Raw genomic sequence first — 91748 nt, 5'->3', positions numbered from 1 at the left:
TTTCGGATAAGAGCTTCGTTGGCGCATGGAAATCCTGGCGATAAGGGTGATCGCGTCCGCTTAAAAATACGCGGACACCATCGCCCTTAATGCTGGAGTTCGGAAGGTGAGTTCGCCGGACGCTTACGGCCGAATTCCGTCAGCTTGAGCAAAAATTGGCCGCCCAACTGGCCGAGCTGGAAGCAATGAAGGGCTCGTCTGAGCTCCAGAAAGAAATCGAGTTTGAGACCAAACTGCGTGATCTGCTCGCAAAGTATGGCTATAGCTTGCGTGACATCATCAATCTTCTGGATCCACAGTCATGCCGCCGCGCAGCACCTGCCGCCGTCGAAAAAGCCCCGCGTCGTGCGCGCCAGGTAAAGCAGTACAAGAATCCGCACAACGGCGAGATTATCGAGACCAAGGGCGGTAATCACAGGCTGTTGAAGGAATGGAAGGCCGAGTACGGCTCCGATGTAGTGGAAGGCTGGCTCGCTCAGTAACACGTCCCACCGGTAGATTGCTAAAGCACCCCTGATGGGGGCTTTTTCTATGGTGATGCTGCCAAGTGTTGGCGGAAGGGGCTGCTGGCCCACTTGGTGGTGCATCAGCACCTGTAACGTGTGCATAGGACTCTGTTTTATAGGGATTTCCTGCCGGCTGTCTGAATGAGGGCAGCCAATCTCCTGGAGGGTTGAAACGTCATCATCCCGCGCTATGGTTGATGGACTATAAGACTAAAGTCGTAGGAGGGCGGCATGCGTATACGCGGTGAAGTTTTTTGGGCTTGGGCCGATCCTGTGCTTCATCACCGGAGCCATGATGAGGAGCTGGATGACGGCACCTCTATTGATGTCCAGGTGAGGCTTTCCCGAACTGGCCAGACACAGATGTTCATCGGAGTGTATGCGGGCTGTGGCATGGCTCTTCACGAAGAAGCCTTTGACTCTCGACCAGGTGAGTCGATGACCCGAGCTTTGGCCTGGGGTGTGGGGTGTGCAAGGCGACACGCGACTGATCAGCGGCCTACAGTGAAGCAAGTGGCCTAGTCGTCAAAGTCAGCACTCTGGTGGTCGCTGAGCACTTATGCCAGCGATCACGGATTCTTGGCTTCTTGCGATGAGGGTCATTGCGGGCAAAAGAAAGCTCGCTGGGGGCGGGCAAGGGAGCTTCTATCACACGTAGGGATAGCTAACATTTCCACATCGCATGTGAAAAAGCCGTGAAGACTATTGGAACCGACGGGCTATCACCCGCGGTTTGAGTGAACCCAGGCTGTGTAAGCCGAAACTAGGCCCTGCGGAATGCTCGGCAAACCCTGCTCAAGCTCGGCCAATCTTGATGGACTACCTACCCAGTCGGTGACCCAGGTGATCAATCTCAATCGGGATGCGGGGCACGGCGCTACTTGCTGCTCAAGCTCATCAGCGATACGGGCCAAACGCTCGATGCTGTCGTCGAGTTGGGTAATCTGATCCATGATTCCGCTCCTTGGGTGAGAGCCCAAACATAACACGTCGAAATTGGGCGTCATCGAAGCGTGACAAGTCTCGACCCTACATTCTCCCATTGCGGCGTGTCTTTGCGTCATCTGGAACAAACTCTCCTTCTGGGCGAAGCATCGCCATTCCCAGCGAAAACCTACCTCGTCCCAGCGACTGACCTGTTCTCATCGCAGGAGCATTTCGTCCGCAGTACCTATGCAGCCGGGCATTTTCCGAATACTGTATACCCATACAGCAATAGAGAATTCCGCCATGACAGGCACCAATTTGCCCGTGATGTCGATCCAAGAGTGGCGTCAGCTGCTCAGCGACACCGAGGCCCTGCTCCTCGCACCTAAGAAACATCACAGGGAGCTTCTGCATCACGCATATGCACTACGTGACATGCATGCCGTAGACCCAGAAACCTTGGCCGATATGTTGGAGCTCGCAGATGAAGCATTGATGTATGCGCACTCTGTCCAAGCTGATCAGCAGTGGTAGGCTAAACACACGCCTTGGTGGAACGGCGTCATGTAGGATCGCAATGGCCAAAGGGAGAGATCGTGAAACGAGATCTGAGCAAGGTACTCATGCCCGACCACCCTCTGTACACCGATGCTGTGGAAGCACTTAAACGGTACCACCAAGCCCAGGCTGAAGGGCTAGTTGGAGCGGAGCTGGAGCGCCTCAAGCTGATAGCTGAGCATCGCTTTCAAGCCGTCACTGATTACCAGCTCCGAGCCCTTGGCGGCCCGGCAGAGCAAGGCCATTAGCAACTGGCCTTCCGAGCTATTCGAGTTCTACCCACCGGTTGGGCTGGAGAACATACCGGAGATGAACCTGGCATCAATAAGAGCATGATGCGGCAGCTCTTCTCCATCGTGTGTTGGAGACAGTGTGGTCGCATCTTCGGACGACTCCCAGGAGAGGTGTTCAAGGTGAAGAGAACGATCTTGGGAATGGCTGAGGCCGGAGAGCCCCTCTTACAACAAGCCCTCGAAGCCATCCGAGCCCACCATAAAGCCGTTGATGAAGGACGACCGGCTGATGAAGTGGATCGGCTACGCCTGGAGGCCGACCACCTGTATCAAACCGTCATCGACTATCAATTGCACAAGGCTGGCACTCTGGGCGAGACACAGCAATGATTGGGCTGTCAGTGAAGTATCGGCTCACGAGATCTGCGCCATGCATTCAACAACACCAGACGGTCGCTACTTCTTAGTCAAAGGTCAGCTCTGGCGCTGCAGCAATCCCGCGCTGCCTGATGAGGAGCGTCAACACCTGGTGCATGGCCTGATGGAAGCACGCCGAGCCGTGAAGGAAGCGAAAGCATCGAACGACGAAGACCAGCTGCGTGCGGCTCGAGCATCGGTGCATAGGGCGAAGGTGGCACTAGGGGAGAGGGGCCCGGTGTGGTGGGATGACGGTAGCCCGGACTACAACCGTCACAAGGCAATCAACACGCCCTACGCTGAGTGGTACCGCTCACTGCCCGAACCATAGCGATCATCTGCGCGCAGCTGATTTAAGGCGACATGGTATACAGCTACTAAGGTGGCGCCTGCCGAAGCTCCATCTTCCTTTGTACACCGTGTTCAAGGTGCCCATCAGCGAAGATGATTGCGTTCGCCCTAGCCGTGGATGTGGTTCTTAGTAACGGTCTCCCCGGCAGCGAACCGAAATCTGCTGCTCAGAGAAATTATCGCTAGGAGATAATTATTGCTGAGCCATAATTTCAAATAATTTCCCGGCCTTCGAATCGGCCCTCCTGTTTTTGGCTGGTGATCCGATCAGAAAGCCCCCAAGCTATCCAACGTGGGGCCGTCATAGCCGGCGTCCAGCCGAATTCTCGACGGGGTTGTACCTGTGTCCTTTCGTCTCAGCATTGCATCGATTATTCGGGCAGGAGCCCGGCTAGGGCTTAACGGTCGCCGCTACAAGCTCCGCTAAACCTGCCGCACGGCATCAATATTGTCGTCTAGCGTTGCCAAGGCTCCGTTCACGTTCTCTACCACAGCGCTTGCTCCACGATCACCGACCCATTTCGCAAGCTCTTCAACGGCAGCTCGGAGTGCATCCTGGTTGTGAATGAGGCGTTGGAGCACTTCTGCTGCCGTACCGAGCTCTTTCATTAGAAGGCACGCAAATGTCTGTTGAGATCCAGCTAAGGTATCCCAACACCCTAGATCCCGTATGGGGCTGTAGGGGCATGATTCTTGTGCTAAATAAATGATTCTCGCTTGGAAATCTCTCCAGTCGGCATTAGGGATCGATGTATGGCTTTTAAGAAGATTGTTCGCCCAACGTTGTCGGTAAACACCCCTGAATCGATGCTCCATGACATCCGGACAAAGCGAATCGAAGGCCCGCTTGCGCGGCAGGCGGACGTCTGGAGGGAGTACGTGGACACGGCTCTGGATTTGCCTGATGTAGCGATTCGACTACCAACGGGTAGTGGTAAGACCCTGGTTGGGGTGGTCTTGGGTGAGTGGCGGAGGCGAAAATACGAGGAGCGTGTCGTCTACCTTTGCCCCACCAAGCAGCTCGTAAATCAGGTGGTCGAGCAGGCGAGAACGCAGTACGGTATTGATGTCGCCGCTTTTACCGGCGCCAAAAGCGAATATTCAGCCGAAGATCAGAACGCATATCGACGTAAAGAAAAGATTGCCGTAGCTCCTTATAGTGCTCTTTTTAATACCAATCCGTATTTTAACAATGCAGATGTGATAATCCTTGATGATGCTCACTCGGCTGAAAACTATGTTTCTTCCATGTTTTCGGTTGTGATTGATCGGCGTAATCACTCTGCCTTGTTCGATAATGTGTTGGAAGTGTTAGCGGCTTGTGCCCCGCAAATCAATCTCAGCAAAGCCGTTGAGCCAATAACCATAAATTCATATGCCTGGATGGAGAAAATTCCTTCCATAAGCTTGTTCAAGTCCAGGGAGTTTCTGACCTCTGTTATTGATTCCGGCGTCGATGGGGTACCTTCTCTCTACCATCCATGGTCAACTATTCGAGACCACCTGCACGCTTGTCACCTCTACGTATCGGTGGGTCAAATTCTGATTCGTCCACTGCTGCCGCCCGTCCATGTTCACGCGCCTTTCAGCTCTGCTAAGCAAAGGATCTACATGTCGGCAACCCTAGGGAATGGGGGCGATCTTGAGCGCATCACAGGACGGCCCAAGATCCACCGGCTGAAGCCTGCATCCATGACAGATGAGCAGGGGATAGGCCGACGATTTTTCGTGTTTCCAGAGGTCGCGCTCGGTGAGCAAGACACTGAGGCGCTGATTACCAACGCGTTACCTATTTTTGGACGAGCGCTCTTCATCACTCCAAGCGACCGTGAGGCTAATGAGCGTAAGCAAAGCTTGGAAACCAAGTCGAAGATGAAAGTCTTCAAGGCTGCAGAGATTGAGTTGTCTAAGCGGGACTTCACAAGTAATCCAAATGCAGCAGCTGTCATCGCGAACCGGTACGATGGAATGGATTTCCCTCACGAGGAATGTCGACTCCTGGTTCTTGAAGGGTTGCCAAAAGCTGCGAACTTACAGGAGCGGTTTCTGCTATCGAAGATGGGGTGCAGCCTACTGTTGAATGATCGTATTCAAACAAGGATTGTTCAGGCCATTGGACGTTGTACCCGAGCGAATAGTGACTATGCTGCAGTAGTAGTAAAGGGCAATGAGTGGTTGGATTACCTTCTCACGTTGGATAATACGCAGTATCTGGATCCAGAGATTCAAGCAGAGATCGAGTTTGGCGAGCGGCAGTCTGAAGCCGATCCAACTGAAATTCTAGACAACCTCAGGATCTTTAAAGCACAAGCTGAGGAATGGCTTGATGCAAATAATGAGATTGTTTCGATTCGAACTGATAAGGCCAAAAAGACGCCGCCAGAGATGCTTGAGTTAGAAAAAGTAGTGGGTTGCGAAATTAAGTACGTCCAAGCGCTGTGGCGAATGGATTTTATGGCGGCATTTGATCAGTGTCGAGAGGTTTTGACGTCAGTTGTAAGTCCAGCTTTGAAAGGGTATAGGGCTCTTTGGAACTACCTAGCAGGTGCTGCAATTAGTCTGGCTTATGAGCACAAGCAAACAGCAGAGGATCGTAGTCAGGAATATTATGGCGAAGCGATGAAGGCTACTGTAGCTATTACATGGTTGGTTGATCTCGCTAAAAGTTCAGGCGCTGTCGTCATAGCGGAAAGCAAGCAGGATCCCGGCCTTCCAGCCATGGTTGAGAAAATCGAAGAGCATATGCTTGCGTTAGGAGTTAAGAACAACCGCCGATTCAACGACGAGCAAGCAAAAATAATGCAGGATTTAGCGTCTTCTGAGGCTAAGAGCTTTGAGCGCGGCCAAGTGGCACTTGGTCAACACATCGGATTTGATAGTGATAACAGTGAGCAGATGGCTGCCCCTGATCCTTGGTGGCTGATTGATAAGCGAACCTGCGTTGTTTTTGAAGACCACTCTGGTGCCACAGGAGAGGTGCTATCCGTGGAAAAAGCTCGCCAGGCATTCTGTCACGACAACTGGATTCGAGAGCACGTTTCCGGGTTGGAGGCTGACGCTACTATCCTGAAGGTACTCGTTACGCCTGTATCTAAGGTAGCTCGTGGTGGGAAAGAGCATCTCAGAGATGTCCACCATCTTACTCCTGATGAGTTCAGGGGCTTTGCTAGCAATGCTTTAGGAGTTATTAGAGAAATTCGGCAGAGCTTGTTGAGAGAGGGCGACTTAGACTGGCGGGCTCGAGCGATGGCGTCATTGGAAAGTCGAGGGCTCGCACCGGGTGCGATCCTAAAAGTCCTCTGCTCTCGAAAGGCATCGGACGCTCTGGCTGAGGAGTAGTCATATTTTAAGCGTGATGCTCAGGTATAGGTGTCGGTATTCCTAGACACTCCGGTTATACGCCGGGGTGTCACTTCGCTCCGCGTCACTCGTGTCGGAGCTTTTCATGTCCCTGGTTACCATACTTGGAGGGGCGGGGAGACCAGCAGGAAAATCTTAGCACGCACGGCGATTGAGCTCTTTGGCGAGTTAAAAAGCACAACAGAGTGTTAGGTTTTATGGTGGGTTTTAGGTCTTAGTATCACGGTCAGCCGGGTCTGTGCTTTTCGTCTCGGGTTCTGAATTATTGTTCTGGAAAATTGGAGACTAGCTGTGCTTTCGATTACTCACCCTGCTGTTATGAAATATGTGCATCAGCTTCCCATTGGGCTGCTGCCGATAATTTTTAGAGGAGATTCAGTTCCAAGGCTGATAGTGAAAGCGAACAAGGAGCTAATTCTATCTGCGAAGGTTAGGAAAGGCTTTTCTATTCATTTGATTCCATACGATGTTGCTGGGGTCAACTCAGTTGGTTTTCTGGCTGCCTTTCCTGATGATCAGCAACACCCCCTGATCCTTGCTGGTGCTCTAGTTGAAGAGTTGATGGGGCACGAAATGTGTGTTGTCCTGATGTCTAGTGAAGTGAATGTTCACTTCTTTGATGAGCTCGGGCGTGAGGCTCTCGGATATCGGGCCAGATTTACATCGTCTAATGCGCATCGTGAGCTTTTGAAAAGAAACAGTTTGCCAAGTATAGAAGGACTAAATCAAAGTGCTATTTTGAATTACCTTTCGGACTGGTTTCGCATTTCAGGTGCAAGGGAAGATGCGCAAGCAATAAGGGTGGAGCTATTGGAGCCCCTGTTTCCCGAGGAGTTTGTTTTCGCTGATATGCGAGATGAAAGTCATCAGTATCATGGCAGTCCCCGTGTAAGTCACTACACTCTGGAGCGCGAAGAACCTGGTGACTTTCAAGAGAAGGAAATAATAACGCTGCTTGAGCGTACCTTCGAATCTAGCAGCATTTACTTCTCTCCGAAACGGGTTTACGACAGGGAAGAAGTGGCCGATATTCTTGTGGTGACCGAGAGGAATGTCATAATTGTTCAAGCCAAGGATAGCCCGAACTTAGAGAGAACTATAAATCTTCCTGTTACTAGGAAGAAATCTACCGCTATTAAGGCTTTAAAGAAAGCAGCAGCTCAAGTGAAAGGTGCTGCCAACTATCTGCGGCGAAGGCAGCCGGCAGTTTTTCTGATGAACGACGCCGAGGTCGAAATAAGCTTGGAGGGCAAGGGGGTGTATGGGTTGGTTATAATGAAGGAGCTGTTCTCTGATGACTATGATGAGTACACCCCTATTCTCCTGAATGTTTATGAACAGGCCAATATTCCTACCATTCCGCTTTCGTACAGTGAGTTGCATCAGTACACCCGATTTCTCGCAGGTGATGAGGCCTTTCTGGAGGCATTCATGAAGGTGTTCGACTGGGGGCGCACAACGGGAATGTTTCCACGTCTGAGGGTTTTGCCTCCGGGATCAGTAGTAAATCCCCCCCCCGTCGCTGCTGTGATAACCGAGGCAGCGAATCCCGACTCACGAATCGGAGGTGTCAATCCGAGAGGTGAAGGGTGACGCTGGTTGCCTTATGGATTGTCAATATGGCTTTGAAATACCTACTGGTACGTCAATCATGTGGTGAGTCATTGACAGTCAATGGGTGTCAAGGGTATTTGGCTGCAGGCCACGTAAATACTGGTTGTACTAGTGTCAATGTCGAGAACACGATCGCGATGCCGGCCACTACTGGCCAGATGACCCACTGGTGGCGGAGGCCACGGCCCGGGCGAAGCCGCGGGGCACCTGAAGGCGGCGCGGTGCCCCTGCGCGCTGGCAGGCGACCGGGAGGGCGCGCTCAGGCGCCGGCTTTTTCTTCCAGCAACATGAACAGCCGGTAGAGCACCACGGTGCTGAACAGCTGCAGGAAGCCGCTGAGGCTGTCCATGGCCAGCTCCATGGCCGGCGATGGCTCGGGGAACGCCATGAGCAGCAACCCGTCGATCAGCCAGATCGGTGCCAGCACCGCGACCACGCAAACCATGATGCGCATGAAATGCCCGGTGGTCATGCTGGCGCTGTCGCGCATCGCCTGCACCACCGGCCGGCCACGCAGTACCAGCAGGTACTCGGCGAACACCAGGTTGATCATGATCCACACGCCCGGGAAGACGAACAGGGCCAGGCCCGCCATGATCAGCAGCGAGCTGATCAGGATCAGCAGGGCCAGTTGCGGCCACAGCTGCAAGGCGCGGGCGAAGAGGTCGCGCTTGGCGATGTCCTGGCCCTGGCTACGGGTGTCCAGGTACAGGATCAGGGCGGCGCTGTACAGCGGATAGCACAGCAGGCTGATCAGCATGCCGTAGGCGGGCGATGCCTGGTCGCCCAGTTGCCGGTACAGCAGTTGGGTGAGCAGGGCCTCCAGCACGACCAGCGGCAGGCACAGCTGGATGATGTTCGGCAGGTGGCGGCGGAAAAAGTACAGGGAGTCGCGCAGGACGCTCAGCGGATTCATCGGGCTATATCGCATGGCAGTAAAAACAGGTGCATCACTTTAGCCCAAAGCAGGCGTGGCGCTGTCACTTGCTGAAAAATGTTTCACCCTTGCAGCGATTGAATCGCGCGGCGCAACGCCCCATCTTTGAGGTTGTCCGTTGTCCCGCTACCCATGAGGTCGCCCCATGAACACTGAAGAACAAACCCTGATCGACGGCCTGTTCGGCCGTCTCAAGCAAGCCGAAGACCCCAGCCAGCCGCGCGACCCGCAGGCCCAGGCCTGCATCGAGCAGCACCTGCGCCAGCAGCCGGCGGCACCTTACTACATGGCCCAGGCGATCCTGGTGCAGGAAGCGGCGCTCAAGCGCCTCGACGAGCAGAACAAGCAACTGCAGGCCGAGCTGGAACAGGCCCGTGCCCAGGCGGCCCAGGGCGGCAACAGTGCGCCCAGCGCTGGCGGTGGAGGTTTCCTGTCCAGCATTTTTGGTACGGGCGGGCGCACTGCAGCGCCGCCGGTGCAGCCACAGCGGCCAGCGCCTGCGGCGGCACCGGCTGGCGGCTGGCGTGAGCCGGCGGCACCGGCCTACGCGCAACCGCCGGCACAGCAGCCTGGCGTGGGCGCTGCGCCGGCACGCAGTGGTGCCAGCAGCTTCCTCGGTGGGGCCATGCAGACCGCCGCCGGTGTGGCCGGTGGTGTATTGCTGGCGCAAGGTATCAGCAGCCTGTTCAACCACAACTCCCAGCCCGAAGAGGTGGTCGAGGTGATCAAGGAAGAGCCTGCGCCGGCCAGTGACAGCGGTGGCTGGAATGACCAGGGCGGGCAGCAGCAAGTGGCCGACAACGGTGGCTGGGGCAGCGACCAGGGTGGTTACGCCGACACCGACTACAGCAGCGATGACGGTGGGTTCTTCTCGGACGACGACTCCTACGTCTGACAGGTCTGGCATACTGCTGGCATTTCCGGGGCTGCGCAGCGGCCCCGGTATTCCAGGCCAGACACGAGGTTCCCAGGTGAAAAAGATCGCGCTGTTCGCCGATGTGCAGAACCTCTACTACACCGTGCGCCAAGCCCATGGTTGCCATTTCAACTACACTGCCCTGTGGGCCGATGTCTGCCGCGAAGGGCAGATCGTCGAGGCCGTGGCGTATGCCATCGACCGCGGCGACAGCAAGCAGCAACAGTTCCAGCAGATCTTGCGCAACCTTGGTTTCGACGTGCGCCTCAAACCCTTCATCCAGCGCAGCGACGGCTCGGCCAAGGGCGACTGGGACGTGGGCATTACCCTGGATGTGATCGACGCCGCCAGCCGGGTCGACCAAGTGGTGCTGGCCTCGGGTGACGGCGATTTCGACCTGCTGCTGGAGCGGGTGATCCAGCGCCACGGCACTGAGGCGGTGGTGTATGGTGTGCCCGGGCTGACGGCGCTGTCACTGATCCGTGCCGCCAGCCGCTATGTACCCATCGAGGGTAAGTTGTTGCTCAAGCACTGAGGTCATTCGTGGAACGTATCGCTGTCATCGACTTTGAAACCACCGGCATTTCCCCCGGTGCCGGCTGCCGCGCCACCGAAGTGGCGGTGGTCATGCTGGAAGGCGGGCGTATTGTCGAGCGCTACCAGAGCCTGATGAACGCCGGTGTGCCGGTACCCGCATTCGTCGCCGGGCTGACCGGCATCACCACGGCGATGCTGCGCAGTGCGCCGCCGGTCGACAAGGTCATGAACGAGGTGGCCGAGTTTGTGGGTGAAACCCCGCTATTGGCGCACAACGCCGCGTTCGACCAGAAGTTCTGGGACTACGAGCTGGCGCGCATCGGCCGCAGCCGCAGCCAGTCATTTGCCTGTTCGCTGTTGTTGTCGCGGCGCCTGTTGCCGGCAGCGCCGAACCACAAGCTGGGCACCCTGACCCGCTGGGCGGGGCTGCCGAACACCGGTACTGCGCACCGGGCCATGGCCGATGCCGAAATGGCCGCCAACCTGATGCAGCACCTGGCCGGCGTGTTGCGAGAACAACATGGTGTGCAGCAGCTCTCGCATGGCCTGCTGTGCCGGTTGCAGAAAACACCGGCAGCCAAGCTGCGCGAGGCGCTGGTCAAGTATGCTTGAGGCGTGTTCGGCGCTCGCTTCAAGCGGCGCCCGCTTCAAACCGAACGCACCGAAAGTGTGCCGCTCATTTCAAGCCATTCTGTAACTTCTGTTCGCTCAGGCAGGCCCCTAGACTGTTCACCCGTAAACGGATTTCGAGTGTTCCAATGCCTGCCTCCCGTCGCATTCCCTGGTTGCTCATCGGCGCCTTCCTGGCGCTGTACCTGGTCTGGGGCTCCACCTACCTGTTCATCCGCATTGGCGTCGAGAGCTGGCCACCGATGCTCATGGCCGGTGTGCGTTTCCTGATCGCGGGTAGCCTGCTGTACGGTTTTCTGCGCTGGCGCGGTGCGCCGGCACCCACGTGGCCGCAATGGCGGGCTGCCGGGGCAATCGGCTTTCTGCTGCTAAGTTGCGGTAACGGCGGGGTAACGGTGGCCGAACACGCCGGCGTGGCCTCGGGGGTGGCGGCCCTGGCGGTGGCGACGGTGCCGCTGTTCACCTTGCTGTTCGGCCTGCTGTTCGGGCACCGCAACTCGAAACTGGAGTGGGCAGGCATTGCCCTTGGGCTGTTGGGCATCGCCCTGTTGAACCTGGGGTCCAACCTGCAGGCGAGCCCGATTGGCGCAGCGCTGATCATTTTTGCCGCGGCCTCGTGGGCATTCGGTTCGGTGTGGAGCAAAAGCCTGCCCCTGCCACAGGGGCCAATGGCCAGTGCCGCCGAAATGCTGGTGGGTGGCGCAGTGCTGTTGTTGGGCAGCCTGCTGTCGGGCGAGCGCATGACCCAGGTACCAAGCGCTGCCGGCTGGGGCGCGTTGGCCTACCTGGTGTTCTTCGGCTCTATCCTGGCCTTCAGCGCCTATATGTACCTGCTCAAGCACGTGCGCCCGGCAGCTGCCACCAGCTATGCCTACGTCAACCCGGCCGTGGCGGTGCTGCTGGGGATCCTGTTTGCCGGTGAACAGATCGGTGCCGAAGAGTGCGTGGCGATGGCGGTGATCATTGGCGCAGTGGTGCTGATCGGCCTGCCGCAGTGGCGCAAGCCTGCCAAACCCGTGTTGCCGTTGAAAGGCGAAATCTGCAAGTAGGCAGGGGCGATGCGGTAAACTTGCCGGCTTCGCTGAACCCCTGACGGTATTGCCATGAATTTCGCCCAACTCGGCCTGATCGAACCGCTGCTGCGCACCTTGCAGCAGCTGGCCTACACCACCCCAACCCCGGTGCAGGCCAAGGCCATTCCCGCCGTGCTGGCCGGCCGCGACCTGATGGCCGCGGCCCAGACCGGCACCGGAAAAACGGCAGGCTTTGCCCTGCCGGTACTGCAGCGCCTGGCCCTGGAAGGCGAGAAAGTGGCCAGCAACTCGATCCGTGCCCTGGTGCTGGTGCCGACCCGAGAGCTGGCCGAGCAGGTGCACAACAACGTGCGCGAGTACGCCGAGAACCTGCCGTTGAGCACCTATGCGGTGTACGGCGGGGTCAGCATCAACCCGCAGATGATGCGTCTGCGCCGTGGCGTCGACCTGCTGGTCGCCACCCCTGGCCGGCTGCTCGACCTGTTCCGGCAGAACGCGGTCAAGTTCAACCAGGTACAGACCCTGGTGCTGGACGAAGCCGACCGCATGCTCGACCTGGGCTTTGCCGAAGAGCTGCAATCGGTCTATGCCGCGTTGCCACGCAAGCGCCAGACTTTGCTGTTTTCCGCCACGTTCTCCGAGCAGATCCGCATGCTGGCAGGGCTGGCCCTGAATGACCCGCTGAGTATCGAAGTCAGCCCACGCAATGCCGCTGCCGCCAGCGTCAAGCAGTGGCTGGTACCTGTGGATAAAAAGCGCAAGGAAGACCTGTTCTGCCACCTGATGCGCAAGCAGCGCTGGAAGCAGGTGCTGGTGTTCGCCAAGACCCGCAACGGCGTCGACCAGTTGGTGGCGCGCTTGCTGGCCGAGGGTGTGAATGCCGATGGTATCCACGGTGACCGCCCGCAGGCGACCCGCCAGCGCGCGCTGGACAGCTTCAAGGCCCGGGAAATCCAGGTGCTGGTGGCAACCGACGTGGCTGCCCGTGGCCTGGATATCGACGATTTGCCGCTGGTGGTCAACCTGGACCTGCCCATCGTTGCCGAGGACTACGTGCACCGTATCGGCCGCACCGGGCGGGCGGGCAACAAGGGCGAGGCGATTTCGCTGGTGTGCGCCGATGAAGTGCAGCTGCTGGCGGCGATTGAGGTGCTGACCCGCCAGACCCTGCCGCGTCATGAAGAACCGGACTTCATTCCGGATCACCGGGTGCCGATGACCGACGCCAGTGGCCAGGTGATCAAGAAGCCGAAGAAGCCCAAAAAGCCGAAAGAGAACAGCGCCAAGCGTGGCTTGGGGCGCTGGATGGACAGCACCGAGGGGGGCAATGCCGAGCCTGCAGTGAAGGCGGTGCGCAAGGTACCTAGCTTCAATGGCGGGCCGCGCAAGCGCAAATCGTAGCCTCGCGGCGCCCACACTGGGGCGGTGTCAGCCCTGGGATTTGAGCCATTGTGCAGCAGCCCGCCCGGCGTGCTGCCCGCTGGCAAAGCATGCGGTGAGCAGGTAGCCCCCGGTCGGTGCCTCCCAGTCCAGCATCTCGCCGGCACAGAACACCCCCGGCATGCCTTTGAGCATCAGCCCTGCATCCAGCCCCTCGAAACGGACACCGCCGGCGCTGCTGATCGCTTCATCCAGCGGTCGCGCGCGCACCAGGGTGATTGGCAGGGCCTTTATCGCCTGCGCCAACGCTTCAGGGCTGGCAAAGGTTGCAGGGTCGGTCAGCTCGCGCAACAGTGCGGCTTTTACCCCATCGATACCCAGCTGGCTGTGCAGGTGCTTGGCCATGGAGCGCGAGCCCCGTGGCCTGGCCAGTGCCTGGGCAATCTTGTCCACAGGCTTGTCCGGCAACAGGTCAAGCAACAACACGCCCCGGCCATCGCGGTTGATGGCCTCACGCACCGGCGCCGACCAGGCATACACCAGGCTGCCTTCCACACCTTGCGCGGTGAGGATGAACTCACCTTTGCGCGGTGCACTGCCAGGCACGCTGAGGGCGATGTTCTTCAGCGGCGCGCCGGCGAACTTGTCTTTCAACAGCGCGCTCCAGCCGGCCACCTCGAAACCGCAGTTGCTCGGTTGCAGGGGCGAGATATCCACAGCCCGTTCGGCCAGCAGCGCTTGCCAGCTGCCGTCGGAACCCAGGCGCGCCCAACTGCCGCCACCCAGCGCCAGCACAAGCACAGCCGCGTTGACCAGGCGCTCGCCCTGTGGATAAGCGATCCGCAAGGCCCCCTCGGCGTTCCAGCCGAGCCAGCGATGGCGGGTGTGGATAACTACCCCGCTGTCGCGCAGGCGCTTGAGCCAGGCGCGCAGTAACGGGGCGGCTTTCATGTCGGTGGGGAATACCCGGCCTGATGTGCCGACGAAGGTCTCGATGCCCAGGCCGTGAATCCACTGGCGCAAAGCATCCGCGTCGAACTCGCCCAGCAGCGTGCCGATTTCACCTTGGCGTTCGGCATAACGGGCCACGAACGCGGGGTAAGGCTCGGAATGGGTGATGTTCATGCCGCCGACACCGGCCAGCAGGAACTTGCGGCCCACCGAAGGCATGGCATCGAACACCTCGACCGCCAAGCCTGCCTGGGCCAGGGCTTCAGCGGCCATCAGGCCGGCGGGGCCGCCACCGATGACGACAGCAAGGGGAGGCGATGCGGGGTTGAAATCGGGCATGGTGGGCAGCAGGCTGTGGAAAAGAGGCGCATTCTAGCGCAGCGCTGCCCCCGGAAGCACTGGTCAAAAAACAACCAGTGTTCTACAGGCCTTGCTGGTCAAGGCCTGCAGCGGCTTTCCCGCAGGTTATCCACAAGCGGTTCCACAGTCATTGTGAACAACCGATGACACGCGCTGCGCTGTGGTGAAGGATGCCGTGGCGTTTGGCCAAGGCCACCCGATCCTTGCTGTAGCCGCCGCCGATCACACCCATTACCGCAATATCGCGGCCCAGGCAGTGGCGCAGCACGGCCTCGTCGCGGGCGGCCACGCCGGCGTCCGTCAGTTGCAGGTAGCCCAGCGCGTCGTCCTTGTGCACATCGACGCCGGCGTCGTACAGCACCAGGTCGGGTTGATACAGCGGCAGCAGGTAGTTGAGGGTGTCGTCCACCACGTTCAGATAGGCGTTGTCGCCCATGCCCCGCGGCAGGGGAATGTCCCAATCGCTGTGGGCCTTGCGTGCCGGGAAGTTCTGTTCGCAGTGCAGCGAGACCGTGATGGCCTCCGGGGTATCGTGCAGGATGCGTGCGGTGCCGTCGCCCTGGTGCACGTCGCAATCGAAGATCAGCACCCGCTGGACACGGCCGGCCTCCAGCAGGTAGCGGCTGATCACTGCCAGGTCATTGAAGATGCAGAAGCCGGCAGGGTGGTCGTAGTGGGCATGGTGGGTGCCACCGGCCAGGTGGCAGGCAACGCCATGCTGCAGCGCCAGTTCGGCCGTCAGCAGCGAGCCGCCCACGGCCCGTACGGTGCGCCGGGCCAAGGCTTCGCTCCAGGGCAGGCCGAGGCGACGCTGGTCTTCGCGGGACAGCTCGCCATTCATGTAGCGTGCGATGTAGTCGCGGTCGTGGGCCAGGGCGAGGATATCGTTGGGGCAGATGTCTGGGCGCAGCAAGGCCTGGTCGGTGGTCAGCCCACTGTCGACCAGGTGGTCGTGCAGCAGGCGGAACTTGTCCATCGGGAAGCGGTGCTCGGCAGGGAACTCCGGGCTGTAGTCTTCGTGGTAGATCAGCGGCAACGGCATGGGGGAGGTCGCGGTCAGGGCCAGTGCTGATCTTGCCATGGCCGGGGCAGCTTTGCTGCCCAATCGCCGGCAAGCCGGCTCCCACAGGGACCGCATCAGGGCTGACAGGTGTTTGCCACAAGGTATGCAGCGCCTGTTAGAGCGAGCGCCGCCCGCGCGGCGCATCGCGAGCTGCGCTCGCTCCTACGTTTGTTTCGGGCCAATTATTCCTGTGGGATTCGCGCGCGAACGCCTTGGCGCATGCCTCAAAATCGCGTCGTACGAACAAGGCGTCCGCGCGCATCTGGCACAGGGGTTACTGGCCCGAAACAAACGTAGGAGCGAGCGCAGCTCGCGATGCGCCGCGCGGGCGGCGCTCGATCTCACAGGCGCTGAAGATGCTCCGGCTACCCTTGCCAGGAACCATAGAATCTCCCACAGGGACCGCATCAGGGCTGACAGGTGTTTGCCACAGCGCCTGTGTGGCTTGCCGGCGATGAGGCCCGAGCAGGCCACTGCTATTTTGCGGCGCTGGCCAGCACCCGCTGCCAGTCGGGCTCATTCAGGCGGCCGAGGATGCGTGCCTTGCCGTTGCCGTCCACCGAAACGAACAGCGCGCTGGCGTAGGCGCTTTCGCGCTCGCCGCCGGCCACGTGCTGCTGGCGGGCGAAGTGATCGATGCAGCCGTTATGGGTCACCAGCACCAGGTTGTGCCCGGCACGTTTGTGCGCCAGTGCATCGCTGGCGAACTGGCTGTCGCAGCTTTCCAGCCAGTCTTCGCTGGCCACCGCCTGGCCGAGGATGAAGTGCGCGGTTTGCCGGGTGCGCAGTTTCGGGCTGCTGAGCAGGTCGGTGTTGGCCAGGCCCAGTTGGTGCAAGCCTTGGCCCACCCGTGTGGCCGCCTGGCTGCCGGCCACGGTGATGCCGGTGGGGTCGTCCAGGCACGGGCCCGGGGCGCTGTCGCAGCGTTCGGCGTGGCGGATCATCACGATCACGGCACCCTCGGCCCAGTTCTGCAGCAGGCCGCTGTCACTCAGTTGTTGCTCGTTGCCAAGGTCCACGATATGCGTCCTCGTCGCCAGCCAGGTGGTCAAGGCCGCCACGACCATGCACAAGCCAAGGGCGGCACCAAGGGCTTTGCGAGACAGGCGCCGTTTGCGCCGGGCGTGAATGGCAGGGTGCCCCAGGGTATTGCTCGATAGCATGCGTTGCTCCAGTGACAGGGCCGTGGCGGGCACGGCAGTGATGGCGGCATTTTGCTAAGCGAGCTGTCGGGCGCCGGTGAAGGGTGTGTGAAAATTGCATTCGGTTGCGGCCCGTTGGGTGAACACCGCGCCGGCGCCTACGCTGTAGACTGTAATTCGGCAAAACCGGAGCAGGCCCGATGACCTCCACCCTTCAACTGGAAAGCGCAAGGCTGGTGCTGCGCCAATGGCACGACGATGACCTGCGTGAATTTGCGGCGCTGTGTGCCGACCCGCAGGTGATGCGCTACTTCCCGGCACCGCTCACACGCCTTGAAGCTGCCGCGCTGATTGGCCGGATACGCGGGCACTTCAACGAATACGGTTTTGGTTTGTGGGCGCTGGAGCGCAAGGACAGCGGTGCATTCATCGGCATGACCGGCTTGCTGCAGGTAAACTTTGACGCCGATTTCGCGCCAGCCGTGGAGATTGGCTGGCGCCTGGCCCGGCGCCACTGGGGGCTGGGTTTTGCCAGCGAAGCCGCGTGGACCTGCCTGCGCTGTGCGTTCGCCCAATTGCGCCTGAACGAGGTGGTGTCGTTCACTGCCGAAAGTAACTTGCCATCGCAGAAGGTGATGCAGGCCATCGGCATGCAGCAAGACCTGCGCGGCAGCTTCGAGCACCCGCGCCTGCCCGCAGGCCACCCGCTACGCCCGCATGTGCTGTACCGCATCGACCGTGCGCACTGGGAACACACCCTGCGCGCCTGAATGCACAGCCATGCTCGGTGCGAATGGCAAACGCTGTATTATTTGCCCATTGAAAGGGCGCTGGGCCGCTAGGGGTTCGGCGCCTGTGAGTTCGAGCGCCGCCCAGGCGGCGCAGCGCGAGCAAGGCTCGCTTCTACGGAGATGCCCCAATGAGTCATGTGTTGGACGACCTGGTCGACCTGTTGAGCCTCGAAGCCATCGAGGAGAACCTGTTCCGTGGGCGCAGCCAAGACCTGGGCTTCCGCCAGCTGTACGGCGGCCAGGTGCTGGGCCAGTCGTTGTCGGCAGCCAGCCAGACGGTCGAAGACGCGCGCCATGTGCACTCGCTGCATGGTTATTTCCTGCGCCCGGGGGACGCCAGCCTGCCGGTGGTGTACTCGGTGGACCGTGTGCGTGATGGCGGCAGCTTCAGTACCCGGCGGGTGACGGCGATCCAGAAGGGCCAGACCATTTTCACCTGTAGCGCTTCGTTCCAGTACGACGAGGAAGGCTTCGCCCACCAGGCGCAGATGCCCGACGTGGTCGGCCCGGAAAACCTGCCTACCGAAGTGGAACTGGCGCGTGCCATGGCAGACCATCTGCCTGAACGCATCCGCGACAAGGTGCTGTGCGCCAAGCCAATCGAGATTCGCCCGGTCACCGAGCGTGACCCGTTCAACCCCAAGCCAGGCGATCCGGTGAAATATGCGTGGTTCCGCGCCGACGGCAACCTGCCCGACGTGCCCGCCCTGCACAAGTACCTGCTGGCCTACGCCTCGGACTTCGGCCTGCTCACCACTGCGCTGGTGCCCCATGGCAAGTCGGTTTGGCAGCGTGACATGCAGATCGCCAGCCTCGACCATTCGCTGTGGTTCCACGGCAACCTGCGTGCCGACCAGTGGCTGCTGTATGCCACCGATAGCCCGTGGGCAGGGAATTCCCGTGGCTTCTGCCGCGGCAGCATTTTCAACCAGGCCGGGCAACTGGTGGCATCGTCGAGCCAGGAAGGCCTGATTCGTCACCGCAAGGACTGGGCATGAGCCTGCAGCAGGTGCGCAACTGGGTGTTCGACATGGACGGCACCCTGACGGTGGCAGTGCATGACTTTGCCGCCATCCGGGAGGCGCTGGGTATCCCTGCCGAGGACGACATCCTTACCCACCTGGCGGCTTTGCCAGCCGACGAAGCCGCGGCCAAGCATGCCTGGCTGCTGGAGCATGAGCGTGAGCTGGCGGAGGCCTCCACCGCGGCGACCGGGGCGGTTGAACTGGTGCGCGAACTGGCTGCGCGTGGTTGCCGGTTGGGGATACTCACCCGCAATGCGCGGGAACTGGCCCATGTAACGCTGGAAGCGATAGGCCTGGCGGACTGCTTCCCGGTAGAGCATGTGCTCGGGCGTGACGAGGCGGCACCGAAGCCGAGCCCGGATGGGTTGCTGAAGATTGCCGCGGCCTGGGGCGTGGCGCCGAGCGAGCTGGTGATGGTGGGTGACTACCGTTTTGACCTGGACTGCGGGCGCGCAGCGGGGGCACGCACGATATTGGTGAATGTGCCCGATAACCCATGGCCGCAACTGGTGGATTGGCACGCGGTCGATTGTCGGGCCTTGAAGGTGATGCTGGGCTGAGTAGAGGGTGCGCGCCCTGCGCAGCTCGATCGCGACACAAGGCCGCTTCTGCAAAGCCCGTGGCAGCTTTTGCAACCCATAGACCTGTCTATGCTCATTCCCATTCCTGACGTTGATACGGAGACCCAACCCATGACCAGCAAGGCCATCTACGTTCAACCTGGCGGCGGCTACGACAAGGTCGAGGTCGGCAGCAGCGAGGCTGCGGCCCCCCAGGCCGGCGAGATCACCGTGCGCCTGCACGCCAGCTCCCTGAACTACCACGACTTCGCCGTGGTGAGTGGCATGTGGGGGCCGAGTGAGCGGCGCATCCCCATGGCCGACGGTGCGGGCGAAGTCGTTGCCGTAGGTGCCGGCGTCAGCGAGTTTCAGGTCGGCGACAGTGTCGTCAGTACGTTCTTCCCGGACTGGCTCGATGGCCAGGCCAATGTCGAAGGCTTTGCCCGGGTGCCGGGTGACGGCATCGATGGCTACGCCCGCGAACAGGTCACCGCCCGTGCCACCGCGTTTACCCTGGCACCTTCGGGCTTCAGCCATGCCGAAGCCGCCACCCTGACCACGGCCGGCCTGACCGCCTGGCGCGCGCTGATGTGCGACGACCACCTCAAACCGGGCGACACGGTGCTGGTGCAGGGCACCGGTGGCGTGTCGATCTTCGCCCTGCAGTTCGCCAAGCTGGCGGGTGCCACGGTGATCGCCACCTCGTCCAGCGATGCCAAGCTGGAGCGGCTCAAGGCCTTGGGCGCCGACCACTTGATCAACTACAAGCGCACCCCGGCGTGGGGTGAGAAAGTGCGCGAGCTGACTGCTAACCGCGGTGTCGATCACGTGATCGAGGTGGGTGGCCCGGCTACCCTGGAGCAGTCGATGATCGCTGCGCGGATCGGCGGGCATGTGTCGTTGATCGGCATTCTTACTGGCGTGGCCGGGCAACTGCCGTTGGTGCAGGCATTGGTGCGGCAGATTCGCCTGCAAGGGGTGCTGGTCGGCAGCCGGGCGCAGCAGCAGGCGATGGTGCGGGCCATTGATGCCAACGGTTTGCGGCCGGTAGTGGACAAGCACTTCGAGCTGGAGCAGATCGTCGACGCGTTCCGTTACCAGGAGAGCAACCGGCATTTCGGCAAGATCTGCCTGACCTGGTAAGCGCCGGGGCTGCTGTGCCGCAGTTGCCTGTCAATCCGGTAGCAGCCGGTCGCGGCTGTTGGACAGGTGCAGGCACACCGCCGCGCGTGCTGCATCCGGGTCTTGCCGGCGGATGGCATTGAGGATTGCCTCGTGCTCCAGGTTGGCCAGGTATGCCTGCGCTGCCATCTTCGACCCACTGCGCTCGGCTTGGGCCATGCGGTTGCGCGGAATCAAGCCGTTGCCCAGCTGCAGCAGCATCTCGGTGAAATACAGGTTGCCGGTGGCTTCGGCAATCAGCAGGTGAAAACGCCGGTCGGCCTCGATGCAGCTGTCACCTGCCGCCGCCAGGTCCTGGTAGTCATCCAGTGCCTGGCGCATGCGCGCCAACTGCCCTTCATCGCGGCGTAGCGCTGCCAGCGCGGCGGCCTGGCCTTCCAGGCCAATCCGCAGCTCCAGCAAGTCGCGCACATTCGCTGCGCTTTCCGCTGCAACGCGCAACCCGGCCTGGGCTTGGCGCGCCATCACGAAGGTGCCGATACCGTGGCGCGGTTCCACCAGCCCCGAGGCCTGCAACTTCGACAAGGCTTCGCGAACCACCGTGCGGCTGACCCCATGCTCGCGTACCAAGGCGTTCTCCGACGGCAGTTTGTCGCCGGGCTTGAAGGTGCCCAGGAGAATCTGCCGGGTCAGGCTGGAGACCAGGTCATGTGCGCGGCTGTGGCCGCGTTTGTGCGCGTGATCTGGAAGCATGCTGTGGTCCATCTCTTTTTGTACTTGTATGACAAGTTAATTGATAAAAATAATTTTTACCCAATTTTTCGCCAGGCAAGGGTGAACTTAGCACGGCTGTTTTTGCAAGATCGAGACAAATTGGCGTTATTGTAGCTTGTATTTTGCCATTTTAGCGATGTTGTTAATCTTGTCGTACAACCTCTCGGGGCCTATGCTCATCCCCACTGCCATGTCAGACAACCCCGACCCGCACAAAAACAACTAGTGGGAGATTCACCTGTGAACGACACCCTCGCTCCGTCTGCCCGGAATGAAGGCGACGCGTTGGCCAGCGCCGTGGCCAAGGTCAAGCGCCACGTGCTGCCGCTGTTCGTCATCATGTTCATCGTCAACTACCTGGACCGCGTCAACATCGGCTTCGTCCGCCCGCACCTGGAAAGCGACCTGGGCATCAGCGCTGCGGCCTTTGGCTTTGGTGCCGGGCTGTTCTTCATCGGCTACGCGCTGTTCGAAGTGCCTTCGAACATGCTGCTGCAGAAGGTGGGTGCCCGCTTGTGGCTGACCCGCATCATGTTCACTTGGGGGCTGGTGGCCACGGCCATGGCCTTCGTGCAGAACGAAACCCAGTTCTATGTACTGCGCTTTCTGCTCGGCGTGGCCGAAGCGGGCTTCTTCCCTGGGGTGATCTATTACTTCACCCGCTGGTTGCCGGCGGCCGAGCGCGGCAAGGCAATCGCCATTTTTCTCAGCGGATCGGCGCTGGCTTCGCTGATTTCCGGCCCCTTGGCCGGGGCTTTGATGCAAATCCAGGGGCTCGGCCTGCACGGCTGGCAGTGGATGCTGTTCATCGAAGGCATGGCCTCGGTGGCGTTGTGCTTCTTCGTGTTCTTCTGGCTCGACTCCAAACCGCAGGACGCCAAGTGGCTGAGCCAGGCCGAGCAGGGTGCGCTGGTCGCGACCATCGACCGTGAACAGCAAGCGCGCGAGGCGCTGGGTGCGGCCAAGCCGTCGGCCTGGAGCCTGCTCAAGGACCGCCAGATCGTCCTGTTCTGCCTGATCTACTTCTGCATCCAGCTGACCATCTACGCGGCCACCTTCTGGCTGCCGAGCATCATCAAGCGCATGGGCGACCTCAGCGACTTGCAGGTCGGCTTCCTCAACTCCATTCCGTGGCTGATCTCGATCCTGGCAATGTATGCCTTCGCTGCCGGTTCTGCACGCTGGAAGTTCCAGCAGGCCTGGGTGGCAGGCGCCTTGGTGGTCGCGGCCATCGGCATGTTCATGTCCACCACCGGCGGGCCGGTATTCGCCTTTGTCGCCGTGTGCTTTGCCGCCATCGGCTTCAAGTCGGCCTCGTCACTGTTCTGGCCGATCCCGCAGGGCTACCTGGATGCTCGCATCGCGGCGGCGGTGATAGCCCTGGTCAACTCGGTCGGCAACCTCGGCGGCTTCGTTGCCCCCACCACGTTCGGCCTGCTGGAGCAGCAGACCGGCTCGATCCAGGGCGGGTTGTATGGCCTGGCGGTGACTTCGGTGCTGGCGGCAATTGCCATCTTCTTCGTGCGTACACGCCCCAAGGGCGCACCTTCCGATAGCCTGAAGGGCCCCGCGGCCCTGGGCCAGACCCACTGACGACTGCGAGACGACAACCATGAATATGCAGACAACACCCGCCGTTCACACCAGCACCCCGGTGGTCACCGACCTGCGCGTGATTCCGGTGGCTGGCCACGACAGCATGCTGCTCAACCTCAGTGGTGCACATGGCCCGTTCTTTACCCGTAACGTGGTGGTACTGCGGGACAGCGCGGGCAACACGGGGCTTGGCGAAGTGCCGGGTGGCGAGAGCATTCGCCAGACCCTGGAAGACGCCCGCAGCCTGGTAGTAGGCCAGCCGATCGGTCACTACCAGCGCGTGCTCAATGCCATGCGCCAGACGTTCGCCAGCCGCGACTCGGCGGGCCGCGGCCTGCAGACCTTCGACCTGCGCATCACCGTGCATGCTGTGACGGCCATCGAGTCGGCGCTGCTCGACCTGCTCGGCCAGCACCTGAATGTGCCCATGGCGGCACTGTTGGGCGAGGGCCAGCAACGTGATGCGGTGAAGATGCTGGGCTACCTGTTCTACATCGGCGACCGCCAGCAGACCGACCTGGCTTACCGCAACGAAGCGGACAGTGACGACGACTGGTTCCGTGTGCGGCATGAAAAGGCCCTGACGCCCGAGGCGGTTGTGCGCCTGGCCGAAGCGGCCAAGCAGCGTTACGGCTTCAGCGACTTCAAGCTCAAGGGCGGCGTGCTGCGGGGGGCAGAAGAAATGGAAGCAGTGACGGCGCTGGCCGAACGCTTCCCAGAAGCGCGCATCACCCTGGACCCCAACGGGACCTGGTCACTCAAGGAGGCCATCGCCCTGTGCCGCGACAAGCATGATGTGCTGGCGTATGCCGAAGACCCGTGCGGCGCCGAGAACGGCTACTCGGGCCGCGAGGTGATGGCCGAGTTCCGTCGCGCTACGGGTTTGCCCACGGCTACCAACATGATCGCCACCGACTGGCGGCAGATGGGCCATGCGATCCAGTTGCAGTCGGTGGACATTCCGCTGGCCGACCCGCATTTCTGGACCTTGCAGGGCTCGGTGAGGGTGGCGCAGATGTGCAACGACTGGGGGCTTACCTGGGGTTCGCACTCCAACAACCACTTCGATATTTCGCTGGCGATGTTTACCCAGGTGGCGGCTGCCGCGCCGGGTGAGATCACCGCGATCGACACCCACTGGATCTGGCAGGACGGCCAGCGCCTGACCCGTGAGCCGCTGCGCATTGTCGACGGCCATGTGCATGTGCCGGCGCGGCCGGGGTTGGGGGTGGAGCTGGATGAGGATCAACTGGCCAAGGCCCACGAGTGCTACCGCAACATGGGGTTGGGGGCGCGGGATGACAGCGTGGCAATGCAGTTCCTGATTCCGGGTTGGCGCTTTGATAACAAGCGGCCTTGCCTGGTGCGTTAAGGCTGCTGGCCTCTTCGCGGGCTTGCCCGCTCCCACAGGGATTGCACAGGATTTGAAGCCGATGCGATCGAGGTGGGAGCCGGCTTGCCGGCGATAGGGCCGGTACAGGCCATACACAACGAAGTGAAAAACAAAAGCACCCAACGGCCCGATGGCGCGATTGGGCATGCCATGCGCGACATCTGGCGCCAAGGGAAATGCCCTGTCGTGATCGAACAGTTCCGGGGCGTTCTCGTGTAATTTCCCACCGCCCTGCGGGGCTTAAATGAAGCCCGAACCGCACTGACACCTTGCGCTGTGACGCGTGCCAAATATCAACAACAGCATGCGAGCATTGTGTCGACCTACCCAACTCAAAGGAGCTATTTTCGCCTACGCCTGCCCGTCCATCCTTGTGTCAGCAAAAAGAGAACAACATCAATGAACACCGTGGGATCTGATGGCAACCTTGCACAAGGTTTCAAGCCACGACACGTAACGATGCTGTCTATCGCCGGCATCATCGGCGCCGGACTTTTCGTCGGCTCTGGCCACGCCATTGCGGCAGCCGGCCCAGCCACCATAATTTCCTATTTCGTAGCCGGAACCCTGGTGGTTCTGGTCATGCGCATGCTCGGCGAAATGGCCGTGGCGCATCCTGACACCGGATCGTTTTCCACCTACGCCGACCAGGCCATCGGCCGCTGGGCCGGCTACACCATCGGCTGGTTGTACTGGTGGTTCTGGGTACTGGTCATTCCGATCGAGGCGCTGGCCGCCGGGCATGTGCTGAACGCCTGGTTCCCCCAGGTGGACAGCTGGATCTTCGCCTTGGCCTCGGTGCTGTTGCTGGCCGGCACCAACCTGTTCAGCGTGGCCAAGTACGGCGAGTTCGAGTTCTGGTTCGCCATCCTCAAGGTCACGGCCATTCTCGGTTTCATCGGCCTGGGCTTTGCCGCGCTGATGGGCTGGCTGCCCAACCGCGAAGTCAGCGGTCTGAGCGGGCTGATGGCTGACTACGGCGGTTTTGCGCCCAATGGCTGGCCGGCTGTGGTCGGGGCGTTCATTACCGTGATGTTCAGCTTCATCGGCACCGAAGCCGTGACCATTGCGGCTTCCGAGTCCAGTGACCCGTCGCGCAACATCGCCAAGGCTACCCGCTCGGTGATCTGGCGCATCAGTACCTTCTACATCCTGTCGATCTTCGTGATCATCTCGGTGGTGCCGTGGAACGATCCGCAGCTGGCGGTGGTGGGCTCGTACCAACGTGCGCTGGAAATCATGAACATCCCCAACGCGGCATTGATGGTCGACCTGGTGGTGCTGGTGGCGGTAACCAGTTGCATGAATTCGTCGATCTACATCGCATCGCGGATGATGTACTCGCTGGCCAAGCGCGGTGACGCCCCGGCCTTCCTGAACAAGACCTCCAAGGTTGGCGTGCCGCGTGCGGCGGTGTTTGGCAGCACCCTGATCGGGGCCGCCATCGCCATCCTCAACTACTTTGCGCCCAAGGGTGTGTTCGAGTTCCTGCTGGCCAGCTCTGGCGCCATTGCCTTGCTGGTGTACATGGTCATTGCCATCTCGCAGCTGCGCATGCGCCGCCGCCTGGAGCGGGAGAACACCGAGCTGAAGTTCCGCATGTGGCTGTTCCCGTACCTGACCTGGGCGGTGATCATTTTCATTGGTGGGGCGCTGGCGGTCATGATGTACACGCCTGAGCACCGCGCGGAGGTGAGCTCCACATTGGGGCTGGCGATTGTGATCTCCTTCCTGGGCATCGTGACTTCGCGGGGCCATGCGCAACCGGTAGGGGCGCGGTCGATGGGGTGAGTGGGTTCACCCGGGGTCAAGGCAGAAGGCACCTATGGATAGGTGCCTTTTGTTTTTTGCGCTGGGCAAAGCTGCCGCTTGATGCGCTGCGACCCTATCAGGGTGCTCGAGTGAAGCCGGTGGCAAATGACTGCACAGAGTGATGGCAATGTGATATCAAAAAGCCGCTATCACGGAAAGTTGTGCATAAAGTTAAAAAACGTATTTTACGCATCTCACCTAGGCGCTGCCCTTCCATTCCGCGCCTTTTTGGCCTGTTTTTTCCCACCAAAGCCACGTTTGAACGTTTCGGCGTCAACCTTTCTGCGTACCTAGCAAAATACTGATCAAAGCCACGAATTACAAGGCATTCAAGGCTTTTTGATAGCCGGGTCTGGCACCTTCGATTCGCCCCGGTATAGGGCTGCTATGAGGGGGGGCTAAGCATCGAAATTATCGCCTCTGCTCTATTTTTCGAATTCCGCTTGACGGGTAGCTTTCGCGTAGGCCAGCTCTGCCGTGTGGCACCTAATAACCTGTTTTTATTGGGTATTTTGAGCGAATTATCGTACTGCTTTAGGGTGGCTAGGCCTTCGTGCCGGCCTTCGCTTAGCTATTTAGGTGTCAAAGGGGCAGTCACCTGCGTGTCAAAATGCGTCGCACATTGCAGCTATTATCCCAATCTGTCAAAATTTCGCTGTTGCAGCTTTCTAAGTTTTGGATGAAAATGCCGCCGCATGGAGCAGGATATGGATGATCTGGGGGCTATGAACACGTCATGGGGCAGCGGTGCAGGCGCGGATGTGGATGTTCGAGCATTGCGGCGGTACAACCGTTTGCTGGGTGTATTGCTGAACGTTGGCGAGTGGGCGTGCATAGGGCTGCTGCCGTTAGTTGCGGTTGCTGCCATCTGGCTGGTGACGCAAACCAATTTTGAAAATGTCGTGTTCTATGACGGAACCGACTCGATTTGCATTTACGACGGAACGACAGGGGAAATCCGCAATGTCGAGTAAGGAAACCCAACACGGAACCCCTGGTGGTGAAGCGCAGGAGGCTCGGCAGGGCACCGACGAAGACAAGCTGCTGGAACTGGCGCTGGATGAAACGCCTGGTGAAGCCGCAGCCACTGTCCGTGAAGTGAAGCGCCTGCAGCTCGAATGCCTTGACCTCAAACGTCGCAACAAGCGCGTGTGGGGGCAACTGTTGGCGCTGACCTGCGTGTTTGGGGTAACCATCGCTGCGGTGGTGTTCTGGTACCCGAAGTACCGCTGGATCCCCACCACGGATAACCACGCAATCTGTGAAGTCTCGACCGAAAGCAACCCGCGGGTGACCCCGGCAACGTTGGCTGAGTACGCCAAGGATGCGGTGGTCAATTCGTATTCCTACGACTATGTGAACTACCGTTCCAACCTCAATGCTGCGGGTGCCCGCTGGTACACCGACGAGGGGCGCAAGGCCTTCCTCAAAACGCTGGATGACTCCGGTAACCTGGAGCGCGTGCTCAAGGGCCGGATGATTCTGCGCGCCATGGCGACCCAGGTTGCTCAGGTCGAAGAGGCCGGTGTCCTGGCCACTGGGCAGAATTACTGGCTGGTGCAGGTCCCGATTGCCATCGAGTTCTATGTAGGCGGCGACCAGCAACCGCGTTCGCGCCAGGACTTCCTCGCCGCCGTGACCATCGTCCAGATCCCCGCCTCGGCCACCAACACCAAAGGCATTGCCGTCGATTCTGTTCAGCTGTCGCCGTACACCTCAAGGAAGTGACCATGAAGAAGCATCTGATCGCATCGTTGCTTGCGAGCGCTATCGCTTTGCCTGCTTTTGCCGACGAGGCGCAGGTTGCGCCGCCCCCTGAGGGTGGCCCAGGGCAGGTCGGCGCCGCGCACGGCAGCGAGGCTCCCCCCCAGCCGCCGATGAATGGTCTTGGCCGGCAAGTGTCCAGTGCGGCTCAAGTGGTCTATCCGCGCCCGGAGGATGTCATCAGCGACACCGTCAACGACGTGCACGACTCGCAACTGACATCGTCGCAAGTCGAGTTGATCAAGCAGCTGTGGCTGGAACGGGAAAAGCAGAAGGCCACGGCCTATGTCAGCCCGCCCAAACCGGTGACTCGCACACTTGCGCTGAACCTAGACCCAGGCGTGTCGCCACCTATCGTGCGCCTGAGCAAGGGCCAGCAGTCGTCGATCGTGTTCTCCGACTATGCCGGTCAGCCATGGATGATCCAGAACGTGTCGATCAACCGCGAACTGTTCAGTGACGGTCGCGAGCAGGGCGCGCAGGGCGGTCAGAACGGCACAGCCGCGCCGACCAACATCCTGACCCTGGACCCTGCCACTGCAGCGGCCTATGGCAATGTCACCGTGACCCTGCGCGGCCTGGCAACACCGATCATCCTCATCCTCGCTGCCGGGCAGGAAGAAGTGGACATGCGGGTCGATGCCAAGGTGCCGGGCCGCAACCCGGACGCGGCGGCGAGTGTGGCAATGCTGCGCATGCCGTCGATTGACGAAGCGCTGACTTACTTCCTGGATGGCGTTCCGCCGAAAGAGGCCAACCGCCTGAAAGTGACCGGCCTGGAAGGCGTGGAAGCCTGGAGTTATGGCCCGAACATGTACGTGAAAGCCAAGGCTGACGCGCAATACCCGGCTTACACCAACGCTGCGCGGAGCACCACCGGTGTGGCGGTGTATCGCTACGCAGGGCTGCAGAACAGTGTCACGTTCACGACTGGCGGGCAGGCCGTAACCGTCTTCATCGAGCAAGGGAATCTGCAATGAGTGATAACAACATGCCGCCGAACGACTCTGGCTTCGATGAAGAGGACGAGCACTTGGTCGCCGAGCGCCACGGGGAAGCCGGCGAGCAGGGGAACAAGGCACGCAAGTCCGATGAGATGCGGCGCAACCTGCAGGCGGTGTTCGGTTCTGGTGTTGGCAAGGTCTCGCTGATTGCTGCCGGGTTGGTCGTGCTCGCGTTAGGCGCCCTGGCTTACAACGGCATGTCTTCGAAAAGCGCGCCCACTGGCAAGGCGTCCACGGTGGACGTGCCGAATGCGCCGCAACCCGAAGTCTCGATCGACCCTATCTCCGCGACCGAAGCAGAGCGCCGTGCGCAGCGCAGCTCACTGGAGGCCGAGCAGGCAGCCGAACGCGGGATGTCATACCAGCCTGGCTTCGACCCCAACATCGTGCAGTCCACGGGCAGGGACGCTGCCCGTGGCCAGAGTGCTCAGTTCAATGTCCCAGGGCAGCCGTACGTTGATGGCAGCCAGCAGCAGCCCGAGATTTACATCGGTGCTGGCCAACCGCCGCGTCAAACCCTGCAAGTTGCGCAGCAGCCCGGGGCAGCCAACGCTCAGGCGCTTGAGCAGGAACGCAGGCGTCTGGAAGAGGAGCTGAAAAAAGCCGAGGAGCAACGCGACCAATATGTCAGTGAGCTGAAAAGCGAAACGCTGAAGTCGATCAAGCAGTTGATGGGCGAATCGGAGAGCGCTAAAGGCTTCGCGGAGAAAAGCAGCTTCAGCACCGTCAGCTACTACCCGGTCGAACGCCCCGCCAGCAGTGCGATGGCCACTGCGGCACGCGCCACCAAGGACGACAAGGATCCCAATGCCATTGAGGCTGTGGGTGACACCGACCGGACCATGCTGATCAAGACCGGCACCATCATGTATGCCACGCTGGACTCCGAGATCAACACCGATGATGGCGGCGATGTACTGGCCACCATTCGCGGTGGCAAGTGGAATGGTTCGAAGCTGATCGGCAAGATCGAGCAGGCCCCGGACAACATCCGCGTCAAGTTCACCATTCTCGCGCCGCCGGTGAACGACCCTCGCCCGACGATGCGCATCAGCGCTGTGGCACTGCGTGAGGATGATGCCAAGCAGGGCATTGCCGAGACCAAGGATCACCACACCATGGAGCGCTACTTCGCCCTGGGGGCGGCTTCGCTGCTGTCGGGCTATGGGCGTGCTTATCAGCAGACGGCGGGAACCACGGTCATCAGCCCGAGTGGTGTGGTGGCGCAGACCACTACCGAGCCTTCGACCAAGCAGGTGATCGGCTCGTCGGTGGGGGAAATGGGCACCGCGATCGCTTCGGAAGTGCGCCGTGGCTTCAACCGCCCGGCCACCTATGCAACGCCTGCGAACAAAGGCTTTGGCCTGTTCTTCCTGCAAGACGTTCACGATCAATCTCGATAAGGAGTTCGACATGAAGAACTGGTCGTTCGGAAAACTCATCGGCGTTTTCGCCGGCAGCTTCCTGGCGCTCATCGTGCTCGCCGTGGTCGTGATCAAGGCGACTTCCTCGCCCGCGGCAAAGGCCAAGCGCGTGACGCAGAGCCAGGCACAAATGGCGCAGCCGGCACGCATGGATGTGCTGAGCATTGAGCTGGCCAAGTCCCGTGAGCAGGCCCAGGCGGCGCTGCAGGCTCAGGAAAACAGCGAAAAGCAGCTGAAGATCGTCCGTGAGGAATCGCAGCGCAGTACCCAGCTGTTGCTGAGCCAGATCAAAGCCCTGGATACCACCCTGTCGAGCCTGCAGCAACGTATGGGGGCGTACGAGAACAGCCGCCAGCATGTCGAGGTGATCAAGCCCCCGCGCAGGGAGCCGGCGCCAGCTGCCGCACAAAGTTATGCCAAACGTGCGCACCCGATCCCCCAATCCACGGGTTACAAGGTGCAGGCGGTGGTTGGGCACCGGGCCTGGGTCAAGCACGGCGAAGGTGAAGACAGCGTCAAGGCCGGAGACCCGTTGCCGCCGGCCCAGCGTGAACTGAAAGTACTGGCGGTCGATCGCGACAGCGGCATCGTCGTTACTTCACCCGCTCTTTAAACAGGAACGTTGTCATGGCAGCCGGATTTGCCGATCTAGTGGATGTAATGGTCAATGTCGGGAAAGTCATCCCCACGGCGATCATGATGTGCCAGGGAATTGCCGTGCTCATCGGTCTCTATCTGACCGGCGCGGCGTTGATCGAGTTATGGGGTGTTACCCATGACAATGCATTGAAATATGTGGCAGGGCGACAGCGCTTTTCTATCGGCTCTGCCTGTGTGCAGTTGGTGATCGGCTCTATCTTGCTGGCGATCGGTACGCTGGAATGGATGGGCATCATGTCGCGCACCCTGACCGGGGATTATGCAAACTCGCGCATGTTGTCGTATTCCTCGACCGGCACCACATTGCAAGAGCAGGCACAACTGGCGACGTTGGCACTGCTCGGCATTATGCAGGTTGTTGGTTTCATCGCCATGGTGAAAGGGTGGTTGACGATAAACGGTTATTACAACAACCAAACTCAAGCCGGCCTCGGTACTGCCTTTGGTTGGATTATCGGGGGTGTGCTGGCGTGGAACTTCAAGTGGTTCAGCGATGTACTCAACAACACAATCGGATTCAATCTGGTTGGCCTATTCACGCCGTGGTCGTAACGGCTTTTTGAAATATGAAATACAAGGAGCGTCACTCATGAAAGCACTCAAAACTCTGAAAGCTGCGTACGATTCGGCCAAAGTTCGTGCAACCACCGCTGTGATCGGTGCTCTGGCGGCGCCCTCGGCGTTTGCCATCGACAAAACCGACCTGACCCAGGACAAGTCTGGCGGCAAAACCGCCAGCGACGTCATGACCAACATCGATGACACTGCTCAGGGCGGCGCCACGCTGCTGATCTCGCTGGTTTCGGTAGGTGGTTTCGTGGTGGTCGCCATCTCCCTGTACACCCTGTGGAAAGCCTCCAAAGATGAGCGTGAGAAGCCGATGTCGGCCATTGTCGGCCTGTTCATCGGCGGCCTGATGGCGGGTGTCGGTACTGTGATGTGGATCATGCGCAACACGCTGGTCAACTGAACCTGCGTCGTTGACTCCAAGGCGGGGCGCAAAGCCCCGCATTTCAAGCACAGTTTCGGGGGTATTCGGACGTGAGCCAAACAAACGCTTCTGCGCGGGGGGAGCACACGGTGCCCACCCTGTCGGGTGGTTATCTCTGCCGAACGGCCAATCAACCAGTCTTTGGTGTGCGCCGGCCGCTGTGGCGCTCTGATGATGACCAACGCAAACTGTTCAGCGCCGAGTACAGCAAGCTTCGCACTTCGGTGTGGCAGCGCGACAACTACACCTGTCGCTACTGCGGGTTCAAGTCTGCCAAGTATCAGGAGCTTCATGCCCTGGATGGCAACCCCGATAACTGCACCAAGGAAAACCTGGTGACGGCGTGCAACCTGTGCCGTCAGGTTCATCACCTCGGCGCCTGCGCCATGAATGACACCGGTTTTTTCGTCGCCGTCCAGGAGCTGACGCAAACCGAGATCAACCATATTGCCCGCTGTATCTACGTGAACGAATTACTGGATAACGTTGCGGTCAATGAGAAGTTTGCCAGCCTGCTGGCAGCTTTCAAGTTTCGTGGCAATGACACGCTCAAAGCAATATTTGGTGGCGAAGTGGTTACCGTGCTGAGTGTGGCGGAAACACTCGCGAGCAAACAACTGGTCAGCGATGAAGATTATGCCAAGCGCGCCCAATGGCTGGCGCCCCTGCGGCTGTTTCCCACCAAGAACGCCTTCAAAGATGGCCAACTTGAATATTATGCGGCCCATAACCGCTCGCTGTTCCTACCCGATAACTGGTCGGTATTGAGCGGCCAGTTACTGAAGAATTTTGTTTGATGCAGCTGCACCAGCAACTGCTCAGTCTCGCCGTTGAGAGCGTTGGCAAGGGAGAACAAGGAAATGTTTAACAAACTCGAGGCGGTGATCCTGACAGTGCTGAGCCAGCTCAAGGCTGACGTACAGGACTATTGCGACCTGGAAACCGTTGATGGTGGGCAGGCCATCGTCGCCAACGACGGTTCGTTGGCATCCATCGTGCGCTTCAATGGCACCAAGAGCGTGCTCGGCCGAGAGCAGTTCGAGCGCCTGGTCAGCCTGTTGGAAGCGTCGCTCTCGGTGTACTTCAAGGTGCGCGGCCATCACCTGCAAATTGTCTTCAGCCGGGACCTGGATGCCACCGCGCCGCTGGAGCAGAACGCGCTGCAGCAGGCAGCCACCGCCGAGCGGCTGAACCTCAACGTGCGGCACCTCATCAACGAAGGGGTGAGCAAGTACGCCCAGTATGTGTATGACGAAGAGTGCTACCTGGTGTTCTGGTCGCGGCCTGCGCTGCTTGATCAGACCGAAAGGTCGATGGCGCGCGAGGCATTGAACGAATTCAGGAAACAGTCGCAGTGGCCGGCCACCGCGGAGGCGCAGAACCTGCTGCGGCCGATTTCCTATCTCAAGGACCGCCACCTTTCCTTCGTCACCAAGATCTCCGAAGACCTGACGTCCCCCGAGTTCGGTTGCTCGGCGGATATACTGGATGTCAGCGAAGCCATTCGCGCCATCCGCGCCAAGGTGAACCCAGACATCACCCCGCGTACCTGGAAGCCTTATATCCCGGGCAGTGCCATCCCCATGCGTTGGAAGACCAGTGGGCGAAGCGGCGACATGTCCGAGTTCATGTACCCTACGCTGCCTAGCCAGATCATGGTGACTTCAGCTGAAATCGGGAGCGGCGAGCGCACCAGCCTGTTGCCAGACCCGACCAGTGTGCGGGTTGGCTCGCGTGTGTACGCACCCTTGCTCATGTCGATTCCGCCAGCGGAGCCGCAATACTTCAACACTTTGTTCAACAGCTTGAACCGCGCGGAAACCCAGGAAAACGGTGTGTCACGCGCGTTGCCGTACTCGGTGTCGTTCATGCTGTCTTCCGACGGCATGAGTGTGCTGGCCTGGAAGAGTCTGTTCGCCCAGTTGCTGTCGGTTACCTCCGAACAGAACCGCAACATCAACCTTGCCACCAAGGAACTGCGCGAGCGGGTGCGTGATGGTGAGTGCATGGTCAAGCTGCAAGTGGCCGCGATGACCTGGGCCAGTCCGGACGAGAAGGGCGTGAAGGAACTGGCCCTGCGCAAGTCCAAGCTCTGGCGCACCCTGGAAGCCTGGGGGCAGCCCGTGTTCATCGAGCGAACCGGTAACCCGATGCAGGCATTTCAGTCCAACTGCCTGGCCCTGACCACCAAGCACCTCGGCGACCCGGCCGCCGCGCCGCTGGGCGATGCGGTGGCCATGCTGCCGCTGACGCGGCCGGCCTCGCCGTTCCAGGAAGGTTCGACGATCTATCGCAGCCTGGATGGCAAAATCCTCAAGTACCAGCGCTTTTCATCGCAACAGACCACGTGGATCACCCTGATCGCCGGCAAGCCCGGTTCGGGCAAGTCGGTGCTGATGAACAACAACCACTTCGAGTCGTGCCTGATGCCAGGGCTGACCGGGTTGCCCTACATCGGCATCACCGATATCGGTATTTCTTCGTCCGGTTTCTGCGACCTGGTGCGCGATAACCTGCCACAGCGGCTGCACCACCTGGTGGTGTACAAACGTTTGCAGAATGCCCGCAAGGACTGCATCAACCCCTTGGACACTCCGTTGGGCCAACGTTACCCGCTACCCAAGGATCGCGAGTTCAACAAGAACTTCCTGACCATCCTGGTTACCCCGCCTGAACGTGAAAAGCCCTATGAAGGCATGAGCAACTTCGTCGGCCGCATGGTCGACCTGGCGTACCGGCGCAAGGATGACAAGATCGAGCGGGCCAGCCCGGAAACCTACAAGCCTGGGCACAATGACGTGGTCGACGATGCCGTGGCGAAGCTGGGTTTGCGCATTCTGCCAGCCACTACCTACTGGGAGCTGGTCGATGCAATGTTCGATGCAGGCATGGTGTATGAGGCGGAAGTTACCCAGCGCTACGCGGTTCCCACACTCAACGACCTGGTCGCGGTTGCTTCAACCGAAGAGGTGCGCGCCGAGTACGAAGGCTCTGGTGAGGTCGGGCGCAGCCTTGTCGATGCTTTCATCCTGGGTATTCGCGAGGCGGTAGGCGATTTCCCGGTGTTTGCCGACCATACCCGCTTCGATGTCGGCAGTGCCCGCATCGTGGCGCTGGACCTGCAGGACGTGGCCCTGCAGGGCTCTGCCTCGGCCAAGAAACAGACCGCGTTGATGTACATGATCGCGCGCCAGTGCTTCATGAAGAAGGTGGCCTTCTCGAAGGAGGACTTCCCGTTCTTCACCGAGAAATACCTGCCGTTCTACGAGCGCCTCGTGGCCGACCTGGTGGACGAATACAAGGTCATGTGCATGGACGAGTTCCACAAGACCGGTGGCCATGTGGGTCTGCAAGAGCAGATGCAGACCGATGGCCGTGAGGCGCGCAAGTGGAACATGGAAATCATCCTGGCTTCGCAGTTGATGGAAGACTTCGGCCCGCTGACCAAGATCGCCACGGCCACCTTCATCCTCGATTCGGGCACCAAGGAAACCCGTGACTGGCTGCGCAAGAACATCGGCCTTTCCGACACCGAGGAGCATGCGTTGGTCAATTTCGTGCACGGTGCGAACAAGCACGGCTGTACCTTCCTGGCCCGCTTCGAAACCAAGAACGCGACCTACAGCCAGCTGTTCACCATGTCGGCCGGGCCGATGCGCCTGTGGGCACTGACGACCACCGCCGAGGACCGCAAGCTGCGGACCATGCTCTACGAGCACATGCCGCGCCCCGACGCCCTGGCGCTGCTGGCCCGGCGGTTTCCGTCCGGGGGGTGCAAGGACATGGTCGAGCGGTTGAAGCGCGAGACGTTCAAGGACGTCGAGTTCGTCGATGACGACATGGAGCAGTCGGTGATTGCGCGGATCGCCAAAGACCTGGTAGCTGACTACATCAGCGCCAGTGCATTCGAAGACGTAGTGTAGGGAGTGACAGATGGCTCAGTACAAGGGCGCATCCCGTCAGCATGAAATCAACAGCAGCCGCCGGCGCAAGGACACTCGCCTGGCCGGGCAGCGCTTCAGTGATTTCTTCCAGTCGGCCGATGGTGCGGTTTTCGGAACGTTCGCGCTGCCGGTGCTGGCGCTGGTGTTGATCAAGGTCCCGTTCTCCGGTGAGCTGCTGTTACTGCTGGCCTGGGCGTTCAAGCGCAAGTTCGTTGACGTAGACCATCGCACTTTCGACTTCCCTTACCGTGTGCCCAAGTTGGCGAACGTCAATGACGGCTCGTACAAGGGCAAGAAGAAAGGCGAAGGCGTGACCCTCTTCGGTAACGATCTGGAAAGCAAAGAGCAGATCTACGCCGGCGACAGTGACCTGCGCACCCACCAACTGGTGCTGGGAACCACCGGCTCGGGCAAGCCGCAGCCCAAGCATGCCAAGGTGCTGACGCCAGCCGGCTGGGTCGAGATGGGCCGTATCCGGGTCGGTGACAGTGTGTGCACCCCCGATGGAAAGCAGGCTGCGGTGCTGCGGGTGATCGAACAGGGCGTTCAGCCGATCTGGACCGTTGCCACGCGCGATGGGCGGCGGGCGCAAGCCACGGGCGATCACCTGTGGCGGGTCCTTGCTTGCGGGCAGGATGGCAGTGAAGAGGCGCATACCCTGACCACCGACGGCATCCGTGAGTTGATGGCGCGTGGCGTTGTGGTGATGCTGCCCAAGGTGCGCAAAAAGCGCGGTTCTGCCAAGTTCAATGGCTGGGCCGAGGTCTGGAAAGTGACTGCTGCGGGCCGCGCGCCGTGCCAGTGTATCGAGATTGATCACCCGCACCACCTGTACATCACCGACGACAGCCTGGTGACCCACAATACCGAGCTGCTGCTGGGTATCGTGTTCAACGCCCTGGTGCAGAACACCGGCTTCATCTACGTCGATGGCAAGGGCGACCCCAAGCTGCAGAAAGAGATTTTCCGCCTTTCGCGCTACCTGGGCCGCGAAGATGACCTGCTGATCATCAACTTCATCACCTCGGGGCGCGACTTCGTCGAGAAGCAGGTCGACAAGGTCACCAACAACATGAACATGATGGGCAATACCTCATCTGGCATGTTGATCGAGCTGATCGTCTCGCTGATGGATGACTCCGGTGGCGGCGGTGACATGTGGAAGGGGCGGGCAATCATGTTCGTGGCGGCGCTGACGCGGCCGCTGACCTACCTGCGCGACAAGGGTTTCATCAACCTGTCGCCGGAAAAGTACCTGGAATATTTCGAGCTGAACGTTATCGAGGACCTGGTGTGGGAGCATGGCGGGAAATACGGCGAGATGTTCGACGTGATCGTGGCGCCACTGCGCTCCTACCTGCTGACATTGCCCGGTTATCAGAAGGCAAAGTTCAAGAAGCAGGAGACCAAGACCCTGGAGCAGCACGGCTACATCGTCATGCAGTTGGGGCGGATCTTCAATGACCTGACATTCAATTACGGCCATATCTTCAAGACCCGCGTCGGCGACGTGGACTTCTACGATGTGGTGATCAACCGCCGCTTGCTGGTGGTACTGCTGCCGGCGCTGGAGCGCGCCCCGGACAGCATGCGCATGCTTGGCAAGATGATCGTCGGCAGCATCAAGCAGATGATGGCCGGTTGCCTGGGTAACCGGGTCGAGGGCGTAGTGCGCGAGATCATCGACAGCCGGCCAACCGGCTCGAAGTTCCCCTTCTACACCATCCTGGACGAATACGGCTATTACGCTGTAGTCGGGTTCGCCGTTGCCCCGGCCCAGGCGCGCAGCCTTGGCTTCAGTGTGACCTTTGCTGCGCAGGATTTCTCCTCGTTGAAGAAGTCCAGTGCCGAAGAGGCGGACGCCACCTGGGAGAACACCAACATCCGCGCTGTCGGCCGCCTGACCTCGGGCACTGAGTCGGAAACCTGGCGGCGCGTGCAGGGCGCCGCTGCGGAATCCGCGCAGGCCATGCTGGGCAGTTTCGAACGCACAGCAGGCAATGAAAAGTTGCGGCAATCGGACAATATCGCCATCGAGCAACGCAGCCGCTTGAACTACGATGACGTGGCCATGCAGGAGAACGGCGAGTTCACCTTCCTGATTGGCAAGAAAGCGCAGAATGGCAAGACGGGTGGCGTGGCGCTTATCCGCGGCTTGGGTTTCTACACGGCCGGGCCGGCACCCAAGGAAATGCGCATCAACGATTTCATTCCGGTCGAGCCGCCTGAACCGTCGGACCTGCCGCAGAACCGGCAGTCGCGCCAGGCATTCGTCGACAGTCTGAAGGATGGTTCCTTTGCCAGCAGAGTACGCGCTGTCGTCAAAGGTGACCCTACCTTCGCCCGCATGCACAGTGTTTTCGAGCACAACTATGCCGACCCGGACCGGCCCTTGCTCGGCCGCCAGGAGACTTCGTTCGGCGTGCTTGGCGCGTATTTGTCCGGTGATCTCAAACAGTCGGCACCCAGCGCCCCACTGGTAGAACCACCTCAGCCCAAGGCCCCCAAGCAGTTGCCTGCGGCTACGGGCCCAGCCCCGCAGCTTGACCCCCTGGGCCCGGAAGCCATCCAGGCCTGCATCCTGGCGGTCGCGGACCAGCTGGCAGTGCCCCCGGTGGCGCCAGCGGTTGCGGTAGTTGACGAGCAGGCGCTAGACGATGAATGGGCGCGCGAACTGGCCATTGCCTTGCCGCAGCAGATGCTCGACATGCAGCTGATGGCAAGCGGCGGGGGCTTTGCCTCGCTTTCGGATAAATGGGCGGCGCAAGAACGTATCGAGCAGGCTTGTGCAGAGATTGCCCGGCAAACCGCTTACAACGTAGCGCCCGAACCTGCAGCCCAAAGCGTGGCAGGGATGCGGGAGCGGCTTGATGAGCTGCAGGAACAGTGCCGCGTGCTGATGAAGGAGCGACCCCAGGACTAGTTGCAGGCAACGTGATCAGCGGCCGGAGTGGGCATTATTGTTTGTCATAAATTGACGACGATAGATATCTCACAGATAATCAGAAATCAGAATGTTTGCATGCTAGGGTGAGGCGATGGGGTTGTTCAGTTCAGGGAAGAAGGCCGCGAAGTTCGCGTTTGTCACCATGCCCATGGCGGCGCTGGGGGTGAACCAACTGCGCATGGGCAACCAGCACATCAAGGCACTCTGGCGTTCCAGCTTCAGCCCTGCTTGCCCGGAGTGCGAGCGGGGCGTGCTGCTAAAGGCGGAGGATGACCCGCAAGCGTTCGAGCAGGTACCCAAAGGCAAGATGCGCGTGCTGCACCGTTGGGGCTGCAACAACTGCGACTTCGCTTTGCTCGAAGAGGATGATGTCAAGCAGGTCAAGGCGCATGCTGCGCGCTACCGCAACGAGCGCGTCAAGGCGCAGCTGACCAGCATCGAGCGCGACGAGATCGACCGCATTGCCCGGAGCCATCAGTTGCACTCCAGGGCGTTTTTCATTGCCAGCGTCATTGCCGCTGCCGGGTTCATCTACATGCTGGCCAGCGGTGCGGGCATTCTGATTGCCCTCAACTGGTTGTCGATCGGCTTCGCGCTGTGGATCTTCGGTATGAAGAAGTCCTACCGCAGTTGGCAGGTGTCGAGCGGCCAGCTGTTTGTCGAGGGCGCTTTCTGGTTCTGGTTTCAGCACCAGAAATGGATCATCTGACCATGGCGCATAATCGGTACCGGTGGCTGTTTGCTCTGCTTGTGTGCGGCACTGTGCAGGCAGGGGCAGATGACTTTTACGCCGTGCGCCCGGCCGATATCGCCTGTGTCGTCCAGGCGGCCCAGCGCCAGGGTGTGCCGGCCAACGTGCTGCTGGCCATCTCGAGCAAGGAAAGCGGCAAGAACGGCCAGAGCGTGTCGAACCGCAACGGCACCTTCGACCTCGGCCACTTCCAGATCAATACCACCCACTGGGGCCCGAAAGGCGTTTTCGCTTCGTACCCGGCGATCACCAAGTCTGATGTTGCCTGGCGCGGTTGTTACAACGCCGAACTTGCGGCCTGGCTATTGCGCCAGAAGCTCGACGAGAACAACGGCCAGGACTTCTGGACGCGAGCTGCCAACTATCACTCGCGAACCCGTAAATTCAACGACATCTACAAGAAGGACCTGATCCCGCTGGCGGTCAAATGGGGCAAGTACCTGGAACGGCAGCGCAACGCACGTCTGGTGGTGAGCTACCAGTAAGGTCGGCCGCCACAGGGTGCCGATGCACCCGGGCACCCGTTGCCCCCGGTCGATGAACAAGACAACTTCAGGAGTTTTTACATGAAAGGAATACTCATAGGTGCACGCGCCTTCAAAGTTGGCGGTGTACTGCTGGCAATGGTGGCGCTGGGTGGTTGCGCAAGTTCTGCCAAGCCTACTACCGAGGACACCGAGGCATTCGCCAGCCGGATCATCGCAGACAAGGTGTCGGTGGCGGTCAACTCCCAGCACGCTTACGTTTCGCGGCTGAATGCCGACCGGGCGCGAGTGGCTTCGCGGCAGGCTGCAGTCGACACTGACCAGGTTGATATCGATTTCATCGGCAAACCCCAGGAACTGCTGCAGACATTCGCCAGCCGCTATGGCTATGCCTATGTCGAAAGCGGCAAGCGCGTGGACCTCAAGCCCATCAATGTATGGGTGCGCAAAGCCACGCCGATCAACGTGGTCAAGGACGTGGGGGCACAGATCGACACCGGCGCCGACGTGGTGCTGGACAAGAGCACCAATACGCTGCGCCTGATCTACAAGCCAGTGCCACTGGCGTTGGGGAGGGGCTGAGCATGGCGATGGACATGCCACCGATGACCCTCGAAGATGCCGAGCGCCTCTATGACAAGCCTGCCTATGTGCAACAGCAGGGCGACTCGGCTGATGCGCGGTCGGCGGTGGAGGCGATGCGTGACGAGAAGAACCAGGCATCGGCTGCGCGCGGTGAGGCCATTCTCGATGCGGCACTGCAGGTCGGGGTGAAAGCTGGCCTGGCGTGGCAGCTGACCAATATCAACAATGCACTCAAGCTGCGCGAGCGCGAGTTCGATACGGTATACGACTTCAGCAGCCTGATGATTCAGGACCGGGTTGTGCCGCCGGTCATTACCGAGGCACGCAACCTCTACAACCAGAATGGCGACTACACCCTGCGCCTGTCGGGGGCGGCCTACAAGATCGAGTCCCAGGCACGTTTTTCGTCGGTGCCGCCCAGCTGGCGCGAATACTTGAGCTTCCCGCTGCCCAGCTTCGACCGTACCTCACTGGTATCGGCCCTGGTGCCGCGTTCGGACGAGGAGGAGCGAGTGTGGAAGCTGGCTGTGCGCGAGGGCTGGCACCAAGGTGTCGAGCAGGCCAACCTGATGCTGACCTACGGCTTCGACCGTATGAACCGCGATATCGAAGGGATGCGCCGTTTCAGCGAGTTTGCCCGGCATGGCCAGGTCACTATGCCGATAATCTCCGGGGCGGCGATCCCGGTGACCCGTGAAGGGCGGTCGATGGCGGTAGATGAAACCTTGTTGCGTATCACCGCGCTGCCAGAGTTCAACGACAACATGAACGTATGGCGTAGTTCGATCGCGACCTCCACCATTGCCCACCCGTTACCCCGCGCGGCGGTAAACCACACAGGCAGCCCGGCACCATCGCCAGCTGCTGTGCGCCAGCCTGCAGCTGCCAATGCGCCCACCGTACCGGCGGGCAGCCAGGTGCGAGGCCCGGCAGCGGGCGCTGAAGGCGGGCGGCAATGACCCAAGCCGTGCGTGATGACCTGATGATGCTGGAGCCGGGCGCGTTGATCGAGCGCCTGGAGCGCCTGACCAGCTACGAAGACCCGTTCCGTTTTGACCGGGCCGACCAGTTCAAGGCAATGATGCTGGAAACCCTGGCCCATGGTGTGAGCGACATCTTCATCCAGCCGGCATTGCCGGTAGTGGTGAAGAAGTACGGGCGATTGTATGCGGTCACCCGACGTGCGCTGGACGTCGGGGAGGTCAACGAGTTGCTGAAGATGGCGGCCAACCGGGATACCGCCACCACCGATATCGTGTCTGGTACTGCGGTCAACGAGCGCTACGAACTGTTCGACCCGGAGCGCAAGGATGCCCGGGGTGCGCGGCTGCGCTATGCCTATCGCGTCAACGCTTCGCCTATCGCGTGTCATGGTGATACTTCGTGCCAGATAGTCATTCGGGCCATCCCCGATGACCCGCCACGTATCCAGGAGGTGGGCCTGAGCGAGGAAATCGTCAGGATGGCCACACCCCGTGATGGCATCGTCTACGTGGCCGGGGCCACCGGTCATGGCAAGACCACCACTTTTGCCGCCATCAACCGCTTCATTCTGGAAAACGACACGCCGATCAAGGGTAACCTGATCAGCCATGAAGAACCGATCGAGTTCACCTACGACAAGGTGCAGAGCAAGCATTCGATCTTCGTGCAGTCGCAGATCCCCACCCATTTCAAGGATTTTTACCGGGCCAACCGTGAAGCCATGCGACGTGCGCCCGGCCTGTGCGTGATCGGCGAATTGCGTGACCAGGAAACCATTCGCGCAGCGGTCGAGCTATCGCTGACGGGGCACCCCGTCTTCGGTACGGTGCACGCCAAGGATGTTGCGGCAATCATGCGTCGAATGATCTCCCGCTTTCCCGAGCAGGAGCGGGCCACCGCTATCTACGACCTGGTCGACACCAGCCGTTTCATGATGGCGCAGAAGTTGGTGCCCACGCTTGATGGCAAGCGCACCGCTGCGCGTTCGTGGCTGAGGTTTACCGAGCAGGTCCGCGACAACTTGATGGACCTGACCGATATGGGCCGGGTAACCCAGCGGGTTGCAGAATTTGTGCGTGAAGAGGGGCACACCTTTGCTGCCGAGGCGGACCGGCTGCTGGCCGAGGGCCTGATCAGCGAGGCGACGGCCCGCGATTTGCGCCACGGCTGAGCTGCTGGCTACACGCTAATACTGACTGCAGAGAGTTTACGGAGAGGTTATGGCAACAGGACGGTATCACTGGAGCAGATGCGCTCCACCTGCACGTTTTTTCGTGATCAACGCCAGCGCTGCCTTGCCATGGTTGATGTTGCTGCTGGTGCCGGCGTTTTGGAAGTTCCTGCTGCCGTTGGCGCTGTGCATGACCATCGGCCTGGTTTATATCGAGGTGGTGAAAAAAATGACCGTGCGGGCGGTTTTCCGTCGGGTCGGGGTGTTCATGGTGGGTCGTGTGCGTACCACGCACAACCTGCTCAAAGAGCTGACCAGGTAGCGGGCAGCGAAGCCACGACCGGCCAGATCGTCGTGGCAGCCAGAGGAGGCGTTGCATGAAACAGCAGGGAGGTGGGCAGAAAAGCTTTACCTGGGATGACCCCGCCATATTGCTGGGGATCATGGCGGTACTTTACCTGGGGGGGTGGGGCGCCTGGTACTTCGCCCATGACAAGATCGCCAAGGTGTATACCTACATCCGCTATGTAGAACTGTGGGTGCCGAGTGTATTGGGTGACTTCGCGGCACTGCCGGGTATCGCCTCGATCAACCATTGGGTTGAGCGCATGTGTGCGCCGGAGGGCATCATCGGCGCCTGCCAGCGAGATTTCTCAAGCGTGGCGTGGGGGGAAATCACCACGTCGTCATTGTTCATGAACGGGTTCTTCCTGCTGCTGTTGGTGTTCCTGGCGGTGCGCATGTTCCTGCAAGTCAACCGGACACACCCCAAGCTCAAGTTCACCAAGACGCACACGATTCAAAGCTTCGTGCAAGAGAACAAAGTGCAGTACCCGCACCTGCGCATGTTCGCCGAGCTCGACCTGATCGCCCAGCCGCTGGACCATCCGATGTTCGGCATGTCGCAGACATCACGGCAGTTTGCCTACCAGCACTTGCTGATCAGTGGTTGGCAAGAGCAGGCTGATCGCAGCTGGGCGCCAACCCTGGATCGCGAGAAAGCCACAGAGGTGATGCGTCGCCAGTTAGGCCAGCACTGGACCCGGGTCAGCAACCTCACACCCGCTGAAACCCTGCTGGTAGCCATCGCCTTGCCGCGGGTAGTCGCCACCGATACGGCGCTGGATGACGCTGCCTTCAAGGCGGCGATGGCCGACAGTGAGTACATGGTTGCCTGGTGCTGGGACCAGTTCCAGGCACCTACCGGTAAAACGGCACAAGGTGCTGACCCATACGCTTGGCTGAAGCCCGACATACCGCTAGAGGTGCCCCGGGCGATCATCCAGAAGTACATCAAGCACCCGAACGCCAGCGCAATCCTGCATGCGCATGCCTTTGTCCGCACTATCGTCTTTGCCATGTTCTTCCAGGCGCGCCGCCTGGGGGTGCTGCCACCGGCAGAAATGCGCTGGCTGCGGTTCTATGACCGAGACATGTGGTATGCGCTGCAGACGATAGGGCGCCAAGCTGGTTTTCCGGAAGCGCCGGGGATCCTTTCGCATTTCCTGTATGAGTGCAAAGCAGGTATATCGCTGGCAGAGCCGCAGCTTGACAAGGCGGTCAACGGTCTTGAACTGGCCATGGCCAGTTACAAGTACTCCGAGGCGGACAAGAAGCGCTACGAGCAAATGCAGCACGATAGGCATGCCACTGAGCAGGCCGCCGCCATTGCGCAACATGCGGTCTGAAGTGTTGCCCTAGAAGCTTGGATAGCAGCCAAAGGCCATCTTTATAGATGGCCTTTTTTTGTTTTTTTGGTGTGTTTTTTTACTTTTTTGTTAGAATGCAGTCGTATTGGATTATTAATAGGGACATTGAGTCATGAAAGGTGTGATCGCAAGACCTGTCGCTATGCTGGCGGCACTTGCGGCGGGGGTTTCTGTCGCCCACGCCGCGCCAGCCCAACCGGCGGACTTGTCTGCCTTCATCACCGCGCAAGGCACCACACAGGTAAACCCTGCCCAGCAAGAACTCGATGACCTGACCGCACAGCGGGTATCGCGCTATGGGCGGATTGTCAGCGCTCGGCCAGTCGGCCTAGGCGGGCTCACCGCCTGGACCGTGGAAAAGAATGGCCATCAGGTCGTGTTGTTCAGTACCCCTGATTCTGCAGTGCTGTTTACCGGGGTGGCCTGGGATGCGGAAACGGGCAGTAATATTTCCGACGCCTTCCTGCCCGGCGCGGCCCAGGCCGCTGCAGCGCTGCCCCCCGCAACTGCAGCAGCTGCGCCAAGTGTAGCGCCGCAGATGTCCCCGGTCGAAAAGCCTGATGTGCGCGAAGCCGCCGCCATGGACGGCAGTTTCAAAGGCGCGATCCCGGAGTCGATGAAAACGGTGGACGCTCTGGCAGGGATCAAGGAAGGCGAGGGTGGTATCGGCGATACCGTCTACATCATCATCGACCCACGCTGCCCTTACTGCCGCCAGGCGTACAACCTGACAAGGGCATACGCGGCCAAGGGCCATTCGATCAAATGGATTCCATCTGCGGCGTTGGGTAACCCGGCGGATGGCGTTCCGCTGGCTGCCACGTTGCTGCAGGCCAAGGACCCCAAGGTCCTGGCGCGGGTGTTGGGGCAGCATGAGCAGGTGCGATCAGAGCCTTCACCGGAAACCGTCGAGCAACTGAGCACCAACCTGGCGTTCCTTTTCGCTGCCTTCGAGCACAACGGCAAGGAGCAGGCGGGCGTACCGGCGGCATTCTTCATCGATCACCGTACAGGGAAGCCAAGGATGATGACCGGCCTTTCGCAAGCGGTCGTGCTTGAAGACATCTTTGGAAAACTTTAAGGAGCAAAGTACATGAAAGCCAAAGCGCCAAATTTCGAGTTCGACCCTGGCATCCGCATCTTCGGTTCGGGCGAGCACCTTTTGGTGGTGTTTGACAGCCAAAGCCCTCACGACGCCTGCCGTGCAACACGCACTGTGCGTATCCCCAAGGCGTTTCGGCAGCTGTCTTTGGTTGTAGCCGGCTTCGACGCAGCACAAGACGTTGACCATCAGCGGGTGCTCGAGGGGAACGTCAGCCTGATGATCGAGGGTGATGCCGGGGTACAGGCGATGCATGAGCTGGCGGCCCTGCGGCTGGTGTTGCATGCCGAGGCAGACCGCAAGGGCGCGCTCTCTCATGTCGAGCCGGCGCTGGTGGCCTACAAGGTGCGTCAGGCGGTTTCCGAGTGTCTCAACGAGGCCTTGAGCGACTACTACCAGCGTGAGGAAGCGCATGCAGCGGGTGTGGCTGCTGAGGTCGCCCGCCCTGTTCCCTTGGCTGCTGCGCAGTACCAGGTGGCCGCGCCGCAGCCTTCGCGAAAGGCGCTGCGCGAGCAGGCCGCTGGTGAGGCCGAGCGCCAGGCCAGGGCGCGCCGGCGCAAGGCTGCAATGGCTTGGTTGGTACCGCCTCTGGTGGTCGTTGCAGTCATGGCGACAATGTCTCATCTTGCTTCCTCCCAGTCGCCGATTGAAAATGCTGTCGCGCAGCAGATGGCGAACGATCCCGAGTCGATCAAGGCGCAGGTAGAGTTGACCAAGCAGACCCTCCAATCCATGGGGCTGGACCCAGGTCAGGGCGGTGACATTGGGTGCCTTGCGCCGCAATGATTGCCATTGTCAGCTGCTTCAGGGATGGAGTAAGCCGTTCGCTTGTTTGCAGGCGGGTAGAATGTCGGGGAGCTTCCCCGCGTCACCCGGCTGCTGCACTGCGGTGCCGAAGGAGGATCTTTTCCAGGATTGGAGAATAAGAGCGGGTCGGGCCCTCGAAGCCTGGCGCTGCTGTTCTGCCTGAGCGGGGTGTTCATGCCTCTGCCGGCACTTTAAGACTATTTTGGATCGGACATCTTAGGTACGTATATGCGACCAGCGAATGAAGTTAAAGACGGGGCCAAGTTGTTGTCCCTAGCCCAAGGCCTGAGGTCGCTGCTGGTCCCTTCGCCAGACGTATTGGCCGATACCGTCAAGGAGTTGCACCCGTTGGTCAACCTGTCTGACAAGGTGCTGCCGCTGAAGTCGTATTTCAACATGGTCCAGGATATCCAGCGGGCCAAGCATACCCAGGCTGCCATGCGTGCCGCCGATGAGCCCCTGAGCCGTGAGGCGGTTCAGCAGGGTGTATCGCGCAAGTTGTGCACTGAAGACATCTTCATGGTTGCCTGTTCCTTCCTTGAGGTGGAGATCGCCAAGCAAGGCTCGGTGTATTACCTGAGCGGCGAGTCACCTGACTTCAAGGAAACGAAGAAGAACCGTAACCCTCTCGACTTGTCCGATGAGGTTGTATTGAAAAACCTCTCCAGCGGCCTGGCGCGTCCGGACACCGATCGTGGGGCGGTGGAACGGGGGCAGATCGACAGTGGTTTCAACCACCTGGTGCGGCTCAACCAGTTGCATAACCTGATGGTGGAGTCGGTGCGGTTGATGAAGGCGGACGAGCGGCTGACCAAGGTCGATATCCGCAAGAAGTTCAACATCTCGCACACCGACTACGAGCGCATGATGTCGATGGCGCGCCGTTCCGGGCTGATATCGTTCCGCAACCGGAAGAAAGACCCCTCCAACTCCTACACGCTGCGCAATGACAACCATGAGCGCGTGTCGGAACACGCCAAGAACTTTGGCCACACGCCGCAGAAGATGCTGAACAAAATTCTGGACGACTTCTTCGGCATGCTGGAAAAACGCAAAAAGCACGAGGACTGATTCACATGGAGCAAGGCCATAGGGACGTTGGGCCGGCAATAAGTGCACAAGAGCGAGCCCGTGTCGCGCGAGCCGCCAGGCAGCTGGTGGGGTATGCCAATTTTCTGCGCTGGACGGCGAACTTCAAGCGGGATGAAGTGTTGCGCCATCCCGAACATGACCGCGTAATGCTGCTGTCGCCCATGCAAAGTGGGCGTTTCAGTTTCGCCCTGGAGGGCGAAACCCTGTACCTGGGGGTCCAGCCGTTCGAGGCCGCCTGGGTTTCGAACATGCCCTTCGAGGCGGCCTATGTATCCGACCGATTGTATTTGTCGGTCAATGGCGTGAACTTCATGGATTCCCGCATGCCGGCCTTGGCGCTCGGCATTTTCGTCGACGATGCCGGCAAGCGTGCGCGCATGGCTGCTGCGCGTTTCGTGCAGTGCGTGCAGGTGGCAGTGCGGGATGGCTATGTGGTCGAAGTGGGTGAGCTGTGTGGCGAGCCTTTCGAGATGCGCCAGGGCGACGTGGTGCGTCAGTTGCGCGAAACCCGGCAGGCCAAGGTTCAGCAGCAAGATATGGGGCGCTTCTTCTGAAGTGCTCAAGCAGACTTTCCAAAGTAAGGATACGTGCATGACCAAGTGTAAACGCATGCTGCCCGTGCTCGCTGCCGTGGCAATGGCAGGCTGTGTCACTACCGAGCAAATGCCCGATGGGACTACCAAGGTTCGTTTCTCGGACGAAGCGGTCAGCTCGCTGACTTCGATGATGCCCAGTAGCCTCGTCAATGGTATGGCCGGTGGTGCAGGCAGCGGCACGCTTGACCTGATACCGACCAAAAGCTTGGCCGGGAGCGGGCTGTACCTGTATTTCAACGGTCGCTATGACTTCGCCTGTGCGAGCGCCTTGCTCTACAGTGCCAAGACCGGGCAAGACCTGGATAAAAATACTAACGAGGTATGTCGCGACAAGTATTTCCAGCGTCAAGCGGAGCTAAAGCTCGCAGGTAACCCTTATGACCGGGCCGCGCCTAGCTATGATCCACACAACCCGCCAGATGCTTACTGGGCGCAACTGAAAAGGCAGACCCTTGGTCAGTTGGCGAATACGCAGCAATTCGCTGCGCGCTTCACCTCGATTCCACGGATCGACAAAAATGGCAACATCACCATGGTGCCAGGCTTCATGGGTGAGGGAAGTGGGCGCCATGTGGCGCTGGTGACCGTCCCTACCCGAGTTCCGGTTGTGATGGACGATGCCGGTTTTGCGGCGAAGATGCGTTCGCAAGCGAACCGGCTCAATACCCGGTCTGGTGAATGGACGACCTGTGATGCCGTGCTTGCCTACGACTCGACAAGGGACAAGGGGCGGCGCCCGGCAACGATCTCACCGAGTGAGTATCTGCAATATGAGGTACGGTTCAAGGTTGCATCGATGTCGTGCCGTGATGGTATGCATACCTATAAAACCGTTTCGCAGTAGGCCGCTGCGCGCTGGCCTGCATTGCTGAAGGTGTAGGGATCTGCGGCGCTCACGGCGCCGCATTCCAGGTATCGTCTGCCGCGGCCGTGGTCTCGTCGATGCCGGAGGTGTGCAGCTCTGCGGCGTTCAGCCAATTCTGATTCAGGTTTGCCTGCTGCGCTGCATGGTCGTTAGCAAATTCCCGCTGCACAATTGCCTCTTCGATCCCGCTGACAAGCGCCGGCGAGGCCATCCCATATTCGCCAAGCAACGCTCTGGAAACTTCTGGCGGGAGCTGGTTGACGGCGCTACGTAGCTGTTGGCCGTAATCGGTCAGTACAGGCTGCTTGGCAATGACGATTTCCGCCGTTTGTGACGGGAAAACGGAGGCGGTGAAGCTCTGGAATTCCTGCGCGTTGGGCATGCTGGCGTCCTTAGAGGTTGTGCCCGTCAAGGTCTTCGCTGCGCGACAGCGAGGGGTTGGTGTAACGGGCGAATGTCTTCTCGAGTTCTGCGGCAAGGTAGGCTTGTTCGCTGTGGTGCAGCAGTTGCTTCATGTGGTTGCCGTCCGAGGCTACGCCAAGCAGTTGATCGCGCATGTTGGCCAGTAACCCTTCCCGGTCCGCTCGGGAGCCTGGGGTTTGGTCGATTGCTTCGAGGGCGTTGGTCAGCGATTGGCGCAGGCTGTCTTGCGCCTCAGGCTTGGCGCCTGTGGCCGCTGCTTCGAAAGCCACGCTGCTGATTATCGCGCGATGGATGGCCCGCAATGCAGTGGCCTCGGCTGAACGGCTTTTCATGACTCGGTCGGAACTCAGGGTATGGGGCGGGGTGTTGCGCAGCCATGCCGACTCCCGTTCGCCCAGGGTGTCGATTGTCTGGCGAATTTTTTGGCCGTCAGGGCCTTCACGTAGCGCGGCTTGCGCTACGTTTTCCAAGCTGATTGCCGGGTTGCCAGAAGCCGCAATGGCTCTGTCTCGCATAGACCCGGCCCCGATCACGAATCGGCTGGCATCGCGTATTGATAGCTGCATCTATGTCCGTCGTTTTGTTCCAGGGCTTGAGCGTGCTCGAATCAGTCGGTATTTCGCAGCACCTGCGTGGCTGTGCGGTGAGCCGTGCGGGCCTCGCCCCAACTGATGCGGATCTCGATAGCATTTCCACTGACCTGCTGTGGATAAACCCTTGTAAACCCTAGGGCTTCACAGGCTTGAATGACCTTAGCATCTTTACCTTCATATTTCTTGTAGGTGCATGGATAAATCGTTTTTTCTGGCCCCTTGAAGTATGCCCCTAGCGCCTGTCGAGGTAAGTGTGCAGCAGCCAGGAGTGCCCCCGTATTTGCTGGGCCTGCCAAGCGAAAACGCCCAACACAACCGGGCTGCCGCCACGGTTCCTGTGGTGGGGCTTGACCATTGCGTTCAACAGCTGAAACTGGCTGAAAACCCGCCAGAAAACCCCATTTGACACGTATTTGACGCCCGAAAACCGGCAGGATCACCCATCGAAAAAAGGTATCGCAAGAAGGACGGTTTCAGGCAGCCGCTTTGATCGCCAAAATGTGAAGATTATCACGCTTCGCCCTTAATCACACCGGTGATCTAGGCATAAAGCGCTGGTTTTTACACGGTCTTACACTTTCATTTTTTGCCTGTAGCCATCTATTTCTTCATCTGCTGAGCAACCTATTTTAGGTTTTTGTTAGTTTTCTTACATAACAAAATTTTGATAAAGGAGTGATTTGTGGTTTAAGATTGCCTCGCTTTCGATAGGTGTACGGGTCACCACGCTGGTGGCTCCATGGTTTTGCCAAGAAAGTAGGGCTGTGCAGGCAACGCTGGCTGCGCTGTCAGGCAGCTCGCCTCAAGGACGACGGAGCATTCCAAGGGGAATTCGTCGCGAACGATTCAGATCAACCGTCCGCAACTCGATTCAGGTAGGTATCACAAATGGCTCAAATGCCGTTTTCTCCATGCAGCGACCCAACTGCTTGCACCGACCAGTCCGTCGCCATGCTTGGCAGAATCTTCGGGCCGGTCATCGACTCGCTGGTCAAAGGCACCGACCCCAACACTGTGGAAGCGAGCGCGAGCATCCTTGCCACCATGTTCGGCTTCTTCAACAGCGGCATCCTGATCATCGGCTCGCTGATCGTCTCGTACGTGGCTGTGATGGGGGTTACCAATACAGCAAATGACGGCGAGGCCATGGGCAAGAGCTGGTCGTCCTTGTGGACGCCGGTGCGGATCGTGGCAGGCGGTGCGGTGTTGCTGCCGACTGCCAGCGGCTTCTCGTTCATTCAGCTGATCGTGCTGATGTTTTCCTTGTGGGGCATTGGTTTTGCCAACGGCACCTACAAGGCGGGCATGGCCGTTGGGGTGCTGTCGGCAGACGGTGTTGTGCAGGGCGTGAACCAGGCGGGTAACTTCTACGGGCTGCGGGATTTTGCACGGCAGTACATTGCCGTTTCCTACTGTGCCAAAGCTGCGAATGCCATCTATGCGGGAGCTGCCCCGGGGCAGGTGCCGCAAGTGATGCCCAAGAGCGAAGGGGTCGGCAAGCAGGCTGCTGACAAGCGAGTCGAGATAGATGGCCGGCTTGAGTCCACCTTCCTGCTCAAAGACCGTAATTCGGTGACCAACCTTGCCGGTGGGCAGCCTTTCTGCGGCACGGTGAAGCTGTCCACATACATGGCCCAGAGCAAAACCGATGCCACTGCCCAGGCCCTCGAAAAGGTACGTCACCAGGTGCAGGGGCAGAAAATCGAAGCTGCTGGTTCCCTGATGGCCGAGCTCGACAGCTGGATCGAGTCGTGGCCGGTGAGTATCAATGACTCAGGTTGGGACAACGTCGACTCGGACCGTTTCAACCAGATCGTGAAAAAATGGGAGCAGCATGTTGCCACTGCTCTCGTCAGTGAGGTCACCAACGAGCAGGGTGACGTGGACAGTGGGCTGAAAGACTTCTTGAAAACCCTCACGGAGGATGGTTGGGCAGCCGCTGGCGGTTGGTTCCAGCGCGTGGGCATGGTGCGTGGCCAGATCGCAGGCGTGTTGGCGGAGCCGGTGGGCTCGGTAGGCGCACCGTCGTTGGTCGGTCTGCCTGTAGATGCGCGTTATCAGCTGCTGAGCAACAGCGTGACCACCGTTACCGAGGCAATCAACAAAAAGTCTGAAGAAAAGGAGACCTACACCCAGGCCAAGACCACCAAGCCGGAAGACTTCGCCAGCCTCATACCCAAGGACCCCAAGACCGATATCAACGTGGGCTCGCTGCGAGCAGACATGGACAGCAAGATGTCGTCGTTCGTCAACGGCATGATGCTCAATGTCGTCGAGATTGCGACAGGCGCCGGGAGTAACGGGCAGACCCCGCTCTGCGGTACCGCAGGGCAGATGGGCGGCTCGCTCAACCGCATGAAGTGTGTGGGCGACTACCTGAGCGTTGCCCGCGCCGGGATCCTGCTTGCCGACGTCGCGATAAAGACCACCACCACGGCTGTGCGATTGCTTGCAGGTACTGTATCGGCAGCCAAAGTACTGGGTAACGGCCTGGAGGCGGACAAGATCGTTACCCCGCTTTGGGACTGGGTGCTTGAGGTGCCGGTCAAGCAGCTCGCATTGATGGCCAGTTATATCGAGCCTTTGGCCTTCTACTTCGGTGTGTTCCTGCCGAGCCTGCCCTACACGCTGTTCATGATCGTATTTGTCGGCTGGGTGCTCGCCGTCTTGCAGTCGATCATTGCTGCACCGCTATGGGCTGTGATGCATATGACGCCCGACAGGACATTCGTGGGGTCGCAAACGCAAGGTTACCTGCTGCTGCTTTCGCTGTTCGCACGCCCTGCACTTGCGGTTCTGGGTTTGTTCGCGGCCGTGCTGGTGTCTGACCCGGTGATCGATTACATAGCCAAGGGCTTCTTCGCCATGCGAGGCGCCGTCGTAAAGTCGACGGGGGGCGTGAGTGTCATTGCAGAGTTTCTGACGTTTGGCTGGTGGTTCATGGTGTTCGGGCTGACCTTGCTGCCGGTGCTGTACATGATCTTTGGCCTGCCCCAGACCTTGCCAGACCAGGTCTTGCGCTGGATTGGCGCGGGTATCGGTGACCTGGGCGAAACCAACGCCACTGGCCAGATGCGCGGCGGCATCGCTGCCGCAGGGGGGAGTATCGGCGGTAGTGGCTCGGGCATGCGCCTTGGTCATAGCCAAGGCAAGCTGCCACCCCCAGATGGTTCGTCGCCCGGCGGCGGCCCAGGTGGCGGTCGGCCAGGTGGCGGCCCAGGCGGGGGTGGGTCGCGAAGTGGCTCTGCTGGCAAGCCGGCGCTCGTCAACGCCAATGGCCAAGGTGTTGGAGGCCCGGCCTCTGGTGACTCGGGTGCAAGGGCCCAGGCCGCATCGGCAGGCAACCGCACCTTGGGCGAAAAACGCAGCGAGGCGGCTGGCGTGGCGCTGGGGCGGGCAGTGGCGGGTAGCACCGCCGCCACCGGCAGGACCCTGCGCAGGGCTGGCAATGTTGCATTGTCCGCTGGGCGTGCAGGCGTGAGCTCATTCAGCGAGGCCGGCTCGGCCTCGCTGGCAGGGCGGATGCGTGAAGGCGTGGCTACCGGGGTGTTGACCGCAGGCGCCGGCCTGGCTTCGACAGCACGTGCCGCCGGTGCCGACTACAAGGAAGCCTTCACCACGGCGGGTGCCGAGGGTAAGGCGGCGTATCATGAAGGGGCAGATGCGCGCATTCAGGCCTACAAGGATTCTCTGAGCGGTGGCTCAGCCCCTGCTGGAAGCGACACCCACCAGGAGCAGGCCGTCCCAGCGGGCGCGCACGCGCAAAGTGCAGGCCCGCAGGGTCAAGGCTTCAATGAGGCCACACAACCGGCCGGGTCTGAATCGTTGGGCGGCAAAGAAGGTGATGAAGAAAGCCGATGAGCGGCAGCGATGTTGCAACGCGGGTATTTGGGCGATGGGTGGCTGACGGTTGCGTGGCAATTTGCCATCTTTGCGGAATTTCCCTTGCCCCAGATTGTCTTGGACGTTGACGCGCAATCGTGTGCGCACCCTGATACCTGACTCGGATCGCTTGGCGGAGGCTTGGCATGGATGACAATCAACTGGAAGACCAGCTTCGACGGCTGCTGACCGGCCTGGCCGACCAGGCTATCGTGCGCGGTGAGCAGTTTATCTACGATGGTGGTGAGCTGTATGCCGACGACGTGGCGGAAATCGGGTTGCTGGCGGTGCTGTGTATTGCGCAGGCGTTGTCCGAGCGCGCTGGTTTGGGTGGGTTCGGTTATGAGTTCCAGTTGGCTGCACCCGCCAATCCGGTCTTTCCGATCCATGCCAGCGCTCCGCAAGTGCTGCCGGATTTCTTCAAGGTGGCGCCGTTTGTTTCTGCCGTTTTTCACAATGAAGTGTTGAATGCCAAGCAGGACCTGACCCTGCTTTATCATGCCGCTGTGCAGCGGTTGCGGGCATCCGCAAACTGAAGCAAGGCGGGTTGCCTGTCGGTGGCCTTCCAAGTACCAGCACCCACAGGCAGGTAGCGTTTTTCACATTCCGCGGAAGGATTTTTTATGCGTGACGAAGAGAACTCTAGCGACGGTAGTCTCCCGGGCAGCGAGTTGCCGCCTGGTGTGTTTCCGCCGATGCCGGGCTACACCATTGGCGATTTGATGTCTGTCGCCAATGCTCCGTTCGAGGCATTGCTGAAAAGCCGCGATGTCGACCCAGGCCTGATCCGAGAAACCGGTATCGCGCTGGCGCAGCACCTGTATGCGGCATTCGAAAGAGAGGACGCCCAGTACCAGATTTCCACCTGGCATCAAAAGCCGTATGACGAACCCTGGATGCGCCATCGCAGCATAGAGGTGCTGGCCGAGGAACTCTGCGTGATTACATTCCACGCGACAGCCGAGTCATTGCGCGGGTCACCCTTGCGGGCTTTAGGCAAGGCGTTTCACCTGAGCCTTGTCCAAGCAGCCGGTGAGGCCATAAAGGCGCATATCCTGAAATTGAATCAGGGCTGATGGCGGCAGTTTGTTCATAGGGACATGACATGAGTAAGACAGTTTATTTCAGTGTTTACATGGATGGCACCGATAACAACAAGGACAGGGACACGCCAGTCGGTAGCCACACTAATGTCGCCAGACTTTATGAGTACGACACCGCACACGGTACCAACCTTTCTCTCAACACCGGCGCTGTGCCCCTCAAATACGGGCCTGACGGACCTGCCGGGCGGTCAGAGAAAATCTACCTGGATGGGGTGGGCAGCCAGAAGGGTAATACGCCCATCGCGCTGATAGAGCGCGGTACAGGTCGCGGTAGCCAGAGCCGTATCGAGCTGGCCTATGCTGCTTTCGTCACGTTCTGCAACAAGAACCCTGACCTGAACATTGAATTGAATGTAATTGGCTTTAGTCGCGGCGCTGCGCAGGCCCGTGCTTTCACCAACGAGGTGATCGACCGTGGCGTGCCCAGACTCGACAGCCAGCAAAGGGCCACAGGTGAATACCTGATCCCGCCTGGTCAGGCTGAAATCAACAAACTTGCCATTTTCGACACTGTTGCTTCCTACGGTATTCCTGTTACCGACAGCCACGTCAGTAAAAATCTGGAAATCAGTAACAACGTCAAGTCCACCACGCACCTGGTGGCCATGCATGAATACCGCACAACGTTCCCCTTGACGAGCGCGCTGCGCAATGGCGACAACTCGCGTATTGAAGAGATCAGGTTCGCAGGGGCTCATTCGCAAGTGGGCGGTGGTTATCGCGACGACCTGCTGGCAGCTGGGCCGTTGGCACTCATGTATGACCGCTTGAAGTCTGCAGGGGTGGGGCTGCGGGCACTCCCGGCCAACGAGCTTGAGCGTATCGAGCAATATAACGCGCTGATCAAAGACCCCGAGCGTGTGCAGGGGGCATTGATCGACTCTCGGTTATTGAAAGGCAATGAGGCGTTCAAGAGAGAAGTGGATGGGTCTTACACCCAGGTCAACAACCGGCCGTTCCCTGCAGAGAGCGGCACCTTGAATTTCATCGGGTGGGAAAGGGCGCCTAGCTTCCTCGCCTGGCAAAAAAAGCCATTCGACCATGCTGTAAACGCTCGCAAAGTCATTTTCGAGAATGACCGCTCACTGGCTGCCCCTGTACTCCAACGGGTCGGCCGGCATGTGGGGCAAAATCTCTTTGGCTGGAACCGCGACGTCGACAACCCTTCCACCCTGCTGAACAAGGCGCCGGTCAGTGCTGCAAGCGCCTTGGCGTCGATCGCCGACGACTTCGACGCCGATCCAGCCGTCGAGTCGCGCCAGCAAATGGCAGAACTTTCGTCTTTGCTGGCGGGGTCCAGGCCCGAAGTAGAATTCATCCAGCGCCTGGGCCTGAAGGACGTGCCTGTACCAGGCTTGATTGCGCCTGCCCGGTATGCCGAGTTGCGCGTCGACCCAGAAGGGTCGTCTGCCTTTATCGAGCTGGGCTTGGGCTATGAGGTTGCCCGCATCGTTGATGACGCCGGTGATGTCATCCGCAGGCGGGGAACATTGAGCTGTGATGATCCGTTCGAGCTCCATGACACCAATGGCAACCCGGTGGGCAGCCTGAAAGCGGTACATGAGGAACCGGCATTTGCAGGCGCGCGTGGAATTCTGATTGCCATCGACTTGCGCAATGTGGTGCCCGAGTTGCAGGCGGTCACCATCGACGAGCGGCTCAAGCAAACAGCGCAATGGATCCGCGAGCTGCCTGAAGGTCGTTTCAAGGCCGAATACACAATTGCCGGAGCGGATGGCAGGCCACAGTTACGTGCGGTGGTTGACTGCCCTGTTGTGCTCGAGCAGCAGCACACCATGGCTTGGGAAAGCCCCGAGCCCTGAGTGCGAGAAAGCTGTTACACAATGGGCGCGATGGTAGGCAGTGCGATGACGCTTTTTGCACACTGCTTGCTTAGAATGCACCTGTTGCCGGCGGTGGTCGGCCATTCAATCGGTTAGGGCGAGAAAATGAAAATCCACAAATACCAGCCAGGCACTTTCATCGAGGTCGATGACATGGCGGGTGGCCGTCGCGTGGGCATGGTATGCAAGGACGGCGTGACATTTTGGGATTTGCTCGATTCCCAGCGCTGTACGCCGCTGACGATCCATCCCAGCATGCAGCCGCGCGCATTGGGTACCTTGGTCCAGTTCAGCCAGGAAAAGGGCTTGGTGGGTGCGCTGCAGGCGCTGGTTGCCTACCTGCAGTCGGCAGGGGACGCCCGGTTGAACGCCGACCCGCTGTTCGTCATGCGTGCACTGTGGTACCTGGCGGACAAGGCTGCCGGGGTTGGCAGTGTTCCTGATGAAGCCATGCTGCTGTGGGCTTGCGAGCAGGCTACGGCGCAGGAGCAGGTGGCTGCCCGCATCCATCAGCTGGCGGGGCAGTACTGCGCAGGCTGAACAGGCCCTCGATCGGGCCTGAGGCGTAGGCTGGCTGACCAGCTGACGCTGCGCGGGCAGCGGGGCTACTGGGTGGCTCGTTGCACGGCGTCCGCAGCCTTGCGTGCAGTGCTTTTGATTGTTTTCACGACTGTTCGCATGTCATACGAGCAACTGATGGAGGTGTCGCTGCCATCTGCGTAGAGCCATAGGTCGTGGTTGCCGACCTCTTTCTTGTACTGGCCGAACTCGTCCTGGGGGACGTCGGCCAGCTTGGCCACCGCCTGGATGCTCTCGCCGGTAAATACCCCGTAGTAGGTATTGAAGTCGCCTTCACCATTGGAGCCAGGGTGCATGGCAAGGCGGGTGACAGCGCGGCCAAACACATCCAGTGGATTCGGGACGGTATATTCGCCGTCGGACAGGTCCGAGGCTTGCACAATTGCCTTGCCGTGGGCGGCCTTGACCAACGCCTCGAACTGCTCGGGGGTAACATTACGCTTGCAGGTCAGGACCTGGGTGAGGCGGGCGTTGGCTTCTGTCGGGTCTAGTTCTGCTGCGTGTACAGACGTGCAGGCCAATGAAACCAGCAAAGGCAGGGCGAGTTTCAGCGCTTTCATGGGTCAGATCCTTCTGGATGACAATGTGCTATCAATTTAGGTTGTTAGAAAAATGTTTTTCCAATGCCGCGAGTGTGCGCCACGCCTGGCCCATGGTCAAGACGGCGCGGGTTCATAGGGCTATTCAAATCTTGACGCGAAAACGCGTGAAACTCATACTTGCCATCAATACGTGCATTTTTCTAACAAGTCATTCTAACAAGTGACAGGGTGTCAAACGTTGCCTGTGACGCAACGGCGGTTCATCTGGACCTGGCCGCACGGGTGGCCTTTACAAGGAGTTTCCACGCATGTCCTACGCATTACCTCCACTCGCGGTGGGGCCGGACCCCAGGGCCGCGGGGGATCGACGCGCAGCACTGTGGCTGTTGTCGGTGCCGCTGTGGGTAGCGCTGGTTGCTTTCACCATCGCTGTGGTTGCAACCCTGATGGGTGAAATGGCCGAAGGGTCACCCCGCTTCTATATCGCCGCGTTGTCCTTTTCAGCACTGTTGTTGAGCGTCATGTTGCTGCCTGCCTATCTGCTCAGCCTGGGCTGGTTCGCGTGGTGGACGCGGGACGGGGACCAACGTCGATTGCGCCGTGGCCTGTGGTTGGCGCCATTGGTGGCATTGCTGTTCGCCTGGTTCCCCGCCACGTTGGCTCCAGGGCTGCAGCCATTGGGCCAGGATGCCATGGACCCGCTGCGCACCTATTTGCTGGTAGGCATCCTCGTGTTGCTGTTGGGGTACGCCTGGTCGGCCATCGTTTCCGTGGTATTGCGATATTGGAGAGATGTATGAGCACCCTCGTTCTCACCCCTCATAGATGGCTGCCGCTGGTGTTCGCGTGCCTCTCGGCCACGTTGGCGCCGAAAGCGTTGGCAGGGTTCGAGCTGGTCGAAAGCCCTGTTGCACCACTTCCCTATGCAGCACCCTCTGCGCAAGGCCAGGACACCGCGCAAATGCAGCAGACCATCAATGCCCTGAACAGCGAGATCCAGAGCTTGCGGGTTCGGCTGGCAGCGGCGGAGGCCGACGCCAATGGTAGCCGACAGGAGCTTCTGGCAATCAGGGCGCGGCAGGAGCAGGTGCAGTCGTCGATCAACCACATGACGCTCAATTTTGCTTTTGGCCATGCGCGCTTCAGCCCCAGTGCTGAGGACGGCGATGTTCTGGTGCGCTCGGCCCAGGACGCGCTGCAGGTGAAGATCGTTGGCTTTACCGACAGTGTGGGTACGGTAGAAGCCAATCGCAGGGTCGCCCTGCTCAGGGCGCAGGCGGCAAAAATGTACCTCGTTCAGCGCGGTGTAGCCCCAGCCAAGATCAGCGCCGAAGGCCAGGAAGGCGGTTACATTGCCTCGAACGCCACTGCGGCTGGGCGCGCAGCTAATCGGCGGGTTGAGTTCGAGTTTTTCGGTCAGTACCGGCAAAGCACCCCACTCGCTCGCCAACCCTGAGGGCTGTAGCAGGTGGTATGGCCGATAGAACAGCAAGTTGACGTTCAACTTGGCGAAGCCATTGTGCGGGAGTGGGACCATGTATTCGTTGGATGAACTCGAGGCGTTCGTGGCGCAGGCCATCGGGGGCGATGTGCTCGCTGAGGCAGGGGGTGGCTTCGTCGGCGTGATGGCCAGAAGTGCGCCCTCCATTCAGAAGGACATTCCGGTAGCTTTCGAGCTGTACACGCTGCTGGAGCATTTCCTCAAGTCGCTGCCCATTCGTCGGGAACCGATCAGCTTTGACGCGCCAACGCTCGAGATTGAGCCAGGTATTGTCGTTGATCAGAAGGGGCACAAGGTTGTGGCCCTGCTGCCTATCCAGGCGGGCCAGCTCGGCGACGTGGCCTTCTGGCTAGCCGAAGCGCTGCCCAGCCGCGAGGTCAAGTCGCTGCCTGGTATCCTTGCGCTGGCGTTCAGCGTGGAAACCCACCAAGATGTTAAGCATTTGCTGCCCGAATGGATGGCCGCTTTTTATGTCGAAGGTGAGGGAAGGCATTGCGTGCCGATCCTGGCGCTGAAGTCAGTGCTGGAGGACGAACGTTTCGGCGGCGATTGGGTAGCGGTTGCGCTGCATCGTCTCGCCGACTTTGCCTTGCCTCAAGCCCAGGCTCAGCAAGCAGCTGGGGGCGAGGTGAAGACGACGCGCTGAACCGGTCGACAGTATCGGGTCAGGCATTGACCAGAATCTAGCGGCGCATGTTCCGAGGACGCGCCGATCCAGGGAGATGGCGAGATGGACCATAACTGGGGTGCGGGCAGACCGGGTGGTGGCCTGGATGGTGGATACACCGGCTCGCTCGATCATGCAATTTCCAACCTGCATGTCGGGCGCAGCCAGGGGCGCAAGGAGGGGCTTGAAGAGGGCTTCGATCAGGGGTATGCGCAGGGCTGGGACGCAGGCGCCGCATGCGCCAACGAAAAACTGGAGCCCCTCAGGGACCATGTGAGGCAGTATTTCCAGGAGGCGGTGGAGCTGCGGACTGTCGTGCAGCGCCAGAAAAGCATTATCGACTCGATGTACGAGCAAATGTCCAAAGTGGCTGACGCTGCCAAGAATGCGCACGCTCAGGCGGCGGCTGTCAATCCTGAAGCTTATGCGGCCTTGCAGAGCAACAATGAGTTACTGCAGGCAAGGGTCGAGGTACTGGACAGGTATTATGCCGCAGTGCTCGAGCAATCCCGGCTCAGGCAATTGCAATACGAGCGCAGCCTGGTATTCATGCGGGCAGCGCAGGCACTGTTGGAAGACTTGGTCGCCAGCGACAGCGCTGAAGCGCAGGCCATCCGCCAGCGCTTCGTCAAGGAGTACCAGGATCAGGTTGCCCGCAGCTTGCGTGCAGGCGATATAGAGGTCGCACCTGAGCTGGATGAGGCGTTCGGCAGGCAGTTGCCGGACACGCAGCGGTTCATCATGGCGCTGCTGCAGTCGGCTACCCCCGGACAGGGTGTCGACTGACCTGCCCGCAGATGGCAGCGTGCGCCAGTTCTGACTGCTCAGCCCTCGGGACCGGAGGTTGACGGGGCTGCAGCCGGCGGCTGTAGCGCGGTCTCGTGGCCTGGGTTATCCTGGCCGTCACCCCCCGGGCCCTCGACAGGCATGCAAACCAGGGCCGTGCGTACCTGTGCGGGGTATTGCTGCACCTCGTAGCCGTAGGCGGGGGGCTGACGCAATTCCGGGGCCTGGCAGGTGCCTTCGATCACGCCTTGCCGCGGCGTGGTGAAATCGCACTGTTCACCTTCATAGCGGTTCGAGCACGAGCGATAAGCCGCCACCGGCGTGACCTGTTTGGGCACCGGTACGTAGATGGTGGTATTGCGCGGGAGCTCCTGCCACTGCTCCTCGGCCACTGGCGCTTGCTGGGCCTGGCCAGCAAGCGCCAGTGTCGGCACGCTGAAAGCCAGCAAAAGAGGCATGATCGCTTTCACAAGTACCTCCAGCGTCACAGGCCAGGTTCGTAGTCAGAACCGCTACGGATCGTGGGCGCCGGGTCGCTGTGGTCCAGACCGGCATCCACTTGCACGCCGCGCTCTTTCATCTCCGTGATCATGTACTCATAGCCGACCGTGAAGTGGGCAAGGTCATAACCTGGGTCGGCATCCTTGATCTTTGTGGTCAACTCGACGATTTCCAGCTTGACCGGGTCCGGCGTTTCGTCGGTGTCCCAACCGTATGAACTGGCTTCCAGTTTGTTCAGGTGGAAAGCCTGGCTGAACGCTTTGCCTTCTACGGTGACGTCCTTGGCGAGCGTTTCATACAAGTTCTTGCCACCCAGGCCTTCTTCCAGCTTGCCATCGATCACCCGAAGAAAGTCCAGGTGGGCCTGCGGGGTGGCGGTGATGTCTTTCCAGCTGCTGTACTCGCTCATTGCATCCTCCTTGCGTAGTGAATACGAATGCCTTGCCGGCGCCATTCAGGTGCCGGCTGGCCAGGTTTCACGGCGCCATGTCATTGTCCTGCGAGTTACCTTGGGCCTTGTTGCCAACCATGTTTACGATGCCTTGCATCATCTCTTTCAGGCGTTCGAAGATGCGCTGCATGGACGCTTGCAAGCGCTCCAGATGGGATTGTGCTTCCCCTTCGAATGCCGGGGTTTTGCTTGCGTTGTCATGGATATTTTCGCTGGACGTCTCCAGGCGGGCCTTGAGCTTGTCGTAGTGCGCGTTGCCTTCGGTTTCAGGGTTCAGCAGCTCTTCCTGGGCTCGGCCGTACTGGCGCGCCCAGCCGGTAAGCGCCTTGTCCATGGCCTTCCGGTGGCCTTGCGCATCAGGGGACTGCGCCACTGCGTCGGTGAACGCGTGATGCAAGTCGGTGAATTCACCGTCAGGCTTCATCTTTTCGATCACTTCGGGCACGCTCAGGCCGGCTTGCCCGGCCCGCGCCTCGATCTGCTCCAGCACCTGTGGCATGGTGCCCGCGCTCCAGAACGCGGCATGGGCCTTGGCATAATTGCCAGCGGCTTTCTCGACCTGGTCCACGCGGTATTCGGACAGACGAGGCAGAACCTGTACCCGGCCCAGCATCTCTTCGGACTCTGCAAGCCCAGGTGAAGGTTCGACAGACCCGGCCTTGCTGCCCTCACGCCAGGCATCGGCCAGGGCGCTTGCACCTTTGCCAATGCCGTGCATGGCTGCGCCCGTCAACGATGCCACGCCGCCCAGAAGTTCTGCGCTGCCCTGCAGCAGCGTTGCTGCGCCGCCATGTTCGCGCTGTGGGGCGGCTTTGGTTCGTTCATTCAGTGATTCATCGATGCGTCGCACTTCCTCCGGGTCCAGTGACGCGGGTGTGGCCTTCAACTCAGCCGCCACTTTCATCAGCGCATCCAGTGCATCTGGGTCAGGGGCGGCGGACGTGTTCCGAGCGCTGTCGTTACCTGCTGCTTGCGGGTTGTCGAGCGCGTGTGTGCTGCCTGCGTTGGCATTGAATGCCTGCAACTGCTCGGCACTGATCTGTTGCACCCGCCAGCCGCCTTCGTGGGTGTCCAGGCGCACTGGGGCGCCAACCTGGACGGGCGTGCTTTCCATGAGTTCGGCGAAACCGGGATCCGCGAAGATCACTTCACCCTCAGTGGTTTTGACCGTGAGGGCGTAAGCGTTCTTGCTGTTCGGGTCATTGTTCAGAGGCGCTACGCCACGATGGACCAGGATACCTGCATAGCTGCGCCCTGGCTGGGCTATAGGCCCGGTAGCAGAATCAGCGGCGGCTTGATCAGGCTTATCGAGTTCTTTGGGTTCCATCTATGTTTACCTTTCGTGGGCGCCGCATTATTCAATGGATCTGGAAACAGCTCCTTTCTGGGCTCGCTGCTGGGCCCCGTCGGTCTGAATCCTTTGACCTGCCAATTTCTGCGACGCGTAAACGGCAAGCAATGCTTCAACTTTTTCCTTTTTGCGATAAATCGCTTCCGACAAGTAATTGCCGACCCCCACCGCCCGGTTGTAGTCGACCCACAGGGCGCGGCTGGACACATGGGTAATGCTGTTGTTCCACTCGGCATCGCTGAAGCGCCGGCCGGCTTCGGTCGCGAGCATTTCCGACACCGACATGGTGTCATAGCCACCGATCGGAGCGGTTGGCAAGGCACCATAGCCATCAGAATCGGACAAGTACATCGCGGGCGCCTTGCCATCCGCTTCGGCCAGCGCAGCATCGGCGTTGGCTGCTGCCACCTGGACAGGCTCGGCGGTGGAGTCTGGCGCAACGCCGCCCGCAGGTACATTACCGAAAAGGATCTGGTGTTGCGCCTTGGTGTCCTTGCCCAGAATCGGGTAGTGCTCGGGGTGGCCGTCCTGGATGGCGTAAGTTTGGCAGAAATAGGGGGCCGGGTCAGTCTTCCAGCCAATGCCAGGCTGAGGGTTGATCACGGCGGATGGCAACTGTGCCGGGTTGAATGGCCCGCGGTGGGCATTTTCCCTGAACGCTTTGGCCCTGGCTTCGTCCCGTTTGGTGGTGCCGTAGGTGAAGTGCAAGTGCTTGGCCATGGATGTGCTGGGGGTGTTACCGGATAACCCCAGTTTCTGCCCCGGTTTGACCGCAACGCCCTGCTTGATGCCGTTGGCGAAGCCGCTGAGGTGGTAGTACGCAACGATATCGCCGTTGGCGCGCTGGATCAGAATCGCGTTACCTGCCGAGCCTCTGGAGCCTGCAAAGGTAACCTTGCCTTCGGTGGTGGCGTACACGGGTTGCGAAGTACCGCTGGTGGAGAAGTCCAGCCCGTCGTGCATGTGCGCTTTCTGGTTGGCCGAGCCATGGTTGGCCGAGCCGCCGCCGCGAAATTTACCGAAACGGCCAGAAACAATTTCTTTGTCGGTAGGGGACACCATGCAAGTGTCCGCCATGGCGCCACAGGCGCAAGCCAGCAGGCCCAGGCCAGCGATGCCGCGCAAGATTGTCATGTTCATCCCTTGCGCTCCGTCACTTCACGCTCTGCTGCACGTTTTGCTTGGCGGCGTCCGCTGCTGCCTGGCTGGTCTGGGCTTGAGCCCCCGCGCCAGCTACCGACATCGACACCAATGAGGCCAGCTGGGCTTCCATGCTTTCGTACTGGCGATACTGTTTTTCCTGGATGGCCAGGTCCAGCGCCTTGATCTTCAGGATCTCGATCAACGCGCCGCGTTCGTTCTGCGCAGACATGACCCTGGCCCAGCTGTCGTATTGGGCGGTATTGCCCGAATACCGTTTGACCTCGTTGCGAAAGTGCACGGCCAGTGGCAGGTCAGTACCTGTTCCTTGCCTTCCACGCCGGAGTAGTCAAGCTGAATGGCCTTCAGGCTGGCAAGTGCCGGCGATACCAGGGCATCTTTGCGGGCTTTGGACAGGGCATAGTCTTCGGTGGCGGCGGACTTGCCCGCCGCTGCCGGCACTGGTCCGTCTGGCAGGCCGGCCAGGTTATTGACGAAGCCGACTTTCGCTTGGTACAGCGGTTCGTTTTCCATGGTGGGTTCGAACAAGGTTGCCACGGTCAGGTCGGCGCCCGGCAGCGTACCGACCGATTCGCACAGGCCGGAATCTGCCTGGTCCTGGGTGCAGAATGGCTTGCGTGCCTGCACCAGTGCCGCCTGGGCGCTGATGGGCTCGGCGTAGGTCCCGGGGGCGGCGACGATTTCCGACTTGACGCGCTGGCGCACCTCGCCGCCCATATCGGCATCGCGGGCGCTGATCAGCGTACGGGTCGCGTAGACCGAGCAAGGCGAAAAGCCTTGGCCGAATTCGCCACCGTAGTCGAAGCGTGACTGCTTCACGCGCTGGGTCTGCGCGAGCACCTTGAGCCCCGTGGCCGTTTGCTGGGCGGCATTGTGCCCAGCCTCTGCGATCTGGTTCGCCGCCAAGGCTTTTTGCTTGGTCAGGACCGCAATGGCCGAGGTCAGGCGCTGGCTCTGGGTTTCAAGCAGGGCCGACAGCGTCGCATCCACCCCGGACACCAGGCCGTTGAGGGTCTGGGTCGCAGCCGTGAATGCCGGTGCTACGGTGTTTTCCTGATACTGGGGCGGGCAATAGGCCCAGGCCAGCGTAGAGGTCAGGACAAGCGACGCACCCAGCGAAACCTTCCATTTGCGTGCTTCACGCGCTTCGTCGAAATTCCGTTTCATGGGCACCTCACTGTACCGCTTGCGCTGCAGTTTCAGACAGCACCTTCTGGTAGCGCGCTTCCAGAGGGGCGCTCAGGCCGTCGGAGGAGGCGATGACCAGCGTTGCCAAGTTGGCGAGCAACCGTTGGTTCTGCTCGTACTGTTGCTGATGGATCCAGACCTCAAGGCCACCCATCTTGGCCGCTTCGACCAGCAACCCACGCTGCGTCTGGCGCGCCAGGTTGCCTGACCACTCCAGCGCCTCCTTGCCACCAAAGTACTGGTTCACACGCAGCTTGAGCACTTCATTGGGCGACTTACCGCCGAATTCCTTGCTGCGGGTGTTGGCTGCGTTGATCATCGACAGGCTGTAGGCGGGTATGGACAGCATCGAGTCCTTGCGGTTTTTCTGCACCATGTAGGTTTCGCCGGCAGGCGTAGCGCCGGCTTCCTTGGCCAGGGCCTCGTCTGGCGGGCCTATCACATGCTGGATGTAGGCCGTGCGCGCCTCGGTAGCCAGCGAATCGGCATCGGCGGCTTCAAACAGCAGCGCCGCGTTGGTGTCGCCACCGGGCAGCTTGCTGAGGGTACAGAGGCCGGCGTTTGCCTCGGCTTCGGTACAGAACTTGGCGCGGTGCTCTTCCAGGCGCTGCTGCATCGCCTGGCCGGTGGAAGGCACCAAGCGACCCGGAGAGGCATCCAGTTCACCAACTGCTGCCTTGGCTCTGGCCGCCATGCTGGTGAATGCGATGTCCATCGACTTGTTCTTGACCACGGTACCGCAAGGGTCGAAACCTTGGCCGGTAGCGGCATTGAAATCGAGATAGGCCTTGGTCGCCGCCGCGTTCTGTTGCTGCGCACGGCTGGCGTTGATCAGTTGCTCGGCGGTTTGCCTGCTGTTGTCCGCAATCACACTTGCCGACAGTGCCTCCTGCTTGGTGGCTACGGCAACGGCAGAGATGATCTGCTCGAACTTGATGTTCATCTGGTTGGCGAAGGTCGTGCCAAACGTGGTGATGTTGCCGCCCACGGAACCTGACAGTGCGGTGATCTGCGCTGCAGTCCACATTTCGGCGGGGCCGAAACCGTACAACGCGCCGTAGGACACACCCGACAGCATGGTCGAACCTGCGACGATGCTGGCTAACTTGAGCCGGAAATTCATATCACTGCCCCGTGAGCATTGGCACGCGACGGTCCGTCACTTGCCCGACAAGAGAATTGGCAGCCATGGCAGTCATTGCCGAGGCGGCAAGTTGCTGCGACTGGGCGGCATTGCAGGCGATCGAGTTGCAGTCGATATGTGCTTCAGCCCGTTGATCGGTGATCATCGCGGTGTAGGCATAGGCTGCTGTCTCGCCTTCCGGGGCAAGGGTCTTTTCGCTGAAAGGCCCGGCGTAGTCCACATCCCAGCCTTGCATGCCGTTGGCGTTGAGGGTGCACATGCCCTGCCTGGCTTCAGACACGCTGCAGTAGTTGTCGCGGTGCATGGCCAGCGTTTCCTGATCGGCTGCGGCCTTGGAGCCAACGCGTTGCGAGGAATAGGTCGCCATCAGGCGCGCTGTGTCCTTGTCGCGCTGAGAAACGGCCTCGACCATGAGCTTGCCCTGTTGCTGGGCAATGCACTTGCTAGTGACCGGCTGCCCCACTGCTGAGTCGAATGAGGTCACAGCCGCCATTGCCCGGTCGGACATTTCGATGGCGCCAACGGCATTGGCAAGCTGCTTTTTCGAATCGTTGTCCATCTGCGCGACGACGTTGGCCGACAGCGCCGTTTGCTTGACCGTCACCGACCAGGCACTCAGCTCGCTTTGCATGGTGCTGATGAACGTCAGCACCGAGGCCCAGGTCAGGGCCTGGGCCGGAAGCGCCGTAGTGCCCAGGGCAAGGCCGACGGCGGCAACTGCTGCGATTTTCTTCATTCCCAACCCCTTCAGTTGAACAGGCCGGCAGCCGAGCTGGACGACCCGCTGCCTGACCCGGACGTGGAGCGGCTGGTGCTGCTGGAAGTGCTTGCGGGCGGGGTACTGGCTGCAGGTGCCACGGTGTTGGTGGCAGCGGGGCTGCTGGTGCCAGTACCAGTGCCAGTGCCAGTGCCGCCGCCGAAGTCGGTTTGCACGTAATTGAACGGGTTGACGTCGACCGTGTAGGTGGCCTCGTAACCGGCAGGGGTACTGTGGTAGCTGCTGCCCAGTTCCGGGTCGAGTGTGCTCATGCCCTTGCTGACCAAGCCATTGGTCAGCCCGTTCAGGTCCGCCAGCGATGTGCCGCTGCTGACTTTGCCAATTGCCTGGTTGATAGGGCTGGTGACCATGGAAGACACCTGCTGGACCGCCGTACACACTTTCTTCTGCGCGTACTTCAGCACCGCTTGCTGGGCAGCAGCGAAAATGGAACCCAGGCTGGGGATGGAGCCAGAGAGGTCGAACAGGCTGCCCAAGCCCCCGAAGCAATCGGCCGTGGCGCTGAACAACGATTCGACGTTGGGTGTTGCCGCCGCGAGTTCGGTATGAATTCTCAGTGCGTCGTTGATGGAGGCGCCGATCGTGCCTTCCTTGGTGCCGTCGGCACAGTCCTGGGCATCGGCTTTGATGGCCTCGGCCACCACCGAGCTCTGCTCCGACAGCAAGCCGCTCGACGTAGCGCCCAGGCTGCTGGAAGCGGCCACTGCCGGCCCTGCCAGCAGTAACCAGGCACCTAGGACGCTGCCCATGGCCGCGTGCTTGCCCACAGATTTGCCTACCGCTGCAGCAACAGGGTTCGGTCGTCCGTTATACATCTGCGTAACTCTCCATGATCTGGGATATCTCGCGCAGCCGCTCTGCGCAGAAGATCTCGCTGAGCAGGTGAGCTTTGCTGAAGGCATCCAGCCGGCGGCGAAATGCCGTGAAATCAGCGGGCTGCGCAAGGTCGCCGGCCAGCAGCGGGGTCAGCGCTCCGGTAAACGCATCATTGTGTTGCGCGACATAGCGCACCAGGTACATACAGCGCGAAGAGGTAAGTTGGGCCAGCAGTTCGGCGAATCGCTGCGGCACGTGGTGCAGGACCCCTGCGTAGGCTTCGATGAACGCCTGCAGTTCCTGCACCAGCAATTGGATTTCGAATTGCTGCCCTGAAGCATCCTCATCGAAGTCCACCGCCCAGCGGTCTAGGCGATCCATGCTGATCAGGAACTTGACCAGTGCGGCATTGCGCGATGACTTGGCGAAATGCCCAAGAACCCCGTGGGCCGTGAGGTCAAGCTGTTCAATGGCCGGTGTGTGCGCACCGTACGCTGTGTGTTGGTCCATTCCCTGCACTCGCTTTAAGCATACTGAAATACGCTAAAATGCATCCTGTTTCTAATTCTGTATCAAAAATGATGGCGTATCAACTTTTTGACATGTGAAATATAGTTGCCGGCTATTGGCAAATGGCCACTGTCTCGTGGGTGAAGTGGGCGACGCCCTGCAGCTGAAGCCTTTGATTGGCAGGGGCTGCGAGTAGAAAGCAGTGCTGTGCGCCAGCCGTGCCTGAAGCCACTGATTGACAGCAGCCGTGCCGCAATCCGAAGCCGTTGGGCTATCCTAAATGGCTTAATGCAATTATCTTTTCCCGCTGCACAACTAATCGAACCGGCAAATGTCATTCACAGCAGGCCGGCCATTCATCGGGACGCCGGCCTTCACCACTGGAGCGAAGGCACATGGCAACACTGCAAGGCAGCACGTTGGAGGCTATCCAACATAGCCAGGCGCAACTGCGCGAGGAATGGACAGCCGGCCTCGAAACCAACGGCGCCACGCGCAATATCAAAGAACAGGTACTGGCACAGGAAACCCAGGAATTTCTGCAGTTGCTGGTGGACGGCCTGCGCGCTAGTGGCGGCAACCACCTGGCCGGCAGCGAGTGGGAGGCGTTGCGCCGGTTCCTGGAGAAGCTTTCTGCCAGCCGCGCTCAGCTTGGCCACGATTCGCACCAGGCCGCGTTCTTCATCTTCGCTTTGAAAGGGCCGCTGTTCGGCTTGCTGCAAGCGCAGTACAGCAGCGAGCCGGCCCGCCTGGCCGAGCAACTGTGGCTGGTGTCGGAACTGCTCGATGGCATGGGCATGCACACCATCCGCGCCTTCCAGAAAACCCGCGAGGAGGTGATCAGGCGCCAGCAGGAAGAACTGCTGGAGCTGTCTACCCCTGTGGTCAAACTGTGGGACGGGGTGCTGGCGCTGCCACTGATCGGTACGCTGGACTCGCAGCGTAGCCAGACGGTCATGGAGTCGCTGCTGCAACGCATCGTCGACACCGGCTCGGAAATTGCCATCATCGATATCACCGGTGTACCCACCGTCGACACCCTGGTCGCGCAGCACCTGCTGAAGACCGTCACGGCCATCCGCCTGATGGGCGCCGACTGCATCATCAGTGGCGTGCGCCCGCAAATCGCCCAGACCATCGTGCACCTGGGGCTGGATCTGGGCTCGCTGACTACCAAGGCCAGCCTGGCCGACGCCCTCAAGCTAGCCCTTGCACGCCTGGGCTGCGACATCAGCAAGCAGGGGTAAGCCCATGGAGCGTATCCCGATCCTGCAGATGGGCGAGTTCCTGCTTGTGACCATTCAGGTCGACATGCACGACCAGCTGGCGCTGACCCTGCAGGAAGACCTGACCGAGCGCATCAGCAGTACCTCGGCCCGGGGCGTGTTGATCGATATTTCCGCGTTGGACATGGTCGACTCGTTCATCGGCCGGATGATCGCCAGCATCTCTGGCCTGTCACGCATTCTTGATGCCGAAACCATGGTGGTCGGCATGCAGCCGGCCGTGGCCATTACCTTGGTCGAACTGGGCCTTACCCTACCGGGCGTGAGTACGGCGCTCAATGTGGAGCGTGGCATGCAAGTGCTGCGTCAACGAGTGAGCCAAAAATGAATGTGCGCGAAAGCGGCAGCCAGCCGGTACGAATCGAACAGGATGTGGTACTGGCGCGTCAGTTGGCGCGCAAGCTGGCCGGCGAATGCGGCATGCGCCTGGTGGACCTGACCAAGCTGGTGACGGCAGTCAGTGAACTGGCGCGCAACACGGTGGTGTATGGCGGTGGTGGCGATATGGACTGGGCTGTGCTGGAGGATGGCGGGCGCACCGGTTTGCGCCTGTTGTTCCGCGACGAGGGCCCCGGCATCCCCGACATCAAGTTGGCGCTGACTGACGGCTGGACCTCGGGCGGTGGCCTGGGCCTGGGCCTGACCGGCGCTCGGCGGCTTGTCCATGAATTTGAACTGGACACCGCGCCAGGGCAGGGCACACGCGTGACGATCACCCGATGGGCATGAACCTATTCGCCAGCCAGACCCAGGTGATGGGCCTGGCAGACCCGAGCGATGTTGGCCACGCCCGGCGTACCGCACAAAAGCTGGCCGAGCGGCACGGCTTTGACGAAGAGGACTGCGGCCGTGTGGCGCTGCTGGCCACCGAGCTGTGCAGCAACGTGCTCAAGCATGCAGGCTGCGGTGAACTGCACCTGCGGGTGCTGCCCCGTGAGCACGGGGGGTATGCCATTGAACTGCTCACGGCGGACCGTGCCCAGGGCTTTGATGCACAGGCCTGCCTGACCGACGGTTATTCAACCGCAGGCACCCAGGGTATCGGCCTGGGGGCCTTGGCGCGCATGGCCCAGGTATTCGATGTGTACGCCGATGCGCGCGGCGCGGTGGTGCTGGCGCGCGTGCACGCCCAGCGCGACCACGCGCCAGACCTGCGCGTGGGGGTAAGCCAGCATGCCCTGCACGGCGACCCCGCCTGTGGCGATACCTGGCACCTGGCGATCGAAGGGCAGCGTATCAGCGCCCTGGTGATCGACGGCCTGGGCCACGGTGTGGATGCCCAGGCTGCAGCCAGCGCGGGCGCGGCAGTGTTTGCCCAGGCCCCGTTCGCCGGCCAGTTGGAGCAATTGCAGGCCATGCACCATGCCATGAATGGCAGCCGTGGTGGCGCGGTGGCGATAGCACGCTATGACGGTGCCCGCGACCACCTCGGTTTTGCCGGCATCGGCAATATCGGCGCCAGCCTGGTGAGCGCCACCCAGGTGCGTGGGTTGGCTTCGTTGCCCGGCATCGTTGGCGGCCAGTATAGAAAAGCCCAGGTATTTGACTACGCTCATGCAAATGGAAAACTGTTGATCATGTACAGCGACGGCTTGCAGTCCCGTTGGAATCTGGAGAATTACCCTGGCCTGGTGCACCGCCACCCGGCCGTCATCGCGGCAGTGCTGCACCGCGACTTCTGCCGGGGCCGGGATGATGTAACCGTGCTGGTCATCGACCTGGAGGCGGCGCATGGCTGATGCAGAGGTAATTGCCCGGCTGCAGGCGGATAACGATGCCCTGCGTGCCGAACTGGAAGAAACCAACCAGGGCGTACTGGCCCTGTACGCCGAGTTGGACATACAGGCCGAACAGCTGCGCCAGGCGTCGGACTTGAAAAGCCGCTTCCTGTCGTACATGAGCCACGAATTCCGCACGCCGCTGGGTTCGATCCTGAGCATCACCGGCCTGCTTACCGACGAGCTCGACGGGCCGCTGTCGGCTGAACAGCACCGCCAGGTCACCTTCATCAGCACCGCCACCCGCGAGCTGTCCGACATGGTCGACGACCTGCTCGACCTTGCCAAGATCGAAGCCGGGCGCATCAGCATCTCGCCGGCCTGGTTCGACATGCTCGATCTGTTCACGGCCTTGCGCGGCATGTTCCGGCCGATTGTCGACGCTACTGCAGTCGACCTTATCTTCGAGGAGCCTACAGGGCTGCCGCGGCTGTACACCGATGACAAGAAGCTCGCGGAGATTCTGCGCAATTTCATTTCCAACGCGCTGAAGTTCACCGCCCAGGGTGAGGTGCGGGTGTCGGCCCAGCTGTATGGCGACGACCGCATCCGCTTTGCCGTCAGTGATACCGGCATTGGCATTGCAGCAGAGCTGTTGGATACGTTGTTCGAAGATTTCACCCAGGTAGATTCGCCACTGCAGAAGCGCTTTCGCGGCACTGGCCTGGGGCTGTCGTTGTGCAAGCGCTTCGCCATGCTGCTGGGTGGCGAAGTGGGGGTGCACAGTGAACCAGGGAAAGGCTCTACCTTCTTCGTGGTGATTCCTCTGGCCCTGGCTCAGGAGAACGCCGATGAAACCTGAGGTGCGCTTGCTGATCGTGGACGATAACGTCGCCACCCGCTACGCACTGCGCCGGCGCCTGGTAGTGCACGGCTACGAAGTGCTGGAGGCAGGCACCGGCGGTGAAGGCCTTGCGCTGATTCGCGACGAGCAGATAGATGCCTTGATCCTGGACGTGAACCTGCCCGACATGAGCGGGTTCGATATCGTACGGTTGCTGCGCGAAGATGCCCGCACGGCGTTGTTGCCGGTGATTCACGTGTCGGCCGCGTCGATCCAGAGCGGTGACATCATCACCGGCTTGAACGCTGGCGCCGATGCCTACCTGGTGCACCCGGTAGACCCGGATGTGTTGCTGGCAACCTTGCGTACCCTGTTGCGGGTGCGGGACGCCGAGCGCGCCCTGCGCCAGAGCGAGGCGCGCTTTCGCGAGATATTTACCGGTGTATCGGCGCCCATCGCGGTGCTCGACGCCGAGTTCAAGGTGCACGAGTGCAACCAGGCATTCAGCCACCTGACCCAGGAAAACAGCAACCCCGGGCAACTGCTGGAATGCTTTGCCAGCGGCCAGGAGCCAGCGTTGGCTGAACTGCGCCGGCACCTGGCGGCTGGCGAGCGCTGGAAGGGCACCCTGAGCATGCTGGTGCACGGGCATGTACGCGAAACCGAGTGGCAACTGTCGCCCTACCAGGCGCCAGGGCTGTGCCTGGTGTTCATCGAGGACATCACCGAGCACCGCCACCGGGAGCGCTCCCACCTGGCCCGCCTGGACGATGCCACCAACCAGTTGGCGCGGGAAGTGGCGGTGCGCGAACGCACCGAAGCGCAACTGCTGCAACTGCAGAAAATGGATGCCCTGGGCAGCCTGACCGGCGGCATTGCCCACGACTTCAACAATTTGCTCACCGGCATCATCACCAGCCTGGAGCTGATCTGCAAACGGGTGGCGGAAAACCGTATAGAGAAAGTGCCCAGGTACGCCGAAGCCGCACTCAGTTCAGCCACCAGCGCGGCCTCGTTGACCCACCGGTTGCTGGCCTTCGCGCGCCAGCAGCCACTGGATACCCGCCCGGTGGACGTCAACCAGCATGTACGCTCGCTGGAAGAGCTGCTGAACCGCACCATCGGCGAGCGCATCAAGCTTACCCTGGACCTGTCGACCCACCCGGCCATCGCCTTGGTCGACCCGGTGCAACTGGAGAGCGCGGTGCTCAACCTGGTGATCAATGCGCGCGATGCCTTGGCCAAGGGGGGGCGGATCTGGGTGAACACCGCAGCCACCTGGTCGCAGGGCAACCCCGACCTGGCGGACGGCCATTACATTGCCGTCAACGTGCGCGACAACGGCAGCGGCATCGAGCCGGAGCTGTTGGAAAAGGTGTTCGACCCGTTCTTCACCACCAAACCGGTGGGCCAGGGCACCGGGCTGGGGCTGTCGACCATCTACGGCTTCGCCCGGCAGTCCGGCGGGCATGTGCTGCTGAGCAGCGTGGTGGGGCAGGGCACGGAGGTGACCCTGTTGCTGCCGGCCAGCGCGGAGGCCGCGGTAGCGGTGGAGCCGGCCAACGTGCAGAACCTGCAAGGCAATGGCGAGCACGTGCTGGTGGTGGAAGACATGGCCTCGGTGCAGGTGGCGGTGGCAGAAGCGCTGACCGATGCCGGGTACCGCTGTACGGTGGCCACCACCACTGACGAGGCGTTGCGGCACCTGCGCGACGACGCCAGCCTAGACATGATGCTGACCGATGTTGGCCTGCCGACCCTCAGCGGCCGCGAACTGGCCGACCTGGCGCGGTGCTACCGGCCCCAGTTGCCGGTGCTGTTCATGACCGGGTACGCCGATGCGGCCCAGGACCGCCAGGCCTTTCTCGGCGCGGGCATGGACATGCTGGTGAAGCCGTTTCAGCTCTACGAGCTGCTGGTGAAAGTGCGCCAGGCGGTCGGTACCCCCTGAGGCAATTACCCCCGTCGTTTTTTTCTGAAAATAAATGAGGTGTTTTCTCATTCTCGTTCGGCCTTTGCACAAGGCCGGAATACAGGCCACCCGCCGACCCTCTACGGAGCGAGAAAATGAGTTCGACACCGGTTCCACAGCGCCACCCCCTCAGCCGTGCCATGCACGCGGCGATTCTGGGTTTGGTTGTCAGCAGCCCGGCATTGCCAGCGCTGGCGCAACCTGCTGGCGCTGATCACACCCTGCAACTGCAGCAGTGGAACATCCCTGCTGGCCCGCTGGCACCTGCGCTGGACCGTTTTGCCCGCCAGGCGGGTGTGAGCCTGGCCTTCGACGCGCAGACCGTGGCCAACCGCACCACCCCGGGCGTGCAGGGCGGCCTGGCGACGCCCGCCGCGTTGTCGGCGCTGTTGCAGGGGACCGATCTGCAGGTTGAACAGCAAGGCCCCCAGGCCTACCAGATCATTGCGCAAGCGCCGGCTGCCGGCCCGCTGGAGCTGGGTGCGACCGAGGATTACCGGCTGGCGCCGGTCATCATCAATGCCAAGGTCAAGGCCAGCGCCGATGACGACCTTAATTCAGTGGTGGCCAAGGAACTGTGGGTCGGTGGCAAGGTGGCCACCAGCATCCTCAACACCCCGGCCTCGGTGTCTGTGGTGACCCGCAAGGAAATGGAGCAGCGCAGCGTCAGCACCACCGAGGAAGCGCTGCAGTACAGCCCGGGCGTGGTCAGCGACTTCTACGGCTCGGACGACCGCAACGATTACTTCCAGATCCGCGGCTTCCAGGCCACCACCTACCGCGACGGCCTTACCCTGAGCTCGATGCGCGGTGTGCGCGAAGACCCCTATGCCTATGAACGCATCGAGATTCTGCGCGGCGCCAACTCCACCCTGTTCGGCCCGGCAGACCCGGGCGGCTCGGTGAACTTCGTGACCAAGCAGCCGCGCTTCGAGAAGTTCGGCCAGGGCTACGTGACCTACGGCTCCTACGACCATGCCGAGACCGGCATTGACGTGGGCGATGCCCTGAACGACGAGCAGACCCTGGCCGGCCGCTTCACGGCCAAGCTGCAGAACAGCGACCGCGAGTACGACCACTCGCAAGACGACAACCGCTTCGTGATGGGCGGCCTGACCTGGGCGCCCAGCGACTTCACCTCGGCCACGTTGATTCTCGATTACCTCAAGACCAATAGCTCGCCCAACAGCGGTGGCTACCCGCTGGACAAGGAATACGACCGCAGCGATTTCTACGGCGAGCCCGGCTACAACTTCCATGATGTGGAGCGCACCAGCCTCAGCGCCAGCATCACCCACGACTTCGACAACGGTTTCACCCTGCGCAGCAACCTGCGCTACAGCGAGCTGAGCGATGATTTCGGCTACGTCTACCTGAGCGACAGCGCCGAGCGGGTGGGCACCGTGATCCCCCGCTACGTGTTCGGCACCGACAGCGACGCGGACCAGCTCAATGGCAACCTGATGCTGCAGTACGATGCCCAGTTCGAGCACATCGACAGCAGCACCCTGGTGGGCGTGGAATACCTGGACTCGACCAACAAACAGCGCTCGGTGTACAGCCTGGCGCCGTCGATAGACATCGCCAACCCCGTGTTCACCGGCGTACCCGGCGGCATCACGCCGTATAGCCGCGAGAAAAACGACGCCACCACCAAGGCCGTGTTCCTGCAGCAGAACCTGTCCTTCTACGACCGCGTCATTGCCACGGTGGGTATGCGCAATGACTCGATGGACCTGACCAGCACCGAGTATGTGGGGGGTGTGAACAGGCAGAGCGATACCTTCTCGGAAACCTCTTACCGCGGCGCGCTGACCTACATCGTCAACGATGAAGTGTCGACCTACGTCAGCATGGTGGAATCGGTTTCGCCGCCGCAGGTAGGGGTTACCCCGCAGACCGGCAGGCAGTACGAAGTGGGCGTGAAGTACTCGCCGCTGGGCATGGATGCGATGTTCTCGGCCGCCGTGTACGACCTGACCCAGGAAAACGTCACCATCGCCGTGGTGCTGCCCAGCGGCATCATCGAGCAGCAAACCGTGGGCGAGTCCCGCGCGCGCGGCCTGGACCTGGAAGCCAAGGCCCAGGTCACGCAGAACCTCAGCCTGATCGGGGCCTATTCGTACATGGACACCGAAGTGCTGCGCGGCTCGCTGTATGACGGCAGCTCGCTCAAAGGCAAAGAGTTCACCGTTGCGCCCAAGCATACGGCTTCGCTGTGGAGCTACTACGACATACCCGACACCGACGTGAGCGTGGGCTTGGGGGCGCGGTACGTGGGCGGTTACTTCATGGACGCGGCCAACACCAAGAAAAGCGACGGCACCACCCTGTTCGACGCTGCGCTGAACTACAAGATCGCCAAGGGCACCGACCTGGCGCTGAATGTCAGCAACCTGTTCGACGAGCAGCATGTAGTGGGCTCGGGTACGGCCGATTACTACAACCCAGGGCGGGAAGTGACCGCCAAGTTGAGTTACAGCTGGTAAGCCAGCCCAGGCTCATGATCGTCACCCAGCCCCACAGCTGGGTGACCCCCTCCCAATCCAACCCTCGCATCGCCCAATCAAATAAAATTGTACAAAGAACTTTTTCTGTACAAGATAATCATAGGCCTGATATCAAAACGTCACTACGCCAGAACCCGTCCGCACCCCTGTGCACGGGCTCAAGCGTAGCGCCCAGCCAGGCCTTGAAGGGTTGCCCCCACGATGCTCAACAATCTCAGTATCTCGAAAAAACTGTACACCGGTTTCGGTCTTGTACTGCTCATCATCGCCGTATTGGTACTGACTGCCTTGCGAGGCTTCGACCAGGTCAGCAGCAGCGTGAAGCGCAATATCCACAGCTACGACGTGCTCAACCGCTCCAGCAGCATGCTCAACAGCCTTGTCGACATAGAAACCGCCATGCGCGGTTTTGCCCTCACCGGCCAGGACAGCTTCCTTGAGCCCATGCACACAGGCGAAGAAGCGTTCACCGACGCGCTCAATCGCCTGACGCGGGCCACCGCCGACAACCCCCAGCAGCAAGCCCGGCTGGCCGGCCTGCAACAGCTTTACCAACAGTGGCTGCAACAAGACATGCAAACCAGCGTGAACCTGCGCCGCGAGGTCAATGCTGACCGCGCGCCGCTGACAACGCTGGTCAGCCAGATAAGCTCGGGCCAGGCCAAAGCCAAAATGGACGCCATGCGCGCCGTGATCAACGAATTCCAGGCGGCCGAGAAATCCCTGCAGGACGAGCGCAGCCTGCTGATGGACCAGGCTAAATCCACCGCCTTCACCATCCTGATCGCCGGCGGATTGGTGGCTGCAATCCTGGCTGTGCTGATCGCCACATTCCTCGCAAGAACCCTCACCCATCGCCTGGGTGAAGCTGTAACGCTGGCGCGCAACATCGCTGACGGGCGCCTGGACAACACCATCGCCATTGAAGGTAAGGATGAAGTCAGCACCCTCCAACAGGCATTCGTGGCCATGCAAGACCGCCTGCGCACCATGATTGGCGAGATCAGGGCCAGTGCCGAACAACTGGTGGGGGCTGCCGACAACATTTCGGCGGCATCGGTACAACTCTCCGCGTCAGCCCAGGAACAGTCGAGCTCGGCCTCCTCGATGGCGGCCACGGTGGAGGAGCTGACCGTGAGTATCAACCATGTCTCTGACAATGCGGTGGAAGCGCATGCCCAGTCCAGCGAGTCGGGTCGCCAGTCCAGCGAAGGCGGCAGCGTGATTCAGGAAACGCTGGCGCGCATGAACCTGATCGCCCAGACCGTAGAAGCTTCAGCCGGCCAGATCAGCGAACTGGACAGCCATGCCGAGCAGATCAGCAGCATTGTCAGCGTGATCAGCGGCATTGCCGAGCAGACCAACCTGCTGGCCCTGAACGCCGCCATCGAAGCCGCCCGCGCCGGTGAACAGGGCAGGGGCTTTGCGGTGGTGGCCGACGAAGTACGCTTGCTGGCACAACGCACCGGCAACTCGACCCAGGAAATTACCGAGATGGTCAAACGCATCCAGTCCGGCACCCGCGAGGCTGTGGGGCAGATGGAGGTGGGTGTGCAGCAGGTCAAAGGCGGTGTGACCCTGGCGCAACAAGCGGGGGAGGCGATCGTCAGCATTCGGCAGTCTTCGGGGGACGTGGTGCGCATGGTGGATCAGATTTCCCTGGCACTGCGGGAACAGACCGCGGCTAGCCAGGATGTGGCGCGCAACGTTGAACGGATTGCGCAGATGTCGCAGCAGAATAGCCAGGCGGTGGAGCAGACGGCCGAGACGGCGGGGGCCTTGCAGCGGTTGGCGCAAGGGTTGTATGGGCAGGTGGGGGTGTTTCGGATTTGAGGGGTTAGGGGGTGATGCCCCTGCGCGTGCGACGTCCTCATTAGCCGTGCGCGCAGGGGCCCTTGGCGGGCGATAGCGTCAGTGATTGATAGCTGCGAGCCGACTGACTTCTATCGCCTTTGGCCTTGAGGTTCAGCGCATCATTCCCAACTCCGCATCATCCAGCAGCGCTTTCCCCAGAGCACAAAGATAGTGCGCTGCCCAGATCAGCTTCGGCTTGTCTTCCATCAGGCCATCAATGGTCAAATCCCGCGCATAGCCCATCAGTTCCGACGCCTGTTCACGGGCGTTCTGGCAGGGGATGCCCGGTTCGATGCGGAACAGCGGGTGGGTTTGGTTTTCACCTTGGAAGAAGATGGTTTTGCCGACAGTGCATTGGGTGTTTTCGGTGGTCATCGAGCAATATCCCTGGTCAATGCATGGTTTGCGGGTCGGCTGGCCTTTGTATTTGCGCCAGTGCCGATTCGAGCAAACGGCGGAGTGTTTCTAGCTCGTGCATCGAGGCCATGATCAACACGGAGGCGGGTGATCTGGGTTGCATCAGCATTGCTTGCTGGGCAACGGCTTCGGCGCAGAGCGCGTAGTCGGTTGCGAGCATGATGGTGTCTTCCAGGGAGTCGGGGAGGTGGGGTGGGTCGGGGACGATTTTTAGCATTGGACTGTGTTCTCGATAGGGGCTACCGTCAACCCGCTGTCAAACGGAATGGTGGCAGCTGTGCATGGGTTGACAGACCGGCGAACACAGAAACCGGCGCACGCGAGCGTGCCCCATGCACAACCGCCATTAACGGTTATGCGCGCTGTGTATCGTTGCGGCCTGTCAAAGCCGGTCGTTGATGGGTAACGACCTACCGAGCCTAGAACTCTGACCTTGAGGCTGCAACGGAAAACAGGCGCTGGGAGTATGTTTGGGAAACGTCCTACGCGGAAGGGGTTAAATCTGATTTTCTGGCACCGGGCCAGCCAGCCACAGGCACAAAGAAGACGGCTGGGGGTAATGTCTGTTAGTTAAGCGACTGGGGCCGCTTTGCGGCCCATCGCCGGCAAGCCGGGCTCCCACGGAAGCAGTGCAGACCTCAAGCTTTGCGCGGTACTTGTGGGAGCTGGCTTGCCGGCGATGGGCTGCGAAGCAGACCAATGGCTGCCACTAAGGCTTAACTGATTGGGATTACGCCCGAGGGCGCCTTCTTTTTTGGAATTCGGTGGGCCGGGGTAATCTGAACAGGTAACGTAAGCTGTTGATTTTAAAATACTATATCGGTTTAGTTTTTGTGTTGGAATGCCATTTGGAATGCCGATAGGATTTGCTTGGTACCTTGGGGCGTCTTGATGGGGTGCTATTGCTATATCGCTCCTCTATCACTTAGACGTTAGCCGGTAAGTGAAGCGCTGAGGCTGCGCAGGTAAAGCGTCCTCCGAGATTTCGTCATTCTGCGTACCCGGTTTTGATTTCTCGGTGGCTTGCGCGGTATTCCTTCAGGTCAGATTGCTGGATCTTAGGCTGGCTGGCTGGCTCAGACCGACCTCGGGCTCAGCATCTCACGCTTTGCTACTGCGGCGGAGATGGCCTCCTGGATTGCACGCATTCGGCTTTCTGCCAGTGCAGTCGCTGTTGCTTCGGCTTCGGGGGATAGCTCTGGCAGTTCTTCCTGCAAAAATGTTTCCCACCGCGCGAGCTGCTTCATGCAGTGATGCAGCTGTTTCCTGGTCTCATCAATCCGAACCTTGTCCAGCTCTTGTTCAAGCTTGCGCGAGTTGTGTATGACCTTGGCCACTTGAGCTTCGCGACGCATCGCCTCTTCCTGTACGGAGGCTACTTGGGCTGCGCCTTCAATCAAGCGCTCAATCAGCGCCGTCTCAGTGGTTTTGCTGCTTTTAGCGAGGCTCTTGAGTGTGGTCTTGGTTTTGAGCGGGAGCGTGAACGAACACGTCTTTCTGCCGCCTTTGGATAAGCGATACCGCCTTTGTCTGATGGCGTTTCTCAATCGCTCGATGAGCTTTACACCTTCAGCCTCGGATTCGAGGGCATGGATCGATCTGACGAGATAACTGAAGTTGGTATCGGCAAGGGGGCTTAGCTTGTTTTGCAACGACGAAGAGCATCGGTTCCATAGGTAGCCAGCAGCCCACCGCCACTCATCACTGTCCTTCTCTTTAAGCCAGTTCGGCGTCATCTCTGTCTCTTTCATGCCCCGTACCTCCGGATCGATACCCGCGTCTGGGCTGCGGGAGCTATCTCTTACGAATGGCGTTAACGGTGCTGTTAACTGACCTGTTAGGTGAATCTTATCATGTGACGTTAATGACTATGTGACTGGCTATGTTAGCAGAATCGTTAACATATTCGTTACATGAAGTAGATATTCTGAAAATATAGTGTATAAAATCTCATCCAAATTAATTGATTTTGGTGTGGCTAATGTGTGCGGTAATAGCTATTTCACAACGCATTAAGATTGGAGCAGAATCTAGGTTTTTGCTTCAAGCCTTAATATGCCGAGGGCAGACGGTCTTGGACTCCCCGTTCAAGATCAAGTCGGTTGGAAAGCTCCTTTGCCTGACAGATAGGTTGGTCAGGGACGCTGTACGCGAGCTGGTCGAAGCCGGACTGCTGGTGACCCAGAGGCAGGCGGATAAGGTGGGGCGTCCGGGGCAGGAATATGAGACGTCGCAGTACTTACGCGATCTGCTTGCCAGGCCAGGACGGAGCGCGGTTGCTCATCAGGATCTTGTCCTGCGCCTCTTTAGTGAGCCTGAGATTTATGCCGAGGGGCCGCTGCCTGAAACAGATGCAGGGAACGAGAAGACTGCTCGTAAACAGGTCCGTAAGGATGGGAGGCCGGCCGCTCCTGGGGCTCATGGCCGCCTGGGGGCACCCACAAGAGTGTTTCTGGCTGCTCTTTTAACCTTTGCAGATCAGTGTGGGGTTGTGACTGGGGTAGGAGAGGCGAAGCTGCGAGCGATGACTGGCTTGAGCACGGTTGCGCTCAAGCATCAGGTGAAGCGGTTAGTCAGCTTGGGCTTCATCCGTGTTCATGTGCCGGGTGTATCCAATGGCTTCTTTGTTGGGGCCAAGGTCCCCAGTACCTACTACCTGAACCTCGACCATCCGCAATTGGGTGAGCACCGCCCTCGTCGTGCCGTACTGGTTTATGCAGAAGCTGGACCGTCCCGCTACGCAAGGCTGACCAGTGGGCTGTCTCCTGATGTTGCAGGGGCTCTCCTCGCTTTGGGGCCTTTCGCGCTGGATGTGCTCTATCACAAGCTGGCCAAGTACACATCGCATCTGCTCTCACTGACATGGGGTGAGCCAAGTGAGAAGTATGGCAACGCTCCTGCGTCTTTGGACGGCATGATCGCTCGAGAATTAGAGCAGCTGAAGGTCGGCAAGCCTGGGGAGAATAAGGCTGGCTACTACTGGCCTGGAGTGCTCGAACACTTCTTTGAAGTGGCGTTCGAGTGGGCGGAGCATTTGAAGATGAGGCTCAATGGAAAGTCTTGGCAGGGTTACAAACCCCAGTTGATCAGGCTGATCCCCGCGGCGGAACTGGAACCGGATGAGGATGCTGATGACTTGAGGTTTTTTTCCTTGATCGTCTATCCGGCGCCCAAGAATCAGAAAGGTTGCATTGTGTACAGGGAGGATGGGTTTCTCAGGAGGTTCGATAGCGAGGCTGACCTGGATATGCAGAATCGTTACGAGTTTGGCCTGCTAACACCTCCCGATTAGCTTCCCCCTGCCCCCTTCAGGTCATTTTTTACCACCTCTGCAGATCCTCTGAGCTAACAGAGGAGCCTGCTCATGAGGATCATTCGCCTGAAAGAAGTCATCGATTCGACCGGCCTGGCACGGTCGACCATCTACAAGTACATCGGGGAGGGCACCTTCCCGAAGCCGGTGTCGTTGGGAGACCGCTGCGTTGGTTGGGTTGAAAGCGAGGTGCATGAGTGGATCTTGGCAAGGATCGAGGAGCGCGATTCGGCTGAGGACGCTCCAGCCCGACTTGGCCGCCTGAGTATGGCCAGCTAGAAACCACCATTTGCGCCATGACCGGTTGGTAGCTGGTCATGGCGCTTATGCCGCTTGGGGAAATCCTGCATTCTCAGATAACTCCCCCAGGATCCAAATGGGTCAATCTCTCGGTAGGCTTGGCAGTGTTGCTCCCCATTGCCCTGTCTGGCCGGGATAGCCCGCCTTGGGTTGAGGTGCTTTCTAGTTATATAGCTATTAACTATCAATCAATAATTATTCAATAGGTTATCTACTCAGCTACACACCACCTCCTCAAGCTAGCGATAGGTCATCAGTTAAAAAGTACATAGCGCACCTACCTGATATGCAAACCACCAATCAGGTACGTCACCATGACCAAGCGCAATACCTATACCCATCTTTCTCAGTCCGACACCGCCGTCCAGATCGAGCGACTCGTCCAAGCCATCGAGCAGCATGACAGCCCAGCATTCAGGTTCAGGCAAACCCGTGCAGGTTATGAGCGAGTTGAGGAGACCAGGCTCTCCAGGTATTTCACTCACATCCGCCAGATGTTGGATTTGTTCGACGACCGAGTTGAATACCGCTACAGCGAGCACCTGCAAGCGTTTAGGGAAGCATGCCAGGACATTGGACTGGAACGTCGCCCTACCGGTCCTGTCTGCTTGAATGAAGAGGGTACGGCCTATCTCGACCATCAGCGCAGCATGAACGTCTTGGTCGCCCGGATCCGTCAGTTGACTCGTGAGCGATGGTATCTCCGCAGGAAGGATGACCTCCGCCTCCAGGCTAAGAAGCAGGAGATCCGAGTCTGTGACTACTCCGACGCTGTGGTTGATCGCTACTCACGCACCATCATCGTCAGGATCAATCTTTACTACCGTGCGGAAGCTCAAGCTAGGTTACGCGTCGAGCACGTGTTCGACGACCTGGATCGACTGATTGCGGAGCATGAGCGCAACCCGATCTTCAACCATCTCATTGGCTACATCTGTGCGATGGAACAGGGGGATCGAAATGATGGTAGGGGGTACCACATCCATGCGGCCTACTTCTTCAATGGCAACGAGGTGCGTGGAGACGTCTACAAGGCCCAGCAGATTGGTGAGTTGTGGACGCGGATCACTAGGGGGCAGGGCTACTTCGATAGCTGCAACCACGACAAGGAAAAGTACGGAGACGGGTGTGGTATCGGCATGATCCTGCGGAGTGATCGAACGATCCGGCGCAATGTTCATAAAGCGGTGCGGTACCTAGTCAAGGACGCCCAGCATCTGCGGATGAAGCCGCTCCGAGCCAAATGCCTGCGCAGAGGATTGCTACGGTAGCTATCTACTTGAAATCTTTACAAGTCGCAGCCCGCGTGCTGGTTCTCAGCTCCCTGACCGGTTAAGGTTCTGCCATCAGCAACACAACCAACGCAGGGAGGCACCTGGGCGATCATCGCACGACAAGCCTCCATGCGTGCACCCGTTTAAAGGATTCCTGCGTGAACCAGCAACAGCAAAATCTCGCCGATTTCATCTGGAACGTGGCCGACGTACTACGTGGCGATTTCAGACAGTCCGAGTTCGGTCGCATCATTCTGCCCTTCACCGTGCTGCGCCGCCTAGAGTGCGTACTGGAGCCGACGCGTGAAAAGGTGCGCAGCCAGTTTCTGGCAATGCACGCCAGTGGCGTGGATATGGATTTGATTCTGCCCACCACTGCCGGGGCTACTTTCTATAACGTCTCGCAGTTCGCTCTGGACAGCGTCGGCTCCACCAGCACCCGCGCCAACCTGGAAGATTATATCGCCAAGTTCTCCGCCAACGCCCGTCAGGTGTTCGAGCACTTTGCCTTCGATGGCTGGTTGAGCAAATTGGAAAACGCCAACCTCCTGTACTTGGTGACGCAGAAGTTCACCAGCATCGACCTGCATCCCAACGTCATCAGCAACCACGAAATGGGCCTGGTGTTTGAGCACCTGATCCGCAAGTTCGCTGAATCCGCCAACGACACCGCCGGGGAGTTTTTTACCCCGCGTGACGTGGTACGCCTGGCCACCACGCTGATCTTCGCTCCGGACCATCAAGCCCTGAATGGCGATGGCGTGGTGCGTACCGTGTACGACTGCGCAGCCGGTACGGGCGGTTTCCTGTCATCAGCCATCGAACAGGTGGCTGAGTGGAACCCCAATGCCCGTCTGGTGCCCTACGCCCAGGAATTGAACCCGGAAACCTACGCCATCTCGGTGGCGGACAAGTTGATTCAGGGTTATGACACCAAGAACATCAAGCTCGGCAACACCCTCTCCAACGATATGCTGCCCCATGAGCAGTTCGACTACTGCCTGGCTAACCCGCCGTTTGGCGTGAAGTGGGAGAAGGTGCAAAAGCACGTGCAGGACGAACAAGTCAGCCTCGGCTTTGCCGGCCGCTTCGGTGCCGGCCTGCCAAGAGTGGGCGATGGATCCCTGCTGTTTCTGATGCACCTGCTGTCCAAGCGTAAACCGGTGGATCTGGGCGGTACGCGTATCGGCATCGTCTTATCCGGTTCGCCGCTGTTTAACGGTGGTGCTGGTTCTGGCGAATCGGAGATCCGCCGCTGGATCCTGGAGAACGACTGGCTGGAGGCGATCATCGCCCTGCCCAACGACCTGTTCTACAACACCGGCATCGGCACTTATATCTGGGTGCTGTCTAACCATAAGGACGCTCTGCGCAAGGGCAAGGTCCAACTGATTGACGCTACCGCCATGCACGCGCCCATGCGCAGGAGCTTGGGCAGCAAGCGCAAGTACCTTTCTGAAGAACAGATCGCCGAGATTGCTAAGCTGCATGAGGCGGGTGTAAATACGCCGAACAGCAAGGTGTTTGCCACGACGGACTTCGGCTACCGACGCATTACCGTCGAACGTCCGCTGCGCCTGCGCTTCTCGGTCACACCGGACAAACTCGCGGCTTACCAGGCCACCAAGGGGGGCGATCAGTCCGAGATGTTCGCCAAGGCCGAGGGAAGCTTCGATAGCCTGTCAACCTTCCTCAAGGCCGCCGGTATTAAAAAGCTCGGCAAGGGCGCGATGAAAGCCGCACTGGCCTGCTTTGGCGAACGCGACGCCACTGCACAGTCGGTGCTGGACGACAAGGGCAACGTGCAGGCCGACAGCGACCTGCGCGGGTTCGAGAACGTGCCACTCAGCCAGAGCATCGACGACTACTTCACCCGAGAAGTGCTGCCCCATGTGCCGGATGCCTGGATCGACACCGGCAAGACGGACGCGAAAGACGGGCAGATCGGCATTGTCGGTTACGAGATCAACTTCAACCGCTACTTCTACGTGTATCAGCCGCCACGCCCGCTGGCCGAGATCGATGCGGACCTCAAGGCCGTGGAGGCCGAGATAGCGGCGCTGCTGGGCGAGGTGACGGCATGAAAGTCTGGGTAATGAGTTTGGATCGACCTGATGAGGACTTCCGAGTGGGTGTGTATTCGCTTCGTTATGATCTGTCCGAAAAACAGTTCTCGATGCCCTGCCCAATGGGAGATGACTGGTTACAGGAAATCCGCCACAAGCCTGATCCTTTTCCCGAGTTGGTCAAGGTCGATGAAGGCCTCATGGTCGTGATCTTTAAAGAGCATGAGTCTGCTCAGAGTCTTGTCGCTTGGCTGTTCGATGCCGAAGCTCGCGCTCAGCGCGGCTACAGCACGATGAGAGGGTAAGCATGAGTTATTACAAGCCTTATCCGGCCTATAAGGATTCTGGGGTGGAGTGGTTGGGACTGGTGCCGGAGCATTGGTGCGTTGTGCGCATGCGCTTTGCCGCAACCTTGAACCCTCCTGTACGCCGTGACTTGTTGGAAGATCCAGATCAGGAGGTTTCGTTCCTGCCGATGGAAGCTATTGGGGAAGATGGCTCCCTAGATCTTGAGCAGAATCGTCCTGTGGCCGATGTGAGGATTGGATACTCCTACTTCGAGGATGGTGATGTTGCTTTTGCCAAGGTCACACCGTGTTTTGAAAACGGCAAAGGTGCACTGATGCGTGGGCTTCAGAAGGCGGCCGGCTTCGGCACCACTGAATTGACCGTACTCCGCCCCCAGTTCTCAAAGGTGGACGCGAGCTACCTCAATTACGTCGTTCAGGACTCACGCTTTCGCTCACTTGGCACTGGTGCGATGACTGGGGCAGGAGGGCTTAAACGTGTCCCAGATGAGTTCACGCGCAATTTTCCGGTTGCTCTGCCGTTGATAGAGGAACAACGAGTTATCGCGACCCACCTCGAACGCGAAACTACCCGTATTGATGGACTCATTGAAAAGAAAACCCGCTTTATCAAACTGTTGCGCGAAAAGCGCCAGGCGCTGATCACCTATGCCGTCACCAAGGGCCTCGACCCCAACGTGAAGATGAAAGACTCCGGCTTGGAGTGGCTAGGGAAGGTGCCGGAGCATTGGGCGCAAGCTCCCTTAAAGCGTTTGGTTAGCAGCATCGGGCAAGGCTGGAGTCCGGAGTGTGAGGCGCGAAAGCCCGATAGAGGTGAATGGGGTGTTGTCAAAGTTGGTTGTGTTAATGGTGGGGTTTTCCGGCCACAGGAAAGCAAGGCCTTACCTGCTGCGATTGAGCCAAGGCCGGAGCTTGGGTTGAGGAAAGGGGATGTTCTGGTTTCCCGAGCCAATACCCGAGAGCTAGTCGGTAGCTGTGCTGTGGTTCCACAGGATTACCCACATTTGCTGCTGTGCGACAAGCTATACCGGATTGGCTGCGGTGTTCGGGTGACGCCAGAGTTTCTGGCCGCGTTGATCACTGTCTATGGACGCCGGGCTGTAGAAATCGAGGCCAATGGAGCTAGTTCCTCCATGGTGAATATCGCCCAATCCGTCATTCTGGACTTGCTGGTGGCTGTACCCAGCAAGCAGGAGCAGAAAGCAATCATGGACAGGGCCGTTGGTGAAACCATGCGAATAGAGACGATGCTTGTAAAAACCGAGCGCAGCATTGCTCTACTCAAAGAACGCCGCTCAGCCCTAATCACCGCTGCCGTCACCGGCCAAATCGATCTGCGGGAGGCGGTATGAGCCTGGGGCGCAGTCTCCGTCTGTTTCTGGTGGACGGCACTCCCAATGGTCTTCTCACTGCCGAGATCATGAACTGGACCGGCCATGTGTTGACCGGCCCGCGCAGCAAGCTGGCCGAGCTGGTGCAGCGCCCCGAGTGCGGGCGTACTGGTGTGTACTTTCTGGTCGGCCCAGACCCGGATAACAATCTGCGCTCGAAGGTGTATATCGGCGAGTCGGACGACGTGGCCAAGCGCCTGAAGCAGCACAATCGCCCCGAGGCCTCCGAAGGTACGGCCGGCGGAAAAGATTTCTGGGAAAAGGTTTGCCTGGTCACCAGCAAGGACCAGAACCTGACCAAGACCCATGTGAAGTACCTGGAAAGCCTGCTGATCGGCATCGCCAATAATGTTGGGCGCTGTGAGCTGCTTAATGGCACTTCGCACGATTATGGCAGCCTGCCAGAGTCCGACCGCGCTGATATGGCCTTCTTCCTTGAGCAGATCCGCACTGTGCTGCCGGTGCTGGGCTTCGACTTTTTGCGTGAGCTGACCAAGCCTTCCACCGCCGTCAGTGCCAGCCCGGCCACTCCGCTCAGCCACTCGCCGCGCTTCAATCTGGAGGTGCCGCGTTACAGCATCAGTGCTCAAGGGCAGGAAATCGACGGCGAGTTCTTCGTGCTCAAGGGCTCTAAGGCCCGTGCCGAGTGGGTGGGTACCGAGCGTGGCTACCAGGGACTGTTCAAGCAGCTGGTCGTCGAAGGTGTCATGGTCGCGCAAGGCAGCGATAACCTGGTGTTTAACGACGACTATGCCTTCAGCAGTCCCAGCGCCGCCGCCGCTGTGGTGTGTGGTCGCTCCGCCAATGGGCGCACCTCCTGGGTGGTTGAGGAGACGGGGCAAACCTACGCGGCCTGGCAGGATCAGCAGTTAAACAGCGTTACCCCCGAGCTGAAGGCAGAATGAGCAAGCCAGAAACTGTTCTGTGCAGCTCAGCGAGTCAGTTGTCGGGCACCCATAATTTTAGGAGGGCTTCATGACCTTGGAGCGTAATGCCGATTACCTGGTCAGCTTGGTCAGGGAGCTGTGTAAGCTCCCGGCCGAAACCCCGTGGCTGGAGTTCAAACACAACAACGCCGATCCAAAGGAAATTGGTGAGTACCTAGCTGCTTTATCCAATGCGGCAGCTCTGGACGGCAAGAGCAATGCCTATCTGGTCTGGGGTGTGAGTGACAAGACCCATGAGATTGTCGGTACTACTTTCAAACCTCACAGCGCGAAGAAAGGTAACGAGGAGCTCGAAAGCTGGCTGCTGCGGCTGCTGAGTCCGCGGCTGCATTTTCGTTTTCATGCCTTCGAGGTCGACGGCAAGCCTTTGGTTTTGTTAGAAATCCCCAGCGCACACAGTAAGCCGACGACCTTTGAGGGGCGTGAGCTAATCCGGATTGGCTCGAACAAGAAGCCGTTGAAAGACTTCCCTGAACAAGAGCGTTCGCTCTGGCGAGTATTCGACCGAACCCCCTTCGAGGAGCTGTCGGCGGCAAGCAATCTGGATGCTTCTGAGGCTTTGGCCTTGCTTGATTACCCTGCTTATTTCCAATTGCTGGGGCTTCCACTGCCTACAAATCAGAGCGGTATTCTCAGTCGTCTGCAAGAAGATGGCATGCTGCGTAGTGATGCGGCCAAGCGCTGGGAGATCACTAACCTCGGGGCAATTTTGTTTGCCCGTGAGCTGCAGAAATTCAAAGGGCTAGCGCGCAAGGCGGTGCGGCTGATTGTTTACGAAGGCAAGGGGCGTCTGAAAACCCTACGTGAGCAGCAGGGGCACAAGGGCTATGCCAGCGGTTTCGAGGGGTTGATTGATTATCTTAGTGCACTGCTGCCGCGCAATGAGGTAATTGGAAAGGCCCTGCGCAAGGATGTGCCGATGTACCCGGACTTGGCAGTGCGTGAGCTGATTGCCAATGCCCTGATTCATCAGGATTTCTCTGTATCGGGTGCAGGTCCTATGGTGGAGATCTTTGATGACCGCCTTGAGATCACTAATCCCGGTGAGCCTCTGGTCGATGTTGATCGTTTTCTCGACAGCCCGCCTCGCTCACGCAATGAGGCATTGGCCTCCTTTATGCGACGCGTTGGCATCTGCGAAGAACGGGGTAGCGGCGTGGACAAGGTGGTTTCCGATACGGAACTCTATCAATTGCCACCGCCGCGCTGGGAGCGCCCTGATGGCTCTCTACGGGTCGTACTGTTCGCTCACCGAGCACTCAAGGACATGGACAAGCAGGAGCGGGTATATGCCTGCTATCTGCATGCTTGCCTGCGTTATGTGCTGCGTGACCCGATGACTAATACGACGCTGCGTGAACGCTTTGGAATCGATGCCAAAAACAGTGCGATGGCATCGCGGATCATTAGGGACGCAAAAGAGGTACAGGTTATTAAGCCGTATGAAGAGGGGCAGTCCAACAAAAACTCACGCTATCTGCCCTACTGGGCTTGAGTGGCGTTGTATTTGACGGGTATTTGATTCGTCGTCTGGTGGGCGGCATATTTTCAAGGCTAAAGCCTCTAAATCAGTACGCTTGCGGCTTTAGCCTGATATTTTTTGTATTTGATGGGTATTTGACTGGTTGCTCAGCTTGTCGGCACCGAGCACTAGACGAACTCAAGACCAACTTTAGACAAGCTGCCTCTCTCAGATAGGGGCCGGCCAGACGAAGGATCGCCCTATGAGCCACATCCACCACGAATGCGAACTCGAACGCCATATCGTCGAGCAACTGGCTGCTGCTGGTTGGTTGGTCGGCAAGTCCGCCGACTATGACGCGGCGCGGGCGCTGTTCCCTGATGATGTGCTCGGTTGGCTGGAGGAAAGCCAGCCGCAGGTCATGGTCAAGCTGCAGACCATGAACGGTACTGGCACTCGCGATGTGGTGCTGGATCGGCTGGTTAAACAACTGGAAAACAAGGTCGATGGCGGAACGGTGAATGTGCTGCGTTACGGCTTCGCCGTGGCCGGTGGCGGCACCTTAGCCATGAGCCAGGGGTTACCGGAGGATGATCGCAACGAGACGGTGATTCAGCGCTATGCGGCCAACCGCCTGCGCGTGGTACCGCAGCTGCGTTACTCGTTGGACAAGACCGACGAGATCGATCTAGCCTTCTTTATCAACGGCATTCCAGTGGCCACGGTGGAGCTGAAGACCGACTTCACCCAGTCGGTTGAGGCTGCCATGCAGCAGTACCGGATGGATCGCAAACCGGAGCGCAAGAGTGGCGGGTTTGAGCCGCTGCTGACCTTCAAGCGTGGTGCAGTGGTGCATTTCGCCATGAGCGACAGCGACATCCGCATGACCACCAAACTGGCCGGGGATTCGACTTTCTTTCTGCCGTTCAACCGGGGAAACGATGGCGCGGCGGGCAACCCACCCGGCGACAATGGCAGCTACCCGGTGAGCTACCTTTGGAAGCGGGTGCTGCAGAAGGACAACTGGCTGCACATCTTCCATCGCTTTGTGTTGCAAGAACGTAAGGAAGCCCAGGATTTGAACGGCAAGACCTACTTCAAGGAAGGTCTGATTTTCCCGCGCTTCCATCAATGGGAAGGCGTAACCAAGATGATCGACGCAGTGCGCATCGAGGGTGCCGGACAGCCCTATCTGATCCAGCACAGTGCCGGCTCGGGCAAGACTAATACCATTGCCTGGACGGCGCATTCGTTGATCCGTGTGCGTCGCCCGGATGGCGAGCCGTACTTCCATAGCGTGATCGTGGTCACTGACCGCCAGGTGCTGGATCAGCAGTTGCAGGATGCCATCCAGCAAATCGAGCACCAGGTAGGGGTGGTGTGCGCCATCGAC

89 protein-coding genes and 1 pseudogene (1 of these 90 cut by a window edge) are annotated in these 91748 nt (G+C 60.0%); 68 read left to right on the top strand and 22 right to left on the bottom strand.

Features of this window, described 5'->3' with window-relative positions:
* Positions 1-128: 128 nt before the first annotated feature.
* Together DMX12_RS05200 and DMX12_RS29785 are read left to right on the top strand one after the other, a co-directional pair.
* Positions 129-482: pseudogene (locus tag DMX12_RS05200) on the top strand (histone-like nucleoid-structuring protein, MvaT/MvaU family); the annotation flags it as partial.
* Between the two features lie 255 nt (positions 483-737).
* Positions 738-1028 (top strand): hypothetical protein, encoded by a 291-nt coding sequence (locus DMX12_RS29785; protein ID WP_110676603.1) that lies wholly within the window; start codon positions 738-740, stop codon positions 1026-1028.
* A gap of 200 nt (positions 1029-1228) precedes the next feature.
* On the opposite strand, the gene DMX12_RS05190 is transcribed toward DMX12_RS29785, so the two are convergent.
* Positions 1229-1459, bottom strand: coding sequence for a hypothetical protein (locus DMX12_RS05190; protein ID WP_110676602.1), 231 nt, complete (start codon positions 1457-1459; stop codon positions 1229-1231).
* 277 nt (positions 1460-1736) lie between these two features.
* On the opposite strand from DMX12_RS05190, the gene DMX12_RS05185 reads away from it, so the two are divergent.
* The 6 genes from DMX12_RS05185 (at position 1737) to DMX12_RS05155 (ending at position 7945) form a co-directional block, all read left to right on the top strand.
* On the top strand, positions 1737-1967 hold the full coding sequence (locus tag DMX12_RS05185) for a hypothetical protein (RefSeq protein ID WP_110676611.1): 231 nt from the start codon (positions 1737-1739) through the stop codon (positions 1965-1967).
* Between the two features lie 62 nt (positions 1968-2029).
* Positions 2030-2239 (top strand): hypothetical protein, encoded by a 210-nt coding sequence (locus DMX12_RS05180; RefSeq protein WP_110676601.1) that lies wholly within the window; start codon positions 2030-2032, stop codon positions 2237-2239.
* Between the two features lie 186 nt (positions 2240-2425).
* A complete protein-coding gene (locus DMX12_RS05175) occupies positions 2426-2614 on the top strand; it encodes a hypothetical protein (protein ID WP_177411245.1) in 189 nt (62 codons plus the stop codon).
* Positions 2615-2654: 40 nt separating this feature from the next.
* Positions 2655-2972 carry a hypothetical protein gene (locus DMX12_RS05170; protein WP_110676600.1) on the top strand — a complete coding sequence of 106 codons (318 nt, stop codon included), beginning with the start codon at positions 2655-2657 and terminating at the stop codon, positions 2970-2972.
* A gap of 773 nt (positions 2973-3745) precedes the next feature.
* Entirely contained in the window at positions 3746-6331 is a 2586-nt protein-coding gene (locus DMX12_RS05160; protein ID WP_110676599.1) for a DEAD/DEAH box helicase, read from the top strand.
* 312 nt (positions 6332-6643) lie between these two features.
* Positions 6644-7945 (top strand): hypothetical protein, encoded by a 1302-nt coding sequence (locus DMX12_RS05155; protein WP_146226814.1) that lies wholly within the window; start codon positions 6644-6646, stop codon positions 7943-7945.
* A 280-nt stretch (positions 7946-8225) separates the two neighbouring features.
* Here the strand turns inward: DMX12_RS05155 and DMX12_RS05150 are convergent, their stop codons facing one another.
* Positions 8226-8882 carry a YciC family protein gene (locus DMX12_RS05150; protein WP_009685422.1) on the bottom strand — a complete coding sequence of 219 codons (657 nt, stop codon included), beginning with the start codon at positions 8880-8882 and terminating at the stop codon, positions 8226-8228.
* A 166-nt stretch (positions 8883-9048) separates the two neighbouring features.
* Here DMX12_RS05150 and DMX12_RS05145 point away from each other — a divergent pair, with 166 nt between their 5' ends.
* From DMX12_RS05145 to DMX12_RS05125, 5 genes are all read left to right on the top strand, one after another.
* On the top strand, positions 9049-9798 hold the full coding sequence (locus tag DMX12_RS05145; RefSeq protein WP_110676597.1) for a DUF2076 domain-containing protein: 750 nt from the start codon (positions 9049-9051) through the stop codon (positions 9796-9798).
* Between the two features lie 76 nt (positions 9799-9874).
* Positions 9875-10354, top strand: a complete 480-nt coding sequence (locus DMX12_RS05140) for an NYN domain-containing protein (RefSeq protein WP_009681780.1) — start codon at positions 9875-9877, stop codon at positions 10352-10354.
* Positions 10355-10362: 8 nt separating this feature from the next.
* Positions 10363-10968 carry a PolC-type DNA polymerase III gene (locus DMX12_RS05135; RefSeq protein WP_110676596.1) on the top strand — a complete coding sequence of 202 codons (606 nt, stop codon included), beginning with the start codon at positions 10363-10365 and terminating at the stop codon, positions 10966-10968.
* 146 nt (positions 10969-11114) lie between these two features.
* Entirely contained in the window at positions 11115-12035 is a 921-nt protein-coding gene (gene yedA / locus DMX12_RS05130) for a drug/metabolite exporter YedA (protein ID WP_054906076.1), read from the top strand.
* Positions 12036-12089: 54 nt separating this feature from the next.
* Complete coding sequence (locus DMX12_RS05125) at positions 12090-13421, top strand: DEAD/DEAH box helicase (protein WP_110676595.1); 1332 nt, start codon at positions 12090-12092, stop codon at positions 13419-13421.
* Between the two features lie 27 nt (positions 13422-13448).
* Here the strand turns inward: DMX12_RS05125 and DMX12_RS05120 are convergent, their stop codons facing one another.
* The 3 genes from DMX12_RS05120 to DMX12_RS05110 form a co-directional block, all read right to left on the bottom strand.
* Complete coding sequence (locus DMX12_RS05120; RefSeq protein WP_110676594.1) at positions 13449-14690, bottom strand: TIGR03862 family flavoprotein; 1242 nt, start codon at positions 14688-14690, stop codon at positions 13449-13451.
* A gap of 148 nt (positions 14691-14838) precedes the next feature.
* Entirely contained in the window at positions 14839-15753 is a 915-nt protein-coding gene (locus DMX12_RS05115; protein ID WP_110676593.1) for a histone deacetylase, read from the bottom strand.
* Positions 15754-16250: 497 nt separating this feature from the next.
* Positions 16251-16937 carry a histidine phosphatase family protein gene (locus DMX12_RS05110; RefSeq protein ID WP_110676592.1) on the bottom strand — a complete coding sequence of 229 codons (687 nt, stop codon included), beginning with the start codon at positions 16935-16937 and terminating at the stop codon, positions 16251-16253.
* A gap of 179 nt (positions 16938-17116) precedes the next feature.
* Here DMX12_RS05110 and DMX12_RS05105 point away from each other — a divergent pair, with 179 nt between their 5' ends.
* The 4 genes from DMX12_RS05105 (at position 17117) to DMX12_RS05090 (ending at position 20435) form a co-directional block, all read left to right on the top strand.
* On the top strand, positions 17117-17686 hold the full coding sequence (locus DMX12_RS05105) for a GNAT family N-acetyltransferase (RefSeq protein WP_009681789.1): 570 nt from the start codon (positions 17117-17119) through the stop codon (positions 17684-17686).
* Positions 17687-17835: 149 nt separating this feature from the next.
* The gene (gene tesB / locus DMX12_RS05100; RefSeq protein WP_009681790.1) at positions 17836-18705 is read left to right on the top strand and encodes an acyl-CoA thioesterase II; all 870 of its coding nucleotides are present in this window, start codon (positions 17836-17838) and stop codon (positions 18703-18705) included.
* Entirely contained in the window at positions 18702-19292 is a 591-nt protein-coding gene (locus DMX12_RS05095) for an HAD family hydrolase (protein ID WP_029887396.1), read from the top strand. Before tesB ends, DMX12_RS05095 begins: the two co-directional genes overlap by 4 nt.
* Positions 19293-19424: 132 nt before the next feature.
* Positions 19425-20435 carry an NAD(P)-dependent alcohol dehydrogenase gene (locus DMX12_RS05090; protein WP_110676591.1) on the top strand — a complete coding sequence of 337 codons (1011 nt, stop codon included), beginning with the start codon at positions 19425-19427 and terminating at the stop codon, positions 20433-20435.
* 30 nt (positions 20436-20465) lie between these two features.
* Here DMX12_RS05090 and DMX12_RS05085 read toward each other — a convergent pair whose 3' ends face one another.
* Positions 20466-21167, bottom strand: coding sequence for a FadR/GntR family transcriptional regulator (locus DMX12_RS05085; RefSeq protein WP_110676609.1), 702 nt, complete (start codon positions 21165-21167; stop codon positions 20466-20468).
* A gap of 261 nt (positions 21168-21428) precedes the next feature.
* Between DMX12_RS05085 and DMX12_RS05080 the strand changes: the two genes are divergently transcribed.
* The 25 genes from DMX12_RS05080 to DMX12_RS04960 all read left to right on the top strand — a co-directional run bounded on the left by DMX12_RS05080 (position 21429) and on the right by DMX12_RS04960 (position 48849).
* Positions 21429-22781 (top strand): MFS transporter, encoded by a 1353-nt coding sequence (locus tag DMX12_RS05080; RefSeq protein WP_110676590.1) that lies wholly within the window; start codon positions 21429-21431, stop codon positions 22779-22781.
* A 19-nt stretch (positions 22782-22800) separates the two neighbouring features.
* The gene (gudD, locus tag DMX12_RS05075) at positions 22801-24156 is read left to right on the top strand and encodes a glucarate dehydratase (RefSeq protein ID WP_110676589.1); all 1356 of its coding nucleotides are present in this window, start codon (positions 22801-22803) and stop codon (positions 24154-24156) included.
* Positions 24157-24576: 420 nt separating this feature from the next.
* Positions 24577-25968: a GABA permease gene (gabP, locus tag DMX12_RS05070; protein WP_029888092.1), complete on the top strand. Its 1392-nt coding sequence runs from the start codon at positions 24577-24579 to the stop codon at positions 25966-25968.
* A 728-nt stretch (positions 25969-26696) separates the two neighbouring features.
* Positions 26697-26963, top strand: a complete 267-nt coding sequence (locus tag DMX12_RS05065) for a hypothetical protein (RefSeq protein WP_110676588.1) — start codon at positions 26697-26699, stop codon at positions 26961-26963.
* A complete protein-coding gene (locus tag DMX12_RS05060) occupies positions 26953-27717 on the top strand; it encodes a DotI/IcmL family type IV secretion protein (RefSeq protein ID WP_110676587.1) in 765 nt (254 codons plus the stop codon). Before DMX12_RS05065 ends, DMX12_RS05060 begins: the two co-directional genes overlap by 11 nt.
* 2 nt (positions 27718-27719) lie before the next feature.
* The gene (locus DMX12_RS05055; protein WP_110676586.1) at positions 27720-28733 is read left to right on the top strand and encodes a DotH/IcmK family type IV secretion protein; all 1014 of its coding nucleotides are present in this window, start codon (positions 27720-27722) and stop codon (positions 28731-28733) included.
* Positions 28730-30160, top strand: coding sequence for a DotG/IcmE/VirB10 family protein (locus DMX12_RS05050; RefSeq protein ID WP_110676585.1), 1431 nt, complete (start codon positions 28730-28732; stop codon positions 30158-30160). The genes DMX12_RS05055 and DMX12_RS05050 overlap by 4 nt, the downstream gene beginning before the upstream one ends.
* A 10-nt stretch (positions 30161-30170) precedes the next feature.
* Positions 30171-30794, top strand: coding sequence for a type IV secretion protein DotF (locus DMX12_RS05045; RefSeq protein WP_110676584.1), 624 nt, complete (start codon positions 30171-30173; stop codon positions 30792-30794).
* A 14-nt stretch (positions 30795-30808) separates the two neighbouring features.
* A complete protein-coding gene (locus tag DMX12_RS05040) occupies positions 30809-31393 on the top strand; it encodes a type IV secretion protein DotIE (protein WP_110676583.1) in 585 nt (194 codons plus the stop codon).
* Between the two features lie 37 nt (positions 31394-31430).
* Positions 31431-31811: a hypothetical protein gene (locus DMX12_RS05035; protein ID WP_110676582.1), complete on the top strand. Its 381-nt coding sequence runs from the start codon at positions 31431-31433 to the stop codon at positions 31809-31811.
* Positions 31812-31921: 110 nt separating this feature from the next.
* On the top strand, positions 31922-32629 hold the full coding sequence (locus tag DMX12_RS05030; RefSeq protein WP_255326958.1) for an HNH endonuclease: 708 nt from the start codon (positions 31922-31924) through the stop codon (positions 32627-32629).
* 63 nt (positions 32630-32692) lie between these two features.
* Positions 32693-35755, top strand: a complete 3063-nt coding sequence (locus DMX12_RS05025) for a type IV secretion protein DotO (RefSeq protein ID WP_110676580.1) — start codon at positions 32693-32695, stop codon at positions 35753-35755.
* Between the two features lie 10 nt (positions 35756-35765).
* Positions 35766-38699: a TraM recognition domain-containing protein gene (locus tag DMX12_RS05020; RefSeq protein ID WP_110676579.1), complete on the top strand. Its 2934-nt coding sequence runs from the start codon at positions 35766-35768 to the stop codon at positions 38697-38699.
* A 115-nt stretch (positions 38700-38814) separates the two neighbouring features.
* On the top strand, positions 38815-39432 hold the full coding sequence (locus DMX12_RS05015; RefSeq protein ID WP_110676578.1) for a hypothetical protein: 618 nt from the start codon (positions 38815-38817) through the stop codon (positions 39430-39432).
* Positions 39433-39434: 2 nt separating this feature from the next.
* Positions 39435-39959: a transglycosylase SLT domain-containing protein gene (locus DMX12_RS05010; RefSeq protein WP_110676577.1), complete on the top strand. Its 525-nt coding sequence runs from the start codon at positions 39435-39437 to the stop codon at positions 39957-39959.
* A gap of 81 nt (positions 39960-40040) precedes the next feature.
* Positions 40041-40541 (top strand): DotD/TraH family lipoprotein, encoded by a 501-nt coding sequence (locus DMX12_RS05005; protein ID WP_256598394.1) that lies wholly within the window; start codon positions 40041-40043, stop codon positions 40539-40541.
* Between the two features lie 2 nt (positions 40542-40543).
* The gene (locus DMX12_RS05000; RefSeq protein ID WP_232108648.1) at positions 40544-41503 is read left to right on the top strand and encodes a type IV secretory system conjugative DNA transfer family protein; all 960 of its coding nucleotides are present in this window, start codon (positions 40544-40546) and stop codon (positions 41501-41503) included.
* On the top strand, positions 41500-42699 hold the full coding sequence (locus DMX12_RS04995; protein WP_110676576.1) for an ATPase, T2SS/T4P/T4SS family: 1200 nt from the start codon (positions 41500-41502) through the stop codon (positions 42697-42699). Before DMX12_RS05000 ends, DMX12_RS04995 begins: the two co-directional genes overlap by 4 nt.
* 103 nt (positions 42700-42802) lie before the next feature.
* Positions 42803-43021, top strand: coding sequence for a hypothetical protein (locus DMX12_RS04990; RefSeq protein WP_110676575.1), 219 nt, complete (start codon positions 42803-42805; stop codon positions 43019-43021).
* A gap of 55 nt (positions 43022-43076) precedes the next feature.
* Positions 43077-44387 (top strand): type IV secretion protein, encoded by a 1311-nt coding sequence (locus DMX12_RS04985; RefSeq protein ID WP_110676574.1) that lies wholly within the window; start codon positions 43077-43079, stop codon positions 44385-44387.
* A 163-nt stretch (positions 44388-44550) separates the two neighbouring features.
* The gene (locus tag DMX12_RS04980) at positions 44551-45489 is read left to right on the top strand and encodes a hypothetical protein (RefSeq protein WP_232108455.1); all 939 of its coding nucleotides are present in this window, start codon (positions 44551-44553) and stop codon (positions 45487-45489) included.
* Positions 45490-45501: 12 nt separating this feature from the next.
* On the top strand, positions 45502-46296 hold the full coding sequence (locus tag DMX12_RS04975) for a hypothetical protein (protein WP_110676572.1): 795 nt from the start codon (positions 45502-45504) through the stop codon (positions 46294-46296).
* 288 nt (positions 46297-46584) lie between these two features.
* Complete coding sequence (locus DMX12_RS04970) at positions 46585-47388, top strand: hypothetical protein (RefSeq protein WP_232108456.1); 804 nt, start codon at positions 46585-46587, stop codon at positions 47386-47388.
* A gap of 137 nt (positions 47389-47525) precedes the next feature.
* A complete protein-coding gene (locus DMX12_RS04965) occupies positions 47526-47963 on the top strand; it encodes a hypothetical protein (protein ID WP_256598399.1) in 438 nt (145 codons plus the stop codon).
* Between the two features lie 37 nt (positions 47964-48000).
* Entirely contained in the window at positions 48001-48849 is an 849-nt protein-coding gene (locus DMX12_RS04960) for a hypothetical protein (RefSeq protein WP_110676570.1), read from the top strand.
* Between the two features lie 49 nt (positions 48850-48898).
* Here DMX12_RS04960 and DMX12_RS04955 read toward each other — a convergent pair whose 3' ends face one another.
* Together DMX12_RS04955 and DMX12_RS04950 are read right to left on the bottom strand one after the other, a co-directional pair.
* On the bottom strand, positions 48899-49252 hold the full coding sequence (locus DMX12_RS04955) for a hypothetical protein (RefSeq protein WP_110676569.1): 354 nt from the start codon (positions 49250-49252) through the stop codon (positions 48899-48901).
* Positions 49253-49262: 10 nt separating this feature from the next.
* The gene (locus tag DMX12_RS04950; protein ID WP_256598393.1) at positions 49263-49808 is read right to left on the bottom strand and encodes a hypothetical protein; all 546 of its coding nucleotides are present in this window, start codon (positions 49806-49808) and stop codon (positions 49263-49265) included.
* Between the two features lie 1029 nt (positions 49809-50837).
* On the opposite strand from DMX12_RS04950, the gene DMX12_RS04945 reads away from it, so the two are divergent.
* The 5 genes from DMX12_RS04945 (at position 50838) to DMX12_RS04925 (ending at position 57258) form a co-directional block, all read left to right on the top strand.
* A complete protein-coding gene (locus DMX12_RS04945) occupies positions 50838-53747 on the top strand; it encodes a DotA/TraY family protein (protein WP_232108459.1) in 2910 nt (969 codons plus the stop codon).
* A 167-nt stretch (positions 53748-53914) separates the two neighbouring features.
* Positions 53915-54304 carry a hypothetical protein gene (locus DMX12_RS04940; protein WP_110676566.1) on the top strand — a complete coding sequence of 130 codons (390 nt, stop codon included), beginning with the start codon at positions 53915-53917 and terminating at the stop codon, positions 54302-54304.
* 87 nt (positions 54305-54391) lie between these two features.
* Positions 54392-54844: a hypothetical protein gene (locus DMX12_RS04935; RefSeq protein ID WP_110676565.1), complete on the top strand. Its 453-nt coding sequence runs from the start codon at positions 54392-54394 to the stop codon at positions 54842-54844.
* A gap of 29 nt (positions 54845-54873) precedes the next feature.
* A complete protein-coding gene (locus tag DMX12_RS04930; RefSeq protein WP_232108460.1) occupies positions 54874-56697 on the top strand; it encodes a DUF2235 domain-containing protein in 1824 nt (607 codons plus the stop codon).
* A 126-nt stretch (positions 56698-56823) separates the two neighbouring features.
* Positions 56824-57258, top strand: a complete 435-nt coding sequence (locus tag DMX12_RS04925) for a hypothetical protein (protein ID WP_110676563.1) — start codon at positions 56824-56826, stop codon at positions 57256-57258.
* 65 nt (positions 57259-57323) lie between these two features.
* Here the strand turns inward: DMX12_RS04925 and DMX12_RS04920 are convergent, their stop codons facing one another.
* Complete coding sequence (locus DMX12_RS04920; RefSeq protein ID WP_110676562.1) at positions 57324-57857, bottom strand: hypothetical protein; 534 nt, start codon at positions 57855-57857, stop codon at positions 57324-57326.
* 290 nt (positions 57858-58147) lie between these two features.
* Between DMX12_RS04920 and DMX12_RS04915 the strand changes: the two genes are divergently transcribed.
* The 4 genes from DMX12_RS04915 (at position 58148) to DMX12_RS04900 (ending at position 60793) form a co-directional block, all read left to right on the top strand.
* A complete protein-coding gene (locus tag DMX12_RS04915; RefSeq protein WP_110676561.1) occupies positions 58148-58639 on the top strand; it encodes a hypothetical protein in 492 nt (163 codons plus the stop codon).
* The gene (locus DMX12_RS04910) at positions 58636-59295 is read left to right on the top strand and encodes an OmpA family protein (protein WP_110676560.1); all 660 of its coding nucleotides are present in this window, start codon (positions 58636-58638) and stop codon (positions 59293-59295) included. Before DMX12_RS04915 ends, DMX12_RS04910 begins: the two co-directional genes overlap by 4 nt.
* A gap of 79 nt (positions 59296-59374) precedes the next feature.
* A complete protein-coding gene (locus DMX12_RS04905) occupies positions 59375-59986 on the top strand; it encodes a hypothetical protein (RefSeq protein ID WP_110676559.1) in 612 nt (203 codons plus the stop codon).
* Between the two features lie 84 nt (positions 59987-60070).
* A complete protein-coding gene (locus DMX12_RS04900) occupies positions 60071-60793 on the top strand; it encodes a Yae1 family protein (RefSeq protein WP_110676558.1) in 723 nt (240 codons plus the stop codon).
* A gap of 38 nt (positions 60794-60831) precedes the next feature.
* Here DMX12_RS04900 and DMX12_RS04895 read toward each other — a convergent pair whose 3' ends face one another.
* The 10 genes from DMX12_RS04895 to DMX12_RS04855 all read right to left on the bottom strand — a co-directional run bounded on the left by DMX12_RS04895 (position 60832) and on the right by DMX12_RS04855 (position 68693).
* Positions 60832-61263, bottom strand: a complete 432-nt coding sequence (locus DMX12_RS04895; protein ID WP_110676557.1) for a hypothetical protein — start codon at positions 61261-61263, stop codon at positions 60832-60834.
* Between the two features lie 14 nt (positions 61264-61277).
* Positions 61278-61703 (bottom strand): hypothetical protein, encoded by a 426-nt coding sequence (locus DMX12_RS04890; RefSeq protein WP_110676556.1) that lies wholly within the window; start codon positions 61701-61703, stop codon positions 61278-61280.
* A 67-nt stretch (positions 61704-61770) separates the two neighbouring features.
* Positions 61771-63072, bottom strand: a complete 1302-nt coding sequence (locus DMX12_RS04885) for a hypothetical protein (RefSeq protein ID WP_110676555.1) — start codon at positions 63070-63072, stop codon at positions 61771-61773.
* Between the two features lie 27 nt (positions 63073-63099).
* Complete coding sequence (locus tag DMX12_RS04880; protein WP_110676554.1) at positions 63100-64236, bottom strand: M23 family metallopeptidase; 1137 nt, start codon at positions 64234-64236, stop codon at positions 63100-63102.
* 13 nt (positions 64237-64249) lie between these two features.
* Positions 64250-64468: a hypothetical protein gene (locus tag DMX12_RS29780; protein ID WP_256598391.1), complete on the bottom strand. Its 219-nt coding sequence runs from the start codon at positions 64466-64468 to the stop codon at positions 64250-64252.
* A complete protein-coding gene (locus tag DMX12_RS04875; RefSeq protein ID WP_256598390.1) occupies positions 64438-65424 on the bottom strand; it encodes a hypothetical protein in 987 nt (328 codons plus the stop codon). The genes DMX12_RS29780 and DMX12_RS04875 overlap by 31 nt, the downstream gene beginning before the upstream one ends.
* 7 nt (positions 65425-65431) lie before the next feature.
* The gene (locus DMX12_RS04870) at positions 65432-66568 is read right to left on the bottom strand and encodes a hypothetical protein (RefSeq protein ID WP_110676553.1); all 1137 of its coding nucleotides are present in this window, start codon (positions 66566-66568) and stop codon (positions 65432-65434) included.
* 1 nt (position 66569) lies between these two features.
* Complete coding sequence (locus tag DMX12_RS04865) at positions 66570-67325, bottom strand: hypothetical protein (RefSeq protein WP_110676552.1); 756 nt, start codon at positions 67323-67325, stop codon at positions 66570-66572.
* A gap of 11 nt (positions 67326-67336) precedes the next feature.
* Entirely contained in the window at positions 67337-68116 is a 780-nt protein-coding gene (locus tag DMX12_RS04860; protein ID WP_232108461.1) for a hypothetical protein, read from the bottom strand.
* Positions 68117-68174: 58 nt separating this feature from the next.
* A complete protein-coding gene (locus tag DMX12_RS04855; RefSeq protein ID WP_110676550.1) occupies positions 68175-68693 on the bottom strand; it encodes a type IV secretion protein IcmW in 519 nt (172 codons plus the stop codon).
* Between the two features lie 395 nt (positions 68694-69088).
* Here DMX12_RS04855 and DMX12_RS04850 point away from each other — a divergent pair, with 395 nt between their 5' ends.
* From DMX12_RS04850 to DMX12_RS04815, 8 genes are all read left to right on the top strand, one after another.
* On the top strand, positions 69089-69940 hold the full coding sequence (locus DMX12_RS04850; protein WP_110676549.1) for an STAS domain-containing protein: 852 nt from the start codon (positions 69089-69091) through the stop codon (positions 69938-69940).
* 4 nt (positions 69941-69944) lie between these two features.
* Entirely contained in the window at positions 69945-70307 is a 363-nt protein-coding gene (locus tag DMX12_RS04845; RefSeq protein WP_054905950.1) for an STAS domain-containing protein, read from the top strand.
* Positions 70304-70708, top strand: a complete 405-nt coding sequence (locus tag DMX12_RS04840; protein WP_029885914.1) for an anti-sigma regulatory factor — start codon at positions 70304-70306, stop codon at positions 70706-70708. Before DMX12_RS04845 ends, DMX12_RS04840 begins: the two co-directional genes overlap by 4 nt.
* Complete coding sequence (locus tag DMX12_RS04835; protein WP_110676605.1) at positions 70705-71718, top strand: ATP-binding protein; 1014 nt, start codon at positions 70705-70707, stop codon at positions 71716-71718. Before DMX12_RS04840 ends, DMX12_RS04835 begins: the two co-directional genes overlap by 4 nt.
* Complete coding sequence (locus tag DMX12_RS04830) at positions 71711-72559, top strand: sensor histidine kinase KdpD (RefSeq protein WP_110676548.1); 849 nt, start codon at positions 71711-71713, stop codon at positions 72557-72559. Before DMX12_RS04835 ends, DMX12_RS04830 begins: the two co-directional genes overlap by 8 nt.
* Positions 72549-74492, top strand: coding sequence for a response regulator (locus tag DMX12_RS04825; protein ID WP_110676547.1), 1944 nt, complete (start codon positions 72549-72551; stop codon positions 74490-74492). The genes DMX12_RS04830 and DMX12_RS04825 overlap by 11 nt, the downstream gene beginning before the upstream one ends.
* 116 nt (positions 74493-74608) lie before the next feature.
* Positions 74609-77002, top strand: coding sequence for a TonB-dependent siderophore receptor (locus tag DMX12_RS04820; RefSeq protein ID WP_110676546.1), 2394 nt, complete (start codon positions 74609-74611; stop codon positions 77000-77002).
* A gap of 222 nt (positions 77003-77224) precedes the next feature.
* On the top strand, positions 77225-78856 hold the full coding sequence (locus DMX12_RS04815; RefSeq protein ID WP_110676545.1) for a methyl-accepting chemotaxis protein: 1632 nt from the start codon (positions 77225-77227) through the stop codon (positions 78854-78856).
* Positions 78857-78988: 132 nt separating this feature from the next.
* Here DMX12_RS04815 and DMX12_RS04810 read toward each other — a convergent pair whose 3' ends face one another.
* The 3 genes from DMX12_RS04810 to DMX12_RS04800 all read right to left on the bottom strand — a co-directional run bounded on the left by DMX12_RS04810 (position 78989) and on the right by DMX12_RS04800 (position 81045).
* Positions 78989-79252 carry a DUF3077 domain-containing protein gene (locus tag DMX12_RS04810; RefSeq protein WP_009683500.1) on the bottom strand — a complete coding sequence of 88 codons (264 nt, stop codon included), beginning with the start codon at positions 79250-79252 and terminating at the stop codon, positions 78989-78991.
* Between the two features lie 16 nt (positions 79253-79268).
* On the bottom strand, positions 79269-79511 hold the full coding sequence (locus DMX12_RS04805; protein WP_110676544.1) for a hypothetical protein: 243 nt from the start codon (positions 79509-79511) through the stop codon (positions 79269-79271).
* Positions 79512-80370: 859 nt separating this feature from the next.
* Positions 80371-81045: a hypothetical protein gene (locus tag DMX12_RS04800; protein WP_054882036.1), complete on the bottom strand. Its 675-nt coding sequence runs from the start codon at positions 81043-81045 to the stop codon at positions 80371-80373.
* 323 nt (positions 81046-81368) lie between these two features.
* Between DMX12_RS04800 and DMX12_RS04795 the strand changes: the two genes are divergently transcribed.
* The 9 genes from DMX12_RS04795 to DMX12_RS04755 form a co-directional block, all read left to right on the top strand.
* Positions 81369-82586, top strand: a complete 1218-nt coding sequence (locus tag DMX12_RS04795; RefSeq protein WP_177411244.1) for a hypothetical protein — start codon at positions 81369-81371, stop codon at positions 82584-82586.
* 72 nt (positions 82587-82658) lie between these two features.
* Positions 82659-82886 carry an AlpA family transcriptional regulator gene (locus tag DMX12_RS04790; RefSeq protein ID WP_054882038.1) on the top strand — a complete coding sequence of 76 codons (228 nt, stop codon included), beginning with the start codon at positions 82659-82661 and terminating at the stop codon, positions 82884-82886.
* A 335-nt stretch (positions 82887-83221) separates the two neighbouring features.
* Positions 83222-84178 carry an inovirus-type Gp2 protein gene (locus DMX12_RS04785; protein ID WP_054882039.1) on the top strand — a complete coding sequence of 319 codons (957 nt, stop codon included), beginning with the start codon at positions 83222-83224 and terminating at the stop codon, positions 84176-84178.
* A gap of 161 nt (positions 84179-84339) precedes the next feature.
* Positions 84340-86265, top strand: a complete 1926-nt coding sequence (locus tag DMX12_RS04780) for a class I SAM-dependent DNA methyltransferase (RefSeq protein ID WP_054882040.1) — start codon at positions 84340-84342, stop codon at positions 86263-86265.
* Positions 86262-86552 (top strand): hypothetical protein, encoded by a 291-nt coding sequence (locus DMX12_RS04775; RefSeq protein WP_132476191.1) that lies wholly within the window; start codon positions 86262-86264, stop codon positions 86550-86552. Before DMX12_RS04780 ends, DMX12_RS04775 begins: the two co-directional genes overlap by 4 nt.
* A 2-nt stretch (positions 86553-86554) precedes the next feature.
* Positions 86555-87907, top strand: a complete 1353-nt coding sequence (locus DMX12_RS29405; protein WP_177411243.1) for a restriction endonuclease subunit S — start codon at positions 86555-86557, stop codon at positions 87905-87907.
* The gene (locus DMX12_RS04765) at positions 87904-88851 is read left to right on the top strand and encodes a GIY-YIG nuclease family protein (protein ID WP_054882020.1); all 948 of its coding nucleotides are present in this window, start codon (positions 87904-87906) and stop codon (positions 88849-88851) included. Before DMX12_RS29405 ends, DMX12_RS04765 begins: the two co-directional genes overlap by 4 nt.
* 70 nt (positions 88852-88921) lie before the next feature.
* On the top strand, positions 88922-90388 hold the full coding sequence (locus tag DMX12_RS04760; RefSeq protein ID WP_110676543.1) for an ATP-binding protein: 1467 nt from the start codon (positions 88922-88924) through the stop codon (positions 90386-90388).
* Between the two features lie 229 nt (positions 90389-90617).
* Positions 90618-91748, top strand: partial view of a type I restriction endonuclease subunit R gene (locus tag DMX12_RS04755; protein WP_054882018.1) — the beginning only. Its footprint extends 2052 nt past the window's final position; only the first 1131 of its 3183 coding nucleotides appear in the window; the start codon lies at positions 90618-90620; its stop codon lies off the right edge, out of view.

Source organism: Pseudomonas sp. MB-090624 (assembly GCF_003205245.1).
Classification (GTDB): Bacteria; Pseudomonadota; Gammaproteobacteria; order Pseudomonadales; family Pseudomonadaceae; genus Aquipseudomonas; species Aquipseudomonas juntendi.
Note: the sequence above shows the minus strand (reverse complement) of the source record. Positions and strands in the feature narration are given on the sequence as shown.

Bases quoted from the DNA above. Each gene is read 5' to 3' on its own strand.
- DMX12_RS29785 (WP_110676603.1), top strand. From the start codon at position 738: ATGCGTATACGCGGTGAAGTTTTTTGGGCTTGGGCCGATCCTGTGCTT.
- DMX12_RS05190 (WP_110676602.1), bottom strand. From the start codon at position 1,459: ATGGATCAGATTACCCAACTCGACGACAGCATCGAGCGTTTGGCCCGT.
- DMX12_RS05185 (WP_110676611.1), top strand. From the start codon at position 1,737: ATGACAGGCACCAATTTGCCCGTGATGTCGATCCAAGAGTGGCGTCAG.
- DMX12_RS05175 (WP_177411245.1), top strand. From the start codon at position 2,426: ATGGCTGAGGCCGGAGAGCCCCTCTTACAACAAGCCCTCGAAGCCATC.
- DMX12_RS05170 (WP_110676600.1), top strand. From the start codon at position 2,655: ATGCATTCAACAACACCAGACGGTCGCTACTTCTTAGTCAAAGGTCAG.
- DMX12_RS05160 (WP_110676599.1), top strand. From the start codon at position 3,746: ATGGCTTTTAAGAAGATTGTTCGCCCAACGTTGTCGGTAAACACCCCT.
- DMX12_RS05150 (WP_009685422.1), bottom strand. From the start codon at position 8,882: ATGAATCCGCTGAGCGTCCTGCGCGACTCCCTGTACTTTTTCCGCCGC.
- DMX12_RS05145 (WP_110676597.1), top strand. From the start codon at position 9,049: ATGAACACTGAAGAACAAACCCTGATCGACGGCCTGTTCGGCCGTCTC.
- yedA (WP_054906076.1), top strand. From the start codon at position 11,115: ATGCCTGCCTCCCGTCGCATTCCCTGGTTGCTCATCGGCGCCTTCCTG.
- DMX12_RS05125 (WP_110676595.1), top strand. From the start codon at position 12,090: ATGAATTTCGCCCAACTCGGCCTGATCGAACCGCTGCTGCGCACCTTG.
- DMX12_RS05120 (WP_110676594.1), bottom strand. From the start codon at position 14,690: ATGCCCGATTTCAACCCCGCATCGCCTCCCCTTGCTGTCGTCATCGGT.
- DMX12_RS05115 (WP_110676593.1), bottom strand. From the start codon at position 15,753: ATGCCGTTGCCGCTGATCTACCACGAAGACTACAGCCCGGAGTTCCCT.
- DMX12_RS05110 (WP_110676592.1), bottom strand. From the start codon at position 16,937: ATGCTATCGAGCAATACCCTGGGGCACCCTGCCATTCACGCCCGGCGC.
- DMX12_RS05105 (WP_009681789.1), top strand. From the start codon at position 17,117: ATGACCTCCACCCTTCAACTGGAAAGCGCAAGGCTGGTGCTGCGCCAA.
- tesB (WP_009681790.1), top strand. From the start codon at position 17,836: ATGAGTCATGTGTTGGACGACCTGGTCGACCTGTTGAGCCTCGAAGCC.
- DMX12_RS05095 (WP_029887396.1), top strand. From the start codon at position 18,702: ATGAGCCTGCAGCAGGTGCGCAACTGGGTGTTCGACATGGACGGCACC.
- DMX12_RS05090 (WP_110676591.1), top strand. From the start codon at position 19,425: ATGACCAGCAAGGCCATCTACGTTCAACCTGGCGGCGGCTACGACAAG.
- DMX12_RS05085 (WP_110676609.1), bottom strand. From the start codon at position 21,167: ATGCTTCCAGATCACGCGCACAAACGCGGCCACAGCCGCGCACATGAC.
- gudD (WP_110676589.1), top strand. From the start codon at position 22,801: ATGAATATGCAGACAACACCCGCCGTTCACACCAGCACCCCGGTGGTC.
- gabP (WP_029888092.1), top strand. From the start codon at position 24,577: ATGAACACCGTGGGATCTGATGGCAACCTTGCACAAGGTTTCAAGCCA.
- DMX12_RS05065 (WP_110676588.1), top strand. From the start codon at position 26,697: ATGGATGATCTGGGGGCTATGAACACGTCATGGGGCAGCGGTGCAGGC.
- DMX12_RS05060 (WP_110676587.1), top strand. From the start codon at position 26,953: ATGTCGAGTAAGGAAACCCAACACGGAACCCCTGGTGGTGAAGCGCAG.
- DMX12_RS05055 (WP_110676586.1), top strand. From the start codon at position 27,720: ATGAAGAAGCATCTGATCGCATCGTTGCTTGCGAGCGCTATCGCTTTG.
- DMX12_RS05050 (WP_110676585.1), top strand. From the start codon at position 28,730: ATGAGTGATAACAACATGCCGCCGAACGACTCTGGCTTCGATGAAGAG.
- DMX12_RS05045 (WP_110676584.1), top strand. From the start codon at position 30,171: ATGAAGAACTGGTCGTTCGGAAAACTCATCGGCGTTTTCGCCGGCAGC.
- DMX12_RS05040 (WP_110676583.1), top strand. From the start codon at position 30,809: ATGGCAGCCGGATTTGCCGATCTAGTGGATGTAATGGTCAATGTCGGG.
- DMX12_RS05035 (WP_110676582.1), top strand. From the start codon at position 31,431: ATGAAAGCACTCAAAACTCTGAAAGCTGCGTACGATTCGGCCAAAGTT.
- DMX12_RS05025 (WP_110676580.1), top strand. From the start codon at position 32,693: ATGTTTAACAAACTCGAGGCGGTGATCCTGACAGTGCTGAGCCAGCTC.
- DMX12_RS05020 (WP_110676579.1), top strand. From the start codon at position 35,766: ATGGCTCAGTACAAGGGCGCATCCCGTCAGCATGAAATCAACAGCAGC.
- DMX12_RS05015 (WP_110676578.1), top strand. From the start codon at position 38,815: ATGGGGTTGTTCAGTTCAGGGAAGAAGGCCGCGAAGTTCGCGTTTGTC.
- DMX12_RS05010 (WP_110676577.1), top strand. From the start codon at position 39,435: ATGGCGCATAATCGGTACCGGTGGCTGTTTGCTCTGCTTGTGTGCGGC.
- DMX12_RS05005 (WP_256598394.1), top strand. From the start codon at position 40,041: ATGAAAGGAATACTCATAGGTGCACGCGCCTTCAAAGTTGGCGGTGTA.
- DMX12_RS05000 (WP_232108648.1), top strand. From the start codon at position 40,544: ATGGCGATGGACATGCCACCGATGACCCTCGAAGATGCCGAGCGCCTC.
- DMX12_RS04995 (WP_110676576.1), top strand. From the start codon at position 41,500: ATGACCCAAGCCGTGCGTGATGACCTGATGATGCTGGAGCCGGGCGCG.
- DMX12_RS04985 (WP_110676574.1), top strand. From the start codon at position 43,077: ATGAAACAGCAGGGAGGTGGGCAGAAAAGCTTTACCTGGGATGACCCC.
- DMX12_RS04980 (WP_232108455.1), top strand. From the start codon at position 44,551: ATGCTGGCGGCACTTGCGGCGGGGGTTTCTGTCGCCCACGCCGCGCCA.
- DMX12_RS04975 (WP_110676572.1), top strand. From the start codon at position 45,502: ATGAAAGCCAAAGCGCCAAATTTCGAGTTCGACCCTGGCATCCGCATC.
- DMX12_RS04960 (WP_110676570.1), top strand. From the start codon at position 48,001: ATGACCAAGTGTAAACGCATGCTGCCCGTGCTCGCTGCCGTGGCAATG.
- DMX12_RS04955 (WP_110676569.1), bottom strand. From the start codon at position 49,252: ATGCCCAACGCGCAGGAATTCCAGAGCTTCACCGCCTCCGTTTTCCCG.
- DMX12_RS04950 (WP_256598393.1), bottom strand. From the start codon at position 49,808: ATGCGAGACAGAGCCATTGCGGCTTCTGGCAACCCGGCAATCAGCTTG.
- DMX12_RS04945 (WP_232108459.1), top strand. From the start codon at position 50,838: ATGCTTGGCAGAATCTTCGGGCCGGTCATCGACTCGCTGGTCAAAGGC.
- DMX12_RS04940 (WP_110676566.1), top strand. From the start codon at position 53,915: ATGGATGACAATCAACTGGAAGACCAGCTTCGACGGCTGCTGACCGGC.
- DMX12_RS04935 (WP_110676565.1), top strand. From the start codon at position 54,392: ATGCGTGACGAAGAGAACTCTAGCGACGGTAGTCTCCCGGGCAGCGAG.
- DMX12_RS04930 (WP_232108460.1), top strand. From the start codon at position 54,874: ATGAGTAAGACAGTTTATTTCAGTGTTTACATGGATGGCACCGATAAC.
- DMX12_RS04925 (WP_110676563.1), top strand. From the start codon at position 56,824: ATGAAAATCCACAAATACCAGCCAGGCACTTTCATCGAGGTCGATGAC.
- DMX12_RS04920 (WP_110676562.1), bottom strand. From the start codon at position 57,857: ATGAAAGCGCTGAAACTCGCCCTGCCTTTGCTGGTTTCATTGGCCTGC.
- DMX12_RS04915 (WP_110676561.1), top strand. From the start codon at position 58,148: ATGTCCTACGCATTACCTCCACTCGCGGTGGGGCCGGACCCCAGGGCC.
- DMX12_RS04910 (WP_110676560.1), top strand. From the start codon at position 58,636: ATGAGCACCCTCGTTCTCACCCCTCATAGATGGCTGCCGCTGGTGTTC.
- DMX12_RS04905 (WP_110676559.1), top strand. From the start codon at position 59,375: ATGTATTCGTTGGATGAACTCGAGGCGTTCGTGGCGCAGGCCATCGGG.
- DMX12_RS04900 (WP_110676558.1), top strand. From the start codon at position 60,071: ATGGACCATAACTGGGGTGCGGGCAGACCGGGTGGTGGCCTGGATGGT.
- DMX12_RS04890 (WP_110676556.1), bottom strand. From the start codon at position 61,703: ATGAGCGAGTACAGCAGCTGGAAAGACATCACCGCCACCCCGCAGGCC.
- DMX12_RS04885 (WP_110676555.1), bottom strand. From the start codon at position 63,072: ATGGAACCCAAAGAACTCGATAAGCCTGATCAAGCCGCCGCTGATTCT.
- DMX12_RS04880 (WP_110676554.1), bottom strand. From the start codon at position 64,236: ATGAACATGACAATCTTGCGCGGCATCGCTGGCCTGGGCCTGCTGGCT.
- DMX12_RS29780 (WP_256598391.1), bottom strand. From the start codon at position 64,468: ATGTCTGCGCAGAACGAACGCGGCGCGTTGATCGAGATCCTGAAGATC.
- DMX12_RS04875 (WP_256598390.1), bottom strand. From the start codon at position 65,424: ATGAAACGGAATTTCGACGAAGCGCGTGAAGCACGCAAATGGAAGGTT.
- DMX12_RS04870 (WP_110676553.1), bottom strand. From the start codon at position 66,568: ATGAATTTCCGGCTCAAGTTAGCCAGCATCGTCGCAGGTTCGACCATG.
- DMX12_RS04865 (WP_110676552.1), bottom strand. From the start codon at position 67,325: ATGAAGAAAATCGCAGCAGTTGCCGCCGTCGGCCTTGCCCTGGGCACT.
- DMX12_RS04860 (WP_232108461.1), bottom strand. From the start codon at position 68,116: ATGGGCAGCGTCCTAGGTGCCTGGTTACTGCTGGCAGGGCCGGCAGTG.
- DMX12_RS04855 (WP_110676550.1), bottom strand. From the start codon at position 68,693: ATGGACCAACACACAGCGTACGGTGCGCACACACCGGCCATTGAACAG.
- DMX12_RS04850 (WP_110676549.1), top strand. From the start codon at position 69,089: ATGGCAACACTGCAAGGCAGCACGTTGGAGGCTATCCAACATAGCCAG.
- DMX12_RS04845 (WP_054905950.1), top strand. From the start codon at position 69,945: ATGGAGCGTATCCCGATCCTGCAGATGGGCGAGTTCCTGCTTGTGACC.
- DMX12_RS04840 (WP_029885914.1), top strand. From the start codon at position 70,304: ATGAATGTGCGCGAAAGCGGCAGCCAGCCGGTACGAATCGAACAGGAT.
- DMX12_RS04835 (WP_110676605.1), top strand. From the start codon at position 70,705: ATGAACCTATTCGCCAGCCAGACCCAGGTGATGGGCCTGGCAGACCCG.
- DMX12_RS04830 (WP_110676548.1), top strand. From the start codon at position 71,711: ATGGCTGATGCAGAGGTAATTGCCCGGCTGCAGGCGGATAACGATGCC.
- DMX12_RS04825 (WP_110676547.1), top strand. From the start codon at position 72,549: ATGAAACCTGAGGTGCGCTTGCTGATCGTGGACGATAACGTCGCCACC.
- DMX12_RS04820 (WP_110676546.1), top strand. From the start codon at position 74,609: ATGAGTTCGACACCGGTTCCACAGCGCCACCCCCTCAGCCGTGCCATG.
- DMX12_RS04815 (WP_110676545.1), top strand. From the start codon at position 77,225: ATGCTCAACAATCTCAGTATCTCGAAAAAACTGTACACCGGTTTCGGT.
- DMX12_RS04810 (WP_009683500.1), bottom strand. From the start codon at position 79,252: ATGACCACCGAAAACACCCAATGCACTGTCGGCAAAACCATCTTCTTC.
- DMX12_RS04805 (WP_110676544.1), bottom strand. From the start codon at position 79,511: ATGCTAAAAATCGTCCCCGACCCACCCCACCTCCCCGACTCCCTGGAA.
- DMX12_RS04800 (WP_054882036.1), bottom strand. From the start codon at position 81,045: ATGAAAGAGACAGAGATGACGCCGAACTGGCTTAAAGAGAAGGACAGT.
- DMX12_RS04790 (WP_054882038.1), top strand. From the start codon at position 82,659: ATGAGGATCATTCGCCTGAAAGAAGTCATCGATTCGACCGGCCTGGCA.
- DMX12_RS04785 (WP_054882039.1), top strand. From the start codon at position 83,222: ATGACCAAGCGCAATACCTATACCCATCTTTCTCAGTCCGACACCGCC.
- DMX12_RS04775 (WP_132476191.1), top strand. From the start codon at position 86,262: ATGAAAGTCTGGGTAATGAGTTTGGATCGACCTGATGAGGACTTCCGA.
- DMX12_RS29405 (WP_177411243.1), top strand. From the start codon at position 86,555: ATGAGTTATTACAAGCCTTATCCGGCCTATAAGGATTCTGGGGTGGAG.
- DMX12_RS04765 (WP_054882020.1), top strand. From the start codon at position 87,904: ATGAGCCTGGGGCGCAGTCTCCGTCTGTTTCTGGTGGACGGCACTCCC.
- DMX12_RS04760 (WP_110676543.1), top strand. From the start codon at position 88,922: ATGACCTTGGAGCGTAATGCCGATTACCTGGTCAGCTTGGTCAGGGAG.